The organism is Mesorhizobium sp. L-8-10 (assembly GCF_016756635.1).
Lineage (GTDB): Bacteria > Pseudomonadota > Alphaproteobacteria > Rhizobiales > Rhizobiaceae.
This window is the reverse complement of the sequence record NZ_AP023263.1, coordinates 2,890,103-3,005,445: the sequence shown is the minus strand read 5'-3', so window position 1 is coordinate 3,005,445 and position 115,343 is coordinate 2,890,103. Positions and strand designations below refer to the sequence as shown.

General features: G+C 64.8%; 104 protein-coding genes, 1 tRNA gene, 1 pseudogene and 1 riboswitch (2 of these 107 running past the window's edge). Of the genes and pseudogenes, 36 read left to right on the top strand and 70 right to left on the bottom strand.

The genetic code is table 11. The annotated features are described in order from the left end of the window. Together JN280_RS39415 and JN280_RS13970 are read right to left on the bottom strand one after the other, a co-directional pair. A pseudogene (locus tag JN280_RS39415) lies at positions 1-66 on the bottom strand (cation-transporting P-type ATPase); its annotated part reaches 114 nt to the left of the window's first position; the annotation flags it as partial. Next, positions 63-287, bottom strand: a complete 225-nt coding sequence (locus tag JN280_RS13970; protein ID WP_202312944.1) for a helix-turn-helix domain-containing protein — start codon at positions 285-287, stop codon at positions 63-65. The gene JN280_RS13970 and the pseudogene JN280_RS39415, both read right to left, overlap by 4 nt. Before the next feature lie 168 nt (positions 288-455). On the opposite strand from JN280_RS13970, the gene JN280_RS13965 reads away from it, so the two are divergent. Next, entirely contained in the window at positions 456-650 is a 195-nt protein-coding gene (locus tag JN280_RS13965) for a hypothetical protein (protein ID WP_202312943.1), read from the top strand. A gap of 101 nt (positions 651-751) precedes the next feature. Here the strand turns inward: JN280_RS13965 and JN280_RS13960 are convergent, their stop codons facing one another. Beyond that, positions 752-2,110 carry an IS1182 family transposase gene (locus JN280_RS13960; protein WP_202307593.1) on the bottom strand — a complete coding sequence of 453 codons (1,359 nt, stop codon included), beginning with the start codon at positions 2,108-2,110 and terminating at the stop codon, positions 752-754. Between JN280_RS13960 and JN280_RS13955 the strand changes: the two genes are divergently transcribed. Then, a complete protein-coding gene (locus JN280_RS13955) occupies positions 2,110-2,871 on the top strand; it encodes a universal stress protein (protein ID WP_202312942.1) in 762 nt (253 codons plus the stop codon). The genes JN280_RS13960 and JN280_RS13955 overlap by 1 nt on opposite strands. Before the next feature lie 83 nt (positions 2,872-2,954). Here the strand turns inward: JN280_RS13955 and galU are convergent, their stop codons facing one another. Beyond that, on the bottom strand, positions 2,955-3,839 hold the full coding sequence (gene galU / locus JN280_RS13950; protein ID WP_202312941.1) for a UTP--glucose-1-phosphate uridylyltransferase GalU: 885 nt from the start codon (positions 3,837-3,839) through the stop codon (positions 2,955-2,957). A 366-nt stretch (positions 3,840-4,205) separates the two neighbouring features. Between galU and JN280_RS13945 the strand changes: the two genes are divergently transcribed. Together JN280_RS13945 and JN280_RS13940 are read left to right on the top strand one after the other, a co-directional pair. Further along, a complete protein-coding gene (locus JN280_RS13945; RefSeq protein WP_202312939.1) occupies positions 4,206-5,429 on the top strand; it encodes a lytic murein transglycosylase in 1,224 nt (407 codons plus the stop codon). A gap of 152 nt (positions 5,430-5,581) precedes the next feature. Continuing rightward, positions 5,582-6,811, top strand: coding sequence for an SGNH/GDSL hydrolase family protein (locus tag JN280_RS13940; protein WP_244743308.1), 1,230 nt, complete (start codon positions 5,582-5,584; stop codon positions 6,809-6,811). Positions 6,812-6,983: 172 nt separating this feature from the next. Here the strand turns inward: JN280_RS13940 and JN280_RS13935 are convergent, their stop codons facing one another. The 4 genes from JN280_RS13935 to gltB form a co-directional block, all read right to left on the bottom strand. Beyond that, a complete protein-coding gene (locus JN280_RS13935; protein ID WP_202312937.1) occupies positions 6,984-7,238 on the bottom strand; it encodes a Txe/YoeB family addiction module toxin in 255 nt (84 codons plus the stop codon). Beyond that, on the bottom strand, positions 7,235-7,489 hold the full coding sequence (locus JN280_RS13930) for a type II toxin-antitoxin system Phd/YefM family antitoxin (protein WP_202312935.1): 255 nt from the start codon (positions 7,487-7,489) through the stop codon (positions 7,235-7,237). The genes JN280_RS13935 and JN280_RS13930 overlap by 4 nt, the downstream gene beginning before the upstream one ends. A gap of 146 nt (positions 7,490-7,635) precedes the next feature. After that, a complete protein-coding gene (locus tag JN280_RS13925) occupies positions 7,636-9,090 on the bottom strand; it encodes a glutamate synthase subunit beta (protein ID WP_202312933.1) in 1,455 nt (484 codons plus the stop codon). A 131-nt stretch (positions 9,091-9,221) separates the two neighbouring features. Next, positions 9,222-13,928, bottom strand: a complete 4,707-nt coding sequence (gene gltB, locus JN280_RS13920) for a glutamate synthase large subunit (protein WP_202312931.1) — start codon at positions 13,926-13,928, stop codon at positions 9,222-9,224. A 609-nt stretch (positions 13,929-14,537) separates the two neighbouring features. Between gltB and JN280_RS13915 the strand changes: the two genes are divergently transcribed. Continuing rightward, positions 14,538-14,789 carry a type II toxin-antitoxin system prevent-host-death family antitoxin gene (locus tag JN280_RS13915; protein WP_202312929.1) on the top strand — a complete coding sequence of 84 codons (252 nt, stop codon included), beginning with the start codon at positions 14,538-14,540 and terminating at the stop codon, positions 14,787-14,789. Between the two features lie 420 nt (positions 14,790-15,209). After that, positions 15,210-16,259 (top strand): threonine aldolase family protein, encoded by a 1,050-nt coding sequence (locus JN280_RS13910; RefSeq protein WP_202312927.1) that lies wholly within the window; start codon positions 15,210-15,212, stop codon positions 16,257-16,259. A gap of 105 nt (positions 16,260-16,364) precedes the next feature. Here JN280_RS13910 and ltrA read toward each other — a convergent pair whose 3' ends face one another. Together ltrA and JN280_RS13900 are read right to left on the bottom strand one after the other, a co-directional pair. Further along, complete coding sequence (gene ltrA / locus JN280_RS13905; protein WP_244742193.1) at positions 16,365-17,624, bottom strand: group II intron reverse transcriptase/maturase; 1,260 nt, start codon at positions 17,622-17,624, stop codon at positions 16,365-16,367. A gap of 663 nt (positions 17,625-18,287) precedes the next feature. Further along, the gene (locus JN280_RS13900; protein ID WP_202312925.1) at positions 18,288-18,752 is read right to left on the bottom strand and encodes an Hsp20 family protein; all 465 of its coding nucleotides are present in this window, start codon (positions 18,750-18,752) and stop codon (positions 18,288-18,290) included. A 377-nt stretch (positions 18,753-19,129) separates the two neighbouring features. Between JN280_RS13900 and JN280_RS13895 the strand changes: the two genes are divergently transcribed. Further along, positions 19,130-20,116 (top strand): alpha/beta fold hydrolase, encoded by a 987-nt coding sequence (locus JN280_RS13895; RefSeq protein ID WP_202312923.1) that lies wholly within the window; start codon positions 19,130-19,132, stop codon positions 20,114-20,116. Between the two features lie 157 nt (positions 20,117-20,273). Here JN280_RS13895 and hisN read toward each other — a convergent pair whose 3' ends face one another. Continuing rightward, the gene (gene hisN / locus JN280_RS13890; protein WP_202312922.1) at positions 20,274-21,047 is read right to left on the bottom strand and encodes a histidinol-phosphatase; all 774 of its coding nucleotides are present in this window, start codon (positions 21,045-21,047) and stop codon (positions 20,274-20,276) included. Between the two features lie 311 nt (positions 21,048-21,358). Beyond that, entirely contained in the window at positions 21,359-22,252 is an 894-nt protein-coding gene (locus JN280_RS13885; protein WP_202312921.1) for an N-formylglutamate amidohydrolase, read from the bottom strand. 211 nt (positions 22,253-22,463) lie between these two features. On the opposite strand from JN280_RS13885, the gene cpdR reads away from it, so the two are divergent. Beyond that, complete coding sequence (gene cpdR, locus JN280_RS13880) at positions 22,464-22,826, top strand: cell cycle two-component system response regulator CpdR (protein WP_202312920.1); 363 nt, start codon at positions 22,464-22,466, stop codon at positions 22,824-22,826. 104 nt (positions 22,827-22,930) lie between these two features. Next, a tRNA-Val gene (locus tag JN280_RS13875) sits at positions 22,931-23,005 on the top strand. Between the two features lie 102 nt (positions 23,006-23,107). Here the strand turns inward: JN280_RS13875 and JN280_RS13870 are convergent. Continuing rightward, positions 23,108-24,151 (bottom strand): substrate-binding domain-containing protein, encoded by a 1,044-nt coding sequence (locus tag JN280_RS13870; protein WP_202312919.1) that lies wholly within the window; start codon positions 24,149-24,151, stop codon positions 23,108-23,110. 273 nt (positions 24,152-24,424) lie between these two features. On the opposite strand from JN280_RS13870, the gene JN280_RS13865 reads away from it, so the two are divergent. The 7 genes from JN280_RS13865 (at position 24,425) to JN280_RS13835 (ending at position 31,586) form a co-directional block, all read left to right on the top strand. Then, complete coding sequence (locus tag JN280_RS13865) at positions 24,425-25,471, top strand: ABC transporter substrate-binding protein (RefSeq protein ID WP_202312918.1); 1,047 nt, start codon at positions 24,425-24,427, stop codon at positions 25,469-25,471. A 74-nt stretch (positions 25,472-25,545) separates the two neighbouring features. Next, entirely contained in the window at positions 25,546-26,364 is an 819-nt protein-coding gene (locus JN280_RS13860; RefSeq protein WP_202312917.1) for an ATP-binding cassette domain-containing protein, read from the top strand. Next, entirely contained in the window at positions 26,361-27,614 is a 1,254-nt protein-coding gene (locus JN280_RS13855; protein WP_202312915.1) for a sugar ABC transporter permease, read from the top strand. The genes JN280_RS13860 and JN280_RS13855 overlap by 4 nt, the downstream gene beginning before the upstream one ends. 23 nt (positions 27,615-27,637) lie before the next feature. Next, positions 27,638-28,366, top strand: a complete 729-nt coding sequence (locus tag JN280_RS13850; protein WP_202312914.1) for an SDR family oxidoreductase — start codon at positions 27,638-27,640, stop codon at positions 28,364-28,366. Positions 28,367-28,493: 127 nt separating this feature from the next. Further along, positions 28,494-30,107: an FGGY-family carbohydrate kinase gene (locus JN280_RS13845; protein WP_202312913.1), complete on the top strand. Its 1,614-nt coding sequence runs from the start codon at positions 28,494-28,496 to the stop codon at positions 30,105-30,107. Between the two features lie 400 nt (positions 30,108-30,507). Beyond that, a complete protein-coding gene (locus tag JN280_RS13840) occupies positions 30,508-30,951 on the top strand; it encodes a hypothetical protein (protein WP_202312912.1) in 444 nt (147 codons plus the stop codon). Between the two features lie 41 nt (positions 30,952-30,992). Then, positions 30,993-31,586, top strand: coding sequence for an OmpA family protein (locus tag JN280_RS13835; protein ID WP_202312911.1), 594 nt, complete (start codon positions 30,993-30,995; stop codon positions 31,584-31,586). Positions 31,587-32,201: 615 nt separating this feature from the next. Here JN280_RS13835 and JN280_RS13830 read toward each other — a convergent pair. The 16 genes from JN280_RS13830 to JN280_RS13755 all read right to left on the bottom strand — a co-directional run bounded on the left by JN280_RS13830 (position 32,202) and on the right by JN280_RS13755 (position 51,668). Continuing rightward, complete coding sequence (locus JN280_RS13830; protein WP_202312910.1) at positions 32,202-32,585, bottom strand: rhodanese-like domain-containing protein; 384 nt, start codon at positions 32,583-32,585, stop codon at positions 32,202-32,204. A gap of 118 nt (positions 32,586-32,703) precedes the next feature. Then, positions 32,704-33,549: an EamA family transporter gene (locus JN280_RS13825; protein WP_202312909.1), complete on the bottom strand. Its 846-nt coding sequence runs from the start codon at positions 33,547-33,549 to the stop codon at positions 32,704-32,706. A 16-nt stretch (positions 33,550-33,565) separates the two neighbouring features. Beyond that, the gene (locus tag JN280_RS13820; protein WP_202312908.1) at positions 33,566-34,468 is read right to left on the bottom strand and encodes an endonuclease/exonuclease/phosphatase family protein; all 903 of its coding nucleotides are present in this window, start codon (positions 34,466-34,468) and stop codon (positions 33,566-33,568) included. Positions 34,469-34,557: 89 nt separating this feature from the next. Further along, positions 34,558-37,743 (bottom strand): efflux RND transporter permease subunit, encoded by a 3,186-nt coding sequence (locus tag JN280_RS13815; protein ID WP_202312907.1) that lies wholly within the window; start codon positions 37,741-37,743, stop codon positions 34,558-34,560. Next, positions 37,740-38,873, bottom strand: a complete 1,134-nt coding sequence (locus tag JN280_RS13810) for an efflux RND transporter periplasmic adaptor subunit (protein ID WP_202314752.1) — start codon at positions 38,871-38,873, stop codon at positions 37,740-37,742. The genes JN280_RS13815 and JN280_RS13810 overlap by 4 nt, the downstream gene beginning before the upstream one ends. Before the next feature lie 503 nt (positions 38,874-39,376). Then, entirely contained in the window at positions 39,377-40,441 is a 1,065-nt protein-coding gene (locus JN280_RS13805; RefSeq protein WP_202312906.1) for an ABC transporter ATP-binding protein, read from the bottom strand. A 14-nt stretch (positions 40,442-40,455) separates the two neighbouring features. Further along, positions 40,456-41,247: an ABC transporter permease gene (locus JN280_RS13800; protein WP_202312905.1), complete on the bottom strand. Its 792-nt coding sequence runs from the start codon at positions 41,245-41,247 to the stop codon at positions 40,456-40,458. Continuing rightward, positions 41,244-42,110, bottom strand: a complete 867-nt coding sequence (locus tag JN280_RS13795; RefSeq protein ID WP_244743525.1) for an ABC transporter permease — start codon at positions 42,108-42,110, stop codon at positions 41,244-41,246. Before JN280_RS13795 ends, JN280_RS13800 begins: the two co-directional genes overlap by 4 nt. Before the next feature lie 91 nt (positions 42,111-42,201). Beyond that, a complete protein-coding gene (locus tag JN280_RS13790) occupies positions 42,202-43,308 on the bottom strand; it encodes an ABC transporter substrate-binding protein (RefSeq protein WP_202312901.1) in 1,107 nt (368 codons plus the stop codon). A 316-nt stretch (positions 43,309-43,624) separates the two neighbouring features. Continuing rightward, positions 43,625-44,797, bottom strand: a complete 1,173-nt coding sequence (locus tag JN280_RS13785) for an iron-containing alcohol dehydrogenase (RefSeq protein WP_202312899.1) — start codon at positions 44,795-44,797, stop codon at positions 43,625-43,627. A 27-nt stretch (positions 44,798-44,824) separates the two neighbouring features. Further along, a complete protein-coding gene (locus tag JN280_RS13780) occupies positions 44,825-46,210 on the bottom strand; it encodes an aldehyde dehydrogenase family protein (protein WP_202312897.1) in 1,386 nt (461 codons plus the stop codon). A 116-nt stretch (positions 46,211-46,326) separates the two neighbouring features. Continuing rightward, positions 46,327-47,697: a glutamine synthetase family protein gene (locus JN280_RS13775; RefSeq protein WP_202312896.1), complete on the bottom strand. Its 1,371-nt coding sequence runs from the start codon at positions 47,695-47,697 to the stop codon at positions 46,327-46,329. Between the two features lie 118 nt (positions 47,698-47,815). Then, entirely contained in the window at positions 47,816-48,880 is a 1,065-nt protein-coding gene (locus JN280_RS13770) for a TRAP transporter substrate-binding protein (protein ID WP_202312895.1), read from the bottom strand. 119 nt (positions 48,881-48,999) lie between these two features. After that, the gene (locus tag JN280_RS13765; RefSeq protein ID WP_202312894.1) at positions 49,000-50,325 is read right to left on the bottom strand and encodes a TRAP transporter large permease; all 1,326 of its coding nucleotides are present in this window, start codon (positions 50,323-50,325) and stop codon (positions 49,000-49,002) included. Then, on the bottom strand, positions 50,322-50,834 hold the full coding sequence (locus JN280_RS13760) for a TRAP transporter small permease subunit (protein ID WP_202312893.1): 513 nt from the start codon (positions 50,832-50,834) through the stop codon (positions 50,322-50,324). The genes JN280_RS13765 and JN280_RS13760 overlap by 4 nt, the downstream gene beginning before the upstream one ends. Positions 50,835-50,843: 9 nt before the next feature. Further along, positions 50,844-51,668 carry an N-formylglutamate amidohydrolase gene (locus JN280_RS13755; RefSeq protein ID WP_202312892.1) on the bottom strand — a complete coding sequence of 275 codons (825 nt, stop codon included), beginning with the start codon at positions 51,666-51,668 and terminating at the stop codon, positions 50,844-50,846. A 192-nt stretch (positions 51,669-51,860) separates the two neighbouring features. Between JN280_RS13755 and JN280_RS13750 the strand changes: the two genes are divergently transcribed. The 5 genes from JN280_RS13750 to JN280_RS13730 all read left to right on the top strand — a co-directional run bounded on the left by JN280_RS13750 (position 51,861) and on the right by JN280_RS13730 (position 58,415). Continuing rightward, positions 51,861-52,688: a MurR/RpiR family transcriptional regulator gene (locus tag JN280_RS13750; RefSeq protein WP_202312891.1), complete on the top strand. Its 828-nt coding sequence runs from the start codon at positions 51,861-51,863 to the stop codon at positions 52,686-52,688. A 251-nt stretch (positions 52,689-52,939) separates the two neighbouring features. After that, entirely contained in the window at positions 52,940-54,109 is a 1,170-nt protein-coding gene (locus JN280_RS13745) for an efflux RND transporter periplasmic adaptor subunit (RefSeq protein WP_202312890.1), read from the top strand. Between the two features lie 14 nt (positions 54,110-54,123). After that, entirely contained in the window at positions 54,124-57,258 is a 3,135-nt protein-coding gene (locus JN280_RS13740; protein WP_202312889.1) for an efflux RND transporter permease subunit, read from the top strand. 369 nt (positions 57,259-57,627) lie between these two features. Beyond that, positions 57,628-57,912 carry a type II toxin-antitoxin system TacA family antitoxin gene (locus JN280_RS13735; RefSeq protein WP_202312888.1) on the top strand — a complete coding sequence of 95 codons (285 nt, stop codon included), beginning with the start codon at positions 57,628-57,630 and terminating at the stop codon, positions 57,910-57,912. Continuing rightward, positions 57,909-58,415, top strand: a complete 507-nt coding sequence (locus JN280_RS13730) for a GNAT family N-acetyltransferase (RefSeq protein WP_202312886.1) — start codon at positions 57,909-57,911, stop codon at positions 58,413-58,415. Before JN280_RS13735 ends, JN280_RS13730 begins: the two co-directional genes overlap by 4 nt. 94 nt (positions 58,416-58,509) lie before the next feature. On the opposite strand, the gene JN280_RS13725 is transcribed toward JN280_RS13730, so the two are convergent. The 10 genes from JN280_RS13725 to JN280_RS13680 form a co-directional block, all read right to left on the bottom strand. Further along, positions 58,510-59,673, bottom strand: a complete 1,164-nt coding sequence (locus tag JN280_RS13725; protein ID WP_202312884.1) for an ABC transporter substrate-binding protein — start codon at positions 59,671-59,673, stop codon at positions 58,510-58,512. A gap of 52 nt (positions 59,674-59,725) precedes the next feature. Further along, the gene (locus JN280_RS13720) at positions 59,726-61,615 is read right to left on the bottom strand and encodes an AMP-dependent synthetase/ligase (RefSeq protein WP_244743306.1); all 1,890 of its coding nucleotides are present in this window, start codon (positions 61,613-61,615) and stop codon (positions 59,726-59,728) included. A 64-nt stretch (positions 61,616-61,679) separates the two neighbouring features. Then, a complete protein-coding gene (locus tag JN280_RS13715) occupies positions 61,680-62,474 on the bottom strand; it encodes an ABC transporter ATP-binding protein (protein WP_446720845.1) in 795 nt (264 codons plus the stop codon). A gap of 14 nt (positions 62,475-62,488) precedes the next feature. Beyond that, the gene (locus tag JN280_RS13710) at positions 62,489-63,274 is read right to left on the bottom strand and encodes an ABC transporter ATP-binding protein (RefSeq protein ID WP_202312880.1); all 786 of its coding nucleotides are present in this window, start codon (positions 63,272-63,274) and stop codon (positions 62,489-62,491) included. Then, complete coding sequence (locus JN280_RS13705; protein ID WP_202312878.1) at positions 63,271-64,371, bottom strand: branched-chain amino acid ABC transporter permease; 1,101 nt, start codon at positions 64,369-64,371, stop codon at positions 63,271-63,273. The genes JN280_RS13710 and JN280_RS13705 overlap by 4 nt, the downstream gene beginning before the upstream one ends. A 4-nt stretch (positions 64,372-64,375) precedes the next feature. Further along, a complete protein-coding gene (locus JN280_RS13700; protein ID WP_244743304.1) occupies positions 64,376-65,251 on the bottom strand; it encodes a branched-chain amino acid ABC transporter permease in 876 nt (291 codons plus the stop codon). A 170-nt stretch (positions 65,252-65,421) separates the two neighbouring features. Then, positions 65,422-66,459, bottom strand: a complete 1,038-nt coding sequence (locus JN280_RS13695) for a zinc-binding dehydrogenase (RefSeq protein WP_202312876.1) — start codon at positions 66,457-66,459, stop codon at positions 65,422-65,424. Between the two features lie 23 nt (positions 66,460-66,482). Continuing rightward, entirely contained in the window at positions 66,483-67,451 is a 969-nt protein-coding gene (locus tag JN280_RS13690; protein WP_202312874.1) for an NADPH:quinone oxidoreductase family protein, read from the bottom strand. A 7-nt stretch (positions 67,452-67,458) separates the two neighbouring features. After that, a complete protein-coding gene (locus JN280_RS13685) occupies positions 67,459-68,697 on the bottom strand; it encodes an acyl-CoA dehydrogenase family protein (RefSeq protein ID WP_202312872.1) in 1,239 nt (412 codons plus the stop codon). A gap of 3 nt (positions 68,698-68,700) precedes the next feature. Continuing rightward, entirely contained in the window at positions 68,701-69,336 is a 636-nt protein-coding gene (locus tag JN280_RS13680; RefSeq protein ID WP_202312871.1) for a TetR/AcrR family transcriptional regulator, read from the bottom strand. Between the two features lie 161 nt (positions 69,337-69,497). Between JN280_RS13680 and JN280_RS13675 the strand changes: the two genes are divergently transcribed. The 4 genes from JN280_RS13675 to JN280_RS13660 all read left to right on the top strand — a co-directional run bounded on the left by JN280_RS13675 (position 69,498) and on the right by JN280_RS13660 (position 72,688). Then, positions 69,498-70,313 carry an SDR family oxidoreductase gene (locus tag JN280_RS13675; protein WP_202312870.1) on the top strand — a complete coding sequence of 272 codons (816 nt, stop codon included), beginning with the start codon at positions 69,498-69,500 and terminating at the stop codon, positions 70,311-70,313. Positions 70,314-70,404: 91 nt separating this feature from the next. Next, the gene (locus JN280_RS13670; RefSeq protein ID WP_202312869.1) at positions 70,405-70,878 is read left to right on the top strand and encodes a MaoC family dehydratase; all 474 of its coding nucleotides are present in this window, start codon (positions 70,405-70,407) and stop codon (positions 70,876-70,878) included. Continuing rightward, positions 70,875-71,915, top strand: a complete 1,041-nt coding sequence (locus tag JN280_RS13665) for a phosphotransferase family protein (protein ID WP_202312868.1) — start codon at positions 70,875-70,877, stop codon at positions 71,913-71,915. The genes JN280_RS13670 and JN280_RS13665 overlap by 4 nt, the downstream gene beginning before the upstream one ends. Beyond that, a complete protein-coding gene (locus JN280_RS13660) occupies positions 71,912-72,688 on the top strand; it encodes an SDR family NAD(P)-dependent oxidoreductase (protein WP_202312867.1) in 777 nt (258 codons plus the stop codon). Before JN280_RS13665 ends, JN280_RS13660 begins: the two co-directional genes overlap by 4 nt. 88 nt (positions 72,689-72,776) lie before the next feature. Here the strand turns inward: JN280_RS13660 and JN280_RS13655 are convergent, their stop codons facing one another. Continuing rightward, on the bottom strand, positions 72,777-73,337 hold the full coding sequence (locus JN280_RS13655; protein ID WP_202312866.1) for a response regulator transcription factor: 561 nt from the start codon (positions 73,335-73,337) through the stop codon (positions 72,777-72,779). A gap of 7 nt (positions 73,338-73,344) precedes the next feature. Then, positions 73,345-74,217, bottom strand: a complete 873-nt coding sequence (locus JN280_RS13650) for a S1C family serine protease (protein WP_202312865.1) — start codon at positions 74,215-74,217, stop codon at positions 73,345-73,347. 242 nt (positions 74,218-74,459) lie between these two features. Here JN280_RS13650 and JN280_RS13645 point away from each other — a divergent pair, with 242 nt between their 5' ends. Beyond that, on the top strand, positions 74,460-75,416 hold the full coding sequence (locus JN280_RS13645; protein ID WP_202312864.1) for a S1C family serine protease: 957 nt from the start codon (positions 74,460-74,462) through the stop codon (positions 75,414-75,416). Between the two features lie 32 nt (positions 75,417-75,448). Here the strand turns inward: JN280_RS13645 and JN280_RS13640 are convergent, their stop codons facing one another. Beyond that, entirely contained in the window at positions 75,449-76,588 is a 1,140-nt protein-coding gene (locus tag JN280_RS13640; RefSeq protein WP_202312862.1) for an ArgE/DapE family deacylase, read from the bottom strand. Next, a complete protein-coding gene (locus tag JN280_RS13635) occupies positions 76,585-77,766 on the bottom strand; it encodes a diaminopropionate ammonia-lyase (protein WP_244743302.1) in 1,182 nt (393 codons plus the stop codon). Before JN280_RS13635 ends, JN280_RS13640 begins: the two co-directional genes overlap by 4 nt. A gap of 141 nt (positions 77,767-77,907) precedes the next feature. Here JN280_RS13635 and JN280_RS13630 point away from each other — a divergent pair, with 141 nt between their 5' ends. Both JN280_RS13630 and JN280_RS13625 read left to right on the top strand, forming a co-directional pair. Further along, complete coding sequence (locus JN280_RS13630) at positions 77,908-78,378, top strand: Lrp/AsnC family transcriptional regulator (RefSeq protein WP_202312858.1); 471 nt, start codon at positions 77,908-77,910, stop codon at positions 78,376-78,378. A gap of 53 nt (positions 78,379-78,431) precedes the next feature. Beyond that, the gene (locus tag JN280_RS13625) at positions 78,432-78,995 is read left to right on the top strand and encodes a methylated-DNA--[protein]-cysteine S-methyltransferase (RefSeq protein ID WP_202312856.1); all 564 of its coding nucleotides are present in this window, start codon (positions 78,432-78,434) and stop codon (positions 78,993-78,995) included. Between the two features lie 878 nt (positions 78,996-79,873). On the opposite strand, the gene JN280_RS13615 is transcribed toward JN280_RS13625, so the two are convergent. The 5 genes from JN280_RS13615 to JN280_RS13595 all read right to left on the bottom strand — a co-directional run bounded on the left by JN280_RS13615 (position 79,874) and on the right by JN280_RS13595 (position 85,741). Then, positions 79,874-80,449, bottom strand: coding sequence for a sarcosine oxidase subunit gamma (locus JN280_RS13615; protein ID WP_202312854.1), 576 nt, complete (start codon positions 80,447-80,449; stop codon positions 79,874-79,876). Further along, a complete protein-coding gene (locus JN280_RS13610) occupies positions 80,442-83,435 on the bottom strand; it encodes a sarcosine oxidase subunit alpha (RefSeq protein WP_202312853.1) in 2,994 nt (997 codons plus the stop codon). Before JN280_RS13610 ends, JN280_RS13615 begins: the two co-directional genes overlap by 8 nt. 205 nt (positions 83,436-83,640) lie before the next feature. Continuing rightward, a complete protein-coding gene (locus JN280_RS13605; RefSeq protein WP_202312852.1) occupies positions 83,641-84,033 on the bottom strand; it encodes a sarcosine oxidase subunit delta in 393 nt (130 codons plus the stop codon). Between the two features lie 26 nt (positions 84,034-84,059). Beyond that, on the bottom strand, positions 84,060-84,473 hold the full coding sequence (locus JN280_RS13600; protein ID WP_244743523.1) for a hypothetical protein: 414 nt from the start codon (positions 84,471-84,473) through the stop codon (positions 84,060-84,062). 14 nt (positions 84,474-84,487) lie between these two features. After that, entirely contained in the window at positions 84,488-85,741 is a 1,254-nt protein-coding gene (locus JN280_RS13595) for a sarcosine oxidase subunit beta (RefSeq protein ID WP_202312850.1), read from the bottom strand. Between the two features lie 193 nt (positions 85,742-85,934). Here JN280_RS13595 and JN280_RS13590 point away from each other — a divergent pair, with 193 nt between their 5' ends. The 8 genes from JN280_RS13590 (at position 85,935) to JN280_RS13555 (ending at position 92,926) form a co-directional block, all read left to right on the top strand. After that, entirely contained in the window at positions 85,935-86,693 is a 759-nt protein-coding gene (locus JN280_RS13590) for an SDR family oxidoreductase (RefSeq protein ID WP_202312849.1), read from the top strand. A gap of 69 nt (positions 86,694-86,762) precedes the next feature. Then, positions 86,763-87,137, top strand: a complete 375-nt coding sequence (locus tag JN280_RS13585; protein WP_244743300.1) for a YrdB family protein — start codon at positions 86,763-86,765, stop codon at positions 87,135-87,137. Positions 87,138-87,269: 132 nt separating this feature from the next. Then, a complete protein-coding gene (locus tag JN280_RS13580; RefSeq protein ID WP_202312848.1) occupies positions 87,270-88,775 on the top strand; it encodes an ATP-binding protein in 1,506 nt (501 codons plus the stop codon). Positions 88,776-88,912: 137 nt separating this feature from the next. Next, positions 88,913-89,164 carry a 30S ribosomal protein S21 gene (gene rpsU, locus JN280_RS13575; RefSeq protein WP_202312847.1) on the top strand — a complete coding sequence of 84 codons (252 nt, stop codon included), beginning with the start codon at positions 88,913-88,915 and terminating at the stop codon, positions 89,162-89,164. Positions 89,165-89,321: 157 nt separating this feature from the next. Then, complete coding sequence (locus JN280_RS13570; RefSeq protein WP_202312844.1) at positions 89,322-90,167, top strand: tetratricopeptide repeat protein; 846 nt, start codon at positions 89,322-89,324, stop codon at positions 90,165-90,167. Between the two features lie 189 nt (positions 90,168-90,356). Further along, positions 90,357-90,836: a DUF992 domain-containing protein gene (locus JN280_RS13565; protein ID WP_202312842.1), complete on the top strand. Its 480-nt coding sequence runs from the start codon at positions 90,357-90,359 to the stop codon at positions 90,834-90,836. 101 nt (positions 90,837-90,937) lie between these two features. Next, positions 90,938-91,417 (top strand): DUF992 domain-containing protein, encoded by a 480-nt coding sequence (locus JN280_RS13560; RefSeq protein WP_202312840.1) that lies wholly within the window; start codon positions 90,938-90,940, stop codon positions 91,415-91,417. Between the two features lie 72 nt (positions 91,418-91,489). Then, positions 91,490-92,926, top strand: coding sequence for an MFS transporter (locus tag JN280_RS13555; RefSeq protein WP_244743298.1), 1,437 nt, complete (start codon positions 91,490-91,492; stop codon positions 92,924-92,926). A 62-nt stretch (positions 92,927-92,988) separates the two neighbouring features. Here JN280_RS13555 and JN280_RS13550 read toward each other — a convergent pair whose 3' ends face one another. From JN280_RS13550 to JN280_RS13445, 22 genes are all read right to left on the bottom strand, one after another. Next, a complete protein-coding gene (locus JN280_RS13550) occupies positions 92,989-94,386 on the bottom strand; it encodes an NAD(P)(+) transhydrogenase (Re/Si-specific) subunit beta (protein WP_202312819.1) in 1,398 nt (465 codons plus the stop codon). 3 nt (positions 94,387-94,389) lie between these two features. After that, positions 94,390-94,818, bottom strand: a complete 429-nt coding sequence (locus tag JN280_RS13545) for a proton-translocating transhydrogenase family protein (protein ID WP_202312838.1) — start codon at positions 94,816-94,818, stop codon at positions 94,390-94,392. Continuing rightward, positions 94,818-96,158 (bottom strand): Re/Si-specific NAD(P)(+) transhydrogenase subunit alpha, encoded by a 1,341-nt coding sequence (locus tag JN280_RS13540; RefSeq protein ID WP_202312837.1) that lies wholly within the window; start codon positions 96,156-96,158, stop codon positions 94,818-94,820. Before JN280_RS13540 ends, JN280_RS13545 begins: the two co-directional genes overlap by 1 nt. A gap of 77 nt (positions 96,159-96,235) precedes the next feature. Then, a complete protein-coding gene (locus JN280_RS13535) occupies positions 96,236-97,036 on the bottom strand; it encodes an ABC transporter ATP-binding protein (protein ID WP_202314747.1) in 801 nt (266 codons plus the stop codon). A gap of 44 nt (positions 97,037-97,080) precedes the next feature. Further along, a complete protein-coding gene (locus JN280_RS13530; protein WP_244743297.1) occupies positions 97,081-97,914 on the bottom strand; it encodes an ABC transporter permease in 834 nt (277 codons plus the stop codon). 8 nt (positions 97,915-97,922) lie between these two features. Continuing rightward, positions 97,923-98,915 (bottom strand): ABC transporter substrate-binding protein, encoded by a 993-nt coding sequence (locus tag JN280_RS13525; RefSeq protein WP_202312836.1) that lies wholly within the window; start codon positions 98,913-98,915, stop codon positions 97,923-97,925. 268 nt (positions 98,916-99,183) lie between these two features. Then, positions 99,184-99,957, bottom strand: a complete 774-nt coding sequence (locus JN280_RS13520) for an SDR family NAD(P)-dependent oxidoreductase (protein WP_202312835.1) — start codon at positions 99,955-99,957, stop codon at positions 99,184-99,186. Positions 99,958-99,993: 36 nt separating this feature from the next. Further along, positions 99,994-100,989, bottom strand: a complete 996-nt coding sequence (locus tag JN280_RS13515) for a CobW family GTP-binding protein (RefSeq protein WP_244743295.1) — start codon at positions 100,987-100,989, stop codon at positions 99,994-99,996. Positions 100,990-100,991: 2 nt separating this feature from the next. Next, entirely contained in the window at positions 100,992-101,459 is a 468-nt protein-coding gene (locus tag JN280_RS13510; RefSeq protein WP_202312834.1) for a RidA family protein, read from the bottom strand. A gap of 31 nt (positions 101,460-101,490) precedes the next feature. After that, positions 101,491-102,234: a GntR family transcriptional regulator gene (locus tag JN280_RS13505; protein ID WP_202312833.1), complete on the bottom strand. Its 744-nt coding sequence runs from the start codon at positions 102,232-102,234 to the stop codon at positions 101,491-101,493. A 429-nt stretch (positions 102,235-102,663) separates the two neighbouring features. Further along, positions 102,664-103,653 carry an isochorismatase family protein gene (locus tag JN280_RS13500; protein WP_202312832.1) on the bottom strand — a complete coding sequence of 330 codons (990 nt, stop codon included), beginning with the start codon at positions 103,651-103,653 and terminating at the stop codon, positions 102,664-102,666. Then, positions 103,650-103,850 (bottom strand): 2-hydroxymuconate tautomerase, encoded by a 201-nt coding sequence (locus JN280_RS13495; protein ID WP_202312831.1) that lies wholly within the window; start codon positions 103,848-103,850, stop codon positions 103,650-103,652. Before JN280_RS13495 ends, JN280_RS13500 begins: the two co-directional genes overlap by 4 nt. After that, entirely contained in the window at positions 103,831-104,535 is a 705-nt protein-coding gene (locus tag JN280_RS13490; protein ID WP_202312830.1) for a resolvase, read from the bottom strand. The genes JN280_RS13495 and JN280_RS13490 overlap by 20 nt, the downstream gene beginning before the upstream one ends. After that, entirely contained in the window at positions 104,532-105,878 is a 1,347-nt protein-coding gene (locus JN280_RS13485) for a dihydroorotase (RefSeq protein WP_202312828.1), read from the bottom strand. Before JN280_RS13485 ends, JN280_RS13490 begins: the two co-directional genes overlap by 4 nt. After that, positions 105,875-106,765, bottom strand: coding sequence for a dipicolinate synthase subunit DpsA (locus tag JN280_RS13480; protein ID WP_202312826.1), 891 nt, complete (start codon positions 106,763-106,765; stop codon positions 105,875-105,877). The genes JN280_RS13485 and JN280_RS13480 overlap by 4 nt, the downstream gene beginning before the upstream one ends. Then, positions 106,762-107,850 (bottom strand): NAD/NADP octopine/nopaline dehydrogenase family protein, encoded by a 1,089-nt coding sequence (locus JN280_RS13475; protein ID WP_202312825.1) that lies wholly within the window; start codon positions 107,848-107,850, stop codon positions 106,762-106,764. Before JN280_RS13475 ends, JN280_RS13480 begins: the two co-directional genes overlap by 4 nt. Positions 107,851-108,011: 161 nt before the next feature. Further along, the gene (locus tag JN280_RS13470; RefSeq protein ID WP_202312824.1) at positions 108,012-108,443 is read right to left on the bottom strand and encodes a GlcG/HbpS family heme-binding protein; all 432 of its coding nucleotides are present in this window, start codon (positions 108,441-108,443) and stop codon (positions 108,012-108,014) included. Positions 108,444-108,462: 19 nt separating this feature from the next. Next, a complete protein-coding gene (locus JN280_RS13465) occupies positions 108,463-110,640 on the bottom strand; it encodes a malate synthase G (RefSeq protein WP_244743293.1) in 2,178 nt (725 codons plus the stop codon). A gap of 12 nt (positions 110,641-110,652) precedes the next feature. Continuing rightward, positions 110,653-111,909, bottom strand: a complete 1,257-nt coding sequence (locus JN280_RS13460; protein WP_202312823.1) for a D-amino acid dehydrogenase — start codon at positions 111,907-111,909, stop codon at positions 110,653-110,655. A gap of 137 nt (positions 111,910-112,046) precedes the next feature. After that, a riboswitch (glycine riboswitch) is annotated at positions 112,047-112,139 on the bottom strand. A 167-nt stretch (positions 112,140-112,306) separates the two neighbouring features. Beyond that, the gene (locus tag JN280_RS13455) at positions 112,307-113,752 is read right to left on the bottom strand and encodes an amidohydrolase family protein (protein ID WP_244743291.1); all 1,446 of its coding nucleotides are present in this window, start codon (positions 113,750-113,752) and stop codon (positions 112,307-112,309) included. A 118-nt stretch (positions 113,753-113,870) separates the two neighbouring features. Beyond that, the gene (locus tag JN280_RS13450) at positions 113,871-115,040 is read right to left on the bottom strand and encodes a M24 family metallopeptidase (protein ID WP_202312822.1); all 1,170 of its coding nucleotides are present in this window, start codon (positions 115,038-115,040) and stop codon (positions 113,871-113,873) included. A 31-nt stretch (positions 115,041-115,071) separates the two neighbouring features. Further along, positions 115,072-115,343 carry the end of a mandelate racemase/muconate lactonizing enzyme family protein gene (locus JN280_RS13445; RefSeq protein WP_244743289.1) on the bottom strand. 895 nt of this gene lie beyond the right edge of the window, so the window shows 272 of its 1,167 coding nt (coding positions 896-1,167); its start codon lies beyond the right edge, outside the window — the gene reads right to left on this strand; its stop codon occupies positions 115,072-115,074.

The window sequence follows — 115,343 nt, the reverse complement described above, 5'->3', positions numbered from 1 at the left end:
GCAGGCATCGCCGGAACGGGCGTGGGGATCTGTAAGCGGCGAAGCAGTGGACCCGCCGACGATCACGATCTCGGCCCCGCGTCATTGGGTATCGTATCATCCTGCTTGCGCGGCGCCGTCTCGTGAATTTTCAGGAAGCGTTCCAGATCGGTATCGGCGATTCTCCAGCCCTTGCCGATGTCGATGGCGCGGAGCTCTCCGCTCCTGATCCACTGTCGCACGGTCGCCTCGGCCACTTCGAGCCGCTCGGCGAGTTCCTGCACGGTCTGATACCGGTCGTGTGGCACGCTGTTCCGTTCCTCATCGTCACGTTTAGTTCAGTATACTCCGGTTTGATTGCGCCTGGTTGATCTAGGTCAAGCTTGGTCCGACAGGTATTTGCGATAATGCGATGAGTTTCGGGGTCCGTCTTTTCCTTCGTTCCCCGTAAGCCACAGTCGAACGGAGAAGCCGTGATGCGCCACACCCGCGTCGCCTATATGCCGCTGGCCACCTATCCCGAAGCGATCACAGACGAGGCGATCCGGGCGGCCGCCGCCTTCGCGGCGTCGCTTGAATGCACACTTCATGTCACAACATTCGCTGTCGACATTCCGCAAGTCTCCTCGGCGCTAGCAGCCTGTCGGGCTGGGGCAATTGAGATTGAGTGAACAGGGATGGGTCGGCGAAAATTTCATGATCTGGGTCTTTTGATGATGCACTTCGGCCCTTCGACGATGGATCGAGCGGCGCCGGAATGGGCGCCACGCCCTCATGCCCGGCAGAGGGCGAACATCCGCTTCATGTTCCAGGCCATGGTGACCAGGTTCCACTCTCCTTTGACGTTTTCGAGGCCGCGCAGGTGAAACTGTCGGAAGCCCATGACCGATTTGATGATGCCGAACACGGGCTCGGGTGTCTGCTTGCGCAGCGCATAGACCTTGCGGCCTTCCGGCGTCGCCAGCCGATGCTGCATCGCCTCCACCGGTGTCGGGTTCTGCGGCGCCGGCGGCGCGGCGGCGAAGCGTTCCTTCCAGGATCGATTGTGGTGCTCACGGCCCGGTGCGATCATCGGCGTGATCCCGGCCTCGACGCAGGCCGCGACATTGGCCTGGCTGAAATAGCCGCTGTCGGCCAGCAGCGTCTCGGCGCTGCCCAGCGTTGCGGCAACGGCGGCCAGCTTGTCCAGCATCGGCGCGATCTGCTGCTTGTCGTTGGCCGCCTGCACCACGTCGTTGCAAACCACCAGCATGCTGCCGGCCGCCACCGCGGCCTGGGCGTTGTAGGCCTGATCGAAGCCGCCGCCGGCCACCGGCATGATGCGCGAATCCGCGTCCGTCAGATTGACCTGATCCTTGGGTCCCGGGTCGGCGGTCGGCGGCAGTGGCGGCTTGCCGCCGGGCTTGCGACCGCGCTTCTTCGCCTTCTCTTCGCGCGCCTTCAGCTTGGCTTCATGCTCGGCCTGCTCGCGCCCAAAGCGCTCCCTGGCACGCGCCTCGATCGTCGCCTTGGCCTCGGCGATCCGCCGCAGCCGCTTCTCGCGAAGGGCCAGTTCCTCGGGAACCGACATGCCGTCCGGCACATCCGCCTTGTCGGCCGCCTCGGCCAGCGCCATCAGTTCCTTCACCTCGGTCTTCAACTGCGCCTCGATCCTGCTCGCATGCTCCCAGGACAGCGCGCTGTGCCGGCTGGCATTGGCGTGCACCTTGGTGCCGTCCAGCGCCACCGTTCCAAGCTTCAGCATTCCGGCTTCCCGGGCCAGCACCAGGACCTCGGTGAACAGCCGCTCGATGTCACCAAGGAAGCGACGGCGGAAGGCGGCAATGGTGTCGTGGTCGGGATGGTCGTTGGCGGCGATGAAGCGAAACGCCACCGAATCGTAAGTCGCCCGCTCCAGCTTGCGGCTCGAGAAAACCCCGGTGGCGTAGCCGTAGACCAGCAGGCCAAGCAAGACGCTCGGATGATAGGAGGCCGAGCCCGCGCCGCGATAGGCCTTGACCATCCGCGACAGGTCCAACTGATCGATCACCTCCACCACGAAGCGCGCCAGATGCCGCTCCGGCAGCCATTCGTCCACCGAGGGCGGAAGCAAAAACCCCGTCTCACGGTCGACCTGGCGGAAATTGCTCATTGGCGGCGCTCAATCCAGGAGAATCAATCCATGAAACTGAATCGCATCTTGGATGCCGCCTCAAGTCCGACAGGCTGCTAGGCAACTTACTTCTTGACGTCCCCGGCCTCGTCCGCGCCACCGAGGAAAAGAGCAAGGCCGAATGCCATCGGCTCAAGGATCTCGTTCACGGGGCGTCGGGCCCACGCCTCAACGTGGACTGCACAATCCGAACGGTCGTGTTGGGTGCCGCGCTGGATGCGGCCTCTGCCGAGGCACGGTACTACGATCTCGCAGTACTTCCTTGGTCCGGCGAGACCGTCGCGGCACAGGACATGACGCAGGCTGTTGTCTTCGGGTCAGGTCGCCCGGCCATCCTAGTGCCACCCTCGGCCCGGCCCGCTCCGCTCGACCACATCGCAATCGCTTGGGATGGGAGCCGGGTCGCCGCGCGCGCACTGGGCGATGCCCTGCCGCTTCTGGCCGAAGGCGGTGTGATTTCCGTGCTGACGGTTCGAGACGAAAAACCTCTGAGTGGGTCAGATCTTGCAGGTGCTCTCGCGTCGTCGCTAGCAAAGCGGGGGTTCGACGCCAAGCCTCTAGAAACCAATCTCGGTAAAAGGACTATCGCGGAGGCGTTGCAGCACACAGCGATGTCGAATGGAGCACAGCTTCTCGTGATGGGAGGCTTTGGCCATTCCCGCATCCGCGACTTTGTTCTTGGTGGGGCGACGAAAGGGATTTTAACCCAACTGCGGCTTCCAGTTCTGCTGTCGCATTGATTGGAGTTTGAGCGCGCGGGCAAATATCACAAGCACCTAGAACCTATCCGCGACCATTCATTGGCTTGCCAAGGAATGTCCGCTTAGCGCGACTTGGTTTCCTCGACCAATTGCTCGATCGCGTCTGCGAGCCTCGGGCGCATGTCGGACCGCCAGAGCGCGAAAGCGACGTTGGCTTCGACGAAACCTTCCGGGGATCCGCAATCGAAGGTCCGGCCCTTGAAGTGGTAGCCGTAGAAGGCTTGGCTGTCCGCGAGCTTCAGCATCGCGTCGGTGAGTTGGATCTCGTTTCCGGCGCCTCGCTCCTGCTTCTCCAATATGCCGAAGATCTCGGGTTGCAGGATATAGCGTCCGTTGATGTAGAAATTGGACGGAGCGGTTCCCTGTTTCGGCTTTTCGACCATCCCGGTGATCTCGAAGCCGGTATGGGCATCCCGCCCCTTGCCGACGATACCGTATTTGTGGGCTTCGGCCGGGTCGCATTCCTGCACGGCGATGATGTTGTTGGCAGTGCGCGCGTAGAGCTCGACCATGTCCTTCAGGCAGCCCCTGTCGGATTGCATGATCATGTCGGGCAGGAGCAGGGCGAAGGGTTCGTCGCCCACGAGATCGCGCGCGCACCAGACGGCATGCCCGAGGCCGAGCGGCACCTGCTGGCGCGTGTAGCTGGTCTGGCCCGGCGTCGGCTGCAGTTGCTGCAGCTTGGCGAGCTGGTCATCCTTGCCGCGCTGCGCCAGCGTGTTGTAGAGCTCGAACTGGACATCGAAATGATCCTCGATGACCGTCTTGTTGCGGCCGGTCACGAAGATGAAGTGCTCGATGCCGGCCTCCTTGGCCTCGTCGACCACATATTGGATCACCGGCCGGTCGACGACGGTCAGCATTTCCTTGGGAACGGCCTTGGTGGCGGGGAGGAAGCGCGTGCCGAGACCGGCGACGGGAAAGACGGCCTTGCGAACTCTTTTCATGCGTTGGAACATCCGGTTACGGTCGACTGAAATACTGGCTTTCCCACGACATCTTCGCGCCTGAATTGAAGTTTATCGACGTGATGCCTGTGGGAAGGGATTGGAGGGTTCCGTCTCATTGCGTCAGTGCCAATTCGCCTCGAACAGCTGGAGATCGCCACCGGAGTGTCGAACGTGGCCGCCATGCTGTCATGTTCGAAATCGTCCCCCCGGGCCGCTTCACGGACCGTGCGCCGCCGAATGCGGAATTGGGCGCAATGAAGCAGCTTCCTGATGAGTTTATTAGGCGCAAAAGATGCTATGGTAAACTCATTCCTAACCGGTTCGGCGTTGAATGATCCCTTCATGAAGACTCAGGAGGATTTGATGCCTGTTCGCAAAGCCGCCAGCCGCCTCACCTCGGCCTTCGCCGCCGCCGGTCTGGCTGCAGCCTTGCTGCTTGCTCCGTCAACCGCGTCGGCCGATGCCGGTTTCCAGAACTGGGTGCGCAGCTTCCGCTCGTCCGCGATGCAAAGCGGCATTTCCGGCACCACGTTCGATCGCGCTTTCCGCAATGTGAAGGATATCGACCCCGAGGTGCTCGAGAAGGCCCGCTACCAGCCCGAATTCACGGCGCCGGTGTGGGACTATTTCGACAACAGGGTGCAGGAGCATTCGATTGCCGTCGGCCGCCAGATGGCCAGGCAGTGGAAGCCGTGGCTCGACCGCATCGAGGCGAAATACGGTGTCGACCGCTACATTCTTCTCGCCATCTGGTCGATGGAATCGAACTATGGCGAGATCCTCAAGAACGACAAGGTCATGCGCAACGTCGTGCGTTCGCTCGCCACGCTCGCTTATGCCGACAAGAGACGCGCCAAATTCGCGCGCACCCAGCTCGTCGCCGCGCTGAAGATCCTGCAGAGCGGCGACATCGACGAAAGCCATCTCACCGGCTCCTGGGCCGGTGCCATGGGCCATACCCAGTTCATTCCGACCAGCTACCAGGCCTATGCCGTCGACGTCGACGGAAACGGCAAGCGCGACATCTGGAATTCGGTGCCTGACGCCCTGGCGACCGCGGCCAATCTCCTGCGCAAGAATGGCTGGCAGGCGGGCAAGACCTGGGGTTACGAGGTCAACCTTCCCGCCGGCAAGCTGCCGGGCGGCTCCTTGTCGTTGTCCAAATGGCAAAGCCTCGGCGTCACCCGCGCCAGCGGAAAGCCGTTCAAGCGCGGCAGTGACAGCGCCACGCTGAAGGTTCCGGACGGCCGGCGGGGTCCAGCCTTCCTGGCGACCAAGAACTTCTTCGTGCTGAAGAGGTACAACAATGCCGACAAATATGCCCTGGCCGTCGGCCTGCTGGCCGACGAGATTGCCGGCTATGGCGGCCTCGTGCAGGACTGGAGCCGGCCGTTCACCAAGCTGAGCTTCGCGGAGAAGCAGGAACTGCAGAAGAGGCTCTCGACCCACGGCTATTATGACGGCAAGCTCGATGGCAAGATCGGTGAAGGGTCGAGGAACGCGATCAAGGCGTTCCAGGCACAGGCCGGCTTGACGCAGGACGGTCATCCCAGCATGGAAGTCCTGTCGAAGCTGCGCGGCCAGTAGGATCAACGGCGGTCGACAAGATCGACGTTGGAGCGCGCGGCTTTGGGTTGCGCCTGCTGGCGCGAAAACCAGGCGGCCCGGATGGCCGCGCCGGCAATTGAAGTCGCCCGGATGTCTCGGCATCCGGGCCATTTGGAACAGGGAGATGACGCGTGCCGGGATCGCGGAAAGGATGGCGCCTGTCGCACGCGATCCCCGTGATGCTGGTCGTGTTGACTGCGATTGCAATCGCCGCGCCGTCCGCCCTGGCGCAGGAGCAGCAGCGCAGGCCGCGCAACCTGCTCGAGCTCCTGTTCGGCCGCAGCGACAGGGGGGCCGAACAGGTCCGGCCGCAGCGGCCGGCCGCCGGCTCAAAAAAGACGCGTAAGAAGTCGGTAAAGGTCCGCCCCAGGCCGTCGCCGGAACCGGAGATCGTCGTCGTTGACAAGTCGCAGACCGCACAAGCCGTGCTGGTCGTCGGCGATTTCATGGGCTCGGGCCTCGCGGAAGGCCTCGAGGCCGTCTTCGCCGAGAACCCCGAGGTCAGGGTGATCGACAGGACGAAAGGCTCGTCCGGTTTCGTGCGCAGCGACTATTACGACTGGCCGACCGAGGTCGAGAAGCTGATCGACGAGGAAAAGCCTGTCGTGGTGGTCGCCATGCTCGGCTCGAACGATCGCCAGCAGATGCGCGTGGGGACTACACGCGAGGCGCCGCTCAGCGAAAGCTGGACCAGGGAATATCAGGCGCGAGCCCTGGCCTTCGCGGCAGCGGTGAGCGAGCGCGAGGTGCCGCTGATCTGGGTCGGACAGCCGTCCTTCCAGTCCAAGAAGATGCTGTCCGACATGCTCGCGCTCAACGGCATATACAGCCAGGCCGCCGAAGCCGCCGAGGCGACTTTCGTCGATATCTGGGACGGCTTTGTCGACGAGAACGGTGCTTACGTCGCCAGCGGTCCCGATATCAACGGACAGGCTGTCAGGCTGCGCTCCGCCGACGGCATCAATCTCAGCAAGGCCGGCAAGCGCAAGGTGGCCTTCTATACGGAGAAGCCTCTGAACAAGATCCTCGGTCTCGGCGCCGGCGCGGCGGCGCCCGGCGTCGCGGCACTTCCCGACGCGGGGTCCGGATCGGCCGTGCCGGTCGACAGGACGCCGCCCATCGCGCTGGACGACCCGCAACTCGACGGCGGCTCGGAACTTCTCGGCCAGAAGATCGAGGGCAAGGGCGATGCCCGCAACGCGGCAGAGCGCCTCGCGATCGAAGGGCTCGCTCCGGCTCCCACGCCGGGCCGCGCCGATGATTTCGGCCAACCGGCAACGCCGTCGGTGGCGGCGGCCGCGCCGCCAGCAGCGCCCACCGCGACCTCGCAGGCCGCCACGACCAGCGGCATCCGGCGCTGAGTCCAAGCCGACACAGTCTCAACGACACTTGCCGGCATCATTCTGACGGAACAGTCGCCGACCGTCGCGACGGCGCCCGCACCGTCAGCCGGCTCGGCTGGCGGTCAGCCATCCTGATGGGAATGTCGAAGGGCGACGATGAGGCGTGCGATCGCTGAGACAAGCTTGGCAATCAATAATGATACCGGCACTGCGCGATCAGCAGCCCCTCCTCGGTGGGTCGGTACACCAGCCGCTGCTCCCGAGAGATCCGCCGCGACCACCAGCCGGATAGGGCGCCGCGCAACGGTTCCGGCTTGCCGCTGCCGGCGAACGGCGTCCGGCTGCACTCTTTGATGAGATCGTTTATGCGCAGGAGCAGCTTGCGGTCATGGGTCTGCCAATGGAGGCAGTCCTCCCAGGCGCGCTCGCTGAAGATGAGTTTCACTCCGAAAGCTCACGCTTCGTTCCCTTGCCCGCGTCAAGCTCTGCGATCGATTCGGCAAGTCGCTCCGCGTTGCGGGGACTCTTCAGCAGATACCGAGTTTCCTCATAGGAGGCGAAGTCCTCCATCGACATCAACACCGCCGTAGGCTTGCCGCGGTCGCGCGTGATTATGACAGGCTCATGATCGGCATTGACCCGGTCGATCATGGCCGCGAGATTCTTGCGAAGGTCGCTGTAGGAGGTTGTACGCATGTTTTGAATTGTACGCGAACAGGTACAACAAAGCAAGCGCGACGCCTGACGGCCGGAGCCCAGGCGCCTTGCACAAGCGGGGAGCCACCCTGACCGAACTCGTCGGAGGCCCGCCCAGCGCCTCCGACGCTATCGAACCCGCGCCGCTACCGCGGCAGAACCGACGCGCCCGTGAGGAACTCGTCGATTGAACGCGCGGCCTGTCGTCCTTCGCGGATCGCCCAGACCACCAGGGACTGGCCGCGACGCACGTCGCCGGCGGCGAACAGGCCGTCGACGCTCGTCCGGTAGTCGCGGTCGTTCGCCTTGACGTTGGTCGAGCGGCGAGCGTCGACCGTAACCGCCAGCCTGTCGCCCATCTCGGCGACGACACCGCCGTCGATCGGGCCGGAGAAACCGATGGCGATGAAGGCCAGGTCGGCCCGGATCACAAAGTCGGTACCCGGGACCGGCTTGCGCTTCTCGTCGACCTCGCAGCACTTGACGCCCATCAGCACGCCGTCCTCGCCGAGGAACTCCAGCGTCGCGACCTGGAATTCGCGCTCCGCGCCCTCGGCCTGGGAGGAGGAAGTGCGCATCTTCGTCGCCCAGTAGGGCCAGACCGAGAGCTTGTCTTCCTTCTCGGGCGGCTGCGGCCGGATATCGAGCTGGGTGACACGCACCGCGCCCTGGCGGAATGCCGTGCCGACGCAGTCCGACGCCGTATCGCCGCCGCCGACCACCACGACATGCTTGCCGCCGGCCAGGATCGGCTGCGCCGGCCAGGCCACCGACTGGATGTCCTCGCCGGCCACACGCTTGTTCTGCTGCACCAGATAGGGCATCGCGTCGTGCACCCCTTCGAGTTCGACGCCGGGGATGCCCGCCGGGCGCGGGGTCTCCGAGCCGCCGCAATAGAGCACGGCGTCATATTCGGCGAGCAGTTCCGACGCCTTCTTGTCGACGCCGACATTCACGCCGCAGTGGAACGTCACGCCTTCGCCCGCCATCTGAACGATGCGGCGGTCGATATAGTGCTTCTCCATCTTGAAGTCGGGAATGCCGAAACGCAGCAGACCGCCGGGACGGCTTTCGCGTTCGTAGACATGCACGTCGTGCCCGACACGGCCGAGTTGCTGGGCGGCTGCCATGCCGGCCGGTCCGGAGCCGATGACGGCCACACGCTTGCCGGTCTTCTTGTCCGCCGGATAAGGGCGCACATAGCCGCTCTCATAGGCCTTGTCGGCGATCGCCTGCTCGATCGTCTTGATGGCGACCGGGATGTCCTCGAGGTTCAGCGTGCACGCCTCCTCGCAGGGCGCCGGGCAGATGCGGCCGGTGAATTCGGGGAAGTTGTTGGTCGAGTGCAGGTTGCGGATCGCGTTGTCCCAGTCGCCATTGTAGACGAGGTCGTTCCAGTCCGGGATCTGGTTGTGGATCGGGCAGCCCGTCGGCCCATGGCAGTAGGGCACGCCGCAATCCATGCAGCGGGCGGCCTGTTTCTCGACCTCTTTGTCCGACATCGGCAGCGTGAACTCGCGAAAGTGCCGGATGCGGTCGGAGGCCGGCTGATACTTGTGCACCTGCCGGTCGATTTCGAGGAAGCCTGTCACCTTGCCCATTGCAGTTCCAACTCTCGAGCATCAAGCCTGCCTGCGGCAGGTCTCTGTTTCGGGGTTCGCTCTTTTAGAAGCGCTGCGCGCGCGCCGTCCAGCCCGAGCCGGGCCGGACGGCGAGCCAGATTGTCGCGACGCTATTCCGCCGCCACGCCCATGCGCATGCGCTCCATCTCGATCAGCGCGCGGCGATATTCGACCGGCATGACCTTGCGGAATTTCGGCCGATAGGTCGCCCAGTTCTCGAGAATGGCTTTCGCGCGGGTCGAGCCGGTATAATGCATGTGGTTGGAGATGAGCTGCACCAGCCGCTCCTCGTCATGCTTGGTCATGTCGCCCGACACGTCGACCCGGCCCTTATGCGCGATGTCGCCGCCATGGTGATGCAGCTTCTCCAGCATGTCGTCTTCCTCGGGCACGGGCTCGAGTTCGACCATCGCCATGTTGCAGCGCTCGGCGAAATCGCCTTCCTCGTCGAGCACATAGGCCACGCCGCCCGACATGCCGGCGGCGAAGTTGCGGCCGGTCTTGCCGATGACCACGACGACGCCGCCCGTCATGTATTCGCAGCCGTGATCGCCCACGCCCTCGACGACGGCGACCGCGCCCGAGTTGCGGACCGCGAAGCGCTCGCCCGCGACGCCGCGGAAATAGCACTCACCCTCGGTCGCGCCGTAGAGTACGGTGTTGCCGACGATGATCGACTCTTCGGCGACGATACCGCTGTTCTCCGGCGGACGGATGACGATACGGCCGCCCGACAGGCCCTTGCCGACATAGTCGTTGCCGTCGCCGACGAGATCGAAGGAGATGCCGCGCGCCAGGAAGGCGCCGAAGGACTGGCCGGCCGTACCGGTCAGCCTCACGGAGATCGTGTCCTCGCGCAGGCCCTTGTGCTTGTAGCGTCTCGCGACCTCGCCCGACAGCATGGCGCCGGCCGAACGGTCGACATTGCGGATCGGCATTTCGATGCGCACGGGCAGCTTCGATTCCAGCGCCGGCCTCGCTGCCTCGATCAGCTTGCGGTCGAGCACGTCGTCGATCGGATGCTTCTGCCGCTCGGTCCAATGGGTGGCCTCGGCCGGCGCATCGGGCTTGAAGAAGACCCGCGAGAAATCCAGACCCTTCGCCTTCCAGTGGTCGATCATCTCCCGCTTCTCGACGAGGTCGGTGTTGCCGATGATCTGGTCGAGCCGGGTGAAGCCCATATCCGCGAGCAGCAGCCGAACCTCCTCCGCCACGTAGAAGAAGAAGTTGATGACGTGCTCCGGCGTGCCCTTGAAGCGCTTGCGCAGCACCGGATCCTGGGTGGCCACGCCGACCGGACAGGTGTTGAGGTGGCACTTGCGCATCATGATGCAGCCCGCCGCGATCAGCGGCGCGGTCGAGAAGCCGAATTCGTCGGCGCCGAGCAGCGCGCCGATGACGACGTCGCGTCCGGTCCGCAGGCCGCCATCGACCTGCAGCGCGACCCGCGAGCGCAGCCCGTTGAGCACCAGCGTCTGATGCGTCTCCGCGAGCCCCATCTCCCAGGGCGAGCCCGCATGCTTGAGCGATGTCAAAGGCGACGCGCCGGTGCCGCCGTCATAGCCCGAAATGGTGATGTGGTCGGCGCGCGCCTTGGCGACACCGGCCGCCACCGTGCCGACGCCCACTTCCGATACCAGCTTCACCGAAACGTCGGCGGCCGGATTGACGTTCTTCAGGTCGTAGATGAGCTGCGCCAGATCCTCGATCGAATAGATGTCGTGATGCGGCGGCGGCGAGATCAGTCCGACGCCGGGCGTCGAATGGCGGGTCTTGGCGATCGTCGCATCGACCTTGTGGCCCGGCAACTGACCGCCCTCGCCCGGCTTGGCGCCCTGCGCTATCTTGATCTGCATGACGTCGGAATTGACAAGATATTCCGTCGTCACGCCGAAGCGGCCCGATGCCACCTGCTTGATCGCGGAGCGTTCCGGATTGGCCCCGCCGCCCGGCAGCGGCAGATAGCGGTCCGGCTCCTCGCCGCCCTCGCCCGTGTTCGACTTGCCGCCGATCGCGTTCATCGCGCGGGCAAGCGTGGTGTGGGCCTCGCGCGAGATCGAACCGAAGGACATCGCCCCGGTCGAAAAGCGCTTGACGATCTCGGACGCCGGCTCGACATCATCCAGCGCCACCGGGTCGCGGCCGATCTCGCCGGCGAGCTTCAACCGGAACAGGCCGCGGATGTTCTGGGCCGCGGCGGTCTCGCTGTCGACCTGCTCGGAGTACTCCTTGAAGGTCGCCCAGGAGCCCTTGCGCACGGCGTGCTGCAGCGTGGCCACGGCATCCGGCGACCACATATGCGCCTCGCCGCGCATGCGGAACATATATTCGCCGCCCACCTCCAGCGCATTACGCAGCACGGGATCGTCGCCGAAGGCCGCCGCGTGGCGGCTGACGGTTTCTTCCGCGATCTCCTCCAGCCCGACGCCTTCGATGGTGGTGGCCGTGCCGGTGAAGTACTTCTGGACGAAGTCCGACTTCAGCCCGACGGCATCGAAGATCTGCGCGCCGCAATAGGACTGGTAGGTCGAGATGCCCATCTTGGACATCACCTTCAATATGCCCTTGCCGATCGACTTGATGTAGCGCGTGACGACCTCGTTGGCGTCGACCTCGGGCGGCAGTTCGCCGCGCTTGTGCATGTCAAGCAGCGTGTCGAAGGCGAGATAGGGATTGATCGCCTCCGCGCCATAGCCGGCGAGGCAGCAGAAATGATGCACCTCGCGCGGCTCGCCGGATTCCACCACCAGGCCGACTGCCGTGCGGAGGCCCTTGCGGATCAGGTGATGGTGCACGGCCGCGGTGGCGAGCAGCGTCGGGATCTCGATGCGGTCCGGGCCGACCTGGCGGTCGGACAGGATGATGATGTTGTAGCCGCCCGCAACCGCCGCCTCGGCGCGTTCGCACAGCCGCTCGATCGCGGCCGGCATGCCGGCCGCTCCCTCGGTCGCCGAATAGGTGATGTCGATTGTCTTGGTGTCGAAGCGGTCCTCGGTATGGCCGATCGAACGGATCTTCTCGAGATCGGCATTGGTCAGGATCGGCTGGCGCACCTCCAGCCGCTTGCGGCGCGAACTGCCGACGAGGTCGAAGATGTTCGGCCGCGGCCCGATGAAGGAGACCAGGCTCATCACCAGTTCCTCGCGGATCGGATCGATCGGCGGATTGGTGACCTGGGCGAAGTTCTGCTTGAAATAGGTGTAGAGCAGCTTCGCCTTGTCCGACATCGCCGAGATCGGCGTGTCGGTGCCCATCGAGCCGACCGCCTCCTGTCCGGTCGTCGCCATCGGCGACATCAAGAGCTTGATGTCCTCCTGCGTGTAGCCGAAGGCCTGCTGGCGGTCCAGAAGGCTGACGTCCCTGCGCAGCTCGCGCGGCTCGACCGGCTTCAGCTCTTCGAGGATGAGCTGGGTGTTCTTGAGCCACTGCCTGTAGGGATGCCTGGCGGCAACCTCGGACTTGATCTCGTCGTCCGAGACGATGCGCCCCTTGACCAGGTCGATCAGCAGCATCTTGCCCGGCTGCAGGCGCCACTTGCGCACCACCTTCTCCTCGGCGACGGGCAGCACGCCGGCCTCTGAGGCCATGATCACCCGGTCGTCGTCGGTGACGATGTAGCGCGCCGGCCGCAGGCCGTTGCGGTCGAGCGTCGCACCGATCTGCCGGCCGTCGGTGAAGACCACGGCGGCCGGGCCGTCCCACGGCTCCATCAATGCGGCGTGATATTCGTAGAACGCCTTGCGGTCGGCATCCATGAGCTTGTTGCCGGCCCAGGCCTCCGGGATCAACATCATCATGGCATGCGCCAGCGAGTAGCCGCCCTGGAACAGGAACTCGAGCGCATTGTCGAAGCAGGCCGTGTCCGATTGCCCTTCATAGGAGATCGGCCACAGCTTGGAGATGTTGTTGCCGAACAGCTCGCTGTCGACGGAAGCCTGGCGCGCCGCCATCCAGTTGTTGTTGCCGCGCACCGTGTTGATCTCGCCGTTATGGGCGACCATGCGGTAGGGATGCGCCAGCTTCCACGACGGGAAGGTGTTGGTCGAGAAACGCTGGTGGACCAGGATCAGCGCCGTCTCGAAGCGCGGATCGGAAAGGTCCTTGTAATAGGCGCCGACCTGGTAGGCCAGGAACATGCCCTTGTAGACGATGGTGCGCGCCGACAGCGACACGCTGTAGGCGCCAATGTCGCGGTTGTTGTTCTCGGCATAGATGCGGCCCGAGATGACCTTGCGCAGCAGATAGAGGCGCGCCTCATATTCCTCGTCGTCCTCGATATCGGGGGTGCGCCCGATGAACACCTGGCGATGGAACGGCTCGGCCGCGGCGATGTCGGGCGCCTTGGAAAGCGAGGAATTGTCGACGGGGACGTCGCGGAAGCCCAGCAGCGGCAGGCCTTCGGACTGCGCCGACTCGGCGATGATCTCGTCGATATGGGCGCGCATCGCCGGATCCCGCGGCATGAACCAATGGCCCACGCCGTATTGGCCCGGCTCCGGCAGCTCGATGCCCTGCTTCGCCATCTCCTCGCGGAAGAAGCGGTCGGGAATCTGCACGAGCACGCCCGCGCCATCGCCCATCAGGGGGTCGGCGCCCACGGCGCCGCGATGGGTGAGGTTCTCCAGCATCGCCAGACCATCCCTGACGATCTGGTGAGACTTGACGTTCTTCATCTGGGCGATGAAGCCGACACCGCAGGCATCATGCTCGTTGCGTGGATCGTAGAGGCCTCGGAGGGTATTTTTCTCGACGGCGGCCGCTTTCGTCTGCACGGCCGGCAAGAATTCCGTCGTCACAGATGGCGCCACTTCCGTCATCGTCGTCCCTTCCTCCGTTCGAGCCCGTCCCGGGCGTTTTCGTCGGGCCGGCATGGTCCGTGAAGCGCCCGGCTTCTCGTGCTCATGCGGCATGTCCTGCAAATGGCGGGAACACCGGTGGGACCGGCACATTCCCGCCCTCGGCCGCGGCGACGGTCGCATCGAAGCGAACCGGCGACCGCCAGGCGCGCAGCAAGCCGGACGGCGTCACTATACGCCTTATCCGGCAAGCTTGCGTCGATAATTAAGACAGCACTACTGTCCTATCTCCCGTATGGCAGAAATCGGCCCGGGCATCAAGATACAAAGTTAAGTTCGGCATCCCAATGACGAAATAAAATTTCGCAATGGCGCTTCGGATCATAATTTTCTGATTCGGGTCTGCGGCAGTCTTGATCGAAAGAATCGTTCAAATCGCCCAGGGCCGCGCATCTTTCGCCTGACCAACCTGACCAAAAGGGTTGCGCCTCTACGATGGCTGCGCCTCGCTTCTTCCGAGGATAAAAACCCGGTTCTAGGAGCCGCCTCAATCGGAGGCGGGATGGGAGTCCGCTAATTGCGGAATTTACCGCATTGATGTAAATTACGGCATTAACAGGGGTATGCGCCATGAACACCTATTCAACCAGTGACCTATCGCGGAAATCCGGAGACATCATCGCGGACGCGATGCGCCATCCGGTCACCATCACCCAGCGCCGCAAGCCGCGCCTGGTCCTGCTCAGCATCGAGGATTACCGACGCCTCATCGAGCGGGCCGACACCCGCACAACCGGGACGCTCGAAACGATGCCCGATGACCTGTTCGAAGAGATCAAGACCGAATTGGCCCGCTTTGAGCAGGAAGGCACCGACTCATGAGCTATGACGCGATCCGATCCGGTTGCGTCATTCGCTAGGGCAATTCAGCAAGGCGTTCTTCGCGCCCCTGATGCGCGAATTTGTCAGGCGCAGATCCGAGGCGCGGGGCGTCGAGCGCTGGCGCTGACAACCGGAGCCGCCGAAGGCCGACCGCCACCGCCAAAAGCAAGTCTTCCGAAGCTGTGCAGCGGTTTCGGGGAAAAGACATGCGCCATATCAAGAAGCTACAGCATTTCGCGTGAATCCTTTTTCACGCGACATGCTGCAGGGCGATGGCCCCGCGCCAGCGCTTCCGTCCCGGGGGCCCACCGACCGGCTACCGGATCCAATTGTTTTGTGCCCCCCGGCCCTTGAACTTGGCGGACAAAACCGCACATGGTCCGCGGCGGAAAGCCGATAGACAGCCATCTGGAAGAACCGATGATCTTTGCATCCGACAACTGGGCCGGGGCCCATCCGAAAATCACCGAAAGCCTGGCGGCCAACGCCGGAGGCTATGCTTCGGCCTACGGATCGAGCGAGCTCGACCATGCTGTCCAGGATCGCTTCAGCACCCTGTTCGAACGCGAGGTGGCGATCTTCTTCGTCGCGACCGGCACGGCCGCCAATTCGTTGTCCATGGCCCTGGCGAGCCGTCCCGGCGGCGTGGCCTTTGCCCACCACGAAGCCCACATGCTGGAAGACGAATGCGGCGCGCCGGAGTATCTGACCGGCGGCAGCAGGATGTTTCGCGTGCCCGGCGCATTCGGCCGCATCGACCCGGCCGAACTCGAGCGCTCAATGGCCAGGTTCGACCCCGAATTCGTCCATGGCGGCCGGCCGGCGGCCGTGTCGATCACCCAGGCGACCGAGATCGGAACGGTCTACGATCTCGACCGGATCGCGGAAATCGCTGCGGTAGCCAGGCGTCACGACGTGCCCCTCCATATGGACGGTGCGCGCTTTGCCAACGCGCTGGTCGCGCTCGGGACAACCCCGGCCGAGATGACGTGGAAACGAGGCGTCGACCTCATTTCATTCGGCGGCACCAAGAACGGCTGCTGGTGCGCGGAGGCGATCGTGCTCTTCGACCTCGCCAAGGCGAAGGAACTGGCTTTCATCCGCAAGCGCGCCGCCCAGCTTTTCTCCAAGTCGCGCTTTGTCGCCGCCCAGTTCGACGCCTATTTCCGCGACGACCTCTGGCTGGAGACGGCCCGCCACGCCAACGCCATGACCGCGCGTCTGGCGGATCGCATACGCGCGTCACGCAAGTTGCGGCTGGCCTGGGAGCCGGATGCCAACGAACTCTTTGCGGTGATCGACAATGCCTTGGCCAAGGCACTGCAGGAAAAGGGCGCTGTATTCTACCCTTGGGCGATCCCGCATGGCTTCGGCGACGGGATCGGTGAAAACGAAGGGCTTTATCGTTTCGTGACGAGTTTCCGCACGACTGCGGACGAGGTCGAGCGCTTTGGCGAACTGATAGCCTGACAGGCCTCGCATACTGCGATTGCGGCAAACCCCGATCGGGTAGGAGGGAGCCTTGCGGTCTCCCTCCTCCCACACCACCGGACGTACGGTTCCGTATCCGGCGGTTCATGCAGCGTGGTTGAGGCGTTTGAGTTCCTGCTGGAGCGAGATCAGCCCGAGCCGGTCGAAGAAGGTCTTGCGGAAGGCATCGTTCATGTGGTTGGCCCCGGCATTCCACCAGGGACCGCGGCCATTGCCGGCCGAGTCACGTGCGCGCTGTTCCGTCAGTCCTCGTTGCATCAGCCGCATGAACCGGGTCCACGGTCGTTTCCACTGCCGCCACAGGATGCAGCGCAGCCTGCGCCGCAGCCAGCCGTCCAGTTCCTCGAGTATCCCCTTGCCTTCGGTCAGCCGGAAGTAGGCGATCCAGCCGCGCAGGATCGGGGTGAGGTCTTTGACGGTGGCGCCAAGGGCGCGTCCGCGCCCGGCCCGGAAGGCCGTCTTCAGCTTTCGCTTGAACCGTGCCACGCTCGACGCCGCAATCAGGAGACGCGGTGCCTTGTGGGCGGTCATGGTGTAGCCGAGAAAGGTGCGCTTCCACGGTCGGTCGACGGCGCTCTTGGCGCCGTTGACCGTGAGCTTCAACCGCTCGGCCAGGAACCGGGTGAGCGAGGCCATGACCCGCGCGCCGGCACGCCGCGACCGTACATAGACGTTGCAGTCGTCGGCGTAGCGGCAGAAGGCATGACCGCGCCGCTCCAGTTCCTTGTCGAGATCGTCGAGCAGGATGTTCGACAGCAGCGGCGACAGCGGGCCGCCTTGCGGCGTGCCTTCGCTGCGGGCCGTCGCCATCCCGCCCGTCATCAACCCGGCCTGCAGGTAGCGGCGGATCAGCCGCAGCACCCGCTTGTCCGTCACCTTGCGTGCCACGCGTGCCATCAAGACATCGTGGTTCACCCGGTCGAAGAACTTCTCCAGGTCGAGGTCGACCACGAAGCGGCAGCCGCCGGCCACATGGGACCGGGCGGCCAGGGCCGCATCATGGGCACTCCGCCCCGGCCGGAAGCCGTAGGAGGAGGGGGAGAAGTCCGGGTCGAAGATCGGCATCAGCACCTGATGCATCGCCTGCTGGATGAGCCGGTCCAGCACCGTCGGGATGCCCAATTGGCGCATCCCTTTGCCGCCGGGCTTGGGGATTTCCACCCCACGCACCGGCGCCGGTCTGTAACGGCCCGCCAGCAGCTCTTCCCTGATGCGCGGCCAGTGCGCCGCAAGGTAGGGCTTCAACTGCTCGACCGTCATCTTGTCGATGCCCGGCGCGCCCTTGTTCCCTACCACCCGACGGTGAGCCGCCATCATGTTCTCGCGGCTGAGGATCATCTCCATCAGTCGCTCGTCTGCCTCCGGTCGAGAGGGTGACGGTCCTGCCGTGGTGTTTGATGCACCCAATGCCTGCCCTCGCGGCTTCCGGCCGCTGCTCTCGGCATGGGCACGGAGCGTCTCAGCCCCGTCTTCTGCATCCTTCCTCACCATCGAAAGACCGTTCTCCGTCCGGCACTCCATGTTCGGCCCTTCGCCGGTCGGTCCGGCTACTACGGCCTCTGCTGACTCCTGCCGTCCCATCCCGACACCTTTCGATGTCGGTAGCACACCTGAAACCAGGGGCAGGCCGGCAGGCCTCCCAGGGTAAGACGCGTGACCTTCGTGCCATATGCCTGTCGCATCTACGCCCGCACCCTCCGGGTGACATCGGGCTTCGGGTCACTAGGCCCCCTCGCCCGGATGCGGGACGCCTCATATGCGATTCCTGTTCGTCAGGCCGGCACTTTGCTTGCAGCTTCCTTCAGACCCCGCCTCGCGACGACGCCCTTGCTGTTCGGCTAGCGGTTCCCATCACCAGGGCCCGCAGAGGACTTGCACCTCCAAGTCACCTCGACCGCCACCACAGCGGTCCAGACAGCGCCACTCACGGCGCTACGCGCCATGCCTGGCGCACCTAATGAAAGCGGCGCCCGAAGGCGCCGCCGAACTCCTGGAATGGAGCTCTGCTTAGTTGACCGAGGCCTCGATCTGCTTGGCTTTCGCGGGAGCAACCGAAATCTCGATCTTGCGAGGCTTCAGCTCTTCCGGAATGTTGCGCTTGAGATCGATGTGAAGGAGCCCGTTCTTGAGCGCGGCGCCGGTCACGTCGACATGGTCGGCAAGCTGGAAACGACGCTCGAAGGCGCGGGAGGCGATGCCGCGATAAAGCAGCTCGGAGCCTTCGCCGGTGTTCTCCTCCTTGCGCTCGCCCTTCACCGTCAGCACGTTGCGATGGGCCTCGATCGAAATCTCGTCTTCCGAGAAGCCGGCAACGGCCATGCTGATGCGGTAGGCGTCCTCACCGGTGCGCTCGATATTGTAGGGCGGATAGCTCTGGCCGCCCTCGGGCTGGCCGAGCGAGTCGAGCATGGTGAACAGCCGGTCGAAACCGACGGTCGAGCGATAGAGGGGCGAAAAATCAACATGACGCATGGTTCTGTTCTCCTGTTGAGCAACATGGCGTTCTGACCGCTCTCGGAAACCCGTTCTGGCGTTTCCCTGGGGGTCAGCGGCCCCGGTTCCGGCGGCCGCATCCATGATCTGGGTGCCCGCCCGCCCGATTTCAAGACTGTGCGCGCCGCCGGTCTTCTCGACGTGAACGCAGCATGAACCGGCCTTTCGGACGGCATTCAGGCGCATTGGCTACAGTGTTCGGGACAAAGGACAGCGACGGACAAGCCGCCGCGACGAAGCCGAGCCGGGCGTTCCGTTCCCTCCCCCGGATCGACAGAGGCCGGAAGCGGGCCCCCGCTTCCGGCCCGCCACCTTTTCCTTTGCTTTTGGGCGCGGCGCTTCTTATCACCTTCGTCATGGACGCCTCAGATCTCAGCCACGACAGCCCTGCCGTCGGCACCGGCTTCTTCGAGATCCCGGGCAACCCGGCGCCGGACGATGCCCGTGCCGGATTCCTCACCGCACGGGACGGCAGGAAGATCCGCTACGCCTTGTTCGATACCAGGGTACGGCCGCTGAAAGGCACGGTGATCCTGCTCGCCGGCCGCAACGAGTGCATCGAGAAATATTTCGAGACGATCGGGGACCTTGCCGCACGCGGCTTCGCCGTCGCCACGCTGGACTGGCGCGGTCAGGGCGCCTCGGACCGGCTGTTGCGCAATCCCGCCAAGGGATATGTCGAGGACTTCCAGGATTACGTTCTGGATCTCGAGCAATTCTTTGCCGAGATCGTGCTGCCCGATTGCCGCGGCCCCTTCAACGTGCTGGGCCATTCGACGGGCGGACTGGTCGCCCTGCTCGCCTCACCGGCGATGATCAACCGAATTCAGCGCATGGTGTTGTGCGTGCCCTTGCTCTCGCTGGCCGGATTCCCGCTGCCGATGACGTCGGTGCGCCGGGTCTCGGCCTTCCTCTACAGCCTCGGCCTCGGCACCATCTATCTCGGCGGCGGCCCGCGCCCCCGCGAAACGCCGCCTTTCGAAGGCAATGTGCTGACATCGGACCCGGCGCGCTACAGGCGCAACGCGCTCATCTACGAGACCCATCCCGGCCTCGCCGTGGGCGGGCCTACCGTCGCCTGGATCCATGCGGCCTGCCGGGCCTCCGAACGCGTGCAGCAGCCGGAATTCCTCGCCAGGATGCGCATCCCGATCCTGCTGATCGCGGCCGGTGCCGACGCCGTCGTTTCGACCCCGGCGATCGAGGCATATGCCCGCCGGCTCAAGACCGCTTCGGTACTGACCATCGACGGCGCCCGCCATGAGATCCTGCAGGAGGCCGACTTCTTCCGCGAGCAGCTGCTGGCGGCGTTCGATGCGTTTGTGCCGGGTGGTGAATGGTGAATGGTGAATGGTGAATGGTGAATGGTGAATGGTGAATGGTGAATGGTGAATGGTGAATGGGAGATAATAATATCTAGTTCCGAGGCCAAGGAAAAATCACAAGGACCATCGTTTATACCATTCACCATTCACCATTCACCATTCACCATTCACTATTTCACCGCCTCAAATACTCCATCGCCGCCGCATGCAGTTCAGGCGTCGCTGCCGCCAGGATGTCGCCGCCCTTTTCCGCCGGCCCGCCGTCGAAAGTGGTGATGACGCCGCCGGCTTTTTCGATGATGGGGATCAGCGCCACGATGTCGTAAGGCTGCAGGCCGGCATCGACCGCGATGTCGACGCTGCCGCCGGCGACCATGGCGAAGGCGTAGCAATCGATCCCGTAGCGGGCGAGCCGCACCGCCTGCTCCAGCCGGTCGTAGCGCTGGCGCCCCTCGCCCTTGAACAGGGCAGGCGTCGTCGTGGTGAGCGTGGCGTCCGAGAGCGTCGTTGTCTTGCGGGTGGCGAGCACGCGATCCCCGCCAGGCCCCTCGTAGAAGGCGCCTCTGGCATCGGCGAAATAGAGTTCCCCGGTGAAGGGCTGCGACATCAGGCCCGCCACGGCATCGCCGCCCGATGTAAGCCCCACCAGCGTTCCCCATACCGGCAGGCCGGAGATGAAGGCGCGGGTACCGTCGATCGGATCGATCACCCAGACATGGTTCGCCCCCATGTTCTCGCCGCCATGCTCTTCGCCCAATATGCCGTGGTCGGGATATTCGTGGCGAATCAGAGCCCTGATCGCCCTTTCGGCCTCACGGTCGGCCTCCGTCACCGGGTCGAAGCCGGAGGCGAGCTTGTTCGTGACCGTCCCCTGCTGGCGGAAACGCGGCAGCGTCTCGGCCGCGGCGGCGGCGGCAATGCGCCTCATGAATTCGGTTTCGATTAGCATGCCCGCATCCTGATCATTTTTTGAGCAGCCCAAATTGTTGCACAAATGCAACTCAGGCGGATCACAGCGCATTTGCCACATCACAGTGAATTAAAAAAGCCTGAAGTCGGCTTGACTTTTGTGCGCCGCACCATACGCTGCTTATCGGACAGGTTCTCCTGTCCATGCCCTCCTTGGGCGTTTCCTCCCTAGACTTCGACCGCGCCTCGGCGCGGTCTTTTTTTGAGTCCGAGCGGCAGCCGGACACCGGCCGGCCACGGATCGCCCAGTCACTCGGCCCCAGTCACTCGGCCCCTGTCACTCGGCCCCTGTCACTCGGCAGCGAGCGGCGGCACATCGATATGGTGCTCCGGCAACGCCATCAGATCGGCGACGAAGCGGGTGAGGTCGTCGGCCAGCGCGTCGAAGCCGACGCCCTTCTCGAAGGTCCGCTCGTTCATGTAGAGACCGCGATTGACCTCGATCTGCAGCGCGTGCAGGCCGCGCGCCGGACGGCCGTAATGTTCGGTGATGAAGCCGCCCGCATAGGGCTTGTTGTACGCGACCGTGTAGCCCATCGCGGTAAGAAGGCTTATCGCGTGCTCCGTCAGTGCCGGCGGCGCCGAGGCGCCGAAACGATCGCCGACGATGAAATCCGGCCGGACGCCCGTATCACCGACGCGGATGCTCGCCGGCATGGAATGGCAGTCGATCAGCACGGCCGAACCGAAGCGCGCATGGGTATGGGAGATCAGCAGCTTCAGGCACTCGTGATAGGGCTTGTAGACGATCTCGATGCGGTCGACCGCCTCGGCCAGCGGCAACCTTCCGGGATAGATGTCGAGCCCCTCCCCGACCAGCTTCGGCACCGTGCCGAGGCCACCTGCCACACGCGCCGAGCGGATGTTGACGAAGGAAGGCACCGGCTCGGTGAACATGCGGGGGTCGAGTTCCCAGGGCTCGCGGTTCGCGTCGAGATAGGCGCGCGGGAAATTGGCGACCAGCATGGGCGCGCCCAGGGCCACGGCGCCCGCGAAGAGCTGATCGACGAAGGAGTCTTCCGAGCGGCGGATCTGATTGCGGTCGAGCCGCGTCATGGCAAGGAAGCGGTCGGGATAGTGCCGGCCGCTATGGGGCGAGTTGAAGACGAAGGGGACACGCTGTTCAGCGCTTGCCCTGATCTCGAAAGGACGGATCACGGAGAAGTCGTCGGCAACGCTGGTCATCGGCGGATACGCCGGGAAATGGTGTCGGACATGAAGCGAACCTGCCACCGGCACAGGCTCCTGTCCAGTGCGCGGGACCTGCCGTTTCGGCATGTCCGGCCGCCCGCCACACCTTCGCCATTCACTTGATCTTTACCGTCGCCTATTCATATGGCTGATGGTTAACGGGCCTGCCGGGCAGCAGGCTCGAGAATGAGTCGGACGGGACCCTATGGCACGAATTCTTCTGGCGGAAGACGATGACGACATGCGCCGTTTCCTGGTGAAGGCGTTGGAGCGCGCCGGCTACGACGTCAGCGACTTCGACAATGGGGCGAGTGCTTACGAGCGGCTTCGCGAGGAGCCGTTCTCGCTGCTCCTGACCGACATCGTGATGCCCGAGATGGACGGCATCGAGCTCGCCCGCCGGGCAACCGAGATCGACCCGGACCTGAAGGTCATGTTCATCACCGGCTTCGCGGCGGTCGCGCTCAATCCCGATTCGAAGGCGCCGAAGGATGCCAAGGTGCTGTCGAAGCCGTTCCACCTGCGCGATCTCGTCAACGAGGTCGAGAAAATGCTGAAGGCGGCCTGAGCGCCGCCAAGGCGGATCGTGCACAGGCTGTCGCAGCCTGTGCATTTGACGATCAACCACTATTGACGTGTCCGATCAAAAGTGGTGTATGCGCCATCGCGAATGGGCGTGTAGCTCAGCGGGAGAGCACTACGTTGACATCGTAGGGGTCACAGGTTCAATCCCTGTCACGCCCACCATTCGTTCCCGGAAAGACCAAAGCATTTGGGCGACGACCGCGCCTCCGGGTGTCAAAATCGACTCTTGATGCGTCCCGACGCTCGCCTTCCGCCCTCCGCAGATCACACCTGCTGCGCACCGCCCTGCGCGCTGGCACCAAAGAACAAGGTCGGCACCTGGACGACATCTTCCCTGGTCGATCCGGATTCGATGATCCCGAAGATCGCCTGGAGCATGGTCGGCACGTCCTGCCGCACCATCTCGATCTTGTCGTCGAGCAGTTGCACGACCGGGTCCCAGTCGAAGCATCCCAGCACCGGCTCGAAAGGGCCATCGATCCTGCGCTCCCGGATCCAGCGCAGCACGCCTTCCAGCGAGATCGTCGAGTTCACGAACATGCCCCGGGGCAAGGCCGCGCCGCCCTCGACGAGATTGATCAAGGCACGCTCGGCCTTTGCGGCCGCGTAGCCGCAGGTAAGGATATGGCTGTCGTCGACGTCCACCCCCATTTCCTCATGCGCGGTCCGGAACCCTCTCACGCGCTCCGAGGTGTTATGGTCGGTGCCGCGGCCGCCGACGAAGATCAGCGGCTCCATCCGCCCGAAGCTTCGTTCGCAATTCCGCAGGGTTCGCCTGGTCAGTTCGCGCGCGCCGCCGAAATTGTCCGATATGACCGACGGCGCGCGCGATCCTGGAAGGTCCAGGTTGATGCTGCGCACGCCGGCCGCCGAGCAGATCTCGGTGATCCTGTCGGGATCGGTCGCGCCGGTCGCGATGATACATTCGACCTGATAGGAAAGCATCGCTCGCGCGGCTTCCACTTCCAGTTCCGGGTCGCGGCGCGTGCAGGTGATGATCGGGAACAGCCCCCTGGTGCGAGCCATGTCCTCGAACAGCTCCACGATCGATCCGAAATAGCGATTGTCGTATTTGGGGACGATCATGCCGATCATGTGCGATTTCTCGCGGCGCAGCAGGCTCGCCTGCATGTTCAGCGCATAGCCCTGCTCCTCGGCCAATCGCGTGATCTTTTCGGCAAGCTGGCTGCTGATCCTGCGCTTCCTCCAGTTCCCGTTCAGCACGGAGCTGACAGCGCTCGCAGAGGTGCCGGCCAGTTCCGCCAGATCATAGATGGTCGGTCTCTTCGGCTGACGGACGTCGGTCACAAATCGCACTCCCTTTGCCGCAACTTGACACCATCGCCAATTGATGGCAACACTGCTTCATCGATTGAGCATCGATGCTCAATCGATGAAGGTCGCCAGTCGACGCTGGCATAGGGAGGAACTTCAAACACGTGGAGCAGGCTGCGCCCAGGGCACCGGGCAGATGTTGCCACGCCGTTGAAACAGACGCCGACTGAAGTCGACGATCGTCGAAGTCATCGATCCGGTGACGTCATCATGTCTTGCTTTTCCGCTTTCACCAAGGAGGAGAGAATGAACTACCGCAATCTTTTGTTGGCATCGGCGGCACTGGTCGCAGGGCTTGCCGGCGCAGCGTCGGCCCAGGAAGACGCCACCGTCGCGTTCCTGATGCCCGATCAGGCATCGACCCGCTACGAGCAGCACGATTTCCCCGGCTTCAAGGCGGAGATGGAAAAGCTCTGCCCGAATTGCACCGTGATCTACCAGAACGCCAACGCCGATGTGGCGCTACAACAGCAGCAGTTCAATTCGGTCATCGCACAGGGCGCCAAGGTGATCGTGCTGGACCCGGTCGATTCCGCTGCGGCGGCCGGGCTTGTCACGCTCGCCCAGTCGCAAGGGGTCAAGATCATTGCCTATGACCGCCCGATCCCGGATACGCCGGCAGACTACTACGTCTCCTTCGACAACAAGGGCATCGGCCAGGCGATTGCGGAATCGCTCGTCAAGCACATGAAGGCGACCGGAGTGGCCGAGGGCTCAGGCGTTCTCCAGATCAACGGGTCGCCGACCGATGCCGCGGCCGGGCTGATCCGCGACGGCATCCATGTCGGGCTGGAGACCTCCGGATACAAGACGCTTGCGGAATTCGACACGCCGGAATGGGCGCCGCCGAAAGCCCAGCAATGGGCAGCGGGACAGATCACCCGCTTCGGCGCCGACATCAAGGGCGTGGTCGCGGCCAATGACGGCACCGCCGGCGGCGCCATCGCGGCCTTCAAGGCGGCGGGCGTGAACCCGCTGCCGCCGGTAACCGGAAACGACGCCACGATCGCCGCGCTCCAGCTGATCATCTCGGGCGACCAGTACAACACGATCTCGAAGCCTTCCGAGATCGTCGCGGCAGCCGCCGCCAACGTCGCCGTGAAGTTCCTCAAAGGCGAGACACCCGAGGCGAAGACGACGCTCTACGATACACCGTCCGAGCTCTTCGTTCCCGCCGTCGTCACTGTCGAGAACATCAAGGCCGAAATCTTTGACAAGGGCATCCAGAAGCCCGAAGAAATCTGCACGGGAGAATATGCCGAAGGCTGCAAGAAGCTCGGCATCACCCAGTAGAACACAGCCGCTCGCTTGCCCGGCCGGCCCTGCCGGCCGGGCATCCGTCCCCTCCGGCCACAGGCGTAACGGGCATGACCACCGACACCCGAGTGACCCCGCAGCGGGGTGAACGCATCCTCAGCCTGCGCAACATCACCAAGAAATTCGGCGCCGTTTCCGCCCTGACCGACATCGAGCTCGACGTCCATGCCGGAGAAGTCGTGGCGCTCGTCGGCGACAACGGCGCGGGCAAGTCGACACTGATCAAGATCCTCGCCGGCGTGCACCAGCCGACCTCGGGCACGATCGAGTTCAACGGCCGGGAGGTCGCGCTGGCCGATCCCGGGGCCGCGCTTGATATGGGCATCGCCACGGTGTTCCAGGACCTCGCTCTCTGCGAGAATCTCGATGTCGTGGCCAATCTCTTCCTTGGCCACGAGCTTTCGCCGCTGCGGCTGGACGAGGTCGAGATGGAAGTCCGCGCCTGGACCCTTCTGAGGGAACTGGCCGCCCGCATTCCTTCGGTGCGCGAGCCGATCGCTTCGCTTTCGGGCGGACAACGCCAGACCGTCGCCATCGCGCGTTCGCTGCTGCTGAACCCCAAGGTCATCATGCTCGACGAGCCGACCGCCGCGCTCGGCGTCGCGCAGACCGCCGAAGTGCTGAACCTCATAGAGCGCGTTCGCGATCGCGGCATCGGCGTCATCATCATCAGCCACAACATGGAGGACGTACGCGCCGTCGCCGATCGCATCGTCGTGTTGCGGCTCGGCCGCAACAACGGCGTGTTCACGACCGAAACCACGAACCATGAGCTGGTCGCCGCGATCACCGGCGCGACCGAGAATGCCGTCTCTCGCCGTCAGGACCGCAAGGCCTCCGAGGCCCACTCCCAGGAGCAGAGCCTATGAACCAGGATGTCAAGCAGCAGGAAGCTCCCGCGCTCGACCGCGGCGACACGCGTGTGCGCCACGACGAAGGGCTGATGGGCGCGGTGAACGGCTTCATCGACCGGGTCCGCTCGGGCGATCTCGGCATGCTGCCGGTGTTCGTCGGCCTGATCGTGATCTCCATCGTGTTCTCCAGCCTGAACCCGGTGTTTCTGGCGCCGAACAACCTCGTCAACCTGCTCTTCGACTGCGCCACCGTCGGCGTGATCTCGCTGGGCATCGTCTGCGTCTTGATGCTGGGCGAGATCGACCTGTCCGTCGGCTCGATGAGCGGCTTCGCCTCGGCGCTCGTGGGCGTGCTCTGGGTGAATTCCGGCTGGCCCGTGGCCGGCGCGATCGCCGTCGCCATCCTGGCCGGCATCGCGGTGGGCGCCCTCTATGCCTTCCTCTACAATCGCCTCGGGATGCCGAGCTTCATCGCGTCGCTGGCCGGACTGCTCGCGATCCTGGGGATGCAGCTCTACATCCTCGGGCCGACGGGCTCGATCAATCTGCCCTATGCCTCTCCGCTCGTACGGTTCGGCCAGATCCTGATCATGCCGGCCTGGCTGTCGCATCTGCTGGCGCTGGTTCCGGGCGTGGTGCTGATCGTCACCGGCCTGGCCACGATGAACCGGCGGCGAGATGCGAAGCTTTCCGCCCAGCCGCTCGCCAATCTCGTCATCAAAGCGGTCGTGCTGACGGCAGCGCTGGAATTCGCGGTCTACTATCTCAATCTCGGCCGGGGCGTGCCCTGGATGTTCGGCCTGTTCGTCCTGCTGGCCGTCGTTCTGAACTACGCCCTCACGCGCACCAAATGGGGACGCTCGATGTTTGCCGTCGGCGGCAACCGCGAGGCGGCGCGCCGGTCGGGCATCAATGTGCGGCGGATCTACATGTCCGCCTTCGTGCTCTGCTCGACCCTTGCCGCACTCGGCGGCGTGCTTTCGGCCGCGCGGCTCGCCTCCTCGAGCCAGCAGGCCGGCACCGGCGACGTGAACCTCAATGCCATCGCGGCGGCCGTCATCGGCGGCACCAGCCTCTTCGGCGGTCGCGGCAGTGCCTATTCCGCGCTGCTCGGCATCATCGTCATCCAGGCGATCTCCAACGGGCTGACACTGCTCAATCTGCCATCCTCGCTGCGCTACATGATTACCGGCGGGGTCCTCGCCACCGCGGTTATCGTCGACTCGCTGGCCCGGCGCTCTCGCGTCAGCCACGGCCGCGCGTGACTACCAAGAACGGAGACCGGACTATGGCTCAGCAATTGGAAGGCAAGGTGGCCGCGATTACCGGCGCGGCCTCCGGCATCGGCCTCGAATGCGCGCGCACGCTGCTGGGCGAAGGCGCCAAGGTGGTGCTGATCGACCGGGCAGAAGATCGACTGAAGGCGCTCTGCGCCGAGATGGGACCGAATGCATTGCCGCTGGTCGTCGATCTGCTCGACGGCAAGCAGCTTTCGGGCATCCTGCCGCGGATCCTCGAACTGGCCGGAGGGCTCGACATCTTCCACGCCAATGCCGGCGCCTATATCGGCGGACCGGTCGCCGAGGGCGACCCCGATGCCTGGGACCGGATGCTCAACCTCAACATCAATGCGGCTTTCCGCTCGGTCCATGCGGTCCTGCCGCATATGATCGCGCAAAAATCCGGCGACGTCCTGTTCACCAGTTCGATCGCCGGCGTGGTCCCGGTCATCTGGGAGCCGATCTATACCGCCTCGAAATTCGCGGTTCAGGCCTTCGTGCATACGGTGCGGCGCCAGGTCGCCCAGCATGGCGTCCGCGTCGGCGCCGTTCTTCCTGGCCCGGTTGTGACGGCGCTGCTCGACGACTGGCCGAAGGCCAAGATGGACGAGGCCCTGGCGAATGGCAGTCTGATGCAGCCGAAGGAGGTTGCGGATGCCGTGCTCTTCATGCTGACGCGGCCGCGCAATGTGACGATCCGGGATCTGGTCATCCTGCCGAACAGCGTCGACCTGTAGGAGACCTCCCGAAATCGACGCCGCCCGTCCCTTTTAAGCGCGTTGTTCGTATCCCCTCGCCTCTGAAGCTCGATTTCATTCAGAGACGGGACAGCCGGCCGGCATCTATCTGAACAGGGTGAGTAACATGAAGCAGCCTGGCATCCACCTGATCGGCGTCGATGTCGGCACCGGCAGCGCTCGCGCCGGTGCCTTCGACCTCGGCGGCCGGATGCTCGCCTCGGCCAGGCGCGACATTTCCCTGTGGCGCGAACATGGAAATCTGGTCGAGCAATCCAGCCGGGAGATATGGGAGGCTGTCTGCGCCTCCGTTCGCGAGGCCGTCGAAAATGCCGGCATTGCCCCGGACACCGTCGCCGGCATCGGCTTCGATGCCACATGCTCGCTGGTGGTGCTCGGCCCGGGCGGCAAATCCCTTCCCGTCGGCCCCTCCCAAGACGCCGACCGCGATATCATCGTCTGGATGGACCATCGCGCCACCGGCCAGGCCGAGCGCATCAATGCCACGGGCCATGAGGTGCTGAAATATGTCGGCGGCCGTATCTCGCCCGAGATGGAGACACCGAAGCTGTTGTGGCTGAAGGAAAACCGTCCCGAAGTGTTCGCGGCCGCCTGGCAGTTCTTCGACCTCGCCGATTTCCTGACCTGGCGTGCGACGGGAAGCCTCGCGCGGTCGACCTGCACGGTCACCTGCAAATGGACCTATCTCGCGCATGAGCGCCGCTGGGACCCGAATTACTTCCGCACCATCGGGCTCGAGGAACTGGCCGACGAAAGTTTTGTCCGCATCGGTCAGGAGATCGTCGACCCCGGTACGGCCCTGGCCAGCGGCTTGACCGAGCGCGCCGCGAAAGAGCTCGGACTACCCACGGGGACCGCGGTCGCCGCCGGTATGATCGACGCTCACGCCGGCGGCATCGGTACGGTGGGGATCGGCGGTGCGCCGCAGGCCAATCTTGGCTATGTGTTCGGCACGTCTTCCTGCACCATGACCAGCACCGCCGGGCCGGTCTTCGTTCCCGGCGTCTGGGGTCCCTACTATTCGGCGATGGTGCCCGGCATGTGGCTGAACGAGGGCGGCCAGAGCGCGGCGGGCGCGGCGATCGACCAGCTCCTGCGTTTCCACCCTGCGGCCGCGGAAGCCGCCGAGCTCGCGCAGCGCAAGGGCGTCGCGCTGCCCGTCCTGCTCGCCGATCTCGCGGCGGCGAAATGCAGCACACCGAGCGAAGCGGTGAAGCTGGCGACCGGTCTTCACGTCGTCCCGGAATTCCTCGGCAATCGCGCACCGCACGCCGATCCGCATGCGCGGGCCGTGATCGTCGGCCTCGGCATGGAGCGGGACATCGACAGTCTCGTTGCTCTCTACGTCGCCGGTCTCTGCGGTATTGGCTACGGCCTGCGCCAGATCGTCGACACCCAGGCCGAAGCAGGTGCCGCGGTCGAAAATGTCGTCATCAGCGGCGGCGCAGGCCAGCACGAATTTGTCCGCCAGTTGCTGGCCGACTCGAGCGGCAAGCCCGTCGTCGCACCGAGGGCATCGGAGCCGGTGCTGCTGGGAGCGGCGATCCTCGGCGCGGTCGCAGCTGAAAAATTCGCGGACATGCGCGACGCCATGGCGAGGCTTTCCTCCGCCGAGCGCACCTATCGGCCCGCGCAGGGGGAGATCGCCGATATCCACCGGCGGCGCTTCGAAGGTTTCAAGCGGTTGCAGATCGACGCGCAGACGCTCAGAAGCTGCTAGCCTCGGCCAGCGAGGCAGCCGCCCCGGCCTAAGGCCGCGCATCTCGGACGAGGCTTTTCGTACCGGGTCGAGAAAAGCGGTCCTGTCGAACAGCCGCCGGACAGGAAAGATTGAACGAGCAGAGTTTTCGAACCCGGCTCTTCGCCGCCGGATGCGCGAGCTTCCTGTTCATTCGGCCGCATCTTGATTTGGGCGGGATCGCCCACGCCGTAACCTACCGTAAACTACGTCCATCTGCCCGCGGCATCTGCCTATGCTGACTTTCAGGGGCACTTTGAGAAAAGCAGATTGGAATTGCAGTTCGAGAAAGTCGCCGGCGCGCCGCCGCGATCTGGACTTCAACAGAATCGGCTTTTGTGCTGAGCTGTGATGTGCCTGGATTACTCAATGGAGAGAAGGTATGAGATTCAAGACAATTTGCCTCGCGCTTTGCTTAACCGCTTCGTCTTTCATCACGCATCCGGCTGCCGCCCAGACCATGAGCTTCGGGGATTCGGTTGGGCTGTGGGCGCAGGCTTGCCGCGCCGATGTCGAAAAATCCTGCAGGAGCATAAGGCCGGGCAGCGGCAAGCTGGCTTCATGCCTCCAGGCAAAGGCCTCTTCTTCCTGCAAGTCGGCCACAGCCGCATTCATCACGAACATGGAAGCCCGCCTTGCCGCCGAGCAGGCCGCGCCGCAGCTTTGTGCCTTCGACGTCAAAGAATTCTGCGCAAGCCAAGGGACAGGGCAGGCCCGGAAACTGCACTGCCTGATGCGGCGGGACAATTTCCGGAGGCTGACGACAGCCTGCAAGCAGGCCCTGCAGGCCGCCGGCTGGCTCGATCAGATAGCGAAGATCCAGTAGCAGGGCAGCGGTCAGGTGAAAGGCAGATCAGGGGACGGAAGATGAAGAGTAAAGAAGCGCTACTCCTTGCAACGATGCTCGCTCTCGGCGCGGTCGCGGGCCAGTCATACGCGCAGGAAGGGATCACATATGGGCAGGCGATCAAGGAGTTAAGTCAGACTGGCAAATCCGCCGAGAAAGTCGGTATCGATACGGAATCAATTCGTCGCGATATTCAGGCCCGTATCCAGGCGGATGGCACGGAAAATGCCACCGGCGCCCCGCCTATTGCGGACGTATTGAAGAATCTTCCGAATTTCATCGTTCAGATCCAGTTCGATCTGGGCTCCGACGTCATCCGACCCGAATCCTGGGTTACCGTGGGACGCATTGCCGATGCGCTTCACCATCCGCTTCTCATGAGCGACCGCTTCCTCGTCGTCGGCCACACAGACGCCAAGGGAACACGGACCTACAATCTCGAACTGAGCCAGAAACGCGCCGCGGCGGTCGTGGAAATGCTGGTGAACACGTTCCGCGTCCCACAGGGTCAGTTGGTTGCATTGGGCCTGGGGGAAGAGCAGCTCTTCGATCAAAAGGACCCGTTCAGCGGCGCCAACCGGCGTGTCGCGATCCTCAATATTGGTCCGCTCTGACAAGCAGCTGAGGCGTTCTTTCTGACTCGCCTCGAAGCAATTGCGGGCGGCGCTATTTGAGAATTTGCTGAAGCATGTCTCCCGAAAGTGGGTACCGGTTTCGGGAGAAGGGCATGCGTAGCTTATGGCGGGCTCCCGGGCCGAGGCCCGGGAGTTCGTCGCTTGCCATCTTGCATATACGCCTTTTGGTCAGGTAGCCGCCCGTCACCTGCGCGATAGACTTCCAGTCGGGACGTGGGATTCACTGAAAGGGATGCCGCCTACCCGGAAGCCGAGCGCGAGAGGCTCGGGCTTCTGAAGTTCAAAAAGATGTAGTTCGCAGGGGCGAACGAAAAGCGGCCGGCGGTTGGCATGACGATTGCCGATCTGCCGGCTGCTTTATTTATCCCTCGCCTTCGGTCGGCGTGTCGTCCTCGATCTCATCTGTTGGAGAACCATTGCCTGGGCGCTACTGCCAGGTGGCGATGGTTGCGCTGCCCATGGTCGGCAATTGTTTCGTACGCGTCCCACTCGATCCACACCGTAGCGCCGGCCGGCTCGAACCGGCGAGCATGCAAATCGGTCCGGCGCGGCGGGCCGGACCGCGCTGAGGCGTGTACCGATCGGCAGCCCCCGTCAGGCCGGCTTGTCGACTTCGCCGCCACCCTCGGCCCAATCCTTGAAGGCGCCGAGATTGTAGACCTTCTCGTAGCCCATGTCCTTCAGCACCTTGCCGCTGAGCGCCGAACGGCCGCCGGAAGCGCAGTAGAGGATGATCGGCCGGTCCTTGCGAAACTCCGCATTGTGGTAGGGCGTGTCGGCATCGGCGCGGAATTCCAGCATGCCGCGCGACACATGCAGCGCGCCTTTGACCTTGCCGCTCGCCTGCAGTTCCGGCGCGTCGCGAACATCCACGACGAGAGCACCTTGCTTCGATATCATCTCGCGCGCCTCCTGCGGCGAGACCTTCGGCACCGCGGCATTTGCCGCCGCCATCATTTCCTTGACGCTCGTGGCCATGTCTTCCTCCATTGGGCAGAGGTCCAAGAATAGAACCGATGCGGAAAACGACAAGCGGTCGTTTTTCTTCCAAGCCGGCAGGCGGGCTGTTGCGGAAGACTGATGATCTTCGCGGATGTCAGCCCAATCGCAACGCGATCACCCCGGCGACGATGAACAGCGCAGCCGCGATGCGCCATGCCGTCAGCCGCTCGCGCAGCGCGAGGAAGGAGATCGACATGGCGAAGAGAATCGAGGTCTCGCGCAACGCGGCGACGGAAGCGATCGGCGCCTTCGTCATCGCCCACATGGCGATCCAGTAGGCCCCGGCGGCGAGCGCGCCGGTGACGACGCCTGTCTTCCATTCGAGCAGCATGGACGAGACGATCGGCCGGCCGCGTAGCCAAAGCGACAGAACGAGAGTCCACAGCCCGTCGACGACGAACAACCAGACGGCATAGGAGGAAGCGGTCGACGCGGCCCGCGCGCCGGAACCGTCCGTCAACGTATAGCCCGCCACGAAAAGCGAGGTGACGAGCGCGAAGCCGACGGCGCGGCGGTCGACCCCGCCAATATCGGTGCCGCCGCGAAAGGACATGAGCGCCGTGCCGGCGCACAGGAACAGGATGCCGGCCATGGCAAGCGAACCGGGAACTTCGTTCACCAGCAGAATGCCACCGAGCGTCGTCAGCAGGGGCGCGGTGCCCCGCGCCAGAGGATAGGCGAGCGAAAGGTCGCCCGTCTCATAGGCCTTGATCAGGAACAGCCGGTAGCCGGTGTGCAGCGCGGTCGACGTCAGGATCCAGACCCAGACCATGCCGTGCGGCATCTCGACGAAGGGCAGCGCCGGCAGGGCCGCCACGCCCATCCCGAGAGTCATGAGCTGGATCGAGGCGAAACGGTCGAGCCGAACCTTGATCAGCGCGTTCCAGACCGCATGCATGAGAGCGGCGGCGAGCACCGCGACAAAGACGGCGGCGCTCATTCCGGCACACGCTCCGTCACCGCCCGTCCGCCGTTTCGAGATCGATATCGACCCAGACCGGGAAATGATCGGAGGCAGGTTCATCGAGATCGACGCGCAGCGAGCGTACACGCTGCGCCAGCATCCCGCTCACGAAACAATAGTCCAGCCGGCGCTCCTGCAGCGTGTCGTCGGCGAGCCGCCTCACATGGGTATGGGACACCTCCCCGCCGGCCGCCATCATCGTCGCGTCGACGAAACCGCCGAAACAGGCGACCGACGGATGGTATGGATTGGAACCTGTTATGCGCCGGTATTCGGCGCTGCCGGACTCGCTGTTGAAATCGCCCATCCAGATTGCCGCGAGCGGCGCTTCGGGCTCTGGTTCCCCATTCGTCCAGTCGCGATGCGGCTCGTCGTCGGTGCCGCTCCACGGACCGCCCTCGAACGGCACGCGGCGATGATGTTCCAGGAGGAAGTCGATCTGCTCGAGCCGCTCTTCGGCGCCGATATGGGCAAGGTGCAGGGAGAACACGCGCAGCGGCCCCCACGGCGTCCGGATCATGCATTCGAGCGCCGGGTTCTGGGTGTTCAGCGGGCTCACCACGCGCCGCATGGGTAGTAGATGCAGCCGCGACCAGACGATCGGCAGGCGCGACAACAGCATGGTGCCGAATTGCCGCCGCCGATTGACCAGCCGACCGTCGGCGTCCCGCGTGCTGGCATCCATGTCGAAGGCCGGCCCGTAGACGAAGTGATGGTCCGGCAGGAGGCGCGACAGGATCTCGGGCTGGTCGTCATCGTTGCTGCGCCTCCAGTGACGCTCGACCTCCTGAAGCGCGATGACGTCTGCATCTGCCACGGCGCGGGCGATGCGCGCCAGATCGTAGCGGCCGTCGGCGCCGAAACCGTACTGGATGTTGTAGCTGACGAACTTCAACCGGTTTACCCCCTCACCTGGCGTGGCTTGTCGGCTGGCGACTGGCAAGGAGGGAACATGTCCGGCCCCGGTCGTGCAGGGACTTGCTTCTATTCGGCGGGGCCGGGCATCTCGGCCGGTGCCGTCGGTGCAGGCACCCTCACGGGGAACAGCGTCCGCAGCACGACATAGAAGACCGGCGTCAGGAACAGTCCGACGAAGGTGACGCCGAGCATGCCCGAGAAGACGGCCGTGCCGAGCGATTGGCGCATCTCGGCGCCGGGACCGACGGCGATGACAAGCGGTACGACACCCAGGATGAAGGCGAAGGCGGTCATCAGGATGGGCCGCAGCCGCAGACGGCATGCTTCGACCGCCGCCTCGACAACCGAGGCACCACGTTCCTGCGCCTGACGCGCGAACTCGACGATCAGGATAGCGTTCTTTGCCGCCAGCCCGACAAGCACGATGAGGCCGATCTGGACAAGCACATTGTTGTCCAGCCCTCTCAGCGCGACGCCGACGAGCGCGGCAAGCACGCCCAGCGGCACGATCAGCACGATCGCGAAGGGCAGGACCCAGCTCTCATACTGCGCCGCGAGCGCCAGGAAGACGAAGAGCACCGACAAGGCGAAGATGAAGACGGCCGTATTGCCCGTGCTGCGTTCCTGGAACGCCAGTTCGGTCCATTCATAGGAGGTACCTTCGGGCAGGATCTCCTCGGAGATACCCTCCATCAGGTCGAGCGCCGTGCCGGTCGAGACGCCGGGCGCGGCGCTGCCCTGGACCGGGACAGACACATACATGTTGTAGCGCTGCACCAATTGAGGGCCGGTGACATCGCGAATGTCGACCAGCGTTCCGAGCGGCACCAGTGCCCCCGTCGCGGAGCGGACCTTCAGCCTCAGAATGTCCTCCCGCTGCAGCCGGAACGACTGGTCGGCCTGCGCCTGCACCTGGTAGAGGCGGCCGAAGGCGTTGAAATCGTTGACATAGGCTGCGCCCAGATTGACCGACAGCGTCTCGAAGATGTTCGGTATCGGCACGTTCAGCATGCGCGCCTTGTTGCGGTCTATGTCGAGGAAGAACTGCGGACTGGAGGCCGAGAAGGTCGTGAACACCCCCATCAGACCGGGCGTCTGGTTGGCCTTGGCGGCGACCTGGTGAGCGAGTTCGAGGATCTTGCGAATATCGGTGCCCTGGCGCTCCTGCAATTGCAGCTTGAATCCGCCCGAATTGCCTATGCCCCGGACCGGCGGCGGCGCCAGGGCGATGATGAAGGCCTCCTGGATGCTCTGCAGCCGGCCGAACAGGTTGCCGATGATCTTGTCCTGCGACAGCCCCTGCGCCAGGCGATGCTCGAAAGTATCGAACGGCGCGAAAATCACGCCCGCATTGCTGGCATTGGTGAAGGTCGCGCCGGAGAATCCGGAGAAGGCGACGGAATTGACCACCCCCGGAGTTTCTCGCACGATTTCGGAAGCCCTCCGGACGACCTCGTCCGTGCGCGAAAGGGACGCCGCGTCGGGCAACTGGACGACCACGATCGCATAACCCTGGTCCATCGCCGGAATGAAGCCGCGCGGCACGGTCTCCAGCATATGATAGGTCGCGTAGAGGAGAACTGCGAAGGCCGCCAGCATGACGCCGAGCGCGACCCGCGTCCCCACCATGACCCGGACGATGCCGGCATAGCGATCCGCCATCCAATCGAAGCCGCTGTTGAAGCCGTTCGCCAGCGCATTGCCGAAGCGGGCGAGCAAGAACCTGGGCGGCTCGTGCGACGCCGTATGCGGCTTGAACAGCAGCGCCGCGAGCGCCGGCGAGAGCGTCAGCGAGTTGAAGGCCGAGATGATCGTCGACACGGCGATGGTGACGGCGAACTGCAGGTAGAACTGGCCGCTGATGCCGGGAATGAACGCCGTCGGCACGAACACCGCCGTGAGCACCAGGGCAATCGACACCACCGCGCCGCCCACCTCGTCCATGGTGCGGTGCGCCGCGTCCCTGGGGTCAAGCCCGAGGGCGATGTTGCGCTCGACATTCTCCACCACGACGATCGCATCGTCGACCACGATGCCGATCGCCAGCACGAGGCCGAACAAGGTCAGCATGTTGAGGGAGAAGCCGAAGGCCAGCAGGACCGCCAGCGTGCCGATGAGCGAAACCGGAATAGCGACGATCGGGACGATCGCCATGCGCCAGGACTGCAGGAAGACGATGATGACGATGACGACCAGCAGCACCGCCTCGAGGATGGTCTTGTAGACCTCGTTGATCGATTCGGCGATGAACTCGGTCGGGTTGTAGATGATCTGGTAGCCAATGCCTTGTGGAAAATCGCGCGACAGCCGCGCGATGGTTTCCTGGATTTCGGCCGATGCGGCCAGCGCGTTGGTGCCGGGCCGCTGGAAAATGGCCAGGGCGACCGCGGGCTTTCCGTTCAGGTAGGAATTGGTGACGTAGCTGCGCGCGCCGAGCTCGATGCGCGCCACATCCTCCAGCGTGACCAGTCGGCCGTCCTCGGTCGACTTCACGATGACATAGCGGAAATCGCGCGCTTCGTTGAAACGGCCCTGCGTCGTGACCGTATACTGGAAAGCGTTGCCCTGGTTGGTGGGCGGCGCTCCGATCGCGCCTCCCGAAACCTGGACGTTCTGTTCGCGCAAGGCGTTCACGACGTCTCCGGCCGTCATGCCGTAGATGGAGAGCTTCTCGGGATCGAGCCAGACGCGCAGCGAATATTCACGTTCCCCGAAGATGAGGAGATCGCCGACCCCGTCGAGGCGAAGAAGGATGTCGCGGATGTTCGAGCGGGCGTAGTTCGACACGTAGAGCTGGTCATAGCTGTCGTCGGGCGACAGCATGTGGACGACCATCATCAGGTCGGGCGAACTCTTGGTGGTGGTCACACCCAGCCGGCGCACCTCCTCCGGCAGCTTCGGCTGGGCGATCGACACGCGGTTCTGCACTAGCACCTGGGCCTGGTCGAGATCGGTGCCGAGCCGGAAGGTGATCGTAAGCGACATCGAGCCGTCGCCGGTCGAGTAGGAGGACATGTAGAGCATGTTCTCCACGCCGTTGATCTCCTGCTCCAGCGGCGTCGCCACCGTTGCAGCGACGGTATCGGCGTCCGCTCCGGGATATTGCGCGCGCACGACGATCGTCGGCGGCGCGATCTCGGGATATTGCGCCACAGGCAGTTGGGAGTAGGCGATCGAGCCGACGATCAGGAACACGATCGACAGGACCGAGGCGAAGATCGGCCTGTCGACGAAGAAATGCGCGAATCTCATCGCGGCAGCTCCGCAACTTCCGCTTCGGCGGGAAGCGTCACCTGTTCGGCCTTGACCTTCACGCCCGGCCGGACGCGCACCAGCCCGTCAACGACAATCGTCTCGTCTCCGGTCAGGCCGGTTCGGACGACACGATAGCCGTAGAGTATGGGACCCGTACGGATAGGCTTGGCCGATATCGTTCCCGTCTCGTCCACCACATACACGACACGTCGGTCCTGGTCGGCGCCGATCGCTTCGTCGGGAACGAGGATGCCCTTATAGGGAAGCGAGCCCGGCATGGTGATCCTGCCGAACATTCCAGGTTGCATTATGCCGTCGGCATTTGCGAGGCGGGCCCGCATGCGCATCGTCCCCGTCTGCGAATCCAGGCGGTTTTCCGAGAAGTCCAGCTTGCCGGCGAACGAAACCGGGTCGCGATCGTTCAGCCTGACGCTGACGTCGAGTCCGCCGGCGCCCTCTTGAAGCGATCCGCCGCGCTCGCGCGCGTCGCGCGCATAGGCAAAGGCCGAACGCTCGTCGATGTCGAAATAGAAGTCGATCGGATCGAGCGACACGATGGTGGTGAGAAGGGTACTGTCGGCCTGGACGAGGTTTCCCGGCGATACCAGCCTGCGGTCGATGCGCCCGGAGATCGCCGCCCGAATCTCCGTGAAGTCGAGATTGAGGCTGGCGTTGCGCAGGTCCGCCTTGGCGCCTTCGAGCTGGGCGAGCGCCGAGAGATGCTCGCGGCGGCGATCGTCGAGCACGGAGATCGCCAGATTGCCCGACTTGGCGAGCGCGTCGGCCCGTTCGAGCTGCGACGTGGCGAATTCGAGCACCGAGGTCGCGACGTCCACCCGCGATTTCGCCGAGTCGTACGCGGCCTGATACGGCCGCTTGTCGATGGTGAAGAGAAGGTCGCCCGTCTTCACCATGGCGCCGTCCGTAAAATGAACCTCGTCGAGATAGCCGCCGACGCGGGACCGGACGTCGACGGAATCGACCGCCTCGAAGCGCCCCACGAAACTGTCGCTTTCGACAACCTGGCGGACAACCGGCTTGGCGGTGGTCACGACAGGGAGATTTTCCTGGGCGCGCAGGCCGGTGGGAAACCACAGCAGCAGAAGCACGGCCGCGAGGCGCGGCATCAGGGGCGTCGAGCGACCAAACTCTCTCAAGCGCTGCACATCCGTTCCTTTACAGAGTTGTTTCGACATTCGAGGGCCGAGGGATGCCAGCGACCAACCACCAGGCTACGCCCCGGCCGGCCGGAGCCGCCACCCCACCGCTTCATGCCGGCGATGGGAGCCGGTCACAGGCTTCCATGTCGATGCCCGGGGCTCCGCGCGGCCGCTTCAGCGCGCCATCGGCATTCCGGGTTTCAGAAGCGATACATCGCGCCGTCGGCCGATCCTTCCGACGTCCGGGCGATACCGAAGGCACGAAGGCCGTTTTCCGTGTTTGCCGCGATAAGGTCACCTTGCTGGACTTCTCGTCTTCCCCGCGCCCGCCTTTCTATACCGATTCCGTAGCCGGGTGGCGAGACCGATGATCGATCACGACGACGTGTAGCCGTTCGACGGTCGGCAGCTGGCCATGATGAAAAGTGGCGCCGTCCCCACGGCGGCCGCCCTGCAGCGCGCCGCGAGCCTCAGTGCAGCACCAGGACGTCGCCCGACGAGAAGCTGATCTCCGTCTTGGCGCCGACGGCGGGCGGCGGCGAGGCGGGATTGTTGAACGTGTCGAGCGAGACCGCGTTCTGGCCGATGCCGACACGCACGCGGATCACCGAGCCCAGGAAGCTGACATCGGCGATCTCTCCGCCGAGGCTGGTATCGCGGCCGGGCTGGCGGCCGAGCGCAATGGCTTCGGGGCGCAGCGCCAGCGAGACCGCGTCGCCGGTCTTGGCGCCGTTCAGCGATCCCTTGAGCGAAAGCTGGCTGTCGCCAAGCCGCACCGTGCCGCTCGAAGCATCCGCCACCGTGCCTTCCAGCACGTTGAGCGTGCCCACGAAATTGGCGACGAAACGGGTCGCCGGCCGGTTGTAGATCTCGAACGGCGTGCCGACCTGTTCGGCCTTCCCTCCATACATGACGACGATGCGGTCGGAGATGGACAGCGCCTCTTCCTGGTCGTGCGTGACGAAGATCGTGGTGATCCCCAGCGCCTTCTGGATCGAGCGGATCTCGTCGCGCAGCGCGACTCGCACCTTGGCGTCGAGCGCCGACAGCGGCTCGTCGAGCAGCAGCAGCTTGGGCTTGGGCGCCAGCGCGCGTGCCAGCGCCACACGCTGCTGCTGGCCGCCGGAGAGCTGGTAGGGGTAGCGGCCGCCGAAATCGGGCAGCTTGATGATCCCGAGCATCTCGGCGACGCGGGCATCGGCCTCGGCCTTGGGCACGCCGGCGACCTTCAGCCCGAAGCCGATATTCTGCGCCACCGTGAGGTTGGGGAACAGCGCATAGGCCTGGAACACCATGCCGACATTGCGCTGGTTCGGCTTCAGCCTGGTGACGTCCTTGCCGCCGACGACGATGTTGCCGGCGCTCGGCTCCTCGAAGCCGGCCACCATGCGCAACACGGTCGTCTTGCCGCAGCCGGACGGCCCGAGCAGCGAGATGAACTCGCCGGCGCCGACATCGAGATTGAAGTCCTGGACGACGGTCGCGCTGCCGAAGGATTTGCGGATGTGCCGTATGCTGAGGAAGGGATCGGCCATGGCTTTCTACTTTCTCAATTCGGCCGGCTGGCCGATTTCGGCGCGAAGCGCGACAGGATCTGGATCACCGACATGCAGCCCCAGGTGATGGCGAAGGCGATGATGGCGAGTGCCGCCGGTTCATAGGCACGATTGGCGCCGATATTCTGCAGATAGGGGCCGAAGGCCGGCCGGTTGAGCAGGCTAGCCATGGTGAACTCGCCGATCACGATGGCGAAGGTCAGGAACGCACCCGACAGGACCGCGATCAGCACATTTGGCAGGATGATGCGGACGACGATCGTGGTCCAGCCCGCGCCGAGGATCTGCGCGGCCTCGGTCAGGGTGCGCACGTCGATGGTCCTGAGACCTGTGTCCACGGCCCGGTACATGTAGGGCAGAGCGAGCGTCGCATAGCCGATGACGAGCAGCACGTCGGTACCGCGCGCCGTGGCCAGGAACGGCAGCGGCGACGACGAGCCATACATGCGGATGTAGCCGAAGACGATGACGATCGCCGGGATGATGAGCGGCAGCAGCGTGATGAACTCGACGATAGGCCTGAGCCACGGCATCCTGAGCCGGATCCAGTAGGCGGTCGGCACCACGACGAGGATGCCGAGCAGGATCGTGAACACGGCGACCGTGACGGAGTAGAGGAAGGTCTCCTGGAACCGGACGTCGCCGAGCACGACCCTGTAGGCATCGAAGGAATATTCGCCGCGCCGCATGCGCAGCGAGAATTCCAGCGTCGCGATCAGCGGCACGAAGAAATAGATCGCGCCGACGGCAAAGGTGAGCCAGGCCCAGAAGCGGGTGCCCTTCATCTCAGCCACCTCTCGCTGCGGGTCCGGAACCAGATGTAGAACACATTGGCCAGGCCGGTGATGACGATCATGCCGAAGGCCAGCGCATAGCCAAGATGCGGATTGTGCAGCACGTCGCCGCGGATCTGCGCGTAGAGCAGGATCGGCACGATGTTGAGCGAGGAGCCGGTGAGCGCATAGGCCGTTGCTATCGCACCGAAGGAATTGGCGAAAAGCAGGATCACCGTGCCGAGGAAGCTCGGCCAGATCACCGGGATGACCACCATGCGCCAGTACTGAAGCTGCGTGGCGCCGAGCGTGGCCGCCGCCTCTCCCCACTCGCGCTTCAATCCGTCGATGGCCGGCGTGATGATCACCACCATCAGCGGGATCTGAAAAAAGAGATAGGTGAGCGTGAGGCCCCAGAAAGACAGGATGTTGAAGCCATGCGCGTAGATATTGAAACCGAGGCTGCCGAGCAGCACGGTCACGAGGCCAAGTCGGCCGAGCGTCGCGAGGAAGGCGAAGGCGAGCGGCACGCCGGCGAAATTGGAGGCGACGCCGGAGAAGGTGAGCGTGGCCGAGCGCACCCAGCCCGGCAGGCCGCCGCGCACGATGGCGATCGCGATGGCGAGGCCGATTAATGCCCCGATCAGCGCCGAGGCCAGACTGATCCGGATCGAGATCCAGTAGGCCGCGACGATGGAGGGCTGCGACAGGGCGGCGATGTTGTCGAAGGTGAACTCGCCCTGATTGTTCTGGAATGCGCCGACGACCAGATACGCGGTCGGCAGGATCAGGAAGAACAGTGCGAAGAGGAAGAACGGCGCGACGCCGAGCCATTGCGTCGGAAGGCGCAGCCCGCGTTCCGTCGCGGGCGGCATAGAAAGATCTGCGGGCTTGGAGACTGCGGCATCTGCCATGGGTGGATCCGGTATGATCCGGGCGGCCGCTCGGCCGCCCGGAAGGATGAAGCTATTGCACGTTGGCACCGACGACGGAATCCCAGCCCTTGGTGATGGCCTCCTTGGCGGCTCCCTGCTCGTCGAGCGTCGGGAAGGCGGCTGCCTCATAGGCAGCGGCCGGCGGCAGCTTGTCCAACAGTTCCTGCGGGATCAGCCCCTTCTGGGCCAGATCGTTGAAGCGGATCGGGTGGCAATAGCCTTTCAGCCAGCCGAGCTGGCCTTCGTCGGAGTAGAGATATTCCATCCACAGCTTGGCGGCGTTCGGATGCGGCGCATAGGCGCTGATGGCCTGGACATAGACGCCGGCGACGACGCCCGACTTGGGCACGACCACCTCGACGGGCGGATTGCCGTTCAGCGTGTCGCGGTCGGCGAGCGCGTTGTAGTCCCAGCGGACGAGGACCGGCGTCTGGCCCTGGGCGAGCGTCGCTGCCTTGCCGATGACGGGCACGAAATTGCCGTTCGCGTTCAGCTCCTTGAAGAATTCGAGCCCGGCTTCGCCGGCGGCCTTGCCGGCCGCGGCGCCCTTCGACAGGCCGGCCGCGTAGACACCCTGGATGGCCTGGTTCGAGGCCCGCGGATCACCCGCCAGCGCGACGGCGTTCTTGTATTCGTCCTTGAGCAGATCGGCCCAGTCCTGCGGCGCGTTGGGGACAAGGTCCTTGTTCACCTCGAAGGCGAGCACGCCGTAATAGTCGCCGTACCAGTAGCCCTCCGCATCCTTGGCGCTGTCCGGGATCGAATCCCAGGTCGAGACCTTGTAGGGCTGGATCAGGCCGTCGGCCTTGGCCTGCGGACCATAGGAAAGGCCCACGTCGATCACGTCGGGCGCCTGCGGGCCCTTGTTGTCCTTGTTGGCCTTGATCGCCTCGATCTCGTCGCTGGAGCCCGCGTCGGGATTGAGCTCGTTGATCGTGATTTCCGGGTACTTCTTCTTGAAGCCTTCGATGACCGCGCCGTAACCGCACCAGTCATGCGGCAGCGCGATGGTGGTGAGCTGTCCTTCGGCCTTCGCGGCCGCGACCAGCTCGTCCATGGATTGGGCCGACGAGATCGCCGTCGCCGCCATCAGCGACGCTGCGGTGAGGGAAAGCACTTTCCCCGCAAACTTGAACATGGTGTCTCTCCGTTGAACTGGCGTCACTCGGCGCCAGCGCTGCGGTATCCCTGTCAGATGACAGTTGCGTGAAACGCAGGCGCGAGCAGCCCCGAGACGTGAAAAGTTAACTACTTTTGCCAGCATGCCGCAATCGCCCGAAGTATTTTTCCGGCTAAATATCAGTGCCGGCCGGCATTGTAGCGCCGCGCGTCCCATGGACGCGCGAAGGACGCTTCAAGCGCTTGGCCTACGCATCGTGCCTCGCGAAATCGTCTCCGGTTTTCGCGCCGATGCGTTTGCGGCAAACCCTTCTCCCCGCCTCCTTCGGGAAGGATCAGACCGTGCCTTCGATCGCCTTGTCGAGCAGCGCGAGCGCCGCCTTCTTGGTCAGCTTGACCGGATTGCCGCCGGCGGTGGGGTCGACCACAGCCATGTCGGCGATCAGGTTCTTGCGTTTCTTGTCCATGTCGAGCCCCTTGATCAGGCCCGGAAGCGCGTGCGGCACCTTCAACTCCTTACGCAGCTTCAGCACCGCCTTGGCGAAGCCGTCGAAGCCGCCCTTGATGCCGACATAGGCGGCAAGCCTGGCGATCCGGTCCTCCACCGCGTCGCGGTTGAAGGCCAGCACATAAGGCATGAAGACGGCATTGGTCATGCCGTGATGGGTGTCGTACAGCGCGCCGACCGGATGCGACAGCGAATGGATCGCGCCGAGGCCTTTCTGGAATGCGGCCGCGCCCATGGCGGCAGCCGACATCATATGGGCGCGCGCCGTCAGATCCTTGCCGTCGGCATAGGCCTTCGGCAGGTTCTCGAACACCAGCCGGATGCCTTCGACCGCGATGCCGTCGGCCATCGGATGGTAGCCCGGCGCGCAATAGGCCTCCAGACAATGGGCGAGAGCGTCCATACCCGTGCCCGCCGTGATGAAGGGCGGCATGCCCGACGTCAGTTCGGGATCGGCGATCACGATCGAAGGAAGCATCTTCGGATGGAAGATCACCTTCTTGGTGTGGGTCGCCTCATGCGTCACCACGCCGGCACGCCCTACCTCCGAGCCGGTGCCGGCGGTCGTCGGCACCGCGATGATGGGAGCGATCGCGTCGGCATCGGCGCGGGTCCACCAGTCGCCGATGTCCTCGAAATCCCAGACTGGCCGGGTCTGGCCGGCCTGGAACGCGATCAGCTTGCCGAGATCGAGCGCCGAACCACCGCCGAAGGCGATCACGCCGTCATGCTTGCCTTTCTTGTAGACCTCGATGCCGGCGGCGAGGTTCGATTCCACCGGGTTGGGCTTGACCTCGGAAAAAACGCCGTGCGGCACCTTGGCGTCGGCGAGCAGCTTCAGGGTCCTGGCAACCACCGGCAGCTTGGCGAGGCCCGGATCCGTGACGAAGAGCGGGCGCTTGATGCCGGTGGCGGCAAGCGCGTCCGGCAATTCGGAGATACGCCCCTGGCCGAAGCGGACGGTGGTCGGGTAGTTCCACTTGGAGACAAGCTTGGACATCGATGGGAGTCTTTCGGGAAATAAGGATCAGATCGCTTCACGCAGATGGTAGGATTTCGGCCGGGTCAGGTTGTCGTAGCCGATCGCCGACAGCGCTGCGCCCTTGCCGGTGTCCTTCACGCCTGTCCAGACCAATGCCGGATCGAGATAGTCGCAGCGGTTCATGAACACCGTGCCGGTCTCGACGCGGTCGCCGATCGCCGCGGCATGATCGGTGTCGCGCGTCCAGATCGAGGCGGTCAGGCCATAGGGGCTGTCGTTCATCAGGGCGATCGCCTCCTCGTCGTTTCGCACCTTCATGATGCCAACGATGGGTCCGAAGCTCTCCTCGCGCATCACGCTCATCTGGTGGTCGACATTGGTCAGCACCTCGGGCGCCAGATAGGGCGAGCCCTCGCGGTCGTTCTCGACCTTCATCCCGATATGGGCTTTGGCGCCCTTGCGCAGGCCCTCTGCCTTCTGCTCGCGAATGAAGTCGGCGAAACGTGCCTGCGCCATCGGCCCGATCGTGGTCGCCTGGTCGAGCGGATTGCCCACGACATAGTTCTTCGTTTCGGCGACGAAGCCCTCGACGAATTCGTCATAGACCTTCTCGTGCACATAGACGCGTTCGATGCCGCAGCAGCACTGACCCGAATTGTAGAAGGCGCCGTCGACCAGATTGGCCACGGCATGGTCGAGCTTGGCATCGGGCAGCACATAGGCCGGATCCTTGCCGCCGAGTTCGAGCCCGAGCGTCATGAAGGTGCCGGCTGCGGCCTTTTCGATCGCCCGTCCGCCGGCGACGGAGCCGGTGAAGTTGACATGATCGATGCGGCCGGAGGCGAGCACCTTCTCAGTCTGGCCGTGATTCATGACGACATTCTGGAACACATGCTTCGGCAGGCCGGCCTTGTCGAAAGCCTGCTGGAAGCGCTCGCCGACCAGCAGCGTCTGCGCGGCATGCTTCAGGATAACCGTGCTGCCGGCCATCAGCGCCGGCACGATGGTATTGACGGCGGTGAGATAGGGATAATTCCACGGCGCGATGACCATGACGACGCCGAGCGGATCCTTCTTCACGTAGCGACGGAAGCCGGGCTTGTCGTTGGCCACGACGGGCGCGAGCGCCCGCTCGGCGATCTCGACCATATAGTTGACGCGTTCCTTGACGCCGCCGAACTCGCCGCCATAGCGGGTCGGACGGCCCATCTGCCAGGCGAGTTCGGGCACGATCTCGTCGCTCATGGCAACCAGCGCCTCGAGGAAGGCGAGCATGAGCTTGCCGCGCTCGGCGATGGAGGTCTGCGCCCAGGCCGCCTGAGCCGTCCTGGCACGCTCCACGGCCTGGTTCACCGCCTGGTCGGTGGCGACGGGCCTCTCGGCATAGATCGAACCGTCGATCGGGGATTTCAGCTTGACCGTCTCGGTCATTTTCCTGGTCCTTTCCTGTTGTTGCCGCGCGCCTCACGGAGGAAGCGGATCGCGGTGGCCGCCCGCCCCGCATCGACCGCGTTGGAAATCGATGCCGGCTTAAGAGTCCGACGGTTCTAATACCGTTCGAAGCCCCGGTGCAGCTCCCAATCGGTGATGCGGCGATCATATTCGAACTGTTCCCATCGCGCCGTATGCACATAATGCTCGATCACCTCCTCGCCGAAGGCCTGCTTCAGCATCTCCGACCTGGCCATGGTCTCGGTGGCGTCGCGGAGCGTCTTGGGGATCTCCGGCAATTGGCTCGCCTGATAGGCGTCGCCGACGAAGGGGGGCTGCAGCTCCAGCTTCTCGTCGATGCCGGCAAGTCCTGCCGCGATCAGCGCGGAGAAGGCGAGATAGGGGTTGAGATCGGCGCCGCCGATGCGGCACTCCATGCGGATGCCCTTTGTCCCCTCCCCGCACAGGCGGAAGCCGGCCGTGCGATTGTCCTCGCTCCACATGATCTTGGTCGGCGCGAAGGTGCCGGCCTGGAAGCGCTTGTAGGAATTGATGTAGGGCGCCAGGAACCAGGTGAACTCCTTGGCGTATTTGAGCTGGCCCGCCGCCCATTGCCGGCCGAGTTCGCTCAGCGTCCAGTCGCCTTGCCTGTCGAAGAAGAGCGGGGTCTTGCCGTCGGCGCTCCACAGCGAATTGTGGATGTGGCTCGAATTGCCGGCCAGCCCGTAATTGTATTTCGCCATGAAGCTGATCGACTTGCCCATCTGGGAGGCGATCTCCTTGGCGCCGTTCTTCAGGATGACATGCCGGTCCGCCATCTCCAGCGCCTCGGCATAGCGCACATTGATCTCTTCCTGGCCAGGCCCCCATTCGCCCTTGGAGTTCTCGATCGGGATACCGGCCACCTCCATCTCGTTGCGCAGCCGGCGCATCACGTCCTCCTCCTTGGTGGTGATGCCGATCAGATAGTCGCCGATATAGGGCGAGGCGGTGTCGAGGTTCTGCCAGTGCTTGGCGCGTGCCGTATCGTAGCTCTCGCTGAAGAGATAGAATTCGAGCTCGGAAGCGAAATAAGCGAGATAGCCGCGCTCCTGCAGCCTGGCCACCTGCTTGCGCAACATCGCGCGCGGCGAGTGCGCCAGGTCGCCGTGATTGTGATGGTCCTCGACGTCGCACAGCACCAGCGCGGTCTTTTCCAGCCAGGGGATATGGCGCAGCGTGGCCAGGTCGGGCTTCATCACGAAGTCGCCATAGCCTTTCGACCAGCTTGCCGCCTTGTAGCCCGGCACCGGCTCCATATCGATGTCGTTGGCCAGGAGGTAGTTGCAGCCATGCGTCTCGTCATAGGCGGATTCGACGAAGAACTTTGCCAGGAAACGCTTGCCGATGAGGCGGCCCTGCATGTCGACGGCACAGGCGAGAACCGTGTCGATTTCGCCTGCGGCGACCGCTGTCTTCAACTGATCGAACGAGGAATTTCCGGCCATTCTATTCATACTCCGGCCATGCTGGCCTTTTCAGGTCGAGCGATTGCTCGTCATAGGGAAGTCCGGCCGCGGACGCGGCCAGATCTGCTTGTCTGTCGGATGGTTCGTTCAATCCCGATCAGCTATAGCGGTACGGCGGACCGGCCTTCGTCATCGCTTCGCGGTAGTCTTTCAGGATCTGGACCACTTTCGCGCTGCGGGGGCTCTGTGCTGCAATCTCATCCCAGAACTTCAGCGCCTCGTCCTCCACCTGCTTCCACTCCGCATCCGGGATGGTGGTCAGTTCGAGCTTGCCGTTTATGCGATAGTTCGCCTCGCCGGCCCAGTACCAGTGCAGCCTGTAATAGTGCGAGTTGTCGATGCACATGAGGTAGAGTTGCTGCAGGTGCGGGGGCAGCGCGTTCCACTTTTCGGTATTGACGAAATAGGATCCCGCCCAAGCTCCCGAGATCGGGTTGGTGAGGTAGTATTTCGTCGCCTCCGACCAGCCGACCGTGTGAACCTCGGTGATGCCGGACCAGCAGACGCCGTCGAGTTCGCCGGTTTGCATCGCCGGCTGCACGTCTTCATAGGGCAGCGTCACCGGAACGACGCCGAAGCGGGACATGAAGCGCCCGCCCGTCGGGAAGGTGTAGACGCGCAACCCCTTGAGGTCCTCCAGCGAGCGGATCGGCTTCGTGGTCGCGAAGTTGCACGGATCCCAGGAGCCGGTGGACAGCCATGTGACGCCCGGAACCTCAGCATAGGCCTCCTCCCAGATCTCCTTCAGCCCATGCCAGTGCCAGAGCGCCGGAACATCGAGGCTGTAGCGGCTGGCGAAGGGGAAATAGGCGCCGAACACAGCGACATCGACCGGTGCGGCGGCGGAATCGTCGTCGCTCTGCGCCGCATCGATCGTTCCGGACTGCACTGCGCGGAAAAGTTCGCCCTGGGGCACCAGTTGATCGGACGTGTAGAGCTCGATCGTCATCTCGCCGTTGGCCGCCTTGTTGAAGGCGTCGATCGAGTTCTTGACGACGTGCTCCGCCAGCGCCGCGCCGGCATAGGTCTGAAGCCGCCATTTGATCGGGCTTTGCGCCTTCACATAGGGGGCAGCCAGCGTCGTGGCGCCGACGGCGCCGGCCGTCGTCAGCACGGACCTCCTGAGGAAGTCCCGTTTGCTCAGCGTGTTCCTGTCTTTCATGTCACGATTCTCCCATTGCTCTTGGATCGGATTATGCGCCGCTGCCGGCCGGAATTCTCCCCTGTGACGTTCTCCTTCCTTCTGGTGTCAGCCTGCTTTTCTCGTTGCTGCTGCGGCCGTCATCGTCCGGAATAGAGGCCGGGGAGCCACAGGGCGATCTGCGGAAAGACCATGATCGTGACCAGCGCCAGCACCATCAGGAAGAAGAACGGGACGATCGAACGGTAGATGTCCATGAGCGAAATCTCGGGCGGCGCCAGCGCGCGCATGAGAAACAGATTGTAGCCGAAGGGCGGCGTGATGTAGGCGATCTGGCAGGTGATCGTATAGAGCACGCCGAACCAGATCGGATCGAATCCGAGGCTTCGGACCAGCGGAATATAGAGCGGCGCAACGATCACGAGCATCGCCGTGTCGTCGAGGAATGCGCCCATGACGAGGAACGAAGCCAGCATCAGCGTCAGCACCATCCACGGGCTGAGGTCCCAGGTGTCGATGAGCAGCGCCTTGACCGCCTTCACCGCGCCGAGCCCGTCATAGACCGAACTGAAGCACAGCGCCCCCAGGATGATCCACAAGAACATGCAGCTTATGGTCAGGGTGTTGCGGGTGCAGCGTTCGAACACCTTCCAGTTCAGGTTGCCCGCCCAGTAGGCCGCCCCGGTCGCGAGCGCCGCTCCGACCGCGGAACTCTCCACGAGGCTCGTCACGCCGGTCATGAACAGGCCCATCATGATGCCGAAGATCGCCAGCGGCAGCAGGCCTTCGCGCAGCAGGGCGAGTTTTTCGGCCCGGGTGATGTGGGCCCGTTCCTCCGCCGGCAGCGCGGGTCCGATCTCAGGCTGTATGAGGCAGCGCAGATAGACATAGGCGCCGAAGATGACGGCCATCAGCAGTCCCGGCCCGACACCTGCCAGCCACAGGTCGAGCACGGGCAAACGGGCGATCATGGCGAACAGCACGAGAACGACGCTCGGAGGGATGAGGATGCCGAGCGAGCTGCCTGCCTGGATGACGCCGGTCACCATCACCTTGTCGTAGCCATGCCGCAGCAACTGCGGCATGGCGATGGTGGCGCCGATCGCCATGCCGGCGACCGACAGGCCGTTGAGCGCTGCGATCAGCACCATGAGGCCGATCGTTCCCAGCGCCAGTCCCCCGCGCACCGACCCGAACCATACATGGAACAGCCGGTACAGATCGCCGGCAATGCCAGATTCCGACAGCATGTACCCCATGAAGATGAAAAAGGGCACGGTGATCAGCGGATACCAGTTGAGCACCTGAAAGGACGCGTTGAAGGGCATCTCGAACGAGCCCTGCCCCCACAGCAGCAATGCGGCCGCCGAGCCGACGAAACCGATCACGCCGAAGACGCGCTGTCCTGTGAAGAGCAGCACCATCATGGTGCCGAACATGAAAAGCGTGATGGCTTCCGAACTCATTCGATCGGCCTTCCACGAGCAATGGCTATGTCCTTGAAGAAGGCCGAGACGGCCTGCAGGAGCATCAGGAAGACGCCGAAGGTCATGATCGTCTTGATGGGCCACAGCGGCGGGGCCCAGGCGGAATAGTTCTTCTGGCCATAGACGATTGCGTAGTTGGTGCTGGACAAGCCGCCGCCGAACAGCACCGCCAGATAGAAGATCACGAAGAGAATGGTCATGGCGTCGGTCAAGGCCCGCCTGCGCGCCGTCAAGCGCGCATAGAACAGATCCATCCGCACATGCTGGTCGAGTTGCATCGTGTAGGCGCCACCCAGCAGGTAGTAGGCGGAAAGCAGGAATTGCGACATCTCCAGCGCCCAGTTGATCGGCACGCCGAAGAAGACGCGCGAAAGCGTCGACGTCAGGAGTATCGCGGCCATGACGAACAGGAGATGCATGGCGAAACGCCCGATCCAGGCGTTCATGGCATCGACATAGCGGACGAACAGCACAGTCGCCTTGGGCAAGGTCCCCTCCTATTCACCCGTTTGGGCGTCGGACCCGACACGATGTGACAGGCCCTGCCCGGCAGGAATGCGCGCTTCGCTCGCGCTTTGCGCGAGGAGGCCGCTCAGGAGATCCGCCCACTTCCGCTGTCCGGCCGGAGCCGAAATCTCGTCGTTGCGGATTTCGATCATCGCGCATGGCAGGCCGCGCGATCGCGCATGGCGCTCCAGCGTGAAATAGACCCGGTCGGCCGGGGAGTAAGGCTCGTTGACGCCCACGGTCACGCCGCGCAACGCCGAAAGCGCCTCGATCAGCGGCGCTGCCAGCCGACGATCCGCATCGTGGATGATGCCGATATGCCACGGCCGGGACACCCCCCTGTAGACTGGGGTGAAGGAATGAACCGAGACGAGCATGGTCTCCCGCCCCGCCGCGAGCCGGCGCGACACAACGTCGTCGATCGCGGCATGGTAGGGATCATAGGCCAGCGCGATGCGGCGCGCCCGCGCCGATGCCGACAGCGCCTGGTTGTCGGGAATGGTCGTGGTCTCGCTTACCGCCGGGATGAGATCGGGTGCGTCGAGCGGGCGGTTGCAGTCGATCACCAGCCGCGACACACGCGAGGAAATCAGCTCGGCATCGAGGGCCTCCGCCATCCGCGATGCCACGGGCGCGGCGCCCGGATCCCAGGCGATGTGGCGATCGAGATCGGGGGCGGCGAGGCCGAGCGTTCCGAACTCCGCAGGCAGGGCGTTGGAGGCATGGTCGCAGAGGAGGACGAACGGAGACCGGCCACCCCTGTTCGTGACCGTTACGGACTCCGAGACTTCCTCGGCAAGCCGCCTGTTTCCCATCCGCTCCCATTCCCCTCGACGCCGTAACGTTTGTTACACATTAGAGAGCATTGCGCCTTCACGGATGATTTCATACAGTTTGCCGCGCTTTGTCAAACGCCTTTTGAGGCCTTCTGGCGAAGCCGTGGGACAGAACGAGCGAGGGAGAGCCCGGCAGGGCCGTCTCCCCGGCAGATGGGAGGAGACGGGGACATGGCGGCAAGCATCGCGGAGCTGATCGCCGACCGCATCGACGCCATGCCGACCGGGGAGCGGCGTGCTGCCCAGGCGCTGGTCGCCAACTATCCGATGATCGGCTTGAAGACGGTCGCCGATTTCTCGGCCCAGGCGGGCGTTTCCTCGCCCACCATCCTGCGTTTCGTGGCCCGGCTCGGCTTCCAGAATTATCCGGAGTTCCAGTCTGCGCTGACGGACGAACTGGCGGCGCAGCTGCAGTCGCCGGCATCGCGCACGACCGCGCCGGAACCCGTCGGGCATCGCGGCGCGACGCCGGTGGTGGAGGCCACGCTGGAGAACATCCGCGAGACCTTCCGCCACGTGTCCCGAAGGCAGGTCGACGAGATGGTCGCCCTGCTCGCCGAACGTCGCTCCAAGGTCTTCCTTGTCGGCGGCCGCTTCACCGATCCGATCGCCCGCTACATGGCGGCGCATCTGACGATCATCCGGCCGAACGTGTTTCATCTGGCCGGCCAGGAAAGCAATTGGCGCGACCGGCTGATCGACATGGGCAGGCGCGACGTGATGCTGATCTTCGACATACGCCGCTATCAGGACAGCCTCGTCCGCCTGGCCGAGAAGGCACATCAGCGGGGCGCTCAGATCATCCTGTTCACCGACCAGTGGCTTTCGCCGATCGCCCGTTTCTCCCGCCATGTCGTCGCCGGCCGCACGGCCGTGCCCTCGGCCTGGGATTCCTCGGCCGCCCTCTTCGTCTTCGCGGAAACCCTGATCGGCGAATTGACCCGCGCGCTCGAACAGGACAGCGCCAGGCGCATCCGCGAGATGGAGGACCTTCGCTGAGCTGGCAGCGACGGAAGGCAGGCCTGGCCTCGATTCGGGCCGCCCGGCCGCGAGGCGGCGCGTCCGATTCGGCCCGGTGCGGCCGGCCGCGAAGACGGCTGCATACCTTACCGATATTTAATGATAAACTGGATGCGCAGGCGTCGGAGAATTGCCATAAGGGCGTGCGATCGACCGGTCCGGCCTACGCTTCCGCTATCGGACGACGCGACGGCCCAAGCCGCGGGCCAGATGCCGCGCCGGAGTGATTGATGTCCGTCTGGAAACAGATCGCCTTTTCCCTTGTGCTGCTGGCGGCGGCCGCCCTCGCCTGGCTGAAGTTCTTCCCCGGCGCAGACGAAGTGCTGGCACGGTGGGGGATCGACTGGGCGATCGCGGCGACGCAAAATACGGCGAAGCCGGCGGGCGACAATGGCGGGCAGCGTGGCGGCGGCGCGGCTCCCAACGTCGTGACCGCGCCGGTCGTCGTGGCCAGGATAAACGACAGGCTGCAGGCGATCGGCACGGGCCGCGCCCGCGCCTCCGTCACCGTCAATCCCTTCACCTCCGGCCGCCTGACCGAGATCGCCGTCACAGCCGGCACATTGGTTCGGGCGGGCGACGTCATCGCCAGACTCGATTCCAACGCCGAGGAGATCGTGCTCGACCGCGCGAAGATCGCGCTCGACGATGCCCAGGCGAAACTCGCTCGCATGAAGACGCTGCGCACCTCCAACACCGCGACGGCCGTACAGCTCGCCGATGCCGAGGTGGCGCAGCGCAATGCCGAACTGGCGGTGCGCGATGCCGAGCTGGCGCTCGAGCGCCGCTCGATCGAAGCGCCCATTTCAGGCATCATCGGCATCCTGCCGGTCGAGGTCGGCAACTACGTCACGACCCAGACGCCGATCGCAACCATCGACGACCGCTCGACCATTCAGGTGGATTTCTGGGTGCCCGAGCGATACGTGACCGCGATCAAGGTCGGCGCGCCGGTGACGGCCTCGCCGATTGCGCGCCCGAGCGTGGTCATCGAAGGCACGGTCGCGGCCGTCGACAACCGCCTCGACGAGGCGAGCCGCACGCTTCTGGTGCGTGCCGACCTGCCCAACCCGGATGACACGCTGAGAGCCGGCATGTCCTTCCAGGTGGCGATGCGCTTCCCTGGTGACGAATACCCCTCCGTCAGCCCGCTTTCCATCCAATGGGGCAGCGACGGCGCCTTCATCTGGACGATCGAGGACGGCAGGGCCAGGCGCGTGCCTGTCCGCATCGTGCAGCGCAACTCGGAAAGCGTGCTCGTCGAAGCCGCGATCCGTGCCGGCGACATCATCGTCACCGAAGGCGTGCAGAATGTGCGGGAGGGCAGCGAGGTGATGGTGGCGGACCGCCGCGCTCCCGGCGCGCAAGCCGATTCGGCCCCCGCCCTGACCGGCGGCTGACCCGAGGGCGACGAATGACGAAATCCCACAACGACGGCAGCGAAACCGGCCTCACAGCCCTTTTCGTACGTCGGCCCGTCCTGGCCTTCGTCATCAACGCCCTTATCGCCGTGGCCGGGCTGGCGGCTTTCTACGGGGTCGAGATCCGCGAGCTGCCTGATGTCGACAGGCCCGTCATCACGATCTCGACCGATTTCACCGGTGCGGCCGCCGAGACGATGGACCGCGAGGTGACCGACGTCGTCGAGGGCGCGGTGGCGCGCATTACCGGCGTGAAGTCGATCTCGTCGAGCTCGTCCTTCGGGCGCAGCCGGGTGACGGTGGAGTTCGGCGACGAGGTCGATCTCGACGTGGCCGCCTCGGATGCGCGCGATGCCGTGTCGCGCGTGCAGAACCAGTTGCCCGACAACATCGATCCCCCGCGCATCGTCAAGGCCGACGCCAACGCCGATCCGGTCATGCGCCTGGCGCTCACCTCCGACACCATGCCGCTGGAGGACATGACGGTCCTTGTCGAGGACCAGATCGCCGATACGCTGGCCGCCGTGACCGGCGTCGCCGACGTTCAGGTCTTCGGCGACCGCGAGAAGATATTCCGCGTCGACATCGATCAGAAGAAGATGGCGAGCCTCGGCCTGACGATCGCGGATCTGAGCAGCGCGCTCGCCTCGCTCGCCTTCGACACGCCGGCCGGCTCGATCACCACGTCCGACCAGGACATCATCGTGCGGGCGAGCGCCGACGTGACCACCCCCGAGGAATTCGAGAACATCTTCGTCAACGACAGGACCAGGATCGCCGACGTCGCGACCGTGACGCTGGGCGGCGACATCTACCTGACTTCGCTGCGATCCGACACCAAGCCGGGCATCGGTCTCAGCATCATCCGCCAGGCGCAGTCGAACACGCTGGATATCTCCGAGGGCGTGCGCGCCGCCGTGGACGATATCCAGAAGACGCTTCCCGACGGGATGACGCTGAAGGTGACCAGCGACGATGCCGTCTTCGTCGAGGGCGCGATCCACGAGGTCGAGATCGCGCTCGGCCTGTCGGTCACCATCGTGCTCCTGGTCATCTACATCTTCCTGCTCGACTGGCGGGCGACGCTGATCCCGGGCCTCGCCATGCCGGTGGCCTTGATCGGCACGATCGCGGCGATCTGGGTCGCCGGCTTTTCGATCAACATCCTGACCCTGCTCGCGCTGGTGCTGGCGACAGGCCTCGTCGTCGACGACGCGATCGTGGTGCTGGAGAACATCGTGCGACGGCGCAACGAAGGCATGGGCCCGCGCGCGGCAGCGGTGCTCGGTACGAAGGAGGTCTTCTTCGCCGTGGTCGCCACCACCGCGACGCTTGCCGCCGTCTTCGTGCCGCTCTCGTTCCTGCCCGGCCAGACCGGCGGGCTGTTCCGCGAGTTCGGCTTCGTGCTGGCGATTTCGGTGCTGCTTTCCTCCGTCGTGGCCCTGTCGCTCTGCCCGATGCTCGCTTCGCGCATGCTGGTCGCGGCCGCCGCACATGAAGGGACCCCTCGTCGGGGCTTCGGCATGCGCGTCGGCAGTGCGCTCGCCAAGCTCTACCGCCACGCGCTCCATGCCTGCCTCGACGCGCCCATGATCGTCATTGTGGTTTCGGTGCTCTTCGCGGCCACGGCATTCGCTCTTTTCGGCACGATCCGCCAGGAGCTGACGCCCAGCGAGGATCGTTCGCTCGTGCTCATGCGCATATCGGCGCCGCAAGGGGTCAGTCTCGACTACACGACTCAGCAGATACAGCAGATCGAGGACCTGATCCGGCCGATGCGCGAGGCCGGAGAGATCCAGGCCACCTTCGCCTTTGCCGGCTCCGGCGGCTCGGCCAGCAGCGGCTTCATGGTGATGGCGCTCACGCCCTGGGACCAGCGTCACCGGACCCAGCAGGAGATCGTGGCCGAGGTCAACCAGCTTACGCGGCAGATCCCCGGCATCCGGGTCTTTGCGCTGCGACCGAACAGCCTCGGCATTCGCGGCGCCGGCAGCGGCCTGCAATTCGCCGTCGTCGGCAACAACTACGCGGAGCTGGGCGAGACTGCGGCCAGGATCGTCGCCGAGATGGAGAAGGATCCGCGCTTCCAGCAGCCGCGCCTCACCACCGACGCCACCCAGCCGCAGCTCGCCGTCGAGGTCGATCGTGAGCGCGCCTCCGACCTCGGCATCAACATCACCGGTCTCGCCCAGGCGGTCCAGTCGATGCTCGACGGCCGCGAGATCGTCGACGTCTTCATCAACGACCGCAGCTACCCGGTGAAGCTGGTATCGACCACCAATCCGGTCAACGATCCGACCGATCTCGAGAACATCTTCCTCAAGACCGGAGACGGACGCTTCGTGCCGATGTCGACGATCGCCACGCTGACCGAGCGCGCCGTGCCGCCGTCCCTGTCGCGCGAGCAGCAGATGCGCGCCGTCGGCATCACGTCGGGCCTGCGCGACGATTTCGCGCTGGGCAGCGCACTGACACGGGCGGAAGAGATCGCCGCCCCGCTGCTGCCGCCGGGCAACCGCATCATCCCGCTCGCCGAGGCCGCGACGCTCGGCGAGACCACGGGCAGCATGGTGGCCGTTTTCGGCTTCGCGCTGGTGATCATCCTGTTGGTGCTGGCCGCGCAGTTCGAGAGCTTCATCAGCGCCATCATCATCATGGCGACCGTGCCGCTCGGGCTCGCCTGCGCGGTCTTCGCGCTCCTCCTCACCGGCACCAGCCTCAACGCCTACAGCCAGATCGGCCTCGTTCTGCTGGTCGGGGTCATGGCCAAGAACGGCATCCTGATCGTCGAATTCGCCAATCAGTTGCGCGACCGCGGCCTCGGCGTGCGGCAGGCGATCGAGGAGGCGTCGAACATCCGGCTGCGCCCGGTCATGATGACCATGATCTGCACCATCCTTGGCGGGCTGCCGCTGGTGCTGGCGAGCGGCGCCGGCGCGGAAGCCCGCATCGCGCTCGGCTGGGTCATCGTCGGCGGGCTGGGCCTTGCGGCGGCGTCCACCCTGTTCCTGACCCCGGTCGCCTATTTGCTGCTCGGCCGCTTCGTCACGCCGAAGGTGGAGGAAGAGGCCCGGCTGAAGCGCGAACTGGAGGAAGCCGCCTACACCAATATCGAGCCGGCGGAATAGCGAGACTGCGCTTTCGGCCCTTTGCGAATGGGGCGCCCGATCAATGCATCGATACGGCGACTGAGGTCCAACGATAGCTCGTCTCTGTCTTTCATTGGACCACTCCTGCACAAGGCCCTGTTTCTGCCAGGCACGAACCGGGATTCGGCCGCGTCCTGGGAAGTGGCGCGGCTCGACGATAGCGAAGCCGCTCGCGAGCGTATCCTTGACAGCGCCGCAGCGAGCGGCTCTGCGGTGGGACGCCGCGTGAGGTCGGGCGGGCGTATGGCTCATGCCGGATATTTGTTGAACACCTGCCATCCAGGCTCGTTTTGGAGGCCCTTGGAATCTACGGCAATTTGCCGTATCTCTTCGGGGAAGGAGTTAATCATGCCTAAGCCTGAATCCGACACCGCACGGCTGGAAGCGCGTATCCCAACCCATGTCTATGACCAGATGCAGCGCGCCGCTCGCCTGCGCGGTATGACCCTGACCGGCTATCTCATCGCCACCGCAGGCGAGGACGCCCGGCGCGTTGTCGAGGATGCCGAAATCATGCGTCTCGCACGCGCCGACCAAATCCGCTTCGCCGAAGCGCTGATCAATCCATCCAAGCCGAATGAGCGGCTGGCCCGTGCCGCGAAGCGTCACGGGGAGTTGATCGAACGCCGGTGAGCGCACGCTTTGTCATCGAGCCGCTGGAGAAGAAACACAGGCGCGCGGACTTTTCCTGCGGCAACGACCGGATCGATGCATATTTCCGTGAGGTCGTGTCGCAGGACGTGAAGCGCAAATACGCGACCTGTTTCGTCGCCAGAGAAATCACGACAGACCGGGTAGCCGGTTTTTACACCCTGTCCTCCAGCAACGTGCCTCTGAATAACGTTCCTGAGCCGCTGGCGAAGAGGCTGCCGCGCTATCCATCCGTTCCGGCCGTCCTGATCGGTTGGCTCGGCCGGCATGGTGACTATGCCGGGCAGGGACTGGGGGAAGCCTTGCTGTTCGACGCCATCAGGACTGTCGCGACTTCGTCCATCGGAGCGCATGCCATCTTCGCAGACGCCATCGATGACGAGGCAGCATCCTTCTATGCGACCTTCGGCTTCATGCCTTTGATCGAACGGCCGCGTACGCTCTACCTGCCCGTGGCGACAGCGTTGAGCTTGGTGTCAACGTGAACGGGCTGGCAACGGCGCTGATGCTCGCAGAAATCCAGGGACACGACGCCGCCCCGACCAGGTCGGAGCGGCGCCCACGTCGTCTCGCCGAAAACTATTCCTGGCCGACTTCCTTCCATACGCCGCCCTCTATCTTCGAGATGAATATGGCGTCACCGCCCTGGTGGTCGTTCGGCCCGTATTTGATATGGGCGTTCAGGATCGGGTCGTCATATTCCAGCGTTTCCATACCCTTCTGGAAGCTCTCCGGCGTCAGGTCCTTGCCGGCCGCCTCGAGCCCGTTGACCAAAGTGACCGCTGCCGCGCGGCCGAGCTGGGCCGCCGTGCCCGGGTCCTCGTTGAAGGCGGCCTTGTAGCCTTCGGCCCATTTCTTGAGCTCCTCGTTGCTGTCCAGCCGGTTCTCCAGGTCCGACCATCCGGCGGCGGCGTAGTAGCCCTCCGTCACGCCGCCCGGCACCTTGGCGACGGCCGTATTGAAGCCGGCCGACGAGCCGATGAAGGCCACATCGTTCCAGCCAAGCTTCTTGGCGGTGCCCAGGATGACGATCGTCTGGCGCACGCCGACGGCAGTCGCGACGATATCGCAGCCGGCTTCGCGCAGCTTGGTGAGCGAACCCACGAAATCCTGGTCGTCCGGCTTATGGGTCGTCTCGGCGGCGAATTTCAGCCCGAGCTCTTCGGCTTTTTCCTTGGTTCCTTCATAGACTTCGAGCCCGAAGTCGGACGGGAAATACATGGCGCAGACCTCCTTGGCGCCGGTTTCCTTCGCCAGGAACTCGATGCCGGCCTTGAGCTGATCGTAGTAGGAGGAAAGCCCGGTATATTTGTAGGTGATGTCGCCTTCGACCATCTGGCGCGCGGCGGTGAGCGGCGAGATGTTGGCGACCTTGGCCGGCTCCATCATCTTGAAGCCGGCTATGTTGTGCGGCGTACCGAGATTGAGGATCATCGCGAACACCTTGTCGGAGTTCACCAGCTTGTTGAAGTTCTGGACCGCCTTGGGCACCTGGTAGCCGTGATCCTCGACGATGAACTTGATCTTGCGTCCGTGGACGCCGCCCGCCGCGTTGACCTCGTCGAAATACTGCTGCGCGGCCTTGATAGCCTGGACGTTGAACGGCGCGAAGACGCCCGAGAGATCGCCGTTCGAGCCGATGACGACTTCGGTGTCGCTGACCCCCTGCTGCGCATAGGCAGCCGACGCCATTCCGGCGGCGAGGCCCAGCGCCAGGATCGATTTCTTGAATGCCGATTTCATTGCAAGTCTCCTCCGTGGTGTTTCAGTTCCCAGCATGACGGCAGGGTCGTGCCTAGCCGTACATCTCGTCGATAAGCTTCTTGTGCTTCTTCTCGACGAAGCTGCGCTTCAGCTTCATCGTCGCGGTCAGTTCCTCGTCCTCGGCGGTGAGCAGCACGTCGATCAGCCGGAAATCCTTGATCTGCTCGACCCGGGCGAAATCCCGATTGGTCTCGGCGACGACGCCCGCGATCAGGTCGCGCACCTCGCTCGCCGCGCAGAGCGACCTGAAGTCGCTGAACGGCACCCGCCTGTCCTGCGCGAATTTCTCGACGTTCTCCTGGTCGATCATCACCAGGGCGCTCAGGAATTTGCGCTTGTCGCCGATGACCACCGCATCGGAAATGTAGGGCGAGAATTTCAGCCGGTTCTCGATCTCTGCCGGCGTGATGTTCTTGCCGCCGGCGGTGATGATGATGTCCTTGGCGCGGCCGGTGATGGTGAGGAAGCCCTCGTTGTCGATCCGCCCGAGATCGCCGGTGCGCAGCCAGCCGCCCTCGGCAATCGTCTCGGCGGTCTTGTCGGGCTTGTTCCAGTAGCCCTGGAAGACATTGCCGCCCCGGTACAGGATCTCGCCGTCGGGTGCGATCCTCATCTCGCCGCCCGGCACCACCTTGCCCACCGTTCCGGTCTTGGCGTCCTCGATCAGGTTGAGCGAGATGACGCCGGAACTCTCGGTCATGCCGTATCCCTCGAGCAGCGTCACGCCGATCGCCCGGTACCATCTGAGCAGGTCGGGCGAAATCGGGGCTGCCCCTGTGGTTCCGCGCCGCAACCGGTCGAGGCCGAGCATGCGCCGCATGTTGTTCAACACCACGAAGTCCCAGAACGCATAGGAGGCGGCGACGCCGAGCGGCACCGCCTTCTTCTCCTCCAGATATTCGCCTCGCTTCATGCCGGCGGCGATGGCCTGGCGATAGGCCCAACGGCCGAGCGGCGTCGCTTCCCCGGCCATGATGGCGACGCGCGAATAGACTTTCTCCCAGACGCGCGGCACGGCGGTGAAGACATGCGGGCTCACCTCGCGCAGATTGTCGAACACCGTCTCCGGGCTCTCGGCGAAATTGACCGTCGACTTCAATCCTATCGGGATGAAGACGGTGATCAGCCTTTCGAGAATATGGCAGAGCGGCAGGAAACAGACCTGCTCCTCGGTATCCTTCACCGGCAGCGTCAGCAGCGAGCCGGCGATCGAGCACATGATGTTGCCGTGGGAGATCATGGCGCCTTTGGGCGGCCCGGTGGTGCCCGAAGTATAGACGAGAATCGCCGTTTCCTTGGGCTGCGACCGCGCGATCTCCTCCTCGAAGCGCTGCGGGTTCTCCTTCAGGAAGTCGCGTCCGATCCGGTAGAGGTCGTCCAGGAAGATCACCTTCTCGTCGGAGAAGCTGTGCAGCCCCTCCCGGTCGAAGACGATGACACGGGCGAGCCCCGGCACCTCGTTCTTGATGGAGAGATATTTGTCGAGCTGCTCGTCATTCTCGACCAGCAGGAAGCGGCTGTCGGAATCGTTGATCAGATATTTGAGCTGGGTGGCGGAGTCGGTGGTGTAGACACCGGAAACGATGCCGCCCACGGACTGGGTTCCGAGATCGGCATAGACCCATTCCTTGTTGTCCTCCGACAGGATCGACACGACTTCGCCGCGCTTCAGCCCGAGCGCGACGAGGCCAAGCCCGATCAGCCGCGCATGCTCGTAGAAATCGGTCCAGCTGTAGGAGAGCCAGATCCCGTAATCCTTCTCGCGATGCGCGACCTTGGCGCCGAGTTCCTGGCAGCGCGCCCGGAAGAGTTTCACCAGCGTGTCCGCGCCGTCGAAGAAATAGGGACCTTTGGTGAGGTCGGCATTGATGCTGTGCCCATCCACGACCGTCTGGGGCGGCATGTTGGCGGCAATGGTCATGCGCATGTCCTCCCGTATGTGTCATCGGCCTTGAGATGCCCCTTCGCCCGGCCTCCGCGGGGGGTCATCGCCAGGTCTTCCTCTGCTTCCAGCGCTTCTGGCCGCGCTGCGTCTCTTCCTGGACGCCCAGGTAGAATTCCTGGATGTCCTTCGATTCCAGCAGGCGCGGCGCGGTGTCGGCCATGACGATGCGGCCGAGTTCCATGACGTAGCCGTAGTCGGCCACCTCCAGCGCCACGCGCGCATTCTGCTCGACCAGCATCATGGTGACGCCTTGCTCCCGATTGAGCCGGCGCACGATGGAGAAGATCTCCTTCACGAGCAGCGGCGACAATCCGAGGCTCGGCTCGTCGAGCAGCATCACCCTGGGATCGCCCATGAGCCCGCGGCCGATGGCCAGCATCTGCTGCTGGCCGCCGGACAGCGTGCCCGCCGCCTGGCGCCGCCGCTCCGCGAGGATCGGGAAATAGGAATAGACCATCTCCTCGTCGCGCCGCACGCCGTCCGCGTCGGAGCGCGTGAAGGCGCCCATCCTGAGGTTTTCCTCCACGGTGAGCAGGGGAAAGACCTCGCGGCCTTCAGGCACATGGACGATGCCGGCCCGCACGACCCGGTCCGGCTCCTGGCCGGCGATGTCGCCGCCGCCATAGAGGATCTGGCCCTTTTGCGGGTTCATCACGCCGGAGATCGTCTTCAGCAGGGTCGTCTTGCCGGCCCCGTTGGCGCCCAGCACGGTGACGATCTGGCCGGCGCGGACGTCGAGGCTGACGCCGCGGATCGCCATGATCGGCCCGTAGAAGCTCTCGAGGTTCTTGACCGACAGCACGACCGCCTTCTCGGATGGCGTGGAATGGACCATCTGCAGCGCCGCCGTCATGCCACAGCCCTCTTCTCCTGATCGGAAACGCCGATATAGGCCTCGATCACCTTGGGGTCGTTCTGCACCTCGAAGGCCGAACCGAGCGCCAGCGCCTTGCCGTCGGCGAGCGCCAGCACGCGGTCGGAGACGGAGGAAACGAGATGCATGTCGTGCTCGACCATCAGGACGGTGATGCCCATCTCCCGCTTGATGTCTTCGATCCAGAAGGCGACGTCGAGCGTCTCCTCGACCGAGAGGCCCGAGGCCGGCTCGTCCAGCAGCAGCAGCCGCGGCTCGATGGCGAGCGCCCTGCCCATCTCGACCACCTTGCGCACGCCATAGGGAAGGCCGGCGATATGCTTCTCGCGATAGGCCTGCAGGTCGAGGAAATCGATGACCTTCTCGACGGCCTCGCGGTGCCTGCGCTCTTCCTGGCGCACGAAAGGCGTGAACGCCAGTTCGCTGACGAGATTGCCCTTGCGATGCCGGTGCCGGCCGACCAGAAGGTTCTGAAGCACCGTCGCCTGCTCGAACAACTCGATGTTCTGGAAGGTGCGGGCGATGCCGAGGCCTGCCATTTCGTGCGGAGCGCGCTGCAGGATGCTCTCGCCGGCAAAACGTATGTCGCCCTCGACCGGATCGTAGAAGCGCGAGATCAGGTTGAACAAGGTCGACTTGCCGGCGCCGTTCGGCCCGACCAGCGCGAAGACCTCGCCCTCCTCGACCGAAAAGGACACTTTGTTGACGGCGGTGACCCCGCCGAAGCGAAGCGTGACGTTGTCGATTTCGAGCAGGCTCATCGCATGCGCTCCGTTTTCAGATAGCTCTTCTGGCGACGGAACATGTCGCGGCGATAGAAGGGGAACAGTTCGAAATAGGTCCGGATCTTGACCCACCGGCCATAGATGCCCATCGGCTCGAACAGGATGAATAGGATGAGCAGGGCGCCGAAGATGGCCGATTCCAGGCCCGGTATGGCGACGGTGCCGCCCCCGAAGAGATTGCCGACCATGTCGCGCGAAATCGCGATCGCCTGCGGCAGGAGCGCGACCACGACAGCGCCGAAGAAGGCGCCGTGGATGGAGCCGAGCCCGCCGATGACGATCATCAGGAGGAGCTGGATCGAGATGATGAGATTGAAGGTCTCGTTGTTGAAGATGCCCGCGAAATGGCCCATCAGCGCACCGGCGAGACCCGTGATCGCCGTGGAGATGCCGAAGGAGACGGCCTTGGTCCTGGCGACGTTGACGCCCATGGCGCCGGCGGAGACCTCCGAATCGCGCACCGCCGAGAACGAGCGGCCGAGCGGCGTTCGCAGCAGGTTGCGATAGACCAGCACGACGAGCACGGTCACCACCAGCACCAGCCAGTAGAAACGGTCGGGCGTCGCGTAGCGGTCGATCTCCACGCCGAAGATCGAGATGGTGGGCGGAATGAGGCCGACGACCCCGTTGGTCAGCGGCTCCGCTATCACGATCAGGTCGTCGGTGAGGATGGCGAGCGCCAGCGTGCCGATGCCGAGATAAATGCCGTGCAGCCGGCTCATCGGCATCGCGATCAGCGCGCCGGCCAGGCCGGCGATCAGCCCTGCCAGCGGGAAGGACAGGATGAAGGGAAGACCGACGGGATCCTGCAGCAGGACATTTGCGTAGCAGCCCACCGCCAGGAAGGCCGAATGGCCGAGGCTCGCCTGTCCCGTATGGCCGACCAGGATCATCAGTCCCATGCCGGCGATCGCCCAGATCAGCACATTGGTGATCTCGCCCAGCCAGAAGGTGCCGAGCAGGAACGGCAGCACGATCGAAAGAACCAGCAGGCCCAGATACCAGGCCGCCTGCTGTCCGTGCCTGAAGAGGTTGATGTCGGCGTCGTAGGAGGTCTTGAAGACTGTCCGCATGGCTTCAGACCTTCTTCCTGTGGACCTGGGCGAGGATTCCGTGCGGCCGGAAGACGAGGATCAGGAAGAGCAGCAGATAGGGCATGATCTGCGAGTAGCCTGCGGCGATATAATAGGAGGCGAAGGGTTCGATCAGCCCCACGATGATTCCGCCGAGCAGCGCCCCGGGCAGGCTGCCGAAACCGCCGATCACGGCCGCCGCGAAAGCCTTGATACCGAGCAATCCGGTGGACGGGTCGATCGAGCCCTTGGAGGCGAACAGCACGCCGGCGATCGCCGCCACGGCTCCGGCCAGCGCCCAGATCAGCGAATGCACGCGCTTGACGGGGATGCCCATGTAGTAGGCCGCGAGCTGGTTCTGCGATGCCGCCTGCATGGCGATGCCGAGCTTGGTGGCGTTGAAGTAGAAATAGAGCACGATCGTCAAGAGCACAGTGACGAGGATGACCGCCACCTCGTCCAGCCCGAGCACCAGCCCGCCGAGGCGGACGTCGACGCCGGCGATCGGCGATTCCAGCGATTTCGGTTCATGGCCCCAGATCAGGCCCGCGGCGAACCGCAGCACGAAGCCGAGTGCGATGGTCAGCATGATCACGGCGATCTGCGACTGGCCGAACATGCGCCTCAGCACCAGCATGTCGAGCAGGTAGCCGAACATGCCCATGAGGAGAATCGCGATCGGAACCGACAGCCAGAAGGGCAGGCCCATGAATTCGGAATTGGTGAGACCCAACGTGATGAAGGCGCCGAGCATCATGAAATCGCCCTGGGCGAAGTTCACCGCTTCGGTTGCCTTGTAGATCAGCACGAAGCCGAGCGCGATTAGACCATAGACACAACCATTGGCCAAGCCGCTGACAATGAGCTGCAATACGTCCAAGACGTTCTCCTCCCGATATTTGCGTCCCGGTACTTGCGCGATCTTTTGCGCCGCGCTTCGTCCCGACTATAGGCTACCCGTTCCCGCGGGCAACCGACGATTTCATACGACTTATGGTGCTTTGGCGACGTTCCCTGCTGTGACGAAAGTCTCTATCCTCGATGCGCCGGTCACGGCGCGATGAACACCTTTCCGTTCGGCTTGGCGAGTTCGCCCGGAACCCGTGCCACGGCGTCGGCAAGCGGCACCACGGCCGTCACGTCCGTCTTCCAGCGGCCGTCGGAGAACCGCTTCTGGGCCTCCACCACGGCAGCCACACGGCGCTCGGCCGAGCCGCGCATCCATTCGGTGAGCCAGAAGCCTTCGATCCGCTTGTGCTGGAAGATGAGATGGCCGGGCTCGCGGATGACGGTGGCGTCGGGATCGAGCCGTCCGTAGATGATCCAGCGCGAGCGCTTGGGCATGGCATCGAAGATTGCCGAGGCGAGCGGCCCGGTCACGGCGTCGAGGAAAACGCGGGGCTGCTCGGCCTTCATCACCTCGCGCAGCGCCGTCTGGAAGTCGGCCGCTTCGGCATTGAGCACATGGGTGGCGCCGGCGTCCTTCAGAAGCGGGATCTGGTCGTCGCGCCGCACGATCGCGATCGGACGGAAGCCTTCATCCCTGGCCACGCCCATGATGAGCTTGGAGAGCTGGCTTGCCCCGGCGGTCAGGACGAAGGCCTTCTCGCCCTCCTCACGCACGATGCCGAACATGGCGATCGCGGTGAGCGGATTGACGATCATCGCCGCGCCGTCGGCGTCGCGCACCGTATCGATCAGCGGGATGCAGGCGGCGGCGTCTGCGACCGCATAGTCGGCCCAACTCCCCCAGTTGCTGAGCCCCGTCGCAAAGGCGACCCGCTTGCCCGCAAGGCTCTGCGCCAGGGGATCGGCTCCCGCCGCCACGACCGTGCCGACGCCCTCGAAACCGGCCGGCTGGCCCTTGAGGCGCGGCTGGCCGTACATGCCCTTTAAGAACATGACGTCGGAGGGATTGATCGAGGCGAGGCTCACCTTGATCAGAAGCTGCTTCGGCCCGGGCGACGGAACGGCGATCGTGCCATATTCGACATAAGGCTCCATGGCCTCCAGGACGGTGCCGGAGGGAACCGCCGCGTAGCCGTCGCCCTTCAGGAGGAGCGCTTTCATTTCCGAGGGAATGGCCATCATCGGACCCCGCTGGACAGAGTTCAAGGCTTGAGGATCAGCTTGCCGACCGCCCCGCGGCCGAGCACGCGCTTCAGGACATCGGACGCGCCGGACAGCGGATAGGTCCCCTCGATCACCGGCTTGACCTTGCCGGCGAGATACCAGCCGATCAGTTCCTGCATGTTTTCCGTATAGGTCTTCGGCTCCTTCTGGGTGAAGGCGCCCCAGAACACGCCGACGATGCTGAAGCCCTTGACCAGGGCCAGGTTGACAGGGAATTGAGGGATCGTACCGGAGGCGAAACCGATAACGAGCAGCCTGCCGTCCCAGGCCATGGAGCGCGAAAGCCCGTCGAAGGCGGCTCCGCCGACCGGATCGAAGGCAACATCGACGCCCTTGCCCCCGGTCACTTCCTTGAGCCGCTCCTTCAGGTTCTCATAGCCGATGACGATGTCGGCGCCGGCCTGCTGCGCCGTCGCGCGCTTTTCTTCCGAAGAGGCGACGCCGATGACCGTCGCGCCCATGATCTTGCCGATCTGCACGGCGGCGATGCCGGTGACGCCAGACGCGCCAAGCACGCAAAGGGTCTCGCCGGGCCGAAGCCTGGCGCGCTGCTTCAACGCATGGTGCGACGTTCCGTACCCGCACATCAACGCGCAGGCGTCCTCGCTGGAAAGCCCCGTCGGCAGCTTCATTACCGTGGCCTCGGGCGCACCCACCTTCTCGGCATAGGCGCCGATGGAGGAAAGCGCCGCAACGCGGTCTCCCGGCTTCACCGACCGGACGTCGGGGCCGATTGCGGTGACGGTCCCAGCAACTTCCATGCCGGGCACGAAGGGCAGCGCCGGCTTCATCTGGTAGAGACCCTGGACCAGCAGGCCGTCGGGAAAGTTGACCCCGATCGCATCGGCGGCGATCACCACTGTCGAGCCCTTGGCTTCGGGCTCCGGCCAGTCGGCATAGTCGAGCTTCTCGACCGGTCCATATTCGCGGGCGACGATCGCCTTCATCTCAGCCTCAAACCTTTTCCTGCGTGTATTTGCGCAACTCCTCGCGCGCCACCTGGCGGCGGTGCACCGCATCCGGCCCGTCGGCCAGGCGCAGCGTGCGAAGATGCGTCCACGACCGCGCCAGCGGCGTATCCTGGCTGATGCCCTGCGCGCCGAACATCTGGACCGCCTCGTCGGTGACCTTCAGAGCCATGCGTGGCGCCACGACCTTGATCTGGCTGATCCACGGCGCGGCCGCCGCCCTGTCGCCCTGGTCCATCATCCAGGCCGCCTTCAGGCAGAGCAGCCGGGCCATTTCGATCTCCATGCGGCATTCGGCGATGATGTCGTAGTTGGCGCCGAGTTGCGCCAGCGGCTTGCCGAAAGCCTCGCGCCGCATGGAGCGGCGGCACATCTGCTCCAGCGCCATTTCGGCCTGGCCGATGGCGCGCATGCAGTGATGGATGCGGCCGGGCCCGAGCCGGCCCTGCGAAATCTCGAAGCCCCTTCCCTCGCCGACCAGCAGGTTCCCGGCCGGAACACGCACATTCTCGAAGCGCAAATGCAGATGACCATGCGGCGCATCGTCGTCGCCATAGACCCTCATGGCACGCAGCCTGGTGATGCCTTTCGTGTCCGACGGCACCAGGATCATTGAATGCTGCCTGTGCTTCGGCCCGTCATGCGCGGTGCGCACCATGACGATATAGATGGCGCAGCGCGGATCGCCTGCGCCCGACGACCACCATTTCTCACCGTTCAGCACATAGTCGTCGCCGTCGCGTTCGCAACGCATCGAGATGTTGGTTGCGTCGGAGGAGGCGACATCGGGCTCGGTCATCAGGAAGGCCGAGCGGATCTTGCCCTCGAGCAGCGGCTTCAGCCACTTCTCCTTGTGCTCGGCGCTGCCGTAGCGCTCGAAGACTTCCATGTTGCCGGTGTCGGGTGCGGAGCAGTTGAACACTTCCGCGCCGAGATGGGCCTTGCCCATCTCCTCGGCGAGATAGGCATATTCGACGGTGGTGAGCCCGTATCCCCGTTCCGAATCGGTCAGCCAGAAATTCCACAGGCCGCGCTCGCGGGCTTTCGCCTTCAGCCCTTCGAGGATCTCCGTCTGGCGCGGCGTGAAGGCCCAGCGGTCTCCGCCCTTGCCGACTTCGGCCAGGAATTCCTCGTCGAGCGGCATGATCTCCTCTCGGACCATGCGACTCACTCGTTCATGGATCGGCTTCAGCCGTTCCGTCATGCCGAGATTCATCTCCGACATCGTTCAGTCCTCCTTGGCGCCGAGGCCGCGCAGCGCGAAAGTCACGATTTGCCGAACGATCGCCGCAACATCCTCCTCGGTCTCGCCGGGACGCGGCGTGTACCAGAAGATCGGCGAGTTCAGGGTTATGAACATGATCTGGTTGGCAATGCTGATGTTCTCGAAACGAAAGACCCCGGCCTCGCGTCCTTCGGCAAGAATCTCCCGGAAGATGCGGCCGTAGTCGGTCCGGTATTGCAGTAGCGCGCCCAGGACCTCGCGCTGATGCGGCGTGGTGGCGCCGCGCAGATGCAGTTCCACCCCTTCCCAGACCGCCCGCTGGAACTGCCGGGTCGCGACCATCTGGTTGACATGGGCATTCGCCATCTTGATCCACTTCTCGAGCGGGCCGAGGGGAAGGTTCCTGTAGGGTTCGACGGCAGCGTAGTTCATGTCCATGCCGGTGCGGTAGACATCGGCGAACAGGTCGGCCTTCGATGGATAATAGTGATAGATCCGGCCTTTGGTGGCGCCGAGGCTGCGCGCGACGTCATCGATGGAAGTGGCGTTGTAGCCATGCTCCATGAAGCAGTTCGCCGCCGCCCAAAGGATGTCGGCGCGTGCGCTGTCCTGGATATGCTCCCTGACGCTGAGCGTCATGCGGCTCGAATCCTCCCTCGCCGTTCACCGCCCGCCCCCATATCGCCGCCTCGCGGCCTCCGGGGGTCTTTACGGACAATCAAATGATGAACATACTACCCGGTATGTTGTCAACGCGGCCGCAACGGGCGTCCGGAAAAAACAGCAGGCGAGGAGGATCGATGTCATATCTGGACGAACTCTTTTCGGTCTCGGGCAAGACCGCGCTGGTGACGGGCGCTGCAACCGGCATCGGTCGCATGGCGGCGACGGCCCTGGTCAAGGCGGGCGCCGATGTGATGATCGCATCGCGCAAGGGCGGCGACTGCGAACGCGTCGCCGACGAGCTCAACGCGCTGGGCGCAGCGGGCAAGGCCATGGGATTTGCCGGAGACGTCGGCACTGAAGCGGGCATCGCGGCGCTGGTCGAGGAGGTGAAGCGCAGGACGGATCGGCTGAACATCCTCATCAACAATGCCGGCGTGTCCTGGGGCGAGCCGCTAGCAACCTTCCCCTACCACGCCTGGGCCAAGGTGCTGAACGTCAATGTCACGGGCCTATTCCACCTGACGCGGGAACTGCTGCCGCTGCTCGACAAGGCGGCGAGCGACCGCGACCCCGCGCGGGTGATCAATCTCGGCTCGGTCATGGGCACGCAGCCGCTCGCCGACGACGCCTACTCCTACACCGCCTCGAAGGCTGCGGTGCATCATCTCACGCGCACCCTGGCCAATGAGCTCGCGGCGCGGCGCATCACGGTCAACGCCTTCGCTCCCGGTCCATTCCAGAGCCGCATGACGGCCTTCGCCACGGCTACGGACGATCAGGCGGCAAGGATCGGCGGGCATGTCCCGATCGGCAGGATCGGCGCGCCGGATGACATTGCCGGCGCGACGCTGTATCTGTGCAGCCGCGCCGGCAGCTACGTGACCGGCGCGATTGTTCCGATCGACGGCGGCCAGTCCGTCCAGCATGGAATGACGCTGTTCAAGGAATGACCGGTGATGGACTTCAAGCTTCCGCCATGCCGCCACGCATCCGAGCGGATTCCTGAGGCCCGCGCCGGCGTTATGGCGGGAAGAGAAAAGCTTGAAGACCGTTAGTTTCGACGAACTCGTGGCCAACCAGGGCAAGGAGATCGGCCTCTCGCCCTGGCGCGTCGTCAGCCAGCAGATGATCGACCAGTTCGCCGATGCGACCGACGATCACCAGTTCATCCATGTCGACCCCGAGCGCGCTATCAGGGAAACGCCGTTCGGTGGTACCATCGCCCACGGCTTCCTGTCGTTGTCGCTGCTCTCCGCCATGACCTTCGAGACCTTGCCGCCGCTCGAAGGGGCGGGCGTGGGCATCAATCACGGCTTCGACAAGATCCGCTTCATCACCCCGGTGAAGTCGGGCGCCCGGATCAGGACCCGCTTCGTGCTGGCCAATGTGAATGCGCGCCCCTCGGGATGGGTGCATATCGACTACGACGTGACCATCGAGATCGAGAATTCGCCGAAGCCGGCGCTCACCGCGCGCTGGCTGACGCTGACCAAGCTGGAGCCCGAGGAAACATGAGTGATCCGAACGCGCTCGACCAGGCGGCCTTGGCCCCCTATCTCGAAGCCCACATACCGGGCTTTTCGGGACTGCAGAACATCGAGAAGTTCAGTTCGGGCCAGTCCAACCCGACCTATCTCCTGACCGCCCGCAGCGGACGCTATGTGCTGCGGGCCAAGCCGCCGGGCGCGCTGCTCAAATCCGCCCACCAGGTCGACCGGGAGTTCCGGGTCATGAAGGCCCTGGCGGCGACAGCCGTGCCGGTGCCGCCTGTGCTGCATCTTTCCGGGGAAGACTCGCCGATCGGCCGCATGTTCTACGTCATGGCCTTCGTCGAAGGCCGCATCCTCTGGGATCCCGCCCTGCCCGAAGCGGCCGACAATACCGAGCGCGCCGCGATCTACGACGCGATGAACGGCACCCTGGCGGCGCTGCACGATGTCGATATCGAGGCCGCCGGCCTCGCCGATTTCGGCAAGCCGGGCAGCTATTTCGAACGCCAGCTCGGCCGCTGGACCAGTCAGTACCGCGCCTCCGAGACGGACGCGATCGCCGACATGGATCGACTGATCGCCTGGCTGGAAGAACATCTGCCCGAAGATGACGGCCTGGTGTCGCTCGTCCACGGCGACTATCGGCTCGACAACATGATCTTCGCACCCGACCGGCCGCAGGTAGTCGCGGTGCTCGACTGGGAGTTGTCGACGCTCGGCCACCCCTATGCGGATATCGCCTATCAATGCATGCAATGGCGCCTGCCGCATTCGTCCGGCTTCCGTGGCCTTGCCGGCATCGACCGGGCAAGCTTGGGCATACCCGACGAAGAGGCCTATGTCGGGCGATATTGCGAACGCCGCAAGATCGACGGCATCAGGAACTGGACGTTCTATTTGTGCTTTTCTTTCTTTCGTCTCGCAGCGATCTGCCAGGGTGTCTACAAACGGGCGCTTGACGGGAATGCCTCGAACCCCGAAAAGGCTCGGACATATGGCGAAGCGGTGAGACTTCTCTCCGCGCTCGCCGTGCAGTCTATCGACGGGGACAAGCAGGCATGAGTCGTTTCGAGGGGCGTAGCGTTCTGGTGACCGGAGCGACAGGCGGGTTCGGCCGTCGGCTGGCGGAAAGGCTTGCCGCCGACGGCGCCAGGCTGGTGCTTTCGGACATTGATCCGAAGGCCCTCGACGATCTGGCCGAGCGATTGCCGGGAGGGGCGGCCACGCTCGCCGGCGATGTCGCCCGGGAAGACCTCTCCGAGGCCCTGGTCGAACTCGCCGTCAAGCGCTTCGGCCAGCTCGACATCGCGATCAACAATGCCGGCATAGCCCAGAGCTTCGTCAAGCTGCCGCAGGTACCGTCCGACGAGGCAAGGCGCATCATCGAGATCGACCTGCTCGGCGTCTTCTACGCCATGAAGCATCAGATCCCGGTCATGGAGAAGCAGTTCCGCACGACGGGCGCAGGCGGCACCATCGTCAACATCGCCTCGGTCGCGGGTCTGGCGGGCGCAGCGCGGCTCTCGGTCTATGCCGCGGCCAAGCACGGCGTCGTGGGCCTGACGCGCTCGGCCGCGTCGGAATATGCAACCCGCGGCATTCGCGTCAACGCGGTGTGCCCGTCTTTCGCCCGCACCCAGATGGTCGGCGATTTCGTCAGGCTCGCGGGCGGCAACGAGAAGGATGCCCATACGGAGCTGACGCGCGGCGTGCCGATGAAGCGTGTCGCCGAGGTCGACGAGGTGGTCGAGGTCATCCTGTTCGCCGCCGACCCGAAGAATTCCTTCATGACCGGCCATACGCTGTCGGTCGACGGCGGCATCATGGCGATCTGACGTCGAGTTCACAGCAAGTCTCAACAGGCCGCTCGGCTTTCGCGCCTCCGACGGTCATAGGACCGACCCTTGGCAACACTCGTCGCGCTCAGATAAGCACCAGTCCTTCACGCATGGCGATGCCGATCGCCTCGGTACGGTTCGCCGCGCCGAGCTTGGCGACGACGGCCGCGACATGGAACTTCGCGGTGTGGACGGAGATGCCGAGGCGGCGGGCGATCACCTTGTTCGGCGCGCCTTCGGCCAGCAGCGCCAGCACCTCGCGCTCGCGCGCGCTGAGATGAAGCCGGGCCGGCAACGGCATGTCCGCGAGATCGTCGCCCGTCTCCACCCTGCGGCTTTTGCCCCCGACCAGCCGATAGCCTGCAGCGGCGAGCCGCGCCGCGGCGATCACGACTTCGACGGGGGTCTTGGCCGGAAGGCTCGCATGGACGTCGGTGCCGTCTCCGGCCTTGCCGCCCCACAGCACATGCGGCGTTCCGCCGTCCTGTGGAGCGCTGTCGGTCACCACGACATCGGCATGAGCCGACGACTCGAGGTCGCCTTCATGCACGACGGTGATGCCGCGCTCCTCCGAGAGCGCGACGGCCAGTTCCTCTTCCCGGCCGTGATCGGCGAGCGCGAGCTGGATGGTCAGGATACCGGCCATCGTCTCCTCAGTTCATGGGCCGGGAGCCGACCGTGACGGAGATCTCCCGCTTCTCGCCGCCCCGCAGGATGGCGAGTGGTACCGTCGAGCCGACGCTGTCGGGCCCGAGTTGACGCAAGAGGTCGCGCGGACCGTCGATTGCCTCGCCGTCCCATGCGGTGATGATGTCGCCCAGATGCAGGCCCGCTGCCCGGGCCGGACCATCATCGTCGAGGCTCATTACCATCGCACCCCGAACCGAGGCGTGGCGGACGGGATGCAGCCCGGCGCCGAGATAGCCGCGCGCGACATGGCCTTTGTCCTTCAGGGCGGCCGCGGCCCGCTCGATCGTCTCGGCAGGGATCACCAAAGGCCTCCTGCGTGGACCGAAGAGGACGAGGCCGATCAGGGCGCCGGCACCGTCGAGCGCCGCCGCACCTTCGAAACGCCCGTCCAGCGGAGCGGCAAGGCCGATACGGCGGTCGATGAGGCCACCGCGCATGCTGCGCCACGACGGGCCCGCCTCGTTGACCGTGCCGAAGGCGACGAGCGGCGACGTGCCGCCCTGGCCCACGATCACGGCGAGACTGCCGGCCCTGACATCCTTGGCCGGAGTGAACACATCGGGTGCCTTCACGCCCTCCGGCCTGACGAGCGCGATGCCGGTCGACGGGTCGCGGCCAACAAGCTCGGCCTTTGCCGTCACGCCCTCATGCAGCACGATCTGCAGATCGTCCCCGGAATCGACGACTTCTTCCGCAGTGATATAGAGGCCGTCGCGCCAATGGAAGGCGCTGACGCTATGGCGCGGATGGACGTCGAGGCTTGCCAGCGCCGGAGCGGCCGATTGCGCGAGATCGGTCACCGCGCGGGAGAAGTCCGGAAGATTGAATTTGCTCATATTCGCCTCCTGGGCTCGATGGTCCCAGATATCGCCCAGGTACGCGCCCTTTCCTACTCGCCAGACGGCTAGACTGGCCATTCGGGCAGGTCGCACGGGCCTGCCGCGCTCCGCACATATAGGAAGCGAATGAACTCCGGGCATGTCTCCCGAAAATGTGCAGCGTTTTCGGGAAAAGGACATGCGCGAAACAAGAACCTGCAGCCTGTCGCCGCGCGACAGGCCGGGGACGGAGGGTCACCATGGGCGAGGCAGCACTCCATCTCGACGACGACGCAACACTGCTCGACGCCTATTCCCGTTCGGTCGCGGACGCGGTGGACCGGGTCGGGCCGGCGGTGGCGCGCATCGAGCAGATCGGCGGCAGGGCCGGCCACGGTTCGGGCTTCGTCATCTCGCCCGACGGACTGATCGTCACCAACAGCCATGTCGTGGCGGACGCCGGAAGGGTGCGGGTGATCACCCCCGGCGGCGGTTCGGCCGAGGGCCGGGTGCTCGGCAGCGACCCCGATACCGACATCGCTCTCATCCGCGCCGACGGGCGCTTCCCGGTCGTAGCGCGGCTTGGCGATTCCAAGACGCTGCGGCGCGGACAGATCGCGATCGCCATCGGCAATCCGCTCGGCTTCGAATGGACGGTGACGGCTGGCGTGGTCTCGGCGCTCGGCCGCTCGATGCGTTCCTCGACCGGGCGGCTGATCGACGACGTGGTGCAGACCGACGCCGCGCTCAATCCCGGCAATTCCGGCGGACCGCTGGCCTCCTCGATCGGCGAGGTGATCGGCGTCAACACCGCGATCATCCTCGGCGCGCAGGGCATCGCCTTCGCGGTCGCGTCGAACACCGCCAGCCATGTCGTCTCGGAGATCATTCGTCACGGCCGCGTGCGGCGCGCCTTCATCGGCATTTCGGCCGATACGGTCGTTCTGCCGCGGCGGGCGGCGCTGGCGACCCGCGTCCTCAGCGACACTGCGGTCAGGCTCCGGAAGGTCGAACTGGCCGGTCCGGCGGCACGAGCCGGGTTGCGGGAGGGCGACGTCATCGCCGCGATCGACGGACGCGCCGTCACCGGCGTCGACGACCTGATCCGCATGCTCACAGGCGACAGGATCGGCCAATCGCTCGCTGTGACCGCTATCCGCGGCAGCACGGTGGAGACGTTTGCTGTCACGCCGCAGATCCGGCCTGAACCGCGCTGACACGGTTCAGGCAACGCCAACAAGGGGCGACATTATCCGCAGAACGAAACCGCTGTGTCGGTCAGGATATCGGCAAGCGTCTCGACGGATCTCACCTCGGCCCATTCCGAGGCCGCATGGGCTCCGCCGCCGTCGGCTCCGAACATGACGCAGGGAATGCCTGCCCCCTGCAGTATGGCGCAGTCGGTCCAGAACGGCTCGCCGCGGCGCGCCGGGCGTTTCCCGAGCCGCTCCGTCGCGATGCGGTCGAGCATGGCGACGATGGGCTCGCTTTCCGCAACCTCGAAGGGCGGACGCTCGAGACCGGCGGCGAGCGTCGCCTTGAAATCGGGATCGGCGGCGGCGATGGCGGCGATGACGGCCTGCAGTTCGGCCGCCACGGTGGCCGCGTTCTCGCCGGGAATGGTGCGCCGTTCCAGCGAAATGCGGCATTCGGCCGGATAGCTCGAAAGCTCCTCCCCGCCCTTGATCAGCGAGGCATGGACGGAGCCCGATCCGAGCAGCGGATGAGTCGGGTTCGCGCGCAGGCGCTTGTCGAGTTCTTCGAGCGCCACGAGGAACTTGCCGGCCTTGACGATCGCATCGATGCCGAGTTCGGGGCGCGATCCATGCGACGCCCGGCCTTGCACGATGACGTCGAACCAGACGAAACCGCGATGGGCTGTCGTCAGTTCGTGATGGCTGGGCTCCGTGACGATCGCGGCGTCGGCCTTGAACCGCGCGGCGACCTCCTCGCTGCCGAAGGAGGCATATTCCTCGTCGGCGACGCAGGCGACGAGAATGTCGCCGCGCAGCCCGTTCTCCTTGGCCCGTGCCGCCGCGACCATCATGGCCGCCACGCCGCCCTTCATGTCGAAGGAACCTCGGCCGAAAAGCTTGCCGTCGCGGATGACGGGATCGAGGGCGTCGCCGTCGTAGCTGGCGATCGAGACGGTGTCGTAGTGCCCGTTGAACATCAGCGAACGGCCGCCCCCGCTTCCGCGCGCAATGCCCACGATCGACGGACGGCCCGCATGCTCCTCGATGCGATGCACCTCGAACCCGCGTTCCCGCAGCCACGCCGCGCAGAAATCGGCGATCTTGCCCTCCCCGGCGCCGCCGGGCACGAGATCGGGATTGACCGAATTGATCGAGACGAGTTCTTTCAGGAGTTCGATGGGGTCGTTGTTCATGAAGCCACCTCTTCCGGGCTGCGGCCGACGATATCGGTATAGATGGTTGGATCGGTCGCGCCTTCGCTGTTGAAGACGAGAATGCGTGAATGAGCGCCGAGCCCGAGATGGTCACGCGCCGATGGATCGGTGAGACAGGCGAACATGCCGGCAAGCCCGGTCGCGCCGCTTTCGCCGGCAACGATCGCCCGGTCGTGTCCATGCGGCTGCGCCAGCCGCCTCATCGCGGCCACAGCCTCATCCTCTTCGAGCGTCACATAGCCATCGACCAGGTGGCGAAGCACCTCCCAGCCGATCGGCGACGGGGTGGCGCATTCGAGCATCGCCATGACGGTCGGCTCGCCGTGAGGGATCGTCACGAGCTTTCCAGCCTTGGCGGTTGCATGGAGGCAAGCGGCGCGCGCGGGCTCGACGACGGTCACTTTCGGCGCTGCGGCGCCCAGGCGCTGCGTCGCGTAGGATGCGACGGCCGCGGCCATGCCGCCGACGCCGGCCTGCAGGAACAAATGGGTGGGCGGCTCGGCCAATGCGTCGAGCGCCTCGCCGATCATCGCGGTATAGCCCTGCATGACGGTCAATGGGATCGTCTCATAGCCTTCCCACGACGTGTCCGAAACGACAGTCCAGCCATGTTCCCTGGCCATCTCGGCGGCGAGCGCGACGGAATCGTCATAGGAGCCCTGCACACGGTTGATATGCGCGCCGAAGGTCGCCATCGCAGCCGCCCGGCCTTCGGAAACGCCGGCATGGATGAAGATTTCACAGGCGGTGCCGGCAAGCTCGGCGCCCCAGGCCACGGAGCGGCCGTGATTGCCGTCGGTGGCACAGGCGACTGTCATGCTCGCCGCGAGCGCGCGGACTTCCTTTGATGTGATGTCGGCCGGGGTCAGGGGCCGGCCGAGACGCCGGCTCGCCTCGTCCAGCACCAGCGAGATTACCGCATAAGCGCCGCCGAGCGCCTTGAAGCTCTTCAGCCCCAACCGCTTCCCTTCGTCCTTGACATGCAGCGCGCCGATCCCCGACGCCCTGGCAAGCGCCGGCAGGGCGACGAGCGGGGTCGGCTGGTAGCCTGGCAGCGCCTCGAGGAAAGCCTGCGCCTTCGCGCGCCCCTCGTCGCCCAGCGCGGCAGCCAGTTGGGGGCGCGGCGCCGGGCCTTTGTCCGTCACTGCGTGGAACACTCGAAAATCTCCTTGCTGAACCAATGGCGCAACATTAGTCGAAGCAATGCGGGAATTGTGCCGGGTTTTGCCCATTATTTCGGGACCGTGTTGCGCGAGGAACCGGATATCCGGAATATCCGCCCACGATCGGAGAAAACGATGCTCGACGCGTTCGACCGCAAGATCCTGGCGCTGCTGCAGGAAGACAACCGAATGCCGCAGCGCGACATCAGCGAAGCGGTCCATCTTTCTCCGTCCGCCGTCAACCGGCGCATCGCTGCTCTGGAATCTGCCGGCGTGATCACGGGCAATGTCGCGGTCGTCGACCCGGCCAAGGCCGGGCGGCCGATCACCATCATCGTCGAGGTCACGGTGGAGAGCGAACGCTTCGACCTGCTCGACGCGGTGAAGCGCCGGCTCGCCGCCTGCCCTCAGGTGCAGCAGCTCTACTACGTGACGGGCGACGCCGATTTCGTGCTGATCGTCAACGTCGCCGACATGGCCGAGTATGAACGGCTGACGCGTGAGCTCTTCTTCGCCGAGGGCAATGTGAAGCGCTTCCGCACGATGGTGGTGATGGAGCGCAGCAAGGTGTCGCTCGCTGTCAGCATGGCGCAGGAATCGGGTTGAGTTAGGCCTCGCGAAGCACGATTTTGAGGGCAGAGAAACGCGAGGGCCATGCCATGGGCCAGAAAATGCAGTCTTACGCCATCTTCGAGACATCGGCCGGCTTCTGCGGAATCGCCTGGAACGATGTCGGCATCACGCGCTTCCAGCTACCGACCAGGGATGCCGCGGCAACCGAGAGAAATCTTCTTCGCCGCATGCCGGAGGCGCGGCCGGGCACGCCGACGCCTGAAGTGGCCGAGGCGATCGCCGAAACCAGGCGCTATTTCGACGGCGAGGCGATCGACTTCTCACGCTTCACGCTCGATCTCGGCGACCAGGACGAATTCTTCCTGCGTATCTATGATGCGGCGCGACGCATTGGCTGGGGTCACACCACCACCTACGGCGCGCTGGCCAAGAAACTCGGAGCGGGGCCGGAGGCGGCACGCGACGTCGGTCAGGCCATGGCCAGGAACCCTGTGGCGTTGATCATCCCGTGTCACCGGGTGCTGGCGGCCGGCGGCAAGATCGGCGGCTTTTCGGCGCCCGGCGGCTCGACCGCCAAGGCGAGGATGCTGGAACTCGAGGGCGTGCATGTCGGATCGCCGGATCGGGCGCAGCAGTCGTTCGGGTTCTAACATCAAAGGGTCGAGTTCGACCGTTTGCCGCCGGCCGATCAATTCTTGATGACCCCCCGCATCTTGGGTTGACGGCGGTGCCGGCATCGACGATTTTCCGACGCATCCTTTCACTGTCGAGGTTTTGCGACTCCCGCCGGACGGACCTGTTGCGGCGCGCCCGATCCTCTTATGCCTGAACGACCCTGTCGCCATCCCGGAAGGCGTGAAGTCGAATAACAGGCCCGTCCTGTTTTTGCCCAGTATTTTACAGGACCGCGCTCTCTCACTCGACCATTGCGCCGCCCCTCATCCGCCTGCCCGTCCTCCGCAGCAGCTGCGGAGGACGGGCAGGCGGATGAGGGGCGGCGCAAACGTCGCAAGATGAGACACACAGCCCGGTGCCGACGGAGGCGTTGGACTCAGCAAGTGTCCCGAATCCTACTTCTTCTTCACCGGCAACCCCGGGGATCGCAGGGGCGACCCCGGGGATCGCAGGGGCGACCCCGGTATGGCCGTGGATGTCACCGAGACCGGATCGCTCGCCGGGAAGGTGTCTTCCAATCCCTCGTCCAGTTCGGTCTGCAATTCCGTCTGATCCGTCGGCCGGTCGACGACATGCTTGCGCGGCCGTTTCCCGGCCGGCCTCGGCATTTCACGCGCAGTCCTGCTCACGGGGTGGTTTCTGCCGACATTGGTCATCGCGAGGTCCTCTCCACCGGACCGATCCGAAATCGCGTATCGTCCACGACGCTACACGCTTCATGCCCTAGGGGCATTTTCCGCGGACCCGTCGGATCCGCAACGTCCCGGGACAAGATCATCGTAACGTCAGACAGGCGGCAGGGTTCCGAATGGCATTCCTGCCGGATGACCAAATTCGAGCGAAGGCGCTGCCGTTACGCCGCGGCGTCGCGCGCGGCCTCCGACAGGAAGGTGAAGACATAGTCGGAAAAGGAGCGCCAGCACTCGACCCGGAACGTGTCCTCGGCCGTGCGCAAAAGCACGATCTCGACCTTGCCGAGGATCGTCCGCGACGCTGCGCCGACCGGAAAGGCCGCGAGCGACAGGTCCTGCGGGCATCCCGCATTGACGGTCGCGGCAGCCGCCGGCCCGGTGACGGCGATCCCGACATTGCGATGCGAGATTCCCACCGCCGAATGCAGCGCCTTCACGGTTGCGCAATCTGCGAGCGGGTCGCCGCCGGCCTCGTCGATGACGAGCCATTCGTCCGGGCCGAGCCAAAGGGCTGTCCGGCCGTCCTTCGCGGCGGAGGTCTTCGGCGCTTTCGGCAACGTCACGCCCAATGCCCTGGAAAGCGCTGCCATGGACGCTGCCGGTGCGCGCAGCGACACGCGTTCGGCCGGCGGCAGAACTGCGAGACGCACGCCCTTCGCCGACAGATCGACGCCGGCGAGCGCGGCGCGACGCTCCGCGGACGGGGCCGCGACAACGGATGCTGACTTCTTAGCCATGGAGGCGCTCCCCCTTCTCGTCGAAGAACACCATGCCGGCGACTTCCACTTCGATCAGCCCCGTCGGCATCGGCACATAAAGGGTCTGGCCCATGCGGTCGCGGCCGCCCTCCACCAGCGCAAGCGCGATCGACCGGCCGCAATTCTCGGACCAGTAGCTGGACGTGACATGGCCGATCATCGTCATCGGGATGGGTTGGCTCGGATTGCCGACGATCTGGGCGCCTTCCTCGAGCACCATCCTCGGGTCCCTGGTCTTGAGGCCGACGAGTTGCCTGCGGCCCTTTGCGACCAGGTCCGGCCGCGTCAGGCCACGAATGCCGACGAAGTCGGCCTTCTTCTTGCCGACCGCCCAGTCGAGGCCCGCGTCATTGGGCGTCACCGTGCCGTCGGTATCCTGGCCTACGATGATGTAGCCCTTCTCGGCACGCAGCACATGCATGGCCTCCGTTCCGTAGGCGCAGGCGCCGTGCTTCTGGCCCTCGGCCCACAGCGCCTCCCAGACGGCCTGGCCGTAATCGGCCGGCACATTGACCTCGAAGCCACGGTCGCCGGTGAAGGACATGCGGAAGAGCCGGGTCGGCACGCCGCAGATTTTGCCTTCGCGAACGGACATATGCGGCATCGCCGCGTCCGAGAGGTCGATGCCCTCGACCAGCGGCGCGATGATGTCGCGCGACTTCGGTCCCTGCACGGCGACGACGGCCCATTGCTCCGAGATCGAGGTCAGCCAGACATTGAGATGCGGGAACTCGGTCTGGAGATAATCCTCCATGTGGTTCATCACCCGGGCGGCGCCGCCCGTCGTGGTCGTCACGTGAAAGCGGTCCGGTGCCAGGCGGCCGACCACGCCGTCGTCATAGATGAAACCGTCTTCGCGCAGCATGATGCCGTAGCGGCAGCGCCCCGGCTCCAGCTTTTCCCACGGGTTGGTGTAGAGCAACTCCATGAACTTCGCCGCATCGGGCCCGACCACCTCGATCTTGCCCAGGGTGGAGGCGTCGAAAAGGCCCGCCGCCTTGCGCACCGTCACGCATTCGCGGTTGACGGCGTCATGCATGTCCTCGCCGGGGCGCGGGAAGTACCAGGCGCGTTTCCACTGGCCAACGTCCTCGAACACCGCGCCATGCGCTTCCGCCCAGCCATGCATGGCGGTTCGGCGGGTCGGGTCGAACAACGGACCCCGCGCATGGTTGACGATCGCTCCGAATGTCACCGGCGTGTAGGGCGCGCGGAAAGTGGTGAGGCCGACCTCGGGGATCTCCTTGCCGAGCGTCTCGGCGGCGATCGCCAGCCCGTGCATGTTCGAGGTCTTGCCCTGATCGGTCGCCATGCCGTTGGTGGTGAAGCGCTTGACGTGCTCGATCGAGCGCATGCCCTCGCGCACGGCGAGCCTTATGTCCTTGGCGGTCACGTCGTTCTGGAAGTCGACAAAGGCTTTCACCGTGGTGTCGGCTCCGGCGCCCGGGCCAGCGCCCAGCATGCCGCCCGACCAGCCTTCCGAAGCGTCGACCTTCAGCTTTGTGCCATTGCCCTTGGCGCCGGCCGCGCTCGCTGCCTCCGCGCCCGCCTTAAGGGCCTCCGCGAGGGTTGCATCGAGGCTGTCGGTGCCGTTGCAGGCGCCGACCGACACGCAGTCCTGTGCATAGGCGCCGGGCAGGAAACGCTTGGTGGCGTCATCGAAGGCGACCTTGCCGCGCGACTGGGAGAAGAGGTGGACGGAAGGCGTCCAGCCGGCCGACATCAGGATCGCATCGACCGATATCGTCCGCTCGCCGCCGCCATTCTTGGGCTGGATCGTCATGGAGGAGACGCGCAGCCTGCCGCCGGCGCGGACCACCGCGCGGCCATGATTGACCTCGATGCCGAGCGCGCGCGCCTCGTCGACCGCCGGCCCGGTCGGGTTGTCGCGCAGGTCGACGATGGCGGCGACCGAGACACCCGCCTTCTTCAGGTCGATCGCCGCCGCATAGGCGGAATCATTGGCCGTGTAGATACCGACATTCCTGCCGACCGCGACGCCGTAATGATTGAGATAGGTCCGGGCGGCCGACGCCAGCATGATGCCCGGCCGGTCGTTGTCCGCGAAGACCATGTGCCGTTCGATCGCACCGGTGGCGATCACCACGCGCCTGGCGCGCACCTGCCAAAGGCGCTCGCGCGGCAGCGACCGGTCGGGACCGGCCAGATGGTCGGTGACGCGTTCGACGAGACCGACGAAGTTCTGCGCATAGAAGCCGAAGGCCGTCGTGCGCGGGAGCACGCGGACATTGCCCATGCCGGCAAGCCTGGCCACCGTCTTCTGCGCCCAGCTCCAGCCGTCCTCGCCTTCGATCGCGGCTCCAGCCTCGAAGCGCAGCGCGCCGCCGAGTTCGGCCTGCTCGTCGCAGAGGATGACGCGCACCCCGGTCTCGGCTGCCGCGAGCGCGGCGGCGATGCCGGCCGCACCGCCGCCGATCACCAGCACCTCGCAATGCGCGAAGCGCGAAGAATAGTGATCGGGATCGGGCTGGTCGGGCGCCACGCCGAGGCCGGCCGCGGCGCGGATTTTCGGCTCGTAGAGTCCCTTCCATGCAGCCTTGGGCCACATGAAGGTCTTGTAGTAGAAGCCGGCCGAGAACATCGGCGAGGCGAGATCGCCGACCGCGCCGACATCGAAGGAGAGCGACGGCCAGCGGTTTTGCGAGACCGCCGTCAGCCCGTCATAGAGCTCCTGCACCGTGGCGCGCACATTCGGCGTCTTGCGCGCCGCATCGCGCTCGATCGACACCAGCGCATTGGGCTCTTCCGCTCCGGCCGAGAGGATGCCGCGCGGGCGGTGATACTTGAAGGAGCGGCCGACGAGATGGATGCCGTTTGCGAGCAGCGCCGAGGCAAGCGTGTCGCCCTCGATGCCGCTCATGGCCTGGCCGTCGAAGGTGAAACGCGCCGTCCTGGCCGGCGTCAGCCGCCCCGTGCCGGAAATGCGGTAGGAAGCTGTGGTCATCAGGCTGTGCCCTCGAGATTCATCTCCAGGCGACGCGTGTCACCCCCCTCTGGCCTACCGGCCATCTCCCCCTCAAGGGGGGAGATCGGACGGCCGTGACGCTTTCGCCGGCCGTGGACGTCGAAACGAGGTGGCGCCGCTGCCAATCTCCTCCCTTGAGGGGGAGATGGCCGGCAGGCCAGAGAGGGGTGAAGCAGCGCGATGGTCATTTCGTCGACGCTCCCTTGCCGTTCGTTCGCCTACGTGTCGGCTTCTTCACATTGAGCTGGTCCGGCGGGCGGTTGGCCCAGGCGGCCGGTCCGGCATCGTTCGCGGCACGTTCGATCTCGGGTTTCGGCTCACCGGCCTTGTAGGTCATCACGAACTTGTCGGTGACGGTGTCGCGCACGGCGTTGAAGAAGCGTGCGCAGCCATGCACGTGGCGCCACCGCTCATAGATGATGCCCTTGGTGTTCGACCGGATGAAGAAGAACTTCTCGAAGTCCTCGTCCGAGATGGACGCGATGTCGGCCGAACGTGCGATGTGGGCCTCGCCGGCGTTGCGGAACTCGAGCTCGGGACGTTCTTCCTCGCAATAGGGGCAGCGGATGAGAAGCATTCTTGTCCTGCCTGTTCTCGAATGTCCTAGAGTTCGCCGTAGCCGACGCGGGAGCCGGCCGGCTGATCGCATAGCTTGTCGCCCATCGCCGCGAAGGGTGCGACGAGCCTGATCCGCTCCTCGACGCTGCCGGCAGGTGCGAAGAGACCGCGGGTGGCAATGTTGCCGATGGTGAGTTCGAGCGGATTGACCGAGAGCAGCACGCCGCGCGGGTCGAACTCCTCGTCCTCGTCCAGATCCTCGGGCCGCGGCTCGAAGAAGAAGACGACCTTCTGTCCGCCGCTCCACACGCAGGTGAGATTGCCGCTGTCGACCGAGAACGGCCAGCCGGTCTCGTTGTCCGTCCTGGCGATCGGCTGGATGCGCACGTCTTCCGCCGAGGGCATATGGAACAGATCCTGCTCCGCGGCGAGCATGATGGGTAGCGCCATGGCGGCCATCGGCACGGCCATCGTCAATGCGCGACTGCGGCAGCCGCCGCCTCGTCGATCAGCCGCCCGGTGCGGAAACGCTCGATCGTGAATGGCGCGTTGATCGGGTGCGGATTGTCGTTGGCGATGGTGTGGGCGAAGACATGACCGGAACCCGGCGTTGCCTTGAAGCCGCCCGTGCCCCAGCCGCAGTTCACATAGAGGCCGGGCACCGGCGTCTTGGCCAGGATGGGCGAGCGGTCGGGCGTGACGTCCACGATGCCGCCCCAGGAGCGCAGCATCTTCATGCGCGTGAACATCGGGAACATTTCGCAGATCGCGTCGAGCGTATGGTTGATGATGTGCAGCCCGCCGGTCTGCGAATAGGAGATGTATTGATCGGTGCCGGCGCCGATCACCAGTTCGCCCTTGTCCGACTGCGAGATATAGGCATGCACCGTGTTGGACATGACCACGCAGGGGAAGACAGGCTTGACCGGCTCGGAAACCAGCGCCTGCAGCGGATAGCTTTCCAGCGGCATGCGCACGCCGGCCATCTGCATGATGACCGAGGAATGGCCGGCAGCGACCACGCCCACCTTGCGGGCGCCGATGAAGCCGCGCGTGGTCTCCACGCCGGTGACATGGCCGTTGGGCGACCGCTTGATGCCGGTCACCTCGCAATTCTGGATGATGTGGACGCCCCGCGCCGAGGCGGCGCGCGCGTAGCCCCAGGCGACGGCGTCATGGCGGGCGGTGCCACCGCGCCGCTGGAGTGCCGCCCCCACCACGGGATAGCGCGCCTCCTTGGAGATGTTGAGCGGCGGGCAGAATTGCTTGGCCTGCTCGGGCGTCAGCCATTCATTGTCGATGCCGTTCAGCCGGTTGGCATGGATGTGGCGCTTCAGCACCTGGGTGTCGTGGACGTTGTGCGCCAGCATCATGACGCCGCGCGCCGAATACATGACGTTGTAGTTGAGCTCCTGGGACAGCCCGTCCCAGAGCTTGACCGCATGGTCGTAGATACCCGCCGATTCATCGTAGAGATAGTTCGACCGGATGATGGTCGTGTTGCGCCCGGTATTGCCGCCGCCGAGCCAGCCTTTCTCCAGCACCGCGACATTGGTGATTCCGTGCTCGCTGGCGAGATAATAGGCGGTGGCGAGCCCGTGACCGCCGGCGCCGACGATGACGACATCATATTCCTTGCGCGGCTCCGGCGAGGACCACTGCTCCTCCCAGCCCTTGTGACCGCGCATGGCCTCGCGCGCGATGGCGAACACCGAATATTTCCGCATTGGGCCTGGCCTCGAAGTATTGCCGGAAGTTGCCTGGACGCGACGTGTATCACTAGCGAAAAGGCGGTGCCAGCCTTGCGCTGTTTGCGACGGCAATTGCCGTTTTGCGCCGCACGCCGGTCGCCTGTTTCGGGTGGCGGCCCCGCCGCCCATCTGCGACCACGGCTCCGTCAATAGCCACGGAGCAGAGAAGATGTTCGCACTCACAAACAAGATTGCCATCGTAACCGGAGCGAGTTCCGGCATCGGCCGCGCCACGGCGCTGCTGTTCGCCGACCAGGGGGCCAGGGTGGTCGTCGCGGCGCGCCGCCGGGCCGAGCTCGAAACGCTGGTCGCGGAGATCGAGGATGCCGGCGGCACCGCGGCGGCACTCGCCGGCGACGTGCGGGACGAAGCCTATGCCGAGGCTCTGGTCCATCTCGCGACCGAAAGGTTCGGCGGCCTCGACGTCGCCTTCAACAATGCCGGCTCGGTCGGCGAGATGGCTTCCGTGTCCGAGCTCACGCTGCAGGGCTGGCGCAATACGATCGACACCAATCTCACCGGGGCATTCCTCGGCGCGAAATACCAGATCCCGGCGATGATCGAACGCGGCGGCGGTTCGGTCGTCTTCACCTGCACCTTCGTCGGCCATACGGTGGGAATGCCCGGGATGACCGCCTATGCCGCCAGCAAGGCCGGACTGATCGGCCTCACCCAGGTGCTCGCCGCCGAATACGGTCCGAAGGGCGTACGCGTGAATGCCCTGCTGCCCGGCGGCGCCGACACGCCGGCGCTGACCGCCACGACACCGGAAGAGCGTGCCTTCGTGGAAGGGCTGCATGCGCTGAAGCGCATCGCTCGGCCGGAAGAGATTGCAAGATCCGCGCTCTATCTCGCCTCGGACGCGTCGAGCTTCACCACCGGGGCAGCACTGCTCGCCGATGGCGGCGTGTCGATCAATCGGACCTGAAGCGGGGCATTGTGCTGAATCTCATTCCGACCAAGGCTACCGGCAGGGCTATCTGCCCTGCCGGAGCTTGTGATTGCCAGTGCCTGGTGGAATCTGACGCTTCGTTTCCTGCTGGAATTGGCGGCCCTCGCCGGTTTCGGCCTCGCGGGCTGGCGCCTCGGCGATTCGTCGCTCTGGCGATGGCCGCTGGCGCTGCTCTTCCCGGCCGTGGCAGCCGCACTGTGGGGCATCTTCGCCGTTCCCGGCGATCCCAGCCGCTCCGGCGCTGCGCCCGTCCCGATCTCCGGCGGTGTCCGGCTTCTTCTTGAACTGTTGATTCTCTGCGGCGGCGCGGGGGCCTACTGGATCGAGGGCCATCGCGTGATGGCCCTCGTCCTCGCGATTCTGGTCGCAGTCCATTACGGGCTGTCGGCCGACCGCATCTACTGGCTCTTGCGTCAGTAGGCTACGCAATAGCGGGTCGCCTTTGTCAGCATTTGTGGGTATCTCGTTGCCGACTGCTGCATCCGGACGCCGCGAGGTGCTATGGACTGGCGTCGCGGACGCGTCAGCCGCGGGCGAGGTTTTGGAGACGCGATGAAGGTTGACATCGACATGGGGACCGCGTCCGGCGGCACGCCGGCCGGGCTCGACCTTGAGGAACTGCTCGCCACACGCTTGCTCGTGCAGGGCAATTCCGGCTCGGGGAAGTCGCATCTGTTGCGCCGCCTGCTGGAGCAGAGCGCTCCATGGGTGCAGCAATGCGTGATCGATCCGGAAGGCGACTTCGTGACGCTGGCGGACAAGTTCGGCCATGTCGTCGTCGATGCCGCGCGCGCCGAATCGGAGCTTACCCGAATCGCCGGCCGCATCCGCCAGCACCGCGTCTCCGTGGTGGTCAATCTCGAAGGCCTCGACGTCGAGCAGCAGATGCGCGCGGCGGCGGCCTTCCTGGGCGGCATGTTCGACGCCGACCGCGACTACTGGTATCCGGTGCTGGTGGTCGTCGACGAGGCGCAGCTCTTCGCGCCGGCCGCCGCGGGCGACGTTACCGACGACGCCCGCAAGCTCTCGCTCGGCGCCATGACCAATCTGATGTGCCGCGGCCGCAAGCGCGGCCTCGCGGGGGTTATCGCCACTCAACGCCTGGCCAAGCTCGCCAAGAACGTCGCGGCCGAGGCCTCCAACTTCCTGATGGGCCGCACCTTCCTCGACATCGACATGGCGCGCGCCGCGGACCTGCTCGGCATGGACCGCCGCCAGGCGGAGATGTTCCGCGACCTGGCGCGCGGCCATTTCGTGGCGCTTGGCCCCGCCCTCTCCCGGCGGCCATTGCCGGTCACGATCGGCCCGGTCGAAACCTCGGCCCGGTCGACCAGTCCGAAACTCACGCCCCTGCCCGAAGCTCCGGTCGACGCGCGCGACCTGATCTTCACGCCGGGACCCGAGGAGACGACGCCGATCGTGCGCCGCACGCCTCCTCCGCCGCCTCCCACCCCGACGGTCGATATCCTCGCCCAGCTCGCACGCTCGCGGCCGGCTGTGGAAGCCGCGGCAGAGCCGGCGGCCGAGATCGACGAAGCCGAGCGCGAGGCCGGCATCGAGCAGGTGATGCGCGAGATCATAGACGATCCCGACGCATCTTTTCGTTCCGATGCCGTGCTCTATCAGGATTTCCTGGTGCGCTGCCGCATCCGCCGCGTGCCTGGCAGCCCCTTGTCGCTGTCGGCCTTCCGCCGGCGTTATGCCGTAGCGCGGGCCGGCATCGGCGGCGAGTTGGCGCAGAGCGATAGCTGGCAGCAGGCGCTCAGCCTTTCGGAAAGCCTGCCCGACGACGTGCAGGGCGTGTTCCTGATGGTCGCGCAGGCGGCGGTAGCCGGCGAACCCTGCCCGTCCGATGCCACGCTCGCCCGCGCTTACGGCACGCAATCCGCCCGGCGGGCGCGGCGTCTGCTCACCTATTTCGAGGAACGCGGCCTGCTGATCGTGCGGGTCGATTTCCACGGGAAGCGGGTCGCCGCCTTCCCGGACCTCGGCTGCGAGACCGCCCCCGGCGATCCCGATGGCCCCGATGCCATGGAGCAGCGGCAAGCCGCGGAGTAACGCAGCGTCGATCGCCCTCTCGACAAACGCGGCCGATTCTGCTATCAGCCGCCGCAATTCGCGATGGGAGCCACCGCGGAGGCTTCAGCTATGGGCTGACGGCCCAATGTATTTAACCGGCAAAGACAGGATCGAACGTGCAGGTACTCGTCCGCGACAACAATGTTGACCAGGCACTCCGCGCGCTGAAGAAGAAGATGCAGCGCGAAGGCATTTTCCGCGAAATGAAGATGCGCGGCCACTACGAGAAGCCCTCCGAGAAGCGCGCCCGCGAGAAGGCCGAAGCCGTCCGCCGAGCCCGCAAGCTGGCCCGCAAGCGCGCCCAGCGCGAGGGTCTGGTTCCCGGTGGCCGGCCCGCCGCTGCCGCGACGGCAAGGCCGGCGCGCTGACGCCGCCAAGTTTTCGTCCTTTTCCGTCGATACTGCCGAAGGTGGCGCGATGCGCAATCGCCGCCACCTTTTTGTTTCGCCCGCATCATACGGGCCCCGGGGATTGAAGGGCAGACGCTCCCAGGTGAGAGGAAGATCGGGTGAGAGGAAGATCGGAATGAATGGCATTACCGGCGGCCGGAAAACCTCATGGCGCGGCAATGCCCCGATGCTCGCCTTCCTCGCGCTGCTGCCGTTGGCGGCGTGCCAGAGCGGCCCGACCGGAGAACTGACCACCATCGATGTGGCGCAGGGTTCGAGCGAGAACATCTCCTCGCTGACCTCGGTGATCGAGCGCAATCCGCGCGATCCGGAAGCCTACAACACGCGCGGTTCGGCCTATGGGCGCGGTGGGCGCTACAATGAGGCCCTGCGCGATTTCGACAAGGCCATCGAGCTCAATCCGAGCTACTATCAGGCCTACGCCAACCGGGCTCTGATCCAGCGCTTCCTCGGCGACCAGCAGGCGGCGCTCACCGATTACAATCGCTCCATCCAGATCAATTCGAGCTATGATTCGGCCTATATCGGCCGCGGCAATCTCTACCGGAAGGCAGGGCGCACCAAGGACGCCTTCAACGATTTCCAGAAGGCGATCCAGCTCGACACGACCGATCCGCGTGCCTATCACAATCGCGGACTGATCTATCAGAGCCAGGGCCAGCACACTTTCGCCATCGAGGATTTCTCGACGGCCATCTCGCTCTCGCCCGACGCGCCGGAGCCCTATAACGGGCGCGGCCTGTCATACCTCGCCCAGAACGACGAGGAGAACGCCTTCGCCGACTTCAACACCGCGATCAAGCTGAACGACCGGATCGCCGAGAGCTGGGCCAACCAGGCGCTGATCTACGAACGGCGCGGCGACAAGGCGAAGGCCGCCAAGTCCTATGCGCGGGCCGCCCAGCTCGATCCCAACTACAAGCCGGCGAGCGAAGGTCTGGCGCGCACCCGCGGCGGCTGAGCGTCTTGGGGCGCGCCCGCGCGTCCTCTCTCCATCTGATCGCGTTTTTCGATGTCCCGCGCTGGTTGTCGCCATTGCAGCGCGTTTGCTGCCGCCTTGCCGGAAAGCACGGGCTGGGTTGTGAGCGGGCGGAACTTCGTACGCCTTCGCCGGTTTACCGTGGGCGACAGGTAGATATGGAGATTGCACATGGTGAAGAGACTCATCCTTTCGACCGTCGCCGCAACGGCGGTTCTCGCAACGCCCGTGCTCGCACAGGGCCGAACCGAGGTCGGCATGCTCGACTGCAATATCGCAGGCGGCGTAGGGTTGATCCTCGGCTCCAGGAAGGACGTGAGCTGCCTGTTCAAGCCGACCGACGCGAACAAGCCGGCCGAACAATATGTTGGCACCGTGACCAAACTCGGGATCGATGTCGGCGTGACCGGCAAGACTGTTATGACCTGGCTGGTCGTCGCGCCCACTTCCGATCCCCTACCCTTCGGGGCTCTCGCCGGCAGCTATGTCGGAGCGAGCGCCGACGCGAGTGCAGCGATCGGCGGAGGCGCCAACGTGCTTATCGGCGGATCGAACAAGACCCTGACGTTGCAACCGCTGAGCGTGCAGGCGCAGACCGGCCTCAATGTCGCGGTCGGCGTGAGCGAGTTCACGCTTCGTCTGGCTGGCTGATCAGCCTCTTTCCGAAAGGTCCGCCCGGCACATAGGCCTTACACTCGCCGGCTTGCCTCGATATCTTCCCGCGAAGGCTCGACGCCTTCCCGGGGAGAACAATGAAGAAGCTGGTGCTTGCGACGACGCTGCTTGCAGCGCTGGGGGGTGTTGCGGATGCCGCACATGAGGGCGTGGAACTCGGGCTGCTCGACTGCGCGATCGAGGGCGGCACCGGCTTCATCTTCGGCTCGACCAAGGATCTGAGCTGCGTCTTCAAGCCGGTGGATCAGGGTTTCGAGCCCGAATCCTATTTCGGCGCCGTCACCAAATATGGCCTCGATATCGGCGTGACCGGCCAGACCTTCATGCAATGGCTGGTGCTGGCGCCGACGAAAAACATCTATGCCCCTGGCATGCTGACCGGCGATTATGTCGGAGCCAGCGCCGAGGCGACCGCCGGCATCGGTGCCGGCGCCAATCTGCTGGTTGGTGGCTCCGGCCAAAGTTTCATCCTGCAGCCTCTGAGCATCCAGGCGCAGACCGGAATCAACATCGCCATCGGGGTCAGCCAGTTCCAGCTGCGCAGCATGGCCGAGTAGGCCACCCGGTCTGGTACTTTCCGCCTCCTGACCGACGGGACCATCATCGTCGCCGAATCGAGGAGACCGCCGGTGATCGAGCACGACCAGCCGCGCAGTATCGACTGGCGGGGGCTCTGGCGGAGCGGCGACCTCGCACGCTTCTGCTTCGTCAGCCTCGGCATCTTCCTTCACGCCACCAACGAAACCATGGTCGCCACCGTGATGCCGGCGATGGTCGGCGATCTCTCGGGGGTCGAACTGGTCGGCTGGTCGCTCGCCATATACGAGCTCGGCTCGATCGTCGCAGGCGCCGCGACCGGGCGCCTCGTCACTTATGTGGCGTTGCGCATGAACGTGGTCGTGGCCGCCCTGTTGTTCGGCGCCGGCGCCCTGGTCTGCGCCCTCGCACCCTCCATGATCTGGTTCCTCGCGGGTCGCCTGCTTGAAGGCTTCGGCGGAGGCGCACTCGTCGCGCTGGCCTTCGTTTCGGTCGAACGGCTCTTTCCACGCGCGATCTGGCCCCAGCTCTTCGCCATCATGTCTGCGATCTGGGGCGTCGCCGCCTTCAGCGGGCCCCTGCTCGGCGCGCTGTTTGCCGAATCACTGTCCTGGCGCTGGGCCTTCGGCATGTCGGCCCTGGGCGGCCTGGCCATGGCCGCGGCCAGCTACGCCGTGCTGCGCGGGCCGAAGGCAACACGCCCGAGCGGAACCGGCGAACCCGCCCCTTTTCCGGCCATGGCCCTCCTCGTGCTCGCCGTCGGCGTGCTGCTGGTCGCCACGGCGGGGGTCAGGATCGAGCCGGTACGGTCGAGTGTGCTGCTCGTGCTCGGCCTGGCCGGACTCGCTTTGTTCTTCGCGCTCGACGCCCGCAAGCCTCGCTCGCGGCTCTTTCCGAGCCGTCTCTTCGACTGGCGCACTCCGGTGGGTAACGGCATGATAATGGTCGCGGCCTTCTCCGTCGCCACCTGCTCCTTCCCGCTCTACGGTCCGCTGCTGCTCACCAGCCTGCACGGCATTTCCGTGCTGACAGCGGGTTACATCATCGCGGCGGAATCGATCTCCTGGTCCGTGCTTTCGATCCTGGTGGCCAATGCCCGCCCACGGCACGAACGGACGATCATCGTCACCGGCGCCATCATGATAGCGGCGGGCATCGCCGGCTTCGCCTGGACGGTTCCGGTGGGATCCATCCCGCTCATCCTGATCTGCGCCATGCTGCAGGGCGGCGGGTTCGGCATCGCATGGCCCTTCGTCACCAGGACGATCGTCGCATCGGCGGCAGCGGAGGAACGCACCATCGCGTCCTCCGCCGTACCGACGATGCAACGCATCGGTTACGCCGTAGGGGCGGCCACGACCGGCATCATCGCCAATGCGGCAGGCTTCTCGCAGGGCCTCACTGCCGCAACGGCCGCCGGCGTTGCATCATGGCTGTTCCTCGCCTTCGTGCCGCTCGCCTTGCTCGGCTGCGTCGCGGCGGTCAGGATCTCCGGTGCAGCCTCCAGGCTGGAGGCCGAGACGGCGTGATCATTCAAGCAGAAGAGCCCGACATCCCTGCCGGGCTCTGGTGTGCGGGATAACCGTTCGGCTCAGTGGTCGAAGGCCTTGACGATCTCTTCGGTCATCTTCTTGGCGTCGCCCAAGAGCATCATGGTGCCGTCCTTGTAGAACAGCGTGTTGTCGATGCCGGCATAGCCCGAGCCCAGCGAGCGCTTGACGAACAGGCAGGTGCGCGCCTTGTCGACGTCGAGGATCGGCATGCCGTAGATCGGGCTCGCCTTGTCGTCGCGCGCCGCCGGGTTGGTCACGTCGTTGGCGCCGATCACATAGGCGACGTCGGCCTGCGCGAACTCTGAGTTGATGTCCTCCAGCTCGAACACCTCGTCGTAAGGCACATTGGCCTCGGCCAAAAGCACGTTCATGTGGCCCGGCATGCGGCCGGCCACCGGATGGATGGCGTATTTGACCTCGACGCCGGCCGCCTTCAGCTTGTCGGCCATCTCGCGCAGCGCGTGCTGGGCCTGCGCCACCGCCATGCCGTAGCCCGGCACGATGATCACCTTCTGCGCGTTCATCATCAGATAGGCCGCGTCGTCGGCCGACCCCTGCTTCACCGTGCGCTCGATGCCGTCGTCGGCGACCGCCGCCGCCTCGCCGCCGAAGCCGCCGAGGATCACCGAGATGAAGGAGCGGTTCATGCCCTTGCACATGATGTAGCTGAGGATCGCGCCCGACGAGCCGACCAGCGCCCCGGTGATGATCAGCGCCAGGTTGCCCAGCGTGAAGCCGATGCCGGCCGCCGCCCAGCCCGAATAGGAGTTCAGCATCGACACCACCACCGGCATGTCGGCGCCGCCGATCGGGATGATGATCAGCACGCCGAGCACCAGCGACGCCGCCACGATCAGCCAGAACGCGATCGTGCTCTGGGTGGTCACCAGGAGCACGATCAGCACCACCAGCGCGATGCCGAGCGCGGCGTTGACGGCATGCCGGCCCGGCAGCATGATCGGCTTGCCCGACATGCGCCCGTCGAGCTTCAGGAAGGCGATGACCGAGCCGGTGAAGGTGACCGCGCCGATCGCCACGCCGAGGCTCATCTCGACCAGCGCCTGGCCGTGGATGGCGCCGAGCGAACCGATGCCGAAGCTTTCCGGCGCATAGAGCGCGGCCGCCGCCACCATCACCGCGGCAAGGCCGACCAGGCTGTGGAAGGCCGCCACCAGCTGCGGCATCTTGGTCATCTGGATGGAGCGCGCCACATAGGCGCCGACGCCGCCGCCGATGGCCAGCCCGACCACGATCAGCGCCAGGCCGCCGAGGCTCGGCGTGGCCAGCGCCAGCGTGGTCAGGATGGCGATCCCCATGCCGATCATGCCGTAGAGATTGCCCTGCCGGCTGGTCGTCGGATGCGACAGGCCGCGCAGCGCCAGGATGAACAGGATGCCGGAGACCAGATAGAGGAAAGAGGCGAGATTGGCGTTCATCGCTTACTTCTCTTTCTTCTTGTACATGGCCAGCATGCGCTGGGTGACCAGGAAGCCGCCGAAGATGTTGACGGCGGCGAGCATGAGCGCGACGAAGCCGAAGCCGGTGGCAAGGCCGGAGGCCGAGATGCCCACCGCCAGCAGCGCGCCGACCACGATCACCGACGAGATCGCGTTGGTGACCGACATCAGCGGCGTGTGCAGGGCCGGCGTCACCGACCACACCACGTAATAGCCCACGAAGATCGCCAGCACGAAGATGGCGAAGCGGAACACGAAGGGATCGATGACGCCGCCCGACAGCGCATGGGCCGCGTCACCGGCCGCATCGGCGGTCGCCGGCGCCTGGGCCAGATCCGCGATCGCCATCCTGACCGCCGCCACCGACTGCTCGAGCTGGTCGAGGGCCTTTTCCAGTGCTGTCTGTTCCATCACGCGTCTCCCCCGGTTTTGGGCGCCGCCGCTGGTTTCGATGACGATTTGGCCGCGGCAACCGGCTTGGCCGGCTTGTCCGCCGCGGCAAGCGGCTTCTTCGCCGGTTTCTTCGCGGCAGCCGCTTTGGCCGGTTTATCCGCAGCTACAGCAGCCTTGGCCGGCTTGTCCGCCGCGGCAACCGGCGCGGCCGCCATGCTGGCCGCCGCATCGGCGAAGGCGGCATGCACCACCTTGCCGCCGTCGGTCAGCATGGTTGCCTTGACCAGTTCGTCCTCACGGTTGATCGACAGCTGCTTGCCTGCCTTGTCGACCAGTGTCTCCAGGAAGGCGTAGAGGTTCTTGGCGTAGAGCAGCGACGCCGAAGCCGCCACCCTGCCCGGCACATTGAGATGGCCGACGATCTTCACCCCGTTGGCCGTGGTCACGATCCTGCCGGCCTCGGCACCCTCGACATTGCCGCCACGCTCCACCGCCAGGTCGACCAGCACCGAGCCCGGCTTCATCGACGCCACCATCGCCGCCGACACCAGCCGCGGCGCCGGACGCCCGGGGATCAGCGCCGTGGTGATGACGATGTCCTGCCTGGCGATGTGCTCGGCCGTCAGCGCGGCCTGCTTGGCCTGGTATTCCTTCGACATCTCCTTGGCGTAGCCGCCGGCGGTCTCGGCCTGCCTGAACTCCTCGTCCTCGACCGCGATGAACTTGGCGCCGAGCGAGGCGACCTGCTCCTTGGCGGCGGGCCGCACGTCGGTCGCCGTCACCACCGCGCCGAGGCGGCGCGCGGTGGCGATCGCCTGCAGGCCGGCCACGCCCACCCCCATGACGAAGACCTTCGCCGCCGGCACCGTGCCGGCCGCCGTCATCATCATCGGCAGGGCCCGGTCATATTCGGCCGCCGCGTCGATCACCGCCTGGTAGCCGGCCAGGTTGGCCTGGCTCGACAGCACGTCCATCACCTGGGCGCGGGTGATGCGCGGCATGAACTCCATGGCAAACGCCGTCACCCCGGCCCGCGCCAGGGCCGCCACCGCCGCGTCGTTGCCATAGGGGTCCATGATGGCGATGACGGCCGAACCTGATTTGTAGCCCTTGAGCTCCGCCTCGCTCGGCCGGCGCACCTTCAGCACCATATCGGCCCGGCCCGCATCGGAGGCCTTGCCGATCGCGGCGCCCGCTGCGGCGAAATCCGCATCGACGATGCGCGAGCCCAAACCCGCACCGGCCTCCACCACCACGTCGAAGCCGAGCCCGACAAGCCGCTTCACCGTCTCGGGCGATGCACCGACACGGGGCTCGTTCGCGTCGATCTCCAATGGGACAAAGATAGTCTGAGGCATCCCGCTCTCCGCGCAACTGTCCGCCCGCCGGGGATAGTCCTCGGCGACGCGCATGCCTGTCCTGTCGGGTCTGACAGCTAGTGGGCTACGAGGATGCCCTTGGCCTCGAAGATCTCGCGGATCTGCCGGACATAGCCATGATAGGCCGTGTCCTCATGCGTCTTGCTCCACTGGCGCGGACGCGGCATGTCGATCTTCAGGTCCAGGTCGACGCGGCCCGGGCGCGGCGACATGACCAGAACCCGGTCGGCGAGGAAGACGGCCTCGTCGATGCCGTGGGTGATGAACAGCACCGTGTTGCGGACCCTCAGCCACATGGCCTGCAGATCCATGATCATCTGTTCGCGGGTCAGCGCATCGAGCGCGCCGAACGGCTCGTCCATCAGAAGCAGCCCCGGCTCCTGGATCAGCGCGCGGCAGATCGCGACGCGCTGGCGCATGCCGCCCGAAAGCTCCGACGGATATTTGTTGCCGAAGCCTTCGAGGCCGACCTGGGCAAGCAGTTCCTCGGCCCTGACGCGATATTTGGCCAGGTCCTTTTTCTTGATCTCGATCGGCAGCAGGATGTTGTCGAGGACCGTGCGCCAGTAGAGCAGCAGGTCGGATTGGAACACGACGCCGATCTTGGGATGCGGCTTGCTGACGCCCTCTCCGTCGATGGCGATCCTGCCGGTCGAGGCCGACGTCAGGCCGGCCAGGAGCGAAAGCAGCGTGCTCTTGCCGCATCCGCTCGGGCCCACGACGGCAACGAAGCTACCCGGCTCGATTTGGAGGTCGATCTTGTCGAGCGCCAGGACATCGTCGTCTTCCCGGGTCTTGTAGATCTTGGAAAGCCGCGAGATCTCGACCGCCGCGCCGGCTTGGCTGGTGGCTTGCATGGACTGCCTCACTGTCGTTGTCGTCATTGCGGCCTGCCGTCCGGTCACTTGGCGGCGTCGCGCTTGTAGGTGACGCGAGCCTCGATCGAGTTGATGATGAAGTAGAGGATCACCCCGAGCCCCGAAATCGACACCACGGTCGCGAAATTCAGAGTCGTGTCGAACAGCGAATTGGCCTGGAGTTGCAGATAGCCGAGGCCACGCTCGGCGGCGACATATTCGCCGATCACCGCGCCGATCACCGCCAGCGAGACCGCCACCTTGAAGCCGCCGAAGATGTTGGGCAGCGCCGCCGGCAGGCGCACCTTGAAGAAGGTCTGCCATTCGTTTGCTCCCATCGAGCGGACGAGATTGACGAGATTCTTGTCCAGCGACTGCAGTCCGACCACGGTCGAGATGACGATCGGGAAGAAGGAAATGAGGAAGGCCAGCGTGATCTTGGGCGCCCAGCCATAACCCAGATAGAGCACGAGCAACGGAGCCAGCGCCACCTTCGGCACGGTCTGCAAGGCAACCAGGATGGGATAGATGGCCCGTTCGAACGCCCGCGAATAGAAGATGGCGAGCGCAAGCGGGATGCCGATCACGATCCCGAGAAAGAAGCCCGAAACCACCTCGAAGAGCGTGACATAGGCATGTGACAAAAGCAGCGGGAACTCGCTGACCATGCGTTCCGCAATGGCGAGCGGCGTCGGCAGGACGAAGGCCGACAGGCCGGCCAGAGGCACCAGGATCTGCCACGCGCCGATCAGTGCCGCAGCGAGGAGGAGCGCCGAATAGCGCTCCAGGAAGCTTCCTCGCACCTTTTTCTTGCCAGCCATGCTCCTGCCCTGTTTCTTCTGCGCCTGCCCGGCGCTCAACACGTCAGCATTTGCCACTTCAGGCCTCACTGCTTCAGAAGGTCATTGGTATAGAACGACGAAAGCGGCCTGGCTTCGCCGATGTCCTCGACGCTGCCGATCAGCTTGAGTGCCTCGGCAATCGCCTTCTCGTCGATCCAGCCGACCGGCGTGCCCGCGGAGGAGTGAATCGATGCCGAAGTCTGCTCGACCTGCTGCTGCACCACCTTGTCCGATGGCCCGGCCTGCCAGACCGCCTTCAGCGCGGTTGTGGCGGCGGCGGGATCGGCGCGGGTCATCTCGATCGCCTTGGCGTTGGCCGCAAGGAAGCTCTTGAGCGCGGCGCCCTTCTTGGCGATGCCGTCGTCGCTCGCTACCACCGCCATGCCGGGAACGGCAAGCCCATATTCCGTCAGGTCGAGAACGGGATATTTGACGCCCGTCTTGTCTTCGAGCACTGGCAGGTCATTGGTGAGGTAGACGCTGACCACGTCGACCTGCTTCTGCAAGAACTGCGGGACACGGGACTGGGAGTCCATCTGGACCTTGTTGACCTTCGCACAGTCGATCTTGTTCGCCTCGCAGAAGACACCGAGATAGGACGTGCCGGTCTCCCCCACCGAGTGGGCGATCGACTTGCCCTCGAGATCCTTCGGCGACGTGACTGGCTTTTCGGGGTGCGAGATCAGCACGACCGGCGCCTCAGGCTGGTAAAGCGCGATGATCTTGACCGGCATGCCCTTCTGGATCGCCGAGATGGCAAATATGCCGGGCAGGACGACTACGTCCTCCTGGCCCTGGACGAGCGAGCCGAGCGCGGCCTGCGAACCAGCCCCTTCGCCCAGCTTCGGCGTAACGCCGGCATCCCTGTAGACGCCCTTCTCCTCGCCCAGATAAAAGAACCCGTACTCGCCTTTGAGCTTCCAGCTGAAACGGACATTCAAATCCTCGGCCATCGCGCTTTGGCTGACCAAGATGGATCCGACTGCCACTGTTGCGGCGAGTGTCAGGCTGCGAACGAGACTTGTGGCGTAAGACATTCTTCTCCTCCCTTGGCAGGCGCAACAAGGCGCCGCGCGACCGACGCAGCCGCGTTCAAACTCCCTCGAATGCGGTGTGCTTCTCAGCACTCAATCCCCATTCTTGATCTCATAGTGTGATCACAATTTTGGTTTGTCAAGCGGGGAATCGGGGCATCGCAGTACACGTCTGCCGATTGATCAAACCAAGCGATAAAGGGCTGCCGGATGCGCAACTGATCATTGCCAAACGGCGCCGATTATTTGCGGCGACTGGTTCTGTCGACCGTCAGTCGGCGGTCCAACCACCGTCGACCACCAGCGACGTGCCGGTCACGAGAGCAGACGCGTCGGACGCCAGAAACAGGATCGCTCCCATCAGGTCTTCGACTTTTCCGATCCGGCCGAGCTTAATTCTCGCCTCGACGGCAGCCATCCCGACGGCGTCGAGGCCGTAGGAACGCGTCAGCGACGTGTCGGTGAAGGTCGGCGCGACCGTGTTGACACGGATGCCCTTCGGACCAAGTTCAACGGCAAGCGCCTTGGTGAGGCCCTCGATCGCGAATTTGGAAGCGACATAAACCGAACGGTTCGTCGCCCCGACATGCCCGAGCTGCGACGAGACGTGAATGATCGACCCCTCGCGGCCCATGGTCAGAAGCTTCCGCGCCACCACCTGGGCGAGAAAGAACGCGGCCCTGACATTCAAGGCGAAGACCGCATCGAAGTCTTTGGCGCCGACATCGACGAATGGACCCGGCCGGTTGGTACCGGCGTTGCTGACGAGGATATCGTATGGCTCAGCATCGCCCAGCGCATGTTCCACCCTCGCGATGTCGGTGATGTCGATCGCCAATGCATCGGCCTGGCCTCCCGTGGACCGGATTGCAGCGGCGGCCGCCTGCACCTCGTCTCGGGTCCGGGCCCAAAGCGTGACGTGGGCACCCGCCTGCGCAAGGCAGGCAGCGGCGGCGAGGCCGATGCCGCGTCCGGCACCAGTGATCAGCGCGCGACGGCCATCGAGGCGAAACGATGGTGTGACGGGGATGTGAACAGGCTCCATGGCGCGCCAGTTTCCGACTTGAGTTGCCGGTCTGCGTCAGGTCGAGGCGAAAGTCGACGGCAGAGCATTCTCGATCGCCGTCCTGGTCAGGTTGCGCGCGATGAAGACGAGCCATCCACGTGGCGCTCCATCGGGCCAGCGCGGCAGATATTCGGGTGGATAGACGACATGCTGCACGCCGTGGATCACCACCGGCCGTGGGTCGCCGCGCACCGGCAGCAGTCCCTTCACCCGCAGTATCGATTGTCCGCGGCTTGCAAGCAGCAACTCCAGCCACTCGACGAAGGCCGGCCAATCGACTTCCTGCGTCACCTCGACCGTGAAAGTTTCGATGCCGTCGCTGTGCTTGCCGGCCGTCGGCAAGCCGTCGGCATCGAAGTAGCGCGGCGCGCGGTTCGCTGCATTGGCGAAGATCTCGGCCGCACCCGGCATTGCACCGCGGCTCGAGGTCAGCGGCTGCACTGAAGGGTTGACCTTGGCAAGGTCGAGACCCAGCGCGTCGATCCGCCAGGGTTCCACGAGATCGGACTTGGTGATGACGATATGGTCGGCCAGCGCCACCTGCTGGGCAGCCTCGGCGAAGCCGCCGAGGCTATGAGCGCCGCTGACACCGTCGACGGTGGTGACGATGCTGCCCGCCTTGTAGGCGCGGCGCAGCTGCAGATCCGCCATCACGGCGTGCATGATCGGAGCCGGGTCGGCGAGGCCCGTGGTTTCGACGACGACCCGCCGGAACGGCGCGACCTCGCCGCGACCGGCCATGGCTGAAAGATCGGCGAGCGTCGAGACGAGGTCGTCGCGCACTGCGCAACACAAGCAACCCGATGACAGCAGCACCACATCCTCGGAGACTTCACGCACCAGTAGGTGGTCGAGACCGACCTCGCCGAACTCGTTGATGACGACGGCGGTATCGGCCAGGTCCGGCGTGCACAGCAAGTGCCTGAGGAATGTCGTCTTGCCGCTTCCGAGGAAACCGGTCAGCACATGGACCGGTATTCTCGCATCGACCGAGGCGGCGGCGGGCTGCACGGTCAGTTCACCTCGAAGATGGCGTCGACCTCGACCGGCACGTTGCGCGGAAGCGAATAGCAGCCGACGGCGGCGCGGGCATGGCGCCCGGCCTCACCGAACACTTCGACCATCAGGTCGGATGCGCCGTTGATGACTTTCGGGTGATCCCCGAAGTCAGGTTCGGCATTGACGAAGCCTCCGAGCCGGATCACCCCGACCACGCGGTCGAGGTCGCCGCCGAGAGCCTGCTTGAGCTGTGCCAGGATGTTCACCGCGCAGAGCCGCGCTGCGGCCTGACCCTCCTCGACCGAGAAGTCGGAGCCGAGCTTGCCGGTATATTTGTCCTTGCCGCCTTCGGCGGGCACCTGTCCGGAAATGTAGATCTGGTTGCCGATCCTGCGCGCGGGCACGTAGTTGGCCGCGGGCGGCACGCTGTCCGGCAGATTGATGCCGAGCTCGGCGAGTCTTTGTTCGAACTTCCCCGCCATCACGGTTCCTTTCAATGACGATTCCGAATTCTCAATAATCGAAAAGCAGCTCCGGCCCCTGCGCGAAGGGAAGCTCGATGCCTTTCGAGCCCGCGACGCTGAGGAGCGCGCGGCAGGTGGTCCTGATGTCATGGACGATGCCCCGCTTCGCGGCAGTCGCATTGCCTTCCTTCAAGGCGTCGAGGATCGCCTCGTGGTCGGACGCATTCCACGGCATCGAAGGGATCAGCAGCGACATGTACATGGTCGGCCCGAATTGCAGCCAAAGCGATTCGATCAGAGGCATCAGCACTTCGGACTCAGCGGCCTCGTAAAGCGTGAAATGGAATTTCTGATTGGAAGACAGGCAGTTCAGTATGTCGCGCTTCTCGATAGCCTGGAGCAGTTGCCTGTTTATTCCGGTGAGTTCTGCAATCAAGGCCGGGCCCGCCTTCTTGGCCGCAAGCTCGGTCGCCATGCCCTCCAGCAGTTCGCGCACGGCGAAAAGGTCGCTGAGCTTCTCGGGCCCTAGCCGGGGCACTCGCACGGAACCGCCCTTGGTTTCCTCGAGCGCGTTGGCGGCGACGAGGCGGCTCAGCACCTCGCGAACCGGCATCGGGCTGGTGCCCAAACCCGCCGCCAGCTTGCGCAGGCTCATCACCTGCCCCGGCAGGAACGCGCCGACCATCAGCCCCCTCCGCATGTAGCGCAGTACATGTTCATGGACGTGACCACGCTCCCGCTTGGTCGTCTCCTGGGATTCGTTCTTGGTCACTTCGGTGTTTTCGATGCGCATTTCGCATCTCCGTCTTTCGCGCCTGGTCTCAGGACACCGGTTCCAGAACGTACCGGTATCCGCTCGCCTGCCCGCCGGCACCATCACGATACGTGTTGGCGACGCTGACTGTGATCTCACACTGTGATCAATAGATGATCCTTCGGTTCACGGCAACCGATAAGTCCGACACGGATACCGCCGGACAAACGACGCCATGGAATCCGCCTGGCCCCAACCCGCTGCCGAAGGACTATCTTCGACAATGCCCGCCTTCGCTCCAACAACCATTTGCTGCATTGCTACCATGCGTAGAGAACCACGGAAGACTCGGCCCTTGCAATACGCTTGCCACCTATCCGCCCGCCGCACAATATTTGGCGGATCTTCGGTTCTCTGGGGCGTATCCGAAGCGGGCCGGCCGCATCCAGCGACCGGCAGTTGCAAAGCTCAGGCGGTCGCGCCGACCTGATAGAGCTCGACCTTTGTCCCGTCGGGATCGGCGATGTAGATGGTCAGCCCGTACGGCCCGTCATGCAGCTCGTTGTAGTAACGCACGCCGGCACTCTTTAGCCTGGCGTCGAGCGCACGGACATCGTTCACCTCGAAGGCGATATGGTCGAGCTGGCGATGCTCGGGCACCTTGCCGTTGATCAGGGCGATGCCCTGGTGGAAGGCGGTGAAGGGGCGACCGTCGGCGAGCGGCTTGGCTGGTCTGATCGTGAAGCCGAGCAGGTTCGTGTAGAAATCGACGGACTTGTCGATGTCGTTCACCATGATCAGCTGGTGGCCGTAACCCGTGACGCGCGGTCTCACCTGATCGTCGATCCAGGCGAGGATGTCGGAGGACGGCGCGATCTCGCAGAAATACTGCTTCCAGATCTGCTTGGCCGTCGCCTCCCATTCGGCATTGACGCCGGACACGCAGTCGTCGACTGCGATGACGTCGAGATCGCGCAGATAGGCTTCACGGATGCTCGTCTCGACACAAGCGTTGGTGGTGGCGCCCGTGACGAACAGATGCTGCGTGCCCAGCATCTTCAGCATCATCTCGAGGCGGGTCTCGTAGAAGGCGCCGAAGCGATGCTTGCGGATGACGAAGGACGGATCGAACGCCGCCAGCGGCTTCAGCTCGTCGATGATCTCCTCGTCCCAACTTCCGGCCAGCGCCGATACCTGCTTGCGCCGCGCCGTGTGCCCGGCGAGCTTCTTCCTGGCGCGGTGCTGGTCGACCGCGAAATGCTCCTGCATTGTCCAGATCACCGGGATGCCAACATCCTGGCAGCGCTTGATCAGCTTCGCCAGGGGCGAGACGATCGAGGAGAGACGCTTGGTGTCGACGCCTGAAATGCCGAGCGTGCCCTTCTCGTGGATGAAGGCGTTCTGCAGGTCGATCACCAGCAGGGCCGACTTGCGGTAGTCGAGCGGAGCGAGGCTCATTTCTTGCTCTCCTCCATGTCGATCCCGAGCACGCCGCCACGGCCCCAGCTATCCTTCGGAGTCTCGTGGATCACGACATGCAGGTGGTCCGGCTTGCAGGCGGCCTCATCCACCATGGCTTTCGTTATAGCTTTGACGAGATTGCGCTTCTGCTCGACAGTGCGCCCCTCCCACATCTCAACGACGACGAACGGCATTCATCTTCTCCTTTTCTTCGGCGGGCAACGCGCCGGAAGCCCACACGGGCACGGCAGGCGCGAAGCCCGTAACCAGATCGTTGTTCGCCCGGTCGGTGCCGCTCAGCAGCCACAACGGACGGTTGGCGTAATTGATCAGGACCTGCTCCTCCATGCATGCGCGATTGGCGGGATGCTGCGGGTCGCGATCGAAATGACTGGTCGCCGGCATCAGCCTGACGACATAGAGCGGCTCCAACGGATCGATGCCTTCCAGCAGGTCCGGTCCGACGTCGCCGAGCCGCGTCCCGAGCACCGGCGGATCGACGCGGCCGACGGGCAGGACGACGACCACGCCGGCAAGCGGAGTTGCCGGCCAGTAGCGCCCTTCCCGACCCTCGCAGAGGAACCGTGCATAGCTGCGCGCCTCAGAGAAGAGTTCGCTGTCCCAGAGGATGACATCAGGCCCGATCAAATCCTTGGCCGCTTCGATCACTCTGCTGCTCTCGCAAAGTTCCAGGAAGACCCATGGATCCGTCAGGCCGACGGCATGGCCCCACGGATTATGCAGCCCCGACAGCCGCTCCTGGCGGATCGTCGCCTTGCGGGCGACGATCCTGGCGGCCGCCTCGCTCGCCGGCAGACGCGCCGGCATCAGCGAAACCCGTCCTGCCAGGTCCAGTCCGTCGGTGCCGAGCGGGCTCATGACGGCAGCGTCACGCAACGCCCGCGGCCATAATGGCCTTCACCGACGACGCCGTTCTCATAGACGACTTCACCGCGCGCCACCGTCATTACGGGCCAACCCTTGAGCTTCCAGCCTTCGTAGATGCAGGTGCCCTTGCCCGTGTGGTTGACGGTGCGCTCCTCGTCGAGGTCAACCACCACGAGATCGGCGTCGAAACCGACATCGATATGGCCCTTGCGCGGCCACAGGCCGAAGCGGTGCGCCGGGTTGAAGGAATTGAGCTCGACCAGCCGCGACAGCGGCAGGCCGCGCTGATGTACGCCGAAATGCAGCATCAGCGACAGCTCCCACGGGAAGCTTACGACACCGGGGAACTCGGTCCAAAGATCCTCGAGCTTCTTCGGCAGGAAGGGCACGTGATCGGTGCCCAGGCTGTAGACCGACCCGTTCAACATGCCCTGCCACAGGCCTTCGAGCTCGTTGCGGTCGCGCAGCGGCGGGGAGATCTTGGCCCGCATGTCCAGATCTTCGTCGTAGCAGGTGCGGGTCAGATAGTGCGGACAGGTCTCAACGGTGACATGCACGCCGCGCGCCTGGGCCTCCGCCGCCAGCACCGGGCCCATGCCGACCGAGGTGTGGACCAGATGCAACGAGCAGCCGGTCTTCTCGGCGAGGAAGATCATGCGGCGGATCGTTTCGACCTCGCAGAAGGCCGGCCGAGATTCGGTGTAGGCGCCGAGGTCCTGACGGCCGGTCGCCGCGATCTCCTTCTTGATCCAGGAGGCGATCTGCGTATTCTCGCAATGGACGTTGATGACGCCGCCCGGCACCTTGGACAGGATGCGCATGGCCGCATAGACCCAGCCGTCCGTCGCCGGCACGATGCCGATCGGATTGTCGGGCTCGTAGCCGAAATAGCATTTGAACGACTTCACGCCCGTCTTGGCGATGACCTCTGGTATCTCGGCGATATGCTCCTCGCGCTGAATGCCGAAATGAAAGCCGAAGTCGATGATGGAGTTCTCCTCGCCGATCGCCTTCCGCTCCTCATAGAACGGCAGATACGACTCCTTGAGGTTGCGGATGTAGAGAAGGGCGGTGGTGACGCCGCCGGAAGCGGCCGCCGCGGTCTCCGTGCGCATGTCCTCCGCAAAGGGGAACTTCACGCCGAGATGGCAATGCGGGTCGATGATGCCGGGCATCAGCACCCGGCCCTCGGCATCGATGGTGCGGCTGGCATCCGGCAGCACCTCGTTGGCACCGGTGAGAACGATCTTGCCGTCCTTCACCGCCACGCCGCCGTGGAACTCGCCGTCGTGGCGAACCACACGCGCATTCTTGATGACCAGATCCGCTTTCATGCCCTTTGCTCCATGATACCTTCGATGCGGCGGCTGATGCCGCTCCATTGGCTGCGGCCCACCGTGACCGGAGCGCGCGCGCCCATGCCGCGGGCCCAGACCGCCTTGAGGCCGAGTTCCAGCGCCGCATCCCGATCTATGGTTCCAGGCGGGGCGGCAACGTCGACCAGCAGCCCGTGCCTGGGAAGGAGCGCGAGCTGGTCGCGTTCCAGAAGCCGCTTGGGCACGCTGCCGATGACGATGTCCATGCGCGGCAGGACGTCGGGTAGCTGCTCCAGCGTAAGGGTCTCCGCGCCGGCGGCATAGGCGGCTGCGCGCTGCACGGAATTGCGGGCCGCCACATGCACATGAGCTCCGAGACCGACCAGCGTATTGGTGAGCAGCGAACCGATGGTACCTTGTCCGATGAGGCAGACATTGGATTTGTGGATGGTGATCTCGGTGTTCTCGATGATGACCTTCAGCACGCCCTCGACGATCGCCGGGCCGCGCAGCAGCATCAGGTCCACATCCCATTCATATTCGTGCAGCGTTATGCCGAGCGCCTCACAGTGACCCTTCAGATTGGGATCCGCCCAGCCGAGGATAATGTGGCCGGGTTTGCGCATGCCGGCCAGCATTTCGTGGGATGGAATGATCTTCTGGGGCGCCTTGGGCGCGAACAGGGCGCCTTCGGCCGTGATACCGGGGATCGGGAACAACGCGACGTCTGCCCCCTTAAGGGCATCGGCGGCATCGCTTGCGTGGTAGACGCCCTCTATGCCCTGGTCGGGCCACGGAAACCCGTAGGCTCGCACCTTGGCGCCGGCCTTGACGGCGCAGCGAGCGATTTCCTGCTCGCGCGCGTCACCTGCGACGACGGCAATGACAAGATCCTCCCAGCTCATTGCGCCCTCACCTTCTCGATCAGCCGATCTTTCGTCAGGCCGGCGATGCCCATCGCCTCCGCCGTGCGCCCACCCTTGCGATAGTCGGTACCGACGGCGATCTGGGCGAGCCTGTAGAGGGACTTCGCCACAGGCGTATCGACCTCAGCTATTCGAGCGAATTCGAGGAAAGGCAGCAGCCCGTGGCCGAAATCTTCCTTGTAGTACCGGTATTCGAGCGAATCCGGACCCTTGATGCGCTTGTTGGCTTCGCCGCCGGAGATCGCGGCGCGGAAATCCGCGGTGTCGACGACGTCGGCCTCGACGGTGCCGAGCAGCTTCATCTCCTCGACGAGGTTTGGAAGATCGTGGCCGAAAGCCTTGGCGACGGCGAGCCTTTCGTCGTCCAGTTGCCGCATGATCCGTGCGACGCCCGGGGTCATGGCATCGACATAGAAGGTGAACTCGCCCCCGGTCGCCTCCACCCAGGCGGCGGCCAGTACCGCACCCGGCGGATGCAGCACCATGTTGACGTTGGAGAGGTCGGAGGCGATCACGTCGGCGACGGGCGTCAGGCCGGGATAGAGCTTCGCAGCCATCTCGATCGCTCCGGCTCCGCCCTTGAGCGCGGCCGCCTTCAACTGCTTGGCGCGGCCGCTGACGGTGACGCCATCGGGGCGATACTTGCGGGCGACATAGGCCAGGGTGGAGAACTCGACCACCGGCGGCGCGGCCCTGCCGGAACGCGAGAAGGTCTCGGCGAATTCGAGGGCGCCGCCAGTGTGGCCAGGGTTGAGCACCACGGGCCTTTCGGACGGCCAGCCGGCTGCGGCAAGCGCACCGGCGATCGCCGAATGCGAGAAGGTCGGAAGTACCACCACGGCGACGTCGACGCCCCCGATCGCGGCCTTCAGATCCGTGGTGATCAGCGTCGGCTTTGCGATGCCTTCCCCGAGCTTGCCCTCGAAGGCGACGCCGCCCAGCTTGATATGGGGCTCAAGCGTTTCGGCCGATCGCGCCCAGAAATGCACATCGTGCCCGGCCTGGACCAGTTCGGCGACGGATGCGGCACCGCCCGCCCCTGCCCCGAGTATCGCAACCTTCATTTTCTCCTCCGAGGTCCGAAGCACGGCAACGTGGCTGAGCCTTGCAACGCAGGTTCCGGGAGGCTCCCTTCCGCAGGCTTGCGTCGCGCTCATTGCCGTAAAATTTGATCACACTTTATGATCACATATAGAATTGTCAAGCTGAAGAATCCACCTCTGGACTAGCCAGCGACGGCCACGAAGCCTGCGCTTTCGATTCCTGCCACCGCGCACATCTCGTCATTGTCGGATGTGTCGCCGGTGATGCCGACGGCGCCGAGCAGAACACCGTCGGTAGACCGGATGAGAACGCCACCCGGCACCGGCACGATGCGGCCGCCGGAGACGCCGGAGAGCGCCTGCACGAAATGCGGTCGCTCGATCGCGGCGTTGTTGAGCCAGCGGGAGCCCGCCCCGACGGCAAGAGCGCCGTAAGCCTTGCCCGTGGCGATCTCGAAGCGCAGCATCGAAGAACCATCCTGCTTCTGGAAGGCGACGAGATGGCCGCCGGGATCGAGAACCGCGACGGAGAGCGGCTTCAACGAGGCCTCCCTGGCCTTGGCGAAAGCCCGCTCGATGATTTCGTTTGCCTTTGCGAGAGTAAGACTGGTCACGTCTGTTCCTTTCCTGAGATCAGCTCGCCTTAAGCTCCAGCCTTCTCCTGTGCAGCACCGGCTCGGTGTATCCGCTGGGCTGGACGCGGCCCTCGAAGACGAGGTCGCATGCGGCCTGGAAGGCGATCGAGGCGTCGAAGTCGGGCGCCATCGGCCGGTAGAGCGGGTCGCCGGCATTCTGCCGGTCGACGACCGCCGCCATGCGCTTCAGCGTCGCCAGCACCTGGTCCTTGCCGCACACGCCGTGATGCAGCCAGTTGGCGATGTGCTGGGACGAGATGCGCAGCGTCGCGCGGTCCTCCATCAGCCCGACATCGTTGATGTCGGGGACCTTCGAGCAGCCCACGCCCTGGTCGATCCAGCGCACCACATAACCCAGGATGCCCTGCGCGTTGTTGTCGAGCTCGAGCTGGATCTCGTCGGCCGTCCAGTTCGGCCGCGCCGCCACCGGCACCGACAGGATGTCGTCGAGTTTCGCCCGGGCCCTGTTCCGCAGTCCCGCCTGCACCGTCTTGACGTCGACCTTGTGGTAATGCGTGGCATGCAGCGTCGCCGCCGTCGGCGACGGCACCCAGGCGGTGTTGGCGCCGGCCCGGGGGTGGGCGATCTTCTGCTCCAGCATCGCCGCCATCAGGTCCGGCATCGCCCACATGCCCTTGCCGATCTGGGCATGGCCCGACAGCCCGCAGTCCAGCCCGATGTCGACGTTCCACGCCTCATAGGCGGCAATCCACGCCGCCTGCTTCATGTCGCCCTTGCGGATCATCGGCCCGGCCTCCATCGAGGTGTGGATCTCGTCGCCGGTGCGGTCGAGGAAACCGGTGTTGATGAACACCACCCGCTCGCTTGCCGCGCGGATGCACTCCTTCAGGTTGACCGTGGTGCGCCGTTCCTCGTCCATGATGCCCATCTTCAGCGTGTTGGGCGCCATCCCAAGCGCGGCCTCGACCCGGCCGAAGATCTCCACCGCGAAGGCCACCTCGTCGGGCCCGTGCATCTTCGGCTTGACGATGTAGACCGAGCCGGCCGGCGAGTTCTTGCGGCGGCCGGCAGGGCCGACGTCGTGCAGCGCGATCAGGCTGGTGATCATGGCATCCATGATGCCTTCCGGCACCTCGTTGCCGTCGCCGTCGAGAATGGCCGGATTGCCCATCAGGTGGCCGACATTCCTGACCAGCATCAGCGAACGGCAGCGCAGCGTAAAGCGCGAGCCGTCGGGTCCGGTGTAGTCGCGATCGGGATTGAGCGTGCGGGTGAAGGTCTTGCCGGCCTTGGCCACTTCTTCAGCAAGGTCGCCCTTCATCAGGCCGAGCCAGTTGCGGTAGACCACCACCTTGTCGGCGGCGTCGACGGCGGCGACCGAATCCTCGCAGTCCATGATCGTGGTGATCGCCGATTCCAGCCACACATCGGCGATATGGGCCGGATCGTCCCTGCCGATGGCGGAGCCGGCGTCGATCAGCACCTCGACATGGATGCCGTTGTTGCGCAGCAGGATCTGGCCGGGGGCGGACGCTTCGCCGAGATAACCGGCAAACTGTTCGGGCTTCTTCAGCCCCGCCGTGCGGCCGCCGTCGAGCGACACGACAAGCGCGCCGCCCTTGACCGCAAAGCCGCGGGCCTCCTGCCAGGGTGCACCGGCGAGCGGCACGGCCTCGTTCAGGAAATTGCGCGCCCATTGGATCACCCTGGCGCCGCGTTTGGGATTGTAGCCCTTGCCTTTCTCCGCGCCGTCGGTCTCGGGGATGGCATCGGTGCCGTAGAGCGCATCGTAGAGCGAACCCCAGCGGGCATTGGCGGCGTTCAACGCATAGCGCGCATTCATGACCGGCACGACGAGCTGCGGCCCGGCGACCGAAGCGATCTCGGGATCGACATTCTGGGTGGTGACGGTGAAGGCCGGCCCTTCCGGCACCAGATAGCCGATCCCGGACAGGAAGGCCTTGTAGGCGTCCATGTCGGCGGGGGCGCCATGCTCCCGGTACCAGCCGTCGATCTTCTCCTGCAGCGCGTCGCGCCTGGCCAGCAGCGCCCGGTTCTTCGGCGCCAGATCGTGCACGATCGCCGCAAACGCCTGCCAGAAGGCCGCCGCCTCGACGCCCGTCCCCGGCAGCGCCTCCGTCTCCACGAAGTCACGCAGCTCGCGCGCGACCTTCAGGCCGGCAGTCTCGACATAGGCTTGAGTGAACATGTGCATGCCCTTCTTCCGTCAGGCCGCGATGGCCGCGTCGACGCCGAACTCGCCGGCGATGCACTCGGCCACCATCTGGGCGGTCGCGGCCGAGAGCGTCCAACCGAGATGACCGTGACCAGTGTTGTAGAAGACGCCCGGCTGCCGGCCTTTGCCGACCCGCGGCATCATATTGGGCATCATCGGCCGCAGACCGGCCCAGGGCACCACGCGATTGGTGTCGACATCAGGGAACAGCATCCGCGTCCAGTCGACCAGCGGCTTGACCCGGTCGTGCCGGATGTCCCGGTTCATGCCGTTGAACTCAGCGGTGCCGGCGACCCGGAAGCGCCCGGTCCCGAGGCGGCTGGTGACGATCTTGGCGCGATCGTCGAGCAGGCTGACCCACGGGGCCGCCTGCCGACTGCGCTCCTCGTCGAGATGGACGGTGATCGAATAGCCTTTCACGGGATAGACATTGACACGATCGCCGAGCATGGCCGCGAAGCGCCGGCTGGCAGAGCCTGCGCAGATCACGACGCCGTCGGTCTCCACCGTGCCGGCATGCGGCTCACCCTCTCCCAGGGTCCCGCTCCGATAGTCGATGCGAAAGCGCCCCTTCCGCTCAACGCGCTCGACATCTGCGTCGAAGATGAAGCGCGCGCCCCGCCGCTCGCAGGCCTTGGCGAGCCCGAAGGTGAATTTGTGGATGTCGCCGGTCGAATCCGACGGCGTATAGAAACCGCCGTAGAAATCGCCATGCAACGCCGGTTCGATCGACTTGACCTCGGCGGCGGAGACGGGGTGCCGGTCGAGCCCGCCTTCGACCAGCATCGTATTGACCGTCAGCGCGTGCTGGAAACTCGGCTTGTCCCAGTAGATGTGGAGGATACCGCGCCGGACATGGTCGAAGTCGATGTTCTCGCGCGCGGCGATGCCGAACAGATGCTCGCGCGCGGCAATCGCCAGCCGCGTGGTCTCCACCGTGTTGGAGCGGTAGTTCAGGATGTTGGAGACGAATTCCGCAAGCCAGGCATATTTGTGCCAGGTGGGCGCCGGGTTCATGAGCAGCGGCGCGTCGCGCCGCATCATCCATTTGATGCCCTTGAGCAGCGTCGACCAGTGGTTCCAAACCTCCGCATTGCTCGCCGAGAGCTGGCCGCCATTGGCGAAGGAGGTTTCCATCCCCGCGTAACGCTGGCGGTCGATGACGGTGACGGCATAGCCACGTTCCAGGAGGGCATAGGCGGTGGTGACGCCGGTGATGCCGGCGCCGATGACGGCGATATGGGGCATTTCATTCTCCGCGATCAAAGTTGGGAGCGGGCCGAGACCCGCGGTTCATCCCCAATCTGTCGCTGTACCTGAGAGCTTAACCGCGCCGGCGCGGCTTTCCCCTTCGGTGGGCACTCGAAATGCCACTCTCCAGATCGTTCAACTGCATGGTCTTCTTTGCCTGAGAGTTTCCTGGGGGGTTGCTCCGTCGGCGCCGGCCATCTGCGGCCGATCTCTCCCATGCAGCCTCTTGAACGCGATATGTTTCTACCGTTCGACCGGCGCCCCCGCAACCTCTGCCGCGGAGGCGCCCAGAGCAATTCCAGCAAAAGTGCGCAGCGGTTTTGCGTCCGGAATTGCGTGAGAACAAAGAGTTAGAGCGTTTGCGCGATTCGGGGAAAGCGGAAATGCGCCAACGTCAGTTGCCTTCGTCGTAGAGCGTCGTGGTGGTCTCGACGCCCTCCTCGTGCAAACCGGCACGCTTGATCGCCGCGGCAGCCAGTTCGCGCGCCTTGCGACGGATATGCACCTCGTCGACGCCCTGCACCTTGCCGTCGGCGTAAAGCACCTTGCCGTCGACCCAGGTCTGCGTGATCGATGCGGTCGAAGCCGAGAAGACCAGCGCCTGGAGCGGATCGTAGAAAGGCGTCCATTCGACATGGTCGAGATCGAACAGGATGAAGTCCGCCTTCTTGCCGATCTCGAGCGAACCGATCTCGTCATCCCACATCAGTGCCTGGGCGCCTTCGATCGTCGCGGCCCGCAACGCCTGCCTCGCGGTAAAGATATCGGGCTGCATGCGGGCATCCTTGAACATGCCTGCGACGACGAGCATCTGCCGCATGAGGTTCATATTGCCTGCCGCCGACACGCCGTCTGTTCCGAGCCCGACCTTGACGCCGGCCTTGACCATCTCAGGATATTTGCCGATCGCCGTCGCGCCCTTGCCGAGCTTGAAGGACGAGCACGGGCAGAAGGCCACGCTGGCGCCACGTTCGGCGAGCAGCCGGACCTCTTCGTCCGAGACCGCCGCACCATGGGCGATGACGAGGTTCTTCCCAATGCCGCCGGCCCGATCGATCCGGGTAATGGGCCAGCAGCCATATTTGCTTTCGCAGACCTTGGCTTCCTCGATCGACGTGGCGAGGTGGTAGGTGGTGCCGACGCCGAGCTTCTCTGCCAGCTTCACCGCGCCGACATGCAACTCCAGGGTGCATGGCTCCTTGCCTTCGATATTGACCCAGCAGCGGGCACGGCCCTCGAGCGATCCGTTGTAGCGCCTGACGCAATCCTCAAGGACCTTCAGCGCGGTTTCCGCATCCGGGAAGAAATGATGTTCGGCCATTTCCCGGGTCCAGCCGCGCGGCAGTTCCGCCGGCGGATTGTCGGCGGCGTGGCGGCCGGTGATCCCGCGGATGCCGGTCTGCTCCATGGCCCGGATCACGATGCCGGGGTCATACTGGGAACCCATGTCGAGGAAGCAGGTCGTGCCGCAGCGCAGCATCTCGGTGATGCCGAGTAGCGCCCCCCAATATTCGTCCTCTTCCGTGATATGGGCATAAAAGGGCTTCGCCCAATGGAAGACCCAGGCGCGCGTGTTGAGGTTGTCGGGGAAGACCGCCCGCGACAGCGTTTCGGACAGATGGACGTGGCTGTCCACGAAACCCGGGCAGATACCGAGCATCCTGCCGTCGATCACCTTGTCGAAGACGGTCGAGTTGTGGCGCGCCGCGACGTCCGCCGCCGGCCCAATATCGGCGATGCGGTCATTCTCGACGACCATGCTGGCGCCGCGCAGGACCGTGTCGTTCTTGTCGACCGTGAAGGCGAAGTTCAAGTCTTTGATCAGTGTGCGCATAGTCATTCACTCGTCCACGGGCCTGCATTCCATCTGCTTCCCACCGGTCCGACCGTGGGTCGTCGCCGGCGGCGGGCGCGGAAAAGCCCTGGCCGCCGATTCTCTTTTGAACCGCCTGCAGCCCTCAGGCCACGTGACGCGCTGCCGCCTTGCCGGCGGTGCCCGTCGGGATCAGGCGATCGGTGTCGGCATAGTCGGAAAGCAGCTCCGATCCGGTCGCGGTGACGAGCAGCATGTCCTTGTTCTGCATGCCGAAGCCGTAGCCGGTGTCATAGCAGAGAGGTTCGAATCCGAGCACCATGTTCTCCTCCAGCGGCGCATCGCTGCCTGGCTTGCCCAGGACCGGGGTCAGGCCGAGATACGGATCCTCGTGCAGGTGCAGCCCGATGCCGTGCCCGACGAAGGAGATCGGCGGCAGGTTCAGCTTGGCGAGCTTCGCGATGAAGGCGTCGTAGATCGTCCGGCAGCTTGCGCCCGGTTTCACCTTCTCCATGATCTCATATTTGCATTCGACCAGATGAGCCCAGATCTTATCGGCCATGGGGGGCGCCTCACCGACGATCGCGGTGCGGCAGACACCGGCCTGATAGCCGTTGATGACGGAGAATATCTCGACGCGGCAGACGTCGCCGCGCTTCAGCACACGCTCCGAAGGACCAACATTGGGAAGCACGCTGCGTTCACCCGTGGCGACGATGAGCAACTTGAAGTGGTCAGCGCCCAGCGAATAGACATTGCGCGTCAGATGACCGGCAATGTCCATCTCGGAATCGCCCTCGTCCACCACGGCGAGCGTGTCGGTGATGGCCTGGTCTGCGATCCGCGACAGCCGGCGCAGAAGCGCGATCTCCTCAATCGTCTTGATCTGGCGCAACCTGGCTAGGATCGGTTCAGAATGCTCGAATCTGGCGCTGGGCATCGCCGCGGCGAGCCGCGCGAAGTCGCCCGCCGGCAGGTAGTCCATTTCGAGCCCAATGCGCCCCTTGGCAAGGCCGAGGCCCTCCAGCTGATCGGCGAGCACCAGCATCGGATCGTCGGAGAATTCCGCCCAGATGCGCGTCGGCACGTCGGGCTGGCGCCGCTTGATGGTCGAGGCCTCCATGTCGACGCCGAAGAGCGCTTCACGGCCATCCGCGGTGACGATCGTCATGGCATGGCGATGGCGGATGAGCGGCTGTGACGGCACGACGAAGCCGGTCGTATAGGCGAAGTTCTCCGGCGACGAGCAGATCATGGCGTCGAGCCCATGCTGCGCCATTGCCTTCACCTGTTTCGCGACGATTTCTGCCCGCATGATTGTTCCTCTCCTGATATCCGTGCCGCGTTCAATCGCGCACGCGGTATTTTTCGATCTTGCCGAGATCCACCTCGATGCCCATGCCGGGGCCGGAGGGGACCACGATGGCACCGTCGACGAATTGCATGGGCTCGGCCAGCAGGTCGTCCTTGTAGTAGATGCCGCCGACCTGGCCGCGCTGCGCCTCGGCCGGTGTCGAGACGGGAATGACGCAGGAGAGCGTGACGGCGGGCGATGCGGCTGCGAGCTGCACATTGGCCAGATTGCCGACACCCGTCTCGATGGAGCCGTTGACGTTGC

Excerpts from the sequence above, each read along its gene's own strand:
- JN280_RS13965 (WP_202312943.1), top strand. The coding sequence starts at position 456 with ATGCGCCACACCCGCGTCGCCTATATGCCGCTGGCCACCTATCCCGAA.
- JN280_RS13960 (WP_202307593.1), bottom strand. The coding sequence starts at position 2,110 with ATGAGCAATTTCCGCCAGGTCGACCGTGAGACGGGGTTTTTGCTTCCG.
- galU (WP_202312941.1), bottom strand. The coding sequence starts at position 3,839 with ATGAAAAGAGTTCGCAAGGCCGTCTTTCCCGTCGCCGGTCTCGGCACG.
- JN280_RS13945 (WP_202312939.1), top strand. The coding sequence starts at position 4,206 with ATGCCTGTTCGCAAAGCCGCCAGCCGCCTCACCTCGGCCTTCGCCGCC.
- JN280_RS13930 (WP_202312935.1), bottom strand. The coding sequence starts at position 7,489 with ATGCGTACAACCTCCTACAGCGACCTTCGCAAGAATCTCGCGGCCATG.
- JN280_RS13925 (WP_202312933.1), bottom strand. The coding sequence starts at position 9,090 with ATGGGCAAGGTGACAGGCTTCCTCGAAATCGACCGGCAGGTGCACAAG.
- gltB (WP_202312931.1), bottom strand. The coding sequence starts at position 13,928 with ATGACGGAAGTGGCGCCATCTGTGACGACGGAATTCTTGCCGGCCGTG.
- JN280_RS13915 (WP_202312929.1), top strand. The coding sequence starts at position 14,538 with ATGAACACCTATTCAACCAGTGACCTATCGCGGAAATCCGGAGACATC.
- JN280_RS13910 (WP_202312927.1), top strand. The coding sequence starts at position 15,210 with ATGATCTTTGCATCCGACAACTGGGCCGGGGCCCATCCGAAAATCACC.
- ltrA (WP_244742193.1), bottom strand. The coding sequence starts at position 17,624 with ATGGAGATGATCCTCAGCCGCGAGAACATGATGGCGGCTCACCGTCGG.
- JN280_RS13900 (WP_202312925.1), bottom strand. The coding sequence starts at position 18,752 with ATGCGTCATGTTGATTTTTCGCCCCTCTATCGCTCGACCGTCGGTTTC.
- JN280_RS13895 (WP_202312923.1), top strand. The coding sequence starts at position 19,130 with ATGGACGCCTCAGATCTCAGCCACGACAGCCCTGCCGTCGGCACCGGC.
- hisN (WP_202312922.1), bottom strand. The coding sequence starts at position 21,047 with ATGCTAATCGAAACCGAATTCATGAGGCGCATTGCCGCCGCCGCCGCG.
- JN280_RS13885 (WP_202312921.1), bottom strand. The coding sequence starts at position 22,252 with ATGACCAGCGTTGCCGACGACTTCTCCGTGATCCGTCCTTTCGAGATC.
- cpdR (WP_202312920.1), top strand. The coding sequence starts at position 22,464 with ATGGCACGAATTCTTCTGGCGGAAGACGATGACGACATGCGCCGTTTC.
- JN280_RS13865 (WP_202312918.1), top strand. The coding sequence starts at position 24,425 with ATGAACTACCGCAATCTTTTGTTGGCATCGGCGGCACTGGTCGCAGGG.
- JN280_RS13860 (WP_202312917.1), top strand. The coding sequence starts at position 25,546 with ATGACCACCGACACCCGAGTGACCCCGCAGCGGGGTGAACGCATCCTC.
- JN280_RS13855 (WP_202312915.1), top strand. The coding sequence starts at position 26,361 with ATGAACCAGGATGTCAAGCAGCAGGAAGCTCCCGCGCTCGACCGCGGC.
- JN280_RS13850 (WP_202312914.1), top strand. The coding sequence starts at position 27,638 with ATGGCTCAGCAATTGGAAGGCAAGGTGGCCGCGATTACCGGCGCGGCC.
- JN280_RS13845 (WP_202312913.1), top strand. The coding sequence starts at position 28,494 with ATGAAGCAGCCTGGCATCCACCTGATCGGCGTCGATGTCGGCACCGGC.
- JN280_RS13840 (WP_202312912.1), top strand. The coding sequence starts at position 30,508 with ATGAGATTCAAGACAATTTGCCTCGCGCTTTGCTTAACCGCTTCGTCT.
- JN280_RS13835 (WP_202312911.1), top strand. The coding sequence starts at position 30,993 with ATGAAGAGTAAAGAAGCGCTACTCCTTGCAACGATGCTCGCTCTCGGC.
- JN280_RS13830 (WP_202312910.1), bottom strand. The coding sequence starts at position 32,585 with ATGGCCACGAGCGTCAAGGAAATGATGGCGGCGGCAAATGCCGCGGTG.
- JN280_RS13825 (WP_202312909.1), bottom strand. The coding sequence starts at position 33,549 with ATGAGCGCCGCCGTCTTTGTCGCGGTGCTCGCCGCCGCTCTCATGCAT.
- JN280_RS13815 (WP_202312907.1), bottom strand. The coding sequence starts at position 37,743 with ATGAGATTCGCGCATTTCTTCGTCGACAGGCCGATCTTCGCCTCGGTC.
- JN280_RS13810 (WP_202314752.1), bottom strand. The coding sequence starts at position 38,873 with ATGCCGCGCCTCGCGGCCGTGCTTCTGCTGCTGTGGTTTCCCACCGGC.
- JN280_RS13805 (WP_202312906.1), bottom strand. The coding sequence starts at position 40,441 with ATGGCCGATCCCTTCCTCAGCATACGGCACATCCGCAAATCCTTCGGC.
- JN280_RS13800 (WP_202312905.1), bottom strand. The coding sequence starts at position 41,247 with ATGAAGGGCACCCGCTTCTGGGCCTGGCTCACCTTTGCCGTCGGCGCG.
- JN280_RS13795 (WP_244743525.1), bottom strand. The coding sequence starts at position 42,110 with ATGCCGCCCGCGACGGAACGCGGGCTGCGCCTTCCGACGCAATGGCTC.
- JN280_RS13790 (WP_202312901.1), bottom strand. The coding sequence starts at position 43,308 with ATGTTCAAGTTTGCGGGGAAAGTGCTTTCCCTCACCGCAGCGTCGCTG.
- JN280_RS13785 (WP_202312899.1), bottom strand. The coding sequence starts at position 44,797 with ATGTCCAAGCTTGTCTCCAAGTGGAACTACCCGACCACCGTCCGCTTC.
- JN280_RS13780 (WP_202312897.1), bottom strand. The coding sequence starts at position 46,210 with ATGACCGAGACGGTCAAGCTGAAATCCCCGATCGACGGTTCGATCTAT.
- JN280_RS13775 (WP_202312896.1), bottom strand. The coding sequence starts at position 47,697 with ATGGCCGGAAATTCCTCGTTCGATCAGTTGAAGACAGCGGTCGCCGCA.
- JN280_RS13770 (WP_202312895.1), bottom strand. The coding sequence starts at position 48,880 with ATGAAAGACAGGAACACGCTGAGCAAACGGGACTTCCTCAGGAGGTCC.
- JN280_RS13765 (WP_202312894.1), bottom strand. The coding sequence starts at position 50,325 with ATGAGTTCGGAAGCCATCACGCTTTTCATGTTCGGCACCATGATGGTG.
- JN280_RS13755 (WP_202312892.1), bottom strand. The coding sequence starts at position 51,668 with ATGGGAAACAGGCGGCTTGCCGAGGAAGTCTCGGAGTCCGTAACGGTC.
- JN280_RS13750 (WP_202312891.1), top strand. The coding sequence starts at position 51,861 with ATGGCGGCAAGCATCGCGGAGCTGATCGCCGACCGCATCGACGCCATG.
- JN280_RS13745 (WP_202312890.1), top strand. The coding sequence starts at position 52,940 with ATGTCCGTCTGGAAACAGATCGCCTTTTCCCTTGTGCTGCTGGCGGCG.
- JN280_RS13740 (WP_202312889.1), top strand. The coding sequence starts at position 54,124 with ATGACGAAATCCCACAACGACGGCAGCGAAACCGGCCTCACAGCCCTT.
- JN280_RS13735 (WP_202312888.1), top strand. The coding sequence starts at position 57,628 with ATGCCTAAGCCTGAATCCGACACCGCACGGCTGGAAGCGCGTATCCCA.
- JN280_RS13725 (WP_202312884.1), bottom strand. The coding sequence starts at position 59,673 with ATGAAATCGGCATTCAAGAAATCGATCCTGGCGCTGGGCCTCGCCGCC.
- JN280_RS13720 (WP_244743306.1), bottom strand. The coding sequence starts at position 61,615 with ATGACCATTGCCGCCAACATGCCGCCCCAGACGGTCGTGGATGGGCAC.
- JN280_RS13715 (WP_446720845.1), bottom strand. The coding sequence starts at position 62,474 with ATGGTCCATTCCACGCCATCCGAGAAGGCGGTCGTGCTGTCGGTCAAG.
- JN280_RS13710 (WP_202312880.1), bottom strand. The coding sequence starts at position 63,274 with ATGAGCCTGCTCGAAATCGACAACGTCACGCTTCGCTTCGGCGGGGTC.
- JN280_RS13705 (WP_202312878.1), bottom strand. The coding sequence starts at position 64,371 with ATGCGGACAGTCTTCAAGACCTCCTACGACGCCGACATCAACCTCTTC.
- JN280_RS13695 (WP_202312876.1), bottom strand. The coding sequence starts at position 66,459 with ATGGCCATTCCCTCGGAAATGAAAGCGCTCCTCCTGAAGGGCGACGGC.
- JN280_RS13690 (WP_202312874.1), bottom strand. The coding sequence starts at position 67,451 with ATGAAGGCGATCGTCGCCCGCGAATATGGACCGGTCGAGAAGCTCGAC.
- JN280_RS13685 (WP_202312872.1), bottom strand. The coding sequence starts at position 68,697 with ATGTCGGAGATGAATCTCGGCATGACGGAACGGCTGAAGCCGATCCAT.
- JN280_RS13680 (WP_202312871.1), bottom strand. The coding sequence starts at position 69,336 with ATGACGCTCAGCGTCAGGGAGCATATCCAGGACAGCGCACGCGCCGAC.
- JN280_RS13675 (WP_202312870.1), top strand. The coding sequence starts at position 69,498 with ATGTCATATCTGGACGAACTCTTTTCGGTCTCGGGCAAGACCGCGCTG.
- JN280_RS13665 (WP_202312868.1), top strand. The coding sequence starts at position 70,875 with ATGAGTGATCCGAACGCGCTCGACCAGGCGGCCTTGGCCCCCTATCTC.
- JN280_RS13660 (WP_202312867.1), top strand. The coding sequence starts at position 71,912 with ATGAGTCGTTTCGAGGGGCGTAGCGTTCTGGTGACCGGAGCGACAGGC.
- JN280_RS13655 (WP_202312866.1), bottom strand. The coding sequence starts at position 73,337 with ATGGCCGGTATCCTGACCATCCAGCTCGCGCTCGCCGATCACGGCCGG.
- JN280_RS13650 (WP_202312865.1), bottom strand. The coding sequence starts at position 74,217 with ATGAGCAAATTCAATCTTCCGGACTTCTCCCGCGCGGTGACCGATCTC.
- JN280_RS13645 (WP_202312864.1), top strand. The coding sequence starts at position 74,460 with ATGGGCGAGGCAGCACTCCATCTCGACGACGACGCAACACTGCTCGAC.
- JN280_RS13640 (WP_202312862.1), bottom strand. The coding sequence starts at position 76,588 with ATGAACAACGACCCCATCGAACTCCTGAAAGAACTCGTCTCGATCAAT.
- JN280_RS13630 (WP_202312858.1), top strand. The coding sequence starts at position 77,908 with ATGCTCGACGCGTTCGACCGCAAGATCCTGGCGCTGCTGCAGGAAGAC.
- JN280_RS13625 (WP_202312856.1), top strand. The coding sequence starts at position 78,432 with ATGGGCCAGAAAATGCAGTCTTACGCCATCTTCGAGACATCGGCCGGC.
- JN280_RS13615 (WP_202312854.1), bottom strand. The coding sequence starts at position 80,449 with ATGGCTAAGAAGTCAGCATCCGTTGTCGCGGCCCCGTCCGCGGAGCGT.
- JN280_RS13610 (WP_202312853.1), bottom strand. The coding sequence starts at position 83,435 with ATGACCACAGCTTCCTACCGCATTTCCGGCACGGGGCGGCTGACGCCG.
- JN280_RS13605 (WP_202312852.1), bottom strand. The coding sequence starts at position 84,033 with ATGCTTCTCATCCGCTGCCCCTATTGCGAGGAAGAACGTCCCGAGCTC.
- JN280_RS13600 (WP_244743523.1), bottom strand. The coding sequence starts at position 84,473 with ATGGCCGCCATGGCGCTACCCATCATGCTCGCCGCGGAGCAGGATCTG.
- JN280_RS13595 (WP_202312850.1), bottom strand. The coding sequence starts at position 85,741 with ATGCGGAAATATTCGGTGTTCGCCATCGCGCGCGAGGCCATGCGCGGT.
- JN280_RS13590 (WP_202312849.1), top strand. The coding sequence starts at position 85,935 with ATGTTCGCACTCACAAACAAGATTGCCATCGTAACCGGAGCGAGTTCC.
- JN280_RS13580 (WP_202312848.1), top strand. The coding sequence starts at position 87,270 with ATGAAGGTTGACATCGACATGGGGACCGCGTCCGGCGGCACGCCGGCC.
- JN280_RS13570 (WP_202312844.1), top strand. The coding sequence starts at position 89,322 with ATGAATGGCATTACCGGCGGCCGGAAAACCTCATGGCGCGGCAATGCC.
- JN280_RS13565 (WP_202312842.1), top strand. The coding sequence starts at position 90,357 with ATGGTGAAGAGACTCATCCTTTCGACCGTCGCCGCAACGGCGGTTCTC.
- JN280_RS13560 (WP_202312840.1), top strand. The coding sequence starts at position 90,938 with ATGAAGAAGCTGGTGCTTGCGACGACGCTGCTTGCAGCGCTGGGGGGT.
- JN280_RS13550 (WP_202312819.1), bottom strand. The coding sequence starts at position 94,386 with ATGAACGCCAATCTCGCCTCTTTCCTCTATCTGGTCTCCGGCATCCTG.
- JN280_RS13545 (WP_202312838.1), bottom strand. The coding sequence starts at position 94,818 with ATGGAACAGACAGCACTGGAAAAGGCCCTCGACCAGCTCGAGCAGTCG.
- JN280_RS13540 (WP_202312837.1), bottom strand. The coding sequence starts at position 96,158 with ATGCCTCAGACTATCTTTGTCCCATTGGAGATCGACGCGAACGAGCCC.
- JN280_RS13535 (WP_202314747.1), bottom strand. The coding sequence starts at position 97,036 with ATGCAAGCCACCAGCCAAGCCGGCGCGGCGGTCGAGATCTCGCGGCTT.
- JN280_RS13525 (WP_202312836.1), bottom strand. The coding sequence starts at position 98,915 with ATGTCTTACGCCACAAGTCTCGTTCGCAGCCTGACACTCGCCGCAACA.
- JN280_RS13520 (WP_202312835.1), bottom strand. The coding sequence starts at position 99,957 with ATGGAGCCTGTTCACATCCCCGTCACACCATCGTTTCGCCTCGATGGC.
- JN280_RS13510 (WP_202312834.1), bottom strand. The coding sequence starts at position 101,459 with ATGGCGGGGAAGTTCGAACAAAGACTCGCCGAGCTCGGCATCAATCTG.
- JN280_RS13505 (WP_202312833.1), bottom strand. The coding sequence starts at position 102,234 with ATGCGCATCGAAAACACCGAAGTGACCAAGAACGAATCCCAGGAGACG.
- JN280_RS13500 (WP_202312832.1), bottom strand. The coding sequence starts at position 103,653 with ATGAGCCTCGCTCCGCTCGACTACCGCAAGTCGGCCCTGCTGGTGATC.
- JN280_RS13495 (WP_202312831.1), bottom strand. The coding sequence starts at position 103,850 with ATGCCGTTCGTCGTCGTTGAGATGTGGGAGGGGCGCACTGTCGAGCAG.
- JN280_RS13490 (WP_202312830.1), bottom strand. The coding sequence starts at position 104,535 with ATGAGCCCGCTCGGCACCGACGGACTGGACCTGGCAGGACGGGTTTCG.
- JN280_RS13485 (WP_202312828.1), bottom strand. The coding sequence starts at position 105,878 with ATGAAAGCGGATCTGGTCATCAAGAATGCGCGTGTGGTTCGCCACGAC.
- JN280_RS13480 (WP_202312826.1), bottom strand. The coding sequence starts at position 106,765 with ATGAGCTGGGAGGATCTTGTCATTGCCGTCGTCGCAGGTGACGCGCGC.
- JN280_RS13475 (WP_202312825.1), bottom strand. The coding sequence starts at position 107,850 with ATGAAGGTTGCGATACTCGGGGCAGGGGCGGGCGGTGCCGCATCCGTC.
- JN280_RS13465 (WP_244743293.1), bottom strand. The coding sequence starts at position 110,640 with ATGCACATGTTCACTCAAGCCTATGTCGAGACTGCCGGCCTGAAGGTC.
- JN280_RS13460 (WP_202312823.1), bottom strand. The coding sequence starts at position 111,909 with ATGCCCCATATCGCCGTCATCGGCGCCGGCATCACCGGCGTCACCACC.
- JN280_RS13455 (WP_244743291.1), bottom strand. The coding sequence starts at position 113,752 with ATGACTATGCGCACACTGATCAAAGACTTGAACTTCGCCTTCACGGTC.
- JN280_RS13450 (WP_202312822.1), bottom strand. The coding sequence starts at position 115,040 with ATGCGGGCAGAAATCGTCGCGAAACAGGTGAAGGCAATGGCGCAGCAT.